Annotated in this window: 107 protein-coding genes and 1 pseudogene (1 of these 108 running past the window's edge); 62 read left to right on the plus strand and 46 right to left on the minus strand. The window is 70.3% G+C overall.

What is annotated here, in order from left to right; all coding sequences use genetic code 11:
* From AC6CH0_RS05540 to AC6CH0_RS05560, 5 genes are all read left to right on the plus strand, one after another.
* A protein-coding gene (locus tag AC6CH0_RS05540) for a Gfo/Idh/MocA family protein (RefSeq protein ID WP_498098780.1) crosses the window boundary here: on the plus strand, positions 1-228 show its final stretch. It extends 975 nt beyond the left edge of the window; only the last 228 of its 1,203 coding nucleotides appear in the window; the start codon falls outside the window, past its left edge; it ends in the stop codon at positions 226-228.
* 91 nt (positions 229-319) lie between these two features.
* On the plus strand, positions 320-1,363 hold the full coding sequence (gene tdh / locus AC6CH0_RS05545; RefSeq protein WP_498098782.1) for an L-threonine 3-dehydrogenase: 1,044 nt from the start codon (positions 320-322) through the stop codon (positions 1,361-1,363).
* Positions 1,363-2,553 carry a glycine C-acetyltransferase gene (locus tag AC6CH0_RS05550; RefSeq protein WP_498098783.1) on the plus strand — a complete coding sequence of 397 codons (1,191 nt, stop codon included), beginning with the start codon at positions 1,363-1,365 and terminating at the stop codon, positions 2,551-2,553. The genes tdh and AC6CH0_RS05550 overlap by 1 nt, the downstream gene beginning before the upstream one ends.
* Positions 2,554-2,729: 176 nt before the next feature.
* Complete coding sequence (locus AC6CH0_RS05555) at positions 2,730-3,797, plus strand: LacI family DNA-binding transcriptional regulator (RefSeq protein WP_498098785.1); 1,068 nt, start codon at positions 2,730-2,732, stop codon at positions 3,795-3,797.
* A 163-nt stretch (positions 3,798-3,960) separates the two neighbouring features.
* On the plus strand, positions 3,961-5,187 hold the full coding sequence (locus AC6CH0_RS05560; RefSeq protein WP_498098787.1) for an amidohydrolase: 1,227 nt from the start codon (positions 3,961-3,963) through the stop codon (positions 5,185-5,187).
* A gap of 10 nt (positions 5,188-5,197) precedes the next feature.
* Here AC6CH0_RS05560 and AC6CH0_RS05565 read toward each other — a convergent pair whose 3' ends face one another.
* Entirely contained in the window at positions 5,198-6,547 is a 1,350-nt protein-coding gene (locus tag AC6CH0_RS05565) for an MATE family efflux transporter (RefSeq protein WP_498098788.1), read from the minus strand.
* Between the two features lie 126 nt (positions 6,548-6,673).
* Between AC6CH0_RS05565 and AC6CH0_RS05570 the strand changes: the two genes are divergently transcribed.
* The 6 genes from AC6CH0_RS05570 (at position 6,674) to AC6CH0_RS05595 (ending at position 13,479) form a co-directional block, all read left to right on the plus strand.
* Positions 6,674-8,014: a TrkH family potassium uptake protein gene (locus AC6CH0_RS05570; RefSeq protein ID WP_498101046.1), complete on the plus strand. Its 1,341-nt coding sequence runs from the start codon at positions 6,674-6,676 to the stop codon at positions 8,012-8,014.
* Positions 8,007-8,705, plus strand: a complete 699-nt coding sequence (locus tag AC6CH0_RS05575) for a potassium channel family protein (RefSeq protein WP_498098789.1) — start codon at positions 8,007-8,009, stop codon at positions 8,703-8,705. The genes AC6CH0_RS05570 and AC6CH0_RS05575 overlap by 8 nt, the downstream gene beginning before the upstream one ends.
* 42 nt (positions 8,706-8,747) lie before the next feature.
* The gene (locus AC6CH0_RS05580) at positions 8,748-10,796 is read left to right on the plus strand and encodes a M13 family metallopeptidase (protein ID WP_498098791.1); all 2,049 of its coding nucleotides are present in this window, start codon (positions 8,748-8,750) and stop codon (positions 10,794-10,796) included.
* A 95-nt stretch (positions 10,797-10,891) separates the two neighbouring features.
* On the plus strand, positions 10,892-11,800 hold the full coding sequence (locus AC6CH0_RS05585; RefSeq protein ID WP_498098792.1) for a serine hydrolase: 909 nt from the start codon (positions 10,892-10,894) through the stop codon (positions 11,798-11,800).
* Between the two features lie 124 nt (positions 11,801-11,924).
* Positions 11,925-12,821, plus strand: a complete 897-nt coding sequence (locus AC6CH0_RS05590) for a hypothetical protein (RefSeq protein WP_498098794.1) — start codon at positions 11,925-11,927, stop codon at positions 12,819-12,821.
* 100 nt (positions 12,822-12,921) lie between these two features.
* Positions 12,922-13,479: a GNAT family N-acetyltransferase gene (locus AC6CH0_RS05595; RefSeq protein ID WP_498098795.1), complete on the plus strand. Its 558-nt coding sequence runs from the start codon at positions 12,922-12,924 to the stop codon at positions 13,477-13,479.
* On the opposite strand, the gene AC6CH0_RS05600 is transcribed toward AC6CH0_RS05595, so the two are convergent.
* Genes AC6CH0_RS05600 through AC6CH0_RS05615 form a run of 4 tightly spaced genes read right to left on the minus strand, consistent with a single transcriptional unit; the run spans position 13,444 to position 19,414 of the window.
* Positions 13,444-14,997, minus strand: a complete 1,554-nt coding sequence (locus tag AC6CH0_RS05600) for an alpha/beta hydrolase (RefSeq protein WP_498098796.1) — start codon at positions 14,995-14,997, stop codon at positions 13,444-13,446. The genes AC6CH0_RS05595 and AC6CH0_RS05600 overlap by 36 nt on opposite strands.
* Positions 14,998-15,053: 56 nt before the next feature.
* Complete coding sequence (locus AC6CH0_RS05605) at positions 15,054-15,461, minus strand: NUDIX domain-containing protein (RefSeq protein WP_498098798.1); 408 nt, start codon at positions 15,459-15,461, stop codon at positions 15,054-15,056.
* Between the two features lie 38 nt (positions 15,462-15,499).
* A complete protein-coding gene (locus AC6CH0_RS05610) occupies positions 15,500-18,052 on the minus strand; it encodes a rhomboid family intramembrane serine protease (protein WP_498098799.1) in 2,553 nt (850 codons plus the stop codon).
* A 27-nt stretch (positions 18,053-18,079) separates the two neighbouring features.
* On the minus strand, positions 18,080-19,414 hold the full coding sequence (locus AC6CH0_RS05615; protein WP_498098800.1) for an alpha/beta hydrolase: 1,335 nt from the start codon (positions 19,412-19,414) through the stop codon (positions 18,080-18,082).
* Between the two features lie 126 nt (positions 19,415-19,540).
* Between AC6CH0_RS05615 and AC6CH0_RS05620 the strand changes: the two genes are divergently transcribed.
* Positions 19,541-20,926 (plus strand): glycine--tRNA ligase, encoded by a 1,386-nt coding sequence (locus tag AC6CH0_RS05620; protein ID WP_498098802.1) that lies wholly within the window; start codon positions 19,541-19,543, stop codon positions 20,924-20,926.
* Positions 20,927-21,251: 325 nt separating this feature from the next.
* Here the strand turns inward: AC6CH0_RS05620 and AC6CH0_RS05625 are convergent, their stop codons facing one another.
* From AC6CH0_RS05625 to AC6CH0_RS05635, 3 genes are read right to left on the minus strand one after another with little or no spacing between them, the layout of a single operon-like run.
* Positions 21,252-22,025 carry a GNAT family N-acetyltransferase gene (locus AC6CH0_RS05625; protein ID WP_498098803.1) on the minus strand — a complete coding sequence of 258 codons (774 nt, stop codon included), beginning with the start codon at positions 22,023-22,025 and terminating at the stop codon, positions 21,252-21,254.
* 34 nt (positions 22,026-22,059) lie between these two features.
* Complete coding sequence (locus tag AC6CH0_RS05630; RefSeq protein ID WP_498098804.1) at positions 22,060-23,448, minus strand: glutamyl-tRNA reductase; 1,389 nt, start codon at positions 23,446-23,448, stop codon at positions 22,060-22,062.
* Positions 23,449-23,503: 55 nt separating this feature from the next.
* Positions 23,504-24,226, minus strand: coding sequence for a hypothetical protein (locus AC6CH0_RS05635; protein ID WP_498098805.1), 723 nt, complete (start codon positions 24,224-24,226; stop codon positions 23,504-23,506).
* A gap of 286 nt (positions 24,227-24,512) precedes the next feature.
* Between AC6CH0_RS05635 and hemE the strand changes: the two genes are divergently transcribed.
* The 7 genes from hemE (at position 24,513) to AC6CH0_RS05670 (ending at position 30,461) form a co-directional block, all read left to right on the plus strand.
* A complete protein-coding gene (hemE, locus tag AC6CH0_RS05640; protein ID WP_498098807.1) occupies positions 24,513-25,691 on the plus strand; it encodes a uroporphyrinogen decarboxylase in 1,179 nt (392 codons plus the stop codon).
* The gene (locus AC6CH0_RS05645; protein WP_498098808.1) at positions 25,688-27,244 is read left to right on the plus strand and encodes a protoporphyrinogen/coproporphyrinogen oxidase; all 1,557 of its coding nucleotides are present in this window, start codon (positions 25,688-25,690) and stop codon (positions 27,242-27,244) included. Before hemE ends, AC6CH0_RS05645 begins: the two co-directional genes overlap by 4 nt.
* A 100-nt stretch (positions 27,245-27,344) precedes the next feature.
* A complete protein-coding gene (locus tag AC6CH0_RS05650; protein ID WP_498101048.1) occupies positions 27,345-27,860 on the plus strand; it encodes a hypothetical protein in 516 nt (171 codons plus the stop codon).
* A gap of 19 nt (positions 27,861-27,879) precedes the next feature.
* Entirely contained in the window at positions 27,880-28,287 is a 408-nt protein-coding gene (locus tag AC6CH0_RS05655; protein WP_498098809.1) for a phage holin family protein, read from the plus strand.
* Positions 28,271-28,576: a DUF3618 domain-containing protein gene (locus AC6CH0_RS05660; RefSeq protein ID WP_498098810.1), complete on the plus strand. Its 306-nt coding sequence runs from the start codon at positions 28,271-28,273 to the stop codon at positions 28,574-28,576. Before AC6CH0_RS05655 ends, AC6CH0_RS05660 begins: the two co-directional genes overlap by 17 nt.
* A 40-nt stretch (positions 28,577-28,616) precedes the next feature.
* Positions 28,617-29,306 (plus strand): GntR family transcriptional regulator, encoded by a 690-nt coding sequence (locus AC6CH0_RS05665; RefSeq protein ID WP_498101050.1) that lies wholly within the window; start codon positions 28,617-28,619, stop codon positions 29,304-29,306.
* 39 nt (positions 29,307-29,345) lie between these two features.
* Complete coding sequence (locus tag AC6CH0_RS05670) at positions 29,346-30,461, plus strand: class I SAM-dependent methyltransferase (RefSeq protein ID WP_498098812.1); 1,116 nt, start codon at positions 29,346-29,348, stop codon at positions 30,459-30,461.
* Between the two features lie 47 nt (positions 30,462-30,508).
* Here AC6CH0_RS05670 and AC6CH0_RS05675 read toward each other — a convergent pair whose 3' ends face one another.
* The 7 genes from AC6CH0_RS05675 to idi are packed head-to-tail and all read right to left on the minus strand — an operon-like array spanning position 30,509 to position 36,139.
* The gene (locus AC6CH0_RS05675) at positions 30,509-31,393 is read right to left on the minus strand and encodes a prenyltransferase (RefSeq protein ID WP_498098813.1); all 885 of its coding nucleotides are present in this window, start codon (positions 31,391-31,393) and stop codon (positions 30,509-30,511) included.
* Entirely contained in the window at positions 31,390-31,740 is a 351-nt protein-coding gene (locus tag AC6CH0_RS05680) for a lycopene cyclase domain-containing protein (RefSeq protein ID WP_498098814.1), read from the minus strand. Before AC6CH0_RS05680 ends, AC6CH0_RS05675 begins: the two co-directional genes overlap by 4 nt.
* On the minus strand, positions 31,737-32,066 hold the full coding sequence (locus tag AC6CH0_RS05685) for a lycopene cyclase domain-containing protein (protein ID WP_498098815.1): 330 nt from the start codon (positions 32,064-32,066) through the stop codon (positions 31,737-31,739). Before AC6CH0_RS05685 ends, AC6CH0_RS05680 begins: the two co-directional genes overlap by 4 nt.
* Positions 32,063-33,628, minus strand: coding sequence for a phytoene desaturase family protein (gene crtI / locus AC6CH0_RS05690; RefSeq protein WP_498098817.1), 1,566 nt, complete (start codon positions 33,626-33,628; stop codon positions 32,063-32,065). The genes AC6CH0_RS05685 and crtI overlap by 4 nt, the downstream gene beginning before the upstream one ends.
* Positions 33,625-34,524, minus strand: coding sequence for a phytoene/squalene synthase family protein (locus AC6CH0_RS05695; protein ID WP_498098819.1), 900 nt, complete (start codon positions 34,522-34,524; stop codon positions 33,625-33,627). The genes crtI and AC6CH0_RS05695 overlap by 4 nt, the downstream gene beginning before the upstream one ends.
* Positions 34,521-35,585 carry a polyprenyl synthetase family protein gene (locus tag AC6CH0_RS05700; protein WP_498098820.1) on the minus strand — a complete coding sequence of 355 codons (1,065 nt, stop codon included), beginning with the start codon at positions 35,583-35,585 and terminating at the stop codon, positions 34,521-34,523. Before AC6CH0_RS05700 ends, AC6CH0_RS05695 begins: the two co-directional genes overlap by 4 nt.
* Positions 35,582-36,139 carry an isopentenyl-diphosphate Delta-isomerase gene (gene idi / locus AC6CH0_RS05705; RefSeq protein WP_498098822.1) on the minus strand — a complete coding sequence of 186 codons (558 nt, stop codon included), beginning with the start codon at positions 36,137-36,139 and terminating at the stop codon, positions 35,582-35,584. The genes AC6CH0_RS05700 and idi overlap by 4 nt, the downstream gene beginning before the upstream one ends.
* A 76-nt stretch (positions 36,140-36,215) precedes the next feature.
* Here idi and AC6CH0_RS05710 point away from each other — a divergent pair, with 76 nt between their 5' ends.
* Positions 36,216-36,788 (plus strand): MarR family winged helix-turn-helix transcriptional regulator, encoded by a 573-nt coding sequence (locus AC6CH0_RS05710; RefSeq protein ID WP_498098824.1) that lies wholly within the window; start codon positions 36,216-36,218, stop codon positions 36,786-36,788.
* Here the strand turns inward: AC6CH0_RS05710 and AC6CH0_RS05715 are convergent.
* A complete protein-coding gene (locus AC6CH0_RS05715; protein WP_498098825.1) occupies positions 36,779-37,237 on the minus strand; it encodes a pyrimidine dimer DNA glycosylase/endonuclease V in 459 nt (152 codons plus the stop codon). The two genes, AC6CH0_RS05710 and AC6CH0_RS05715, sit on opposite strands and share 10 nt — an antisense overlap.
* Positions 37,238-37,343: 106 nt before the next feature.
* On the opposite strand from AC6CH0_RS05715, the gene hemQ reads away from it, so the two are divergent.
* The 7 genes from hemQ to AC6CH0_RS05750 all read left to right on the plus strand — a co-directional run bounded on the left by hemQ (position 37,344) and on the right by AC6CH0_RS05750 (position 44,176).
* The gene (gene hemQ / locus AC6CH0_RS05720; protein ID WP_498098826.1) at positions 37,344-38,081 is read left to right on the plus strand and encodes a hydrogen peroxide-dependent heme synthase; all 738 of its coding nucleotides are present in this window, start codon (positions 37,344-37,346) and stop codon (positions 38,079-38,081) included.
* The gene (locus tag AC6CH0_RS05725; RefSeq protein WP_498098827.1) at positions 38,081-39,301 is read left to right on the plus strand and encodes a ferrochelatase; all 1,221 of its coding nucleotides are present in this window, start codon (positions 38,081-38,083) and stop codon (positions 39,299-39,301) included. Before hemQ ends, AC6CH0_RS05725 begins: the two co-directional genes overlap by 1 nt.
* Entirely contained in the window at positions 39,298-40,260 is a 963-nt protein-coding gene (gene hemC / locus AC6CH0_RS05730; protein WP_498098828.1) for a hydroxymethylbilane synthase, read from the plus strand. The genes AC6CH0_RS05725 and hemC overlap by 4 nt, the downstream gene beginning before the upstream one ends.
* A gap of 14 nt (positions 40,261-40,274) precedes the next feature.
* Positions 40,275-41,069: a uroporphyrinogen-III synthase gene (locus AC6CH0_RS05735; protein WP_498101052.1), complete on the plus strand. Its 795-nt coding sequence runs from the start codon at positions 40,275-40,277 to the stop codon at positions 41,067-41,069.
* A 182-nt stretch (positions 41,070-41,251) separates the two neighbouring features.
* Positions 41,252-42,250, plus strand: a complete 999-nt coding sequence (gene hemB, locus AC6CH0_RS05740; RefSeq protein WP_498098829.1) for a porphobilinogen synthase — start codon at positions 41,252-41,254, stop codon at positions 42,248-42,250.
* A complete protein-coding gene (gene hemL / locus AC6CH0_RS05745) occupies positions 42,247-43,569 on the plus strand; it encodes a glutamate-1-semialdehyde 2,1-aminomutase (RefSeq protein WP_498098830.1) in 1,323 nt (440 codons plus the stop codon). The genes hemB and hemL overlap by 4 nt, the downstream gene beginning before the upstream one ends.
* 223 nt (positions 43,570-43,792) lie before the next feature.
* Positions 43,793-44,176 (plus strand): hypothetical protein, encoded by a 384-nt coding sequence (locus tag AC6CH0_RS05750; RefSeq protein WP_498098831.1) that lies wholly within the window; start codon positions 43,793-43,795, stop codon positions 44,174-44,176.
* A 7-nt stretch (positions 44,177-44,183) separates the two neighbouring features.
* Here AC6CH0_RS05750 and AC6CH0_RS05755 read toward each other — a convergent pair whose 3' ends face one another.
* Together AC6CH0_RS05755 and AC6CH0_RS05760 are read right to left on the minus strand one after the other, a co-directional pair.
* On the minus strand, positions 44,184-44,564 hold the full coding sequence (locus tag AC6CH0_RS05755; RefSeq protein WP_498098832.1) for a DUF1304 domain-containing protein: 381 nt from the start codon (positions 44,562-44,564) through the stop codon (positions 44,184-44,186).
* 41 nt (positions 44,565-44,605) lie between these two features.
* On the minus strand, positions 44,606-45,256 hold the full coding sequence (locus tag AC6CH0_RS05760; protein ID WP_498098833.1) for an FMN-dependent NADH-azoreductase: 651 nt from the start codon (positions 45,254-45,256) through the stop codon (positions 44,606-44,608).
* Between the two features lie 182 nt (positions 45,257-45,438).
* Here AC6CH0_RS05760 and AC6CH0_RS05765 point away from each other — a divergent pair, with 182 nt between their 5' ends.
* Positions 45,439-45,828, plus strand: coding sequence for a winged helix-turn-helix transcriptional regulator (locus AC6CH0_RS05765; RefSeq protein ID WP_498098835.1), 390 nt, complete (start codon positions 45,439-45,441; stop codon positions 45,826-45,828).
* A 17-nt stretch (positions 45,829-45,845) separates the two neighbouring features.
* Here AC6CH0_RS05765 and AC6CH0_RS05770 read toward each other — a convergent pair whose 3' ends face one another.
* From AC6CH0_RS05770 to AC6CH0_RS05790, 5 genes are all read right to left on the minus strand, one after another.
* Complete coding sequence (locus tag AC6CH0_RS05770; RefSeq protein ID WP_498098836.1) at positions 45,846-46,976, minus strand: winged helix DNA-binding domain-containing protein; 1,131 nt, start codon at positions 46,974-46,976, stop codon at positions 45,846-45,848.
* A gap of 3 nt (positions 46,977-46,979) precedes the next feature.
* Positions 46,980-47,810: an ABC transporter permease gene (locus AC6CH0_RS05775; RefSeq protein ID WP_498098837.1), complete on the minus strand. Its 831-nt coding sequence runs from the start codon at positions 47,808-47,810 to the stop codon at positions 46,980-46,982.
* Positions 47,807-48,709: an ATP-binding cassette domain-containing protein gene (locus tag AC6CH0_RS05780; RefSeq protein WP_498098839.1), complete on the minus strand. Its 903-nt coding sequence runs from the start codon at positions 48,707-48,709 to the stop codon at positions 47,807-47,809. The genes AC6CH0_RS05775 and AC6CH0_RS05780 overlap by 4 nt, the downstream gene beginning before the upstream one ends.
* A gap of 139 nt (positions 48,710-48,848) precedes the next feature.
* Complete coding sequence (locus AC6CH0_RS05785; protein ID WP_498098841.1) at positions 48,849-49,622, minus strand: isocitrate lyase/PEP mutase family protein; 774 nt, start codon at positions 49,620-49,622, stop codon at positions 48,849-48,851.
* 62 nt (positions 49,623-49,684) lie between these two features.
* Positions 49,685-50,893 carry a cysteine desulfurase-like protein gene (locus AC6CH0_RS05790; RefSeq protein ID WP_498098842.1) on the minus strand — a complete coding sequence of 403 codons (1,209 nt, stop codon included), beginning with the start codon at positions 50,891-50,893 and terminating at the stop codon, positions 49,685-49,687.
* Positions 50,894-50,962: 69 nt separating this feature from the next.
* Between AC6CH0_RS05790 and AC6CH0_RS05795 the strand changes: the two genes are divergently transcribed.
* On the plus strand, positions 50,963-51,913 hold the full coding sequence (locus AC6CH0_RS05795) for an LssY C-terminal domain-containing protein (protein ID WP_498098843.1): 951 nt from the start codon (positions 50,963-50,965) through the stop codon (positions 51,911-51,913).
* A complete protein-coding gene (locus AC6CH0_RS05800) occupies positions 51,910-52,431 on the plus strand; it encodes a hypothetical protein (RefSeq protein WP_498098845.1) in 522 nt (173 codons plus the stop codon). The genes AC6CH0_RS05795 and AC6CH0_RS05800 overlap by 4 nt, the downstream gene beginning before the upstream one ends.
* 180 nt (positions 52,432-52,611) lie before the next feature.
* On the opposite strand, the pseudogene trhO reads toward AC6CH0_RS05800, so the two are convergent.
* Positions 52,612-53,499: pseudogene (trhO, locus tag AC6CH0_RS05805) on the minus strand (oxygen-dependent tRNA uridine(34) hydroxylase TrhO); the annotation flags it as partial.
* Positions 53,500-53,546: 47 nt separating this feature from the next.
* On the opposite strand from trhO, the gene AC6CH0_RS05810 reads away from it, so the two are divergent.
* The 3 genes from AC6CH0_RS05810 (at position 53,547) to prpB (ending at position 57,239) form a co-directional block, all read left to right on the plus strand.
* Positions 53,547-54,641 carry an enoyl-CoA hydratase/isomerase family protein gene (locus AC6CH0_RS05810; protein ID WP_498098846.1) on the plus strand — a complete coding sequence of 365 codons (1,095 nt, stop codon included), beginning with the start codon at positions 53,547-53,549 and terminating at the stop codon, positions 54,639-54,641.
* Between the two features lie 104 nt (positions 54,642-54,745).
* Positions 54,746-56,284: an MmgE/PrpD family protein gene (locus AC6CH0_RS05815; RefSeq protein WP_498098848.1), complete on the plus strand. Its 1,539-nt coding sequence runs from the start codon at positions 54,746-54,748 to the stop codon at positions 56,282-56,284.
* Positions 56,285-56,339: 55 nt separating this feature from the next.
* Positions 56,340-57,239, plus strand: coding sequence for a methylisocitrate lyase (prpB, locus tag AC6CH0_RS05820; RefSeq protein WP_498098849.1), 900 nt, complete (start codon positions 56,340-56,342; stop codon positions 57,237-57,239).
* 110 nt (positions 57,240-57,349) lie between these two features.
* Here prpB and AC6CH0_RS05825 read toward each other — a convergent pair whose 3' ends face one another.
* Positions 57,350-58,426, minus strand: a complete 1,077-nt coding sequence (locus AC6CH0_RS05825; RefSeq protein ID WP_498098850.1) for a putative endonuclease domain-containing protein — start codon at positions 58,424-58,426, stop codon at positions 57,350-57,352.
* 106 nt (positions 58,427-58,532) lie between these two features.
* On the opposite strand from AC6CH0_RS05825, the gene AC6CH0_RS05830 reads away from it, so the two are divergent.
* The 3 genes from AC6CH0_RS05830 (at position 58,533) to AC6CH0_RS05840 (ending at position 61,095) form a co-directional block, all read left to right on the plus strand.
* Complete coding sequence (locus AC6CH0_RS05830) at positions 58,533-59,669, plus strand: bifunctional 2-methylcitrate synthase/citrate synthase (RefSeq protein WP_498098852.1); 1,137 nt, start codon at positions 58,533-58,535, stop codon at positions 59,667-59,669.
* Between the two features lie 5 nt (positions 59,670-59,674).
* Complete coding sequence (locus AC6CH0_RS05835; RefSeq protein ID WP_498098854.1) at positions 59,675-60,313, plus strand: dihydrofolate reductase family protein; 639 nt, start codon at positions 59,675-59,677, stop codon at positions 60,311-60,313.
* Between the two features lie 218 nt (positions 60,314-60,531).
* The gene (locus AC6CH0_RS05840) at positions 60,532-61,095 is read left to right on the plus strand and encodes an acyl-CoA thioesterase (protein ID WP_498098856.1); all 564 of its coding nucleotides are present in this window, start codon (positions 60,532-60,534) and stop codon (positions 61,093-61,095) included.
* A gap of 154 nt (positions 61,096-61,249) precedes the next feature.
* Here AC6CH0_RS05840 and AC6CH0_RS05845 read toward each other — a convergent pair whose 3' ends face one another.
* Together AC6CH0_RS05845 and AC6CH0_RS05850 are read right to left on the minus strand one after the other, a co-directional pair.
* Positions 61,250-62,347, minus strand: coding sequence for an AI-2E family transporter (locus AC6CH0_RS05845; protein WP_498098858.1), 1,098 nt, complete (start codon positions 62,345-62,347; stop codon positions 61,250-61,252).
* Positions 62,348-62,440: 93 nt separating this feature from the next.
* Positions 62,441-62,947: an SRPBCC domain-containing protein gene (locus AC6CH0_RS05850; RefSeq protein ID WP_498098860.1), complete on the minus strand. Its 507-nt coding sequence runs from the start codon at positions 62,945-62,947 to the stop codon at positions 62,441-62,443.
* Positions 62,948-63,034: 87 nt separating this feature from the next.
* Between AC6CH0_RS05850 and AC6CH0_RS05855 the strand changes: the two genes are divergently transcribed.
* Positions 63,035-63,394, plus strand: coding sequence for a hypothetical protein (locus AC6CH0_RS05855; RefSeq protein ID WP_498098862.1), 360 nt, complete (start codon positions 63,035-63,037; stop codon positions 63,392-63,394).
* 111 nt (positions 63,395-63,505) lie between these two features.
* Here AC6CH0_RS05855 and AC6CH0_RS05860 read toward each other — a convergent pair whose 3' ends face one another.
* The 3 genes from AC6CH0_RS05860 to AC6CH0_RS05870 form a co-directional block, all read right to left on the minus strand.
* Positions 63,506-65,113, minus strand: a complete 1,608-nt coding sequence (locus tag AC6CH0_RS05860) for a phytoene desaturase family protein (protein ID WP_498098863.1) — start codon at positions 65,111-65,113, stop codon at positions 63,506-63,508.
* 147 nt (positions 65,114-65,260) lie between these two features.
* Positions 65,261-66,043 (minus strand): ABC transporter permease, encoded by a 783-nt coding sequence (locus AC6CH0_RS05865; RefSeq protein ID WP_498098865.1) that lies wholly within the window; start codon positions 66,041-66,043, stop codon positions 65,261-65,263.
* Between the two features lie 123 nt (positions 66,044-66,166).
* Entirely contained in the window at positions 66,167-67,144 is a 978-nt protein-coding gene (locus AC6CH0_RS05870; RefSeq protein WP_498098867.1) for an ATP-binding cassette domain-containing protein, read from the minus strand.
* A gap of 60 nt (positions 67,145-67,204) precedes the next feature.
* Between AC6CH0_RS05870 and AC6CH0_RS05875 the strand changes: the two genes are divergently transcribed.
* From AC6CH0_RS05875 to AC6CH0_RS05885, 3 genes are read left to right on the plus strand one after another with little or no spacing between them, the layout of a single operon-like run.
* Positions 67,205-68,197 carry a helix-turn-helix transcriptional regulator gene (locus AC6CH0_RS05875; RefSeq protein WP_498098869.1) on the plus strand — a complete coding sequence of 331 codons (993 nt, stop codon included), beginning with the start codon at positions 67,205-67,207 and terminating at the stop codon, positions 68,195-68,197.
* 58 nt (positions 68,198-68,255) lie between these two features.
* Positions 68,256-68,477, plus strand: a complete 222-nt coding sequence (locus tag AC6CH0_RS05880) for a DUF8778 family protein (RefSeq protein WP_498098871.1) — start codon at positions 68,256-68,258, stop codon at positions 68,475-68,477.
* Entirely contained in the window at positions 68,474-68,836 is a 363-nt protein-coding gene (locus tag AC6CH0_RS05885) for a type II toxin-antitoxin system PemK/MazF family toxin (protein WP_498098873.1), read from the plus strand. The genes AC6CH0_RS05880 and AC6CH0_RS05885 overlap by 4 nt, the downstream gene beginning before the upstream one ends.
* Positions 68,837-68,854: 18 nt before the next feature.
* Here the strand turns inward: AC6CH0_RS05885 and AC6CH0_RS05890 are convergent, their stop codons facing one another.
* Positions 68,855-69,616, minus strand: a complete 762-nt coding sequence (locus AC6CH0_RS05890; protein ID WP_498098874.1) for an META domain-containing protein — start codon at positions 69,614-69,616, stop codon at positions 68,855-68,857.
* A 26-nt stretch (positions 69,617-69,642) separates the two neighbouring features.
* Positions 69,643-70,599: a LysR family transcriptional regulator gene (locus tag AC6CH0_RS05895; protein ID WP_498098875.1), complete on the minus strand. Its 957-nt coding sequence runs from the start codon at positions 70,597-70,599 to the stop codon at positions 69,643-69,645.
* Between the two features lie 155 nt (positions 70,600-70,754).
* Here AC6CH0_RS05895 and AC6CH0_RS05900 point away from each other — a divergent pair, with 155 nt between their 5' ends.
* Positions 70,755-74,378, plus strand: a complete 3,624-nt coding sequence (locus AC6CH0_RS05900) for a proline dehydrogenase family protein (RefSeq protein WP_498098876.1) — start codon at positions 70,755-70,757, stop codon at positions 74,376-74,378.
* A 150-nt stretch (positions 74,379-74,528) separates the two neighbouring features.
* Entirely contained in the window at positions 74,529-75,872 is a 1,344-nt protein-coding gene (locus AC6CH0_RS05905; RefSeq protein WP_498098877.1) for a hypothetical protein, read from the plus strand.
* Between the two features lie 73 nt (positions 75,873-75,945).
* On the opposite strand, the gene AC6CH0_RS05910 is transcribed toward AC6CH0_RS05905, so the two are convergent.
* Entirely contained in the window at positions 75,946-76,443 is a 498-nt protein-coding gene (locus AC6CH0_RS05910; protein WP_498098878.1) for an ATP-dependent zinc protease family protein, read from the minus strand.
* A 25-nt stretch (positions 76,444-76,468) separates the two neighbouring features.
* Between AC6CH0_RS05910 and AC6CH0_RS05915 the strand changes: the two genes are divergently transcribed.
* On the plus strand, positions 76,469-77,659 hold the full coding sequence (locus tag AC6CH0_RS05915; RefSeq protein ID WP_498098879.1) for a RimK family alpha-L-glutamate ligase: 1,191 nt from the start codon (positions 76,469-76,471) through the stop codon (positions 77,657-77,659).
* Positions 77,660-77,835: 176 nt separating this feature from the next.
* Here AC6CH0_RS05915 and AC6CH0_RS05920 read toward each other — a convergent pair whose 3' ends face one another.
* The 3 genes from AC6CH0_RS05920 to AC6CH0_RS05930 all read right to left on the minus strand — a co-directional run bounded on the left by AC6CH0_RS05920 (position 77,836) and on the right by AC6CH0_RS05930 (position 79,660).
* Entirely contained in the window at positions 77,836-78,198 is a 363-nt protein-coding gene (locus AC6CH0_RS05920; RefSeq protein ID WP_498098880.1) for a GntR family transcriptional regulator, read from the minus strand.
* A complete protein-coding gene (locus tag AC6CH0_RS05925) occupies positions 78,198-79,157 on the minus strand; it encodes a hypothetical protein (RefSeq protein ID WP_498098881.1) in 960 nt (319 codons plus the stop codon). Before AC6CH0_RS05925 ends, AC6CH0_RS05920 begins: the two co-directional genes overlap by 1 nt.
* A gap of 65 nt (positions 79,158-79,222) precedes the next feature.
* Positions 79,223-79,660 carry an Lrp/AsnC family transcriptional regulator gene (locus AC6CH0_RS05930; RefSeq protein WP_022890985.1) on the minus strand — a complete coding sequence of 146 codons (438 nt, stop codon included), beginning with the start codon at positions 79,658-79,660 and terminating at the stop codon, positions 79,223-79,225.
* 188 nt (positions 79,661-79,848) lie between these two features.
* Here AC6CH0_RS05930 and AC6CH0_RS05935 point away from each other — a divergent pair, with 188 nt between their 5' ends.
* Positions 79,849-80,490, plus strand: coding sequence for a hypothetical protein (locus AC6CH0_RS05935; protein ID WP_498098882.1), 642 nt, complete (start codon positions 79,849-79,851; stop codon positions 80,488-80,490).
* Positions 80,487-81,053: a DUF4352 domain-containing protein gene (locus AC6CH0_RS05940; RefSeq protein ID WP_498098883.1), complete on the plus strand. Its 567-nt coding sequence runs from the start codon at positions 80,487-80,489 to the stop codon at positions 81,051-81,053. Before AC6CH0_RS05935 ends, AC6CH0_RS05940 begins: the two co-directional genes overlap by 4 nt.
* A gap of 415 nt (positions 81,054-81,468) precedes the next feature.
* On the opposite strand, the gene AC6CH0_RS05945 is transcribed toward AC6CH0_RS05940, so the two are convergent.
* Positions 81,469-82,725: a hypothetical protein gene (locus AC6CH0_RS05945; protein ID WP_498098884.1), complete on the minus strand. Its 1,257-nt coding sequence runs from the start codon at positions 82,723-82,725 to the stop codon at positions 81,469-81,471.
* A 74-nt stretch (positions 82,726-82,799) separates the two neighbouring features.
* On the opposite strand from AC6CH0_RS05945, the gene AC6CH0_RS05950 reads away from it, so the two are divergent.
* The 3 genes from AC6CH0_RS05950 (at position 82,800) to rocD (ending at position 85,993) form a co-directional block, all read left to right on the plus strand.
* The gene (locus tag AC6CH0_RS05950) at positions 82,800-83,615 is read left to right on the plus strand and encodes an LLM class F420-dependent oxidoreductase (protein WP_498098885.1); all 816 of its coding nucleotides are present in this window, start codon (positions 82,800-82,802) and stop codon (positions 83,613-83,615) included.
* A 285-nt stretch (positions 83,616-83,900) separates the two neighbouring features.
* A complete protein-coding gene (gene ddaH / locus AC6CH0_RS05955; RefSeq protein WP_498098886.1) occupies positions 83,901-84,761 on the plus strand; it encodes a dimethylargininase in 861 nt (286 codons plus the stop codon).
* Positions 84,758-85,993: an ornithine--oxo-acid transaminase gene (gene rocD / locus AC6CH0_RS05960; RefSeq protein WP_498098887.1), complete on the plus strand. Its 1,236-nt coding sequence runs from the start codon at positions 84,758-84,760 to the stop codon at positions 85,991-85,993. Before ddaH ends, rocD begins: the two co-directional genes overlap by 4 nt.
* A 23-nt stretch (positions 85,994-86,016) precedes the next feature.
* Here the strand turns inward: rocD and AC6CH0_RS05965 are convergent, their stop codons facing one another.
* On the minus strand, positions 86,017-86,769 hold the full coding sequence (locus AC6CH0_RS05965; RefSeq protein ID WP_498098888.1) for a DUF4097 family beta strand repeat-containing protein: 753 nt from the start codon (positions 86,767-86,769) through the stop codon (positions 86,017-86,019).
* Between the two features lie 219 nt (positions 86,770-86,988).
* The gene (locus AC6CH0_RS05970; protein ID WP_498098889.1) at positions 86,989-87,822 is read right to left on the minus strand and encodes an alpha/beta fold hydrolase; all 834 of its coding nucleotides are present in this window, start codon (positions 87,820-87,822) and stop codon (positions 86,989-86,991) included.
* A 134-nt stretch (positions 87,823-87,956) separates the two neighbouring features.
* Here AC6CH0_RS05970 and AC6CH0_RS05975 point away from each other — a divergent pair, with 134 nt between their 5' ends.
* On the plus strand, positions 87,957-88,493 hold the full coding sequence (locus AC6CH0_RS05975; protein ID WP_498098890.1) for a CGNR zinc finger domain-containing protein: 537 nt from the start codon (positions 87,957-87,959) through the stop codon (positions 88,491-88,493).
* On the opposite strand, the gene AC6CH0_RS05980 is transcribed toward AC6CH0_RS05975, so the two are convergent.
* Positions 88,469-89,125: a TetR/AcrR family transcriptional regulator gene (locus AC6CH0_RS05980; protein WP_498098891.1), complete on the minus strand. Its 657-nt coding sequence runs from the start codon at positions 89,123-89,125 to the stop codon at positions 88,469-88,471. The genes AC6CH0_RS05975 and AC6CH0_RS05980 overlap by 25 nt on opposite strands.
* A gap of 131 nt (positions 89,126-89,256) precedes the next feature.
* Between AC6CH0_RS05980 and AC6CH0_RS05985 the strand changes: the two genes are divergently transcribed.
* The 7 genes from AC6CH0_RS05985 (at position 89,257) to AC6CH0_RS06015 (ending at position 97,534) form a co-directional block, all read left to right on the plus strand.
* Positions 89,257-90,522: a sugar ABC transporter substrate-binding protein gene (locus tag AC6CH0_RS05985; protein ID WP_498098892.1), complete on the plus strand. Its 1,266-nt coding sequence runs from the start codon at positions 89,257-89,259 to the stop codon at positions 90,520-90,522.
* 3 nt (positions 90,523-90,525) lie between these two features.
* Entirely contained in the window at positions 90,526-91,449 is a 924-nt protein-coding gene (locus tag AC6CH0_RS05990) for a carbohydrate ABC transporter permease (RefSeq protein WP_498098893.1), read from the plus strand.
* A complete protein-coding gene (locus AC6CH0_RS05995; RefSeq protein ID WP_498098894.1) occupies positions 91,449-92,351 on the plus strand; it encodes a carbohydrate ABC transporter permease in 903 nt (300 codons plus the stop codon). The genes AC6CH0_RS05990 and AC6CH0_RS05995 overlap by 1 nt, the downstream gene beginning before the upstream one ends.
* 55 nt (positions 92,352-92,406) lie before the next feature.
* On the plus strand, positions 92,407-93,573 hold the full coding sequence (locus tag AC6CH0_RS06000) for a glycoside hydrolase family 1 protein (protein WP_498098895.1): 1,167 nt from the start codon (positions 92,407-92,409) through the stop codon (positions 93,571-93,573).
* A gap of 211 nt (positions 93,574-93,784) precedes the next feature.
* Positions 93,785-95,308 (plus strand): peptide MFS transporter, encoded by a 1,524-nt coding sequence (locus AC6CH0_RS06005; protein WP_498098896.1) that lies wholly within the window; start codon positions 93,785-93,787, stop codon positions 95,306-95,308.
* A 123-nt stretch (positions 95,309-95,431) separates the two neighbouring features.
* Entirely contained in the window at positions 95,432-96,202 is a 771-nt protein-coding gene (locus tag AC6CH0_RS06010; protein ID WP_498098897.1) for a polyprenol monophosphomannose synthase, read from the plus strand.
* Between the two features lie 108 nt (positions 96,203-96,310).
* Positions 96,311-97,534, plus strand: coding sequence for an MFS transporter (locus AC6CH0_RS06015; RefSeq protein WP_498098898.1), 1,224 nt, complete (start codon positions 96,311-96,313; stop codon positions 97,532-97,534).
* Here AC6CH0_RS06015 and AC6CH0_RS06020 read toward each other — a convergent pair.
* From AC6CH0_RS06020 to AC6CH0_RS06040, 5 genes are all read right to left on the minus strand, one after another.
* Entirely contained in the window at positions 97,503-98,399 is an 897-nt protein-coding gene (locus AC6CH0_RS06020; protein WP_498098899.1) for an AraC family transcriptional regulator, read from the minus strand. The genes AC6CH0_RS06015 and AC6CH0_RS06020 overlap by 32 nt on opposite strands.
* Before the next feature lie 84 nt (positions 98,400-98,483).
* The gene (locus AC6CH0_RS06025) at positions 98,484-99,980 is read right to left on the minus strand and encodes a carboxylesterase/lipase family protein (RefSeq protein ID WP_498098900.1); all 1,497 of its coding nucleotides are present in this window, start codon (positions 99,978-99,980) and stop codon (positions 98,484-98,486) included.
* A 10-nt stretch (positions 99,981-99,990) separates the two neighbouring features.
* On the minus strand, positions 99,991-101,307 hold the full coding sequence (locus AC6CH0_RS06030) for an MFS transporter (RefSeq protein WP_498098901.1): 1,317 nt from the start codon (positions 101,305-101,307) through the stop codon (positions 99,991-99,993).
* Between the two features lie 128 nt (positions 101,308-101,435).
* Positions 101,436-102,641: an ROK family protein gene (locus tag AC6CH0_RS06035; RefSeq protein WP_498098902.1), complete on the minus strand. Its 1,206-nt coding sequence runs from the start codon at positions 102,639-102,641 to the stop codon at positions 101,436-101,438.
* A 2-nt stretch (positions 102,642-102,643) separates the two neighbouring features.
* On the minus strand, positions 102,644-103,228 hold the full coding sequence (locus AC6CH0_RS06040; protein WP_498098903.1) for a TetR/AcrR family transcriptional regulator: 585 nt from the start codon (positions 103,226-103,228) through the stop codon (positions 102,644-102,646).
* Between the two features lie 100 nt (positions 103,229-103,328).
* Between AC6CH0_RS06040 and AC6CH0_RS06045 the strand changes: the two genes are divergently transcribed.
* The 3 genes from AC6CH0_RS06045 to AC6CH0_RS06055 are packed head-to-tail and all read left to right on the plus strand — an operon-like array spanning position 103,329 to position 107,685.
* Entirely contained in the window at positions 103,329-104,603 is a 1,275-nt protein-coding gene (locus AC6CH0_RS06045; protein ID WP_498098904.1) for an MFS transporter, read from the plus strand.
* Entirely contained in the window at positions 104,603-105,394 is a 792-nt protein-coding gene (locus AC6CH0_RS06050) for a phosphatase PAP2 family protein (RefSeq protein WP_498098905.1), read from the plus strand. Before AC6CH0_RS06045 ends, AC6CH0_RS06050 begins: the two co-directional genes overlap by 1 nt.
* On the plus strand, positions 105,391-107,685 hold the full coding sequence (locus AC6CH0_RS06055) for a glycoside hydrolase family 3 C-terminal domain-containing protein (protein ID WP_498098906.1): 2,295 nt from the start codon (positions 105,391-105,393) through the stop codon (positions 107,683-107,685). Before AC6CH0_RS06050 ends, AC6CH0_RS06055 begins: the two co-directional genes overlap by 4 nt.
* Positions 107,686-107,756: 71 nt before the next feature.
* On the opposite strand, the gene AC6CH0_RS06060 is transcribed toward AC6CH0_RS06055, so the two are convergent.
* Positions 107,757-108,329, minus strand: coding sequence for a TetR/AcrR family transcriptional regulator (locus AC6CH0_RS06060; protein ID WP_498098907.1), 573 nt, complete (start codon positions 108,327-108,329; stop codon positions 107,757-107,759).
* Positions 108,330-108,402: 73 nt separating this feature from the next.
* Between AC6CH0_RS06060 and AC6CH0_RS06065 the strand changes: the two genes are divergently transcribed.
* The 3 genes from AC6CH0_RS06065 (at position 108,403) to AC6CH0_RS06075 (ending at position 111,285) form a co-directional block, all read left to right on the plus strand.
* The gene (locus AC6CH0_RS06065) at positions 108,403-108,990 is read left to right on the plus strand and encodes a dihydrofolate reductase family protein (RefSeq protein WP_498098908.1); all 588 of its coding nucleotides are present in this window, start codon (positions 108,403-108,405) and stop codon (positions 108,988-108,990) included.
* A gap of 85 nt (positions 108,991-109,075) precedes the next feature.
* The gene (locus AC6CH0_RS06070; protein ID WP_498098909.1) at positions 109,076-109,561 is read left to right on the plus strand and encodes a hypothetical protein; all 486 of its coding nucleotides are present in this window, start codon (positions 109,076-109,078) and stop codon (positions 109,559-109,561) included.
* 92 nt (positions 109,562-109,653) lie between these two features.
* Positions 109,654-111,285, plus strand: coding sequence for a helix-turn-helix transcriptional regulator (locus AC6CH0_RS06075; protein ID WP_498098910.1), 1,632 nt, complete (start codon positions 109,654-109,656; stop codon positions 111,283-111,285).
* The last annotated feature ends 35 nt before the right edge of the window (positions 111,286-111,320 follow it).

Consider the following 111,320-nt stretch of genomic DNA (forward strand, 5'->3'; position numbering starts at 1 on the left):
GATGCGCTGCTCGTCGCCGAGTTCCTGCGCTTCGTGCGCGAGGGGGGCGCGACCGAGACGTCGCCCGTCGCCGCTCGCGAGGCGGTGGCCGTCGGCATTCGCGCGACGGAGTCGTTGCGCGGCGGCGGCGGCGCGCTCACCGTGCCGCAGCTCGACCCGGCGCTCGTCGCCTATTTCGAGGGTGGGCAGGTGGCGGATGCCGCTGCATCCGTGGCTACCATGAACTGACTGGGGCTCGAGGCATCCGGACACGACCCGGCAGCCTCGACCCAGAGCCGAACACCCCCGGCTCGCGACCCCGAGAACAATGAGGTTATCGATGAAGGCCCTCTACAAACCTGCCCCCGGCGCCGGCCTGGAGTACGTCGACCGACCCGAACCGGTCATCGGCCCGGGCGACGTGAAGATCCGGGTACTGCGCACCGGCATCTGCGGCACCGACCTGCATATCGAGAAGTGGGACGAGTGGGCCGCGTCGACGATCGCCGCGCCGCTCATCCCCGGTCACGAGTTCTACGGGGAGGTCGTCGAGGTCGGGCCGCTCGTGCACGACGTCGCCGTCGGCGACCGCGTCTCGGGCGAGGGCCACATCGTGTGCGGCATGTGTCGCAACTGCCGCGCAGGGCGCCGCCAGATGTGCATCCGCACGAAGGGCGTTGGGCTCCACCGCGACGGCGCGTTCGCCGAGTTCATCGTGATGCCGGGCGAGAACGTCTGGGTGCACCACGACGACATCGAGCCCGAGGTCGGCGCGATCTTCGACCCATTCGGCAACGCCGTGCACACCGCCCTCGCCTTCTCGGTCGTCGGCGAAGACGTGCTCGTCACCGGGTGCGGGCCGATCGGGCTGATGTCGATCGCCGTGGCGCGCCACGTCGGCGCTCGCTACATCGTGGCGACGGATGTCTCGCCCGCACGCCTCGAGCTCGCGATGACGATGGGCGCCGACGCCGTCGTCGACGTCTCGAAGGAGCGGGTCCGCTCCGCGCAGGAGCGGCTCGGCATGCGCGAGGGCTTCGACGTCGGCTTCGAGATGTCGGGCTCGGCGAAAGCCCTGCCCGAGATGATCGAGAACATGAACCACGGCGGGCGCATGGCGCTGCTCGGCCTGCCCGCCGAGCCCTTCGCGATCGACTGGGGCAAGGTCGTCACCCACATGCTCACGATGAAGGGCATCTACGGGCGCGAGATGTTCGAGACGTGGAACTCGATGAGCGCGATGCTGCAGACGAGCCCCGAGCTGCGCGGGCGCGTGGCCTCGATCATCTCCGATCGCTACCCGGCGCGCGAGTGGCGCACGGCGTTCGACGCGGCCGCATCGGGCGGCGTCGGCAAGGTCATCCTCGACTGGACGGAGCTCTGATGTACGGAACCATTCGCGAACAGCTGCGCGGCGAACTCGACGAGATCGAGGCCGCCGGACTCACCAAGCGCGAGCGCGGCATCCACGGCCCGCAGTCCTCCGAGATCGAGGTCGCCGGGCGCGAGGTGCTGAACTTCTGCGCCAACAACTACCTCGGGCTCGCGAACGACCCGCGCATCGTCGAGGCGGCGCACCGGGGGCTCGACGAGTGGGGCTACGGCCTCGCGAGCGTGCGATTCATCTGCGGCACCCAAGAGTTGCACCTCGAGCTCGAGAAGCGGGTGTCCGCGTTCCTGGGGTACGACGACACGATTCTCTTCTCGTCGTGCTTCGACGCGAACGGCGGCGTGTTCGAGGTGCTCTTCGGCGCCGACGACGCGATCATCTCCGACGAGCTCAACCACGCCTCGATCATCGACGGCATCCGTCTCTCGAAGGCGAGCCGGTACCGCTACAAGAATCGCGACATGGCCGACCTCGAGGCGCAGCTCGTCGCCTCAGCGGGGGCACGTCGCCGGGTGATCGTGACCGACGGCGTGTTCTCCATGGACGGCTACATCGCGCCGCTGCAGGAGATCTGCGACCTCGCCGAGCGGTACGACGCGCTCGTCTTCGTCGACGACTCGCACGCCGTCGGGTTCGTCGGCGCGAACGGGCGGGGCACGCCCGAATACTGCGGCGTCGAGGGCAGGGTCGACATCACGACCGGCACCTTCGGCAAGGCGCTCGGCGGGGCATCCGGCGGCTACGTCGCGGCCCGTCAGGAGATCGTCGACCTGCTGCGCCAGCGGGCGCGTCCGTACCTCTTCTCCAACACGCTCGCGCCGGCGATCGTGGCCGGCACGATCGAGGCGCTCTCGCTCGTCGAGGGCTCGGGTTCGCTGCGTGAGCGCCTGGTGGCGAACGCGGCGCTGTTCCGGTCGCTGATGACGGATGCCGGTTTCGAGCTGCTGCCCGGCGAGCACCCCATCGTGCCCGTGATGTTCGGCGACGCCGGGCTCACCGCGCGCATGGCCGATGCGCTGCAGCGGCACGGGGTGTACGTCACGGCGTTCAGCTTCCCGGTCGTGCCGCGGGGCGCCGCGCGCATCCGGGTGCAGCTGTCGGCCGCGCACTCCGGCGAGGAGATCAGTCGGTGCGTCGCCGCGTTCGAGGCCGCTCGCGACGAGGTGGCCGCGCCGGTCGAGTAAGCGCGCCCACCCCGCCGGTCGAGTAGGCGCGCCCACCCCGCCGGTCGAGTAGGCGCGCCAGCGCCGTATCGAGACTCTGCCGGCCGGCGTCGGAGTGACGGGTCTCGATACGCTCCTTCGTCGCTCCTCGACCGGCGGGAACCCGAATCGAATCGATTCGCCTTAGAATCGGGCCCATGGAGCCCGACGCCGTTTCCCGTCCGACGCTCGCCGATGTCGCAGTGCGCGCCGGCGTCTCGCCGTCGACGGCGTCGCTCGCATTCAGCGGCTCGGGCCCCGTCTCCGATGCCACGAAGGCACGCGTGCTCGCCGCGGCATCCGACCTCGGCTACGCGGGTCCCGATCCTCGCGCCCGATCGTTGCGGCGCGGCCGGTCGGGCATCGTCGGCGTCGTGCTCGAGGAGCGCGTGCGCGCCGCGTTCCTCGACCCGGTGAAGATCCAGATGCTCGACGGCATCTCCGAGGGCATCGCCCCGCTCGGCGCGGGCCTGCTGCTGCTCACCGACACGGGTGAAGCGGGCGGCAACGCCGTCGGCATCGAGAGCGCCCCCGTCGACGCCGTCGTGCTGATCGGCTGCAGCCCGCGGCTCGGAGTGTCGATCGAGGCGCTGCGGCGCCGCGGCATCCCGGCCGTCGCGATCGAAGGGGAGACCGGCGAGGACATTCCGGAGATCTCGATCGACAATCAGGCGGCGACCAGGCGGGGCGCCGACTACCTTCGCGAACTCGGGCACACGGATGTCGCGGTCGTCACCCTGCCCTTCGACTCCGAACGCACGCGGGGACCGATCACCGAAGAGCTGCTCCGGGCCAGCACCGCCGCCACGGCGAGCCAGCGTCTCGCGGGCGCCCGCGAGATCTTCCCGAACGCCACCGGTCGCACCGCCGGCGCCAGTTCGATCGAGGAGGGGCTCGAGGCGGCACGGGCCCTGCTCGCCGACCCCGCTCATCGCCCGACCGCGATCATCGCCCAGAGCGACCTGCTCGCCGCGGGCGTCATCCAGGCCGCCGAGGAGCTCGGCATCCGGGTGCCCGCCGAGCTCAGCGTTCTCGGGTTCGACGGCATCCGCGTCGACGGGCTGCAGCACGATCTCACGACGCTCGTGCAGCCCTCGGTCGCGAAGGGGCGGGCGGCCGGTGAGGCCGTGGTGCAGATGCTCGCCGGCGAGCCGCCGAAGTCGCGCTGCTTCACGAGCACCCTGCACGTCGGCGACACGACGGCGGCGCCGCGTCCCATGGCCTGACGGTTCTCAGTGCAGCCGTGACACAGTGCAGCAATTCAGGAGCGCGCCGGCGTGCCTGCCGATGAGGGCGCTGTCCCACCGCCGCGACACACCTCCGCTCCTGAATCGCTGCAACGGCACGCCTCGATCGTCGATCCGGCCGGCACGACCATAGGCTGACGACATGAGCATCGACCTCGCCGCCGTCTACCGCGACCTGCACGAACACCCCGAGCTCTCGTTCCAGGAGCACCGCACCGCCGGCATCGTGGCCGATGCGCTCACCGCGCTCGGCCTGACCGTGACCACCGGCATCGGCCGTACCGGCGTGGTCGGAGTGCTCGAGAACGGCGCAGGACCGACCGTGCTGCTGCGCGCCGACATGGACGGCCTGCCGGTGCTCGAAGCCACCGGGCTCCCGTATGCGAGCACGGCGCGCGGCATCGACGCCGACGGCAACGACGTGCCGGTCATGCACGCCTGCGGACACGACGTGCACGTCACCTGCCTGCTCGGCGCGACCGAGCGGCTCGTCGCCGACCGCGCGAGCTGGTCGGGCACGCTGGTCTCGCTCTTCCAGCCCGCCGAGGAATGGGGCGGCGGCGCCGAGGAGATGGTCGCCGACGGCCTGTACGACCGGGTGCCGAAACCCGACATCGTGCTCGGCCAGCACGTCGCCCCGTTCCCGGCCGGCTTCGCGGCGGTGCGCAGCGGTGTGGCGATGGCCGGCGCAGATTCCCTCACAGTGCGCCTGCACGGCACCGGCGGGCACGGATCGCGGCCGGAGACCACGGTCGACCCCGTCTACCTCGCCGCCTCGACGACGGTGCGGTTGCAGGGCATCGTGGCGCGCGAGCTGGCCGCAACGGATGCCGCGGTGGTGACCGTCGGCCAGATCCACGCGGGGACGAAGAGCAACATCATCCCGGCGGAGGCGACCCTCGGACTCAGTGTGCGCAGCTTCGACGAGACCGTGCGCGCGAAGGTGCTCGCGTCGATCGAGCGCATCGCCAGGGCCGAGGCCGCCGCCTCGGGAGCGCCGCGCGAGCCCGAGTTCGTCTACGACGAGCGGTTCCCGATCACCGTCAATGATCCCGCGGCGACCGAGCGCACCACGGTCGCACTCCGACGCGCGCTCGGCGAGCAGCACGTCATCGACCCGGGCGTGGTGTCGGGCAGCGAAGACGTCGGTGTGCTCGCCACGGCGGCGGGCGCGCCGCTCGTCTACTGGTTCCTCGGCGGCGCCGACCCGTCGCTGTTCGGCAACGCGCTCGCGACCGGCCGCATGCCCGACGACATCCCGTCGAACCACTCGCCGCACTTCGCGCCGCTCATCGAGCCGACGCTCGAGGTCGGCGTCGCCGCCCTCGTCGCCGCCGCGCGCGAGTGGCTCGACACCTCCGCAGCCTGACCCGCCGCGCTCAGCGCCCCGCGCCGACGATCATCCAGGCGGGGCCCCGCGCCCTGAGCCCGAGCGTGACCGCGCGGGCGCCGAGATAGCCGAGGGCGAACGCCGCCATGAGCCAGGCGGGTCCGGCGGCGCCCGCCGGGGCGACGGCGACGACCCAGAGCGCGAGCGGCACGAACACGGCGAGGTTCACGAGGCCGGTCCAGGCGAGGTAACGGGCGTCACCGGCGCCGATGAGCACGCCGTCGAGCACGAACACGATGCCGCCGAGCGGTGCCGAGAGAGCCAGCACGACGAGCGCCGGGGGCAGCAGCGCTGCGACATCCGCTGAGCTCGTGAAGACGGCCGGCAGTACCCACGCCGTCGCGAGCACGAGGACGCCGACGGCTGCGCCGCTGCCGACACCCCACTGCAGGCACCTGCGCAGTACCGAGCGAACGGCGTCGAGGTCGCCGGCGCCGAGGTCGCGGCCGATGAGCGCCTGTGCGGCGATGGCGAGTGCGTCGAGGGCGAAGCCGATCGTGAAGTAGATGGTCATCGCGACCTGGAACGCAGCGAGCTCATTCGAGCCGAGCGAGGTCGCCGCCCAGGTGGCGAGCAGCAGCGCGAGCCGCAGGCTCAGTGTGCGCAGGAACAGCCATCCGCCCGAGGCGGCTCCGCGCAGCACGCCGGCGTGATGCGGCCACGGGCCGGCACCCACTCGTGCGGCGTGCCGGGCGACGACGACGAGGTAGACCGCGACCATGCCCCACTGGGCGACCACGGTGCCGACCGCCGAGCCGGCGATGCCCCACCCCGCGACGTAGATGAACACGTAGTTGAGCGCGATGTTCACGGCGAAGCCGATGCCGGCGACCCAGAGCGGCGTGCGCGTGTCCTGCAGCCCGCGCAGGAGGCCCGTCGCGGCGAACACGACGAGCATCGCGGGCAGCCCCGCCATCGAGATCGTCAGGTAGACGGATGCCTCGGCGGTCACGTCGGCGCTCGCGCCGAAGGCGCCCACCAGCACGGGGGCGGCCCACCAGCCGGCGACCGCGAGCACGGCGCCGAGCCCGAGGGCAAGCCACAGTCCGTCGATGCCGGATGCCACGGCGCCGCGTTCATCGCCGAGCCCGACCCGGCGGGCGACCGCGGGCGTCGTCGCGTAGGCGAGGAAGACCATGAGCCCGATGATCGTCTGCAGCACCGCGCTCGCGAGGCCGAGGCCGGCGAGCGGCGTGGCCCCGAGATGACCGATCATCGCCGTGTCGGCGAGCAGGAACAGCGGTTCGGCGATGAGTGCGCCGAGCGCCGGCACCGCGAGACGCAGGATGTCGCGGTCGACGGATCGCGGCGCGGATGGGGCGGTGTCGTTGGTGCTCATGGCCGCATCGAGCATATGCCGCGCCGCCGACGCGCCGGACGCGGCGAAGTGCCGGGGCATCCGTGGTTCGAGCGGTCTAGAGTACGGGGAGTGACGACTCGGGTGCCCATCGCGAAGGGTCGACGGATGTCGCGGCGTGCCGCGTTCCGCCTCCACCCCGCGCAGGCCGTGGTGGTGGGCTTCGCGCTCGCGGTGCTCGTCGGCACGCTGCTGCTCATGCTGCCGATCTCGAAAGCCGGAGGGGGCGGCGCGTCGTTCATCGACGCCCTCTTCACGGCGACCTCGGCGGTGTGCGTCACGGGTCTCACGGTGGTCGACACGGTGACCCACTGGTCGCCGTTCGGGCAGGTCGTCATCATGATCCTGATCCAGCTGGGCGGCCTCGGCATCATGATCTTCGCCTCGCTCATCGGCCTCGTGCTCGCGCGCAAGCTCTCGGTGCGTTCGCGGCTCAACACCGCGGCGGAGGCGAAGGCGGTCGGCTTCGCCGACGTCCGTGGCCTCGTTCGCGGCATCGTCCTCATCTCCGTCACCATCGAAGCCGCCGTGTTCCTGCTGCTCGGCGCGCGATTCCTCTTCGGGTACGGCTACGCACCGGGCGAGGCGGCCTGGCATGCCGGCTTCCTCGCGGTCTCGTCGTTCAACAACGCCGGCTTCGCGCTGTTCTCCGACAGCCTCATGGGCTTCGTCTCCGACCCGTTCATCTGCCTGCCGATCTGCGCCGCGATCATCCTCGGCGGCCTGGGCTTCCCGGTGATCATGCAATTGCGCAAGGAGTTCACCAAGCCGCTGCACTGGTCGATGAACACGAAGCTCGTGCTCTGGGCGACCGTCGTACTGCTCGTCGGCGGCACGGTGTACCTCACCGTGATCGAGTGGGACAACCCCGACACGCTCGGTGCGCTCGACCCTGCCGCCCGAGTGCTCGCGGGCTTCTTCCACTCGGTGCAGACCCGCACGGCCGGCTTCAACTCGATCGACATCGGTGCGATGCACGATGCCAGCTGGCTCGGCATGGACGTGCTCATGTTCATCGGCGGCGGACCCGCAGGCACCGCGGGCGGCATCAAGGTGACCACCTTCGCCGTGCTGTTCTTCATCATGCTCACCGAGCTGCGGGGCGAGGGGTCGGTGAACATCTTCGGCAAGCGCCTCTCGCGCGCGGTGCACCGGCAGGCGATCACGGTCGTGCTGATCGCCGTCGCCGCCGTGGTGGGTTCCACGGCGGTGCTGCTGCTGCTCACCGGGCTCGACCTCGACCGTGTGCTGTTCGAGGTGGTCTCGGCGTTCGGCACGGTCGGGCTCTCGACCGGCATCACCGCAGACCTGCCCGATGCCGCCAAGCTCGTGCTCGTGCTGCTGATGTTCGCCGGCCGGCTCGGCCCGCTCACCCTCGGCACCGCCATCGCCCTGCGCGAGCGGCGGATCCTCTACGAGTTCCCCAAGGAAAGGCCCGCCATTGGCTAGATTCCCGTTTCTCGGCGGCGATACCTCGCGTCGCATCGCGGAGGCCGACTCGGTCGCCGTGATCGGTCTCGGCCGCTTCGGCAGCTCGCTCGCCCTCGAGCTCATGACGGCCGGCACCGAGGTGCTCGGCATCGATCTCGACGAAGACCTCGTGCAGGCCATGAACGGCCAGCTCACGCAGGTGGTGCGCGCCGACTCGACGAAGGAGGAGGCGCTGCGCCAGCTCGCGATCGACGAGTTCGACCGCGTCGTCGTGGCCATCGGCGACGACATCTCGGCGTCGATCCTCACGTGTTCGGTGCTGCTCAGCATGGGCATCCCGGTGATCTGGGCGAAGGTCGTCGATGACCGGCACGGCCTCATCCTCGACCAGCTCGGGGTGCACCACGTGATCTATCCAGAGAAGGACATGGGTCGCCGGGTCGCGCACCTCGTGCGTGGAGCAGCGCTCGACTACATCGAGGTCGACCCGGGGTACGCCCTCGTGAAGGCCGCCGCCCCGGCCGAACTGCTCGGCAAGCGGCTCGGCGACACCGGGTTGCGCAGCGCCTACGGGGTCACGATCGCCGCCTTCAAGCGCGACGCGGAGCAGTGGCGCAACGCCGACGCCGACACGATGCTGCAGTCGGGCGACACCATTCTGGTCGTCGGGCCGACGGCGAGTGCTGAGAGTTTCGCGCAGCTTCGCTGAGACGGGGTGCGGCGCCGAGGGGCCGACACTTAGGCTGGAGCAATGACCGATGTCGCGCTGCCCTCCGGAATCAAGCAGGACGAACTCGACGCGGGCATCCGGCCGCAAGACGACCTCTTCCGGCATGTCAACGGCAGGTGGATCGAACGCACCGACATCCCGGCCGACAAGGCCAGGTACGGCTCGTTCCTCGTGCTGCACGAAGAGGCCGAGCAGGCCGTGCGCGAGATCATCGAAGAATCGCAAGACGCCGAGCCGGGCACCGAGGCGCGCAAGGTCGGCGACCTCTACGCGAGCTTCCTCAACGAGGAGCGCGCGAACCTGCTGGGCGCGACGCCCATCGCGGGCCAGCTCGTCGAGGTCGAGCTGATCAGTACGGTCGAGGCGTTCCTGACGACCCTCGGGCAGCTCGAGCGGCAGGGCGTGCCGGGGTTCCTGCAGCTCTACGTCGACAACGACCCCGGCGACCCCGAGCGCTACCTCGTCTTCGTCGAGCAGGGCGGCATCGGCCTGCCCGACGAGAGCTACTTCCGCGAAGAGCGGTTCGAGTCGGTGCGCGAGGCGTACCGTTCGCACCTCGAGCGGATGCTTCGGCTCGCACAGCTCGTCGACCCCGATGTGCGCGCAGCTCGGGTGTACGAGCTCGAGGCCGAGATCGCCGCGGCCCACTGGAACAACGTCGAGACCCGCGACAGCGAGAAGACGTACAACCTGTTCTCCTGGGACGACGCGGTCGCCGAGGCATCCGTCGACCTGAACATCTGGCGCGACGCGATGGGCGTGCCGGCGGGGGCGTTCGACGAGATCGTGCTGCGGGAGCCCTCGTTCGTGCAGGGGCTCGGTGCGCTGCTCACCGAAGACCGGCTGCCTGCGTGGAAGGACTGGCTCGCGTGGCAGGTCGTGCGCGGCAGCGCTGCGTATCTCTCCAACGACTTCGTCGAGGCGAACTTCGACTTCTACGGCCGCACGCTCACGGGCACCCCGCAGATGCGCGAGCGCTGGAAGCGCGGCGTCTCGCTCGTCGAGGGGGCCATGGGCGAAGCGGTCGGCCGCATCTACGTCGAGCGGCACTTCCCGCCCGCAGCGAAGGTGGCGATGGACGACCTGGTCGCGAACCTCGTCGAGGCCTATCGCCAGTCGATCACCGGGCTCGAGTGGATGGGCGAAGAGACGCGAGCGAAGGCCATCGACAAGCTCGAGAAGTTCACGCCGAAGATCGGCTTCCCCGTGAAGTGGCGCGACTACTCGGCGCTCGAGATCGCCGACGACCTGGTCGGCAACGTGCGGGCGACCGCGGAGTTCGAGTTCAACCGCGAACTCGGCAAGATCGGCAAGCCCCTCGACCGCGACGAGTGGTTCATGACGCCGCAGACGATCAACGCGTACTACAACCCGGGGTTCAACGAGATCGTGTTCCCCGCGGCCATCCTCCAGTACCCGTTCTTCGACGCCGAGCGCGATGCGGCCGCGAACTACGGTGCGATCGGCGCCGTGATCGGGCACGAGATCGGCCACGGCTTCGACGACCAGGGCTCGAAGTACGACGGCGACGGGCGACTCACCGACTGGTGGACCGAGGCCGACCGCGCCGCGTTCGAGGAGCGCACAGCGGCCCTCATCGCACAGTACGACGCGCTCGTGCCGGCGCAGCTCTCGGAGTCGGAGGCTTCCGACACCACGCCGGAGACACCGGCGGATGCCGCGACCGACGACGACACCGACGTCGCGACCGACGCCGGCGCCCCGCGAGTCAACGGTGCGCTCACGATCGGCGAGAACATCGGCGACCTCGGCGGTCTCGCCATCGCGTGGAAGGCCTACGTGCTCTCACTCGACGGCGACATCGACGGTGCTCCGGTCATCGACGGGCTGACCGCAGCGCAGCGTTTCTTCCTCTCGTGGGCGCAGGCCTGGCAGATGAAGGGCCGCGATGAAGAGGTCATCCGCCTGCTCGCGATCGATCCGCACTCGCCGAACGAGTTCCGGTGCAACCAGATCGTCAGAAACATCGACGAGTTCTACGCTAGCTTCGAAGTGACTCCCGATGACGCGCTCTGGCTCGACCCAGCCGAGCGGGTGACGATCTGGTAGTCGCAGATCCGCATCCGCAAGAACAACGAATCTCGAGCGCGCCGCTGAACGCGGTGGGGGAGCGCCGACCGCCAGAGGAAGGCAGTGGAATCACCGTGGTGACGTCGTCGCAGGGTTCGGAGCGGCGCGCACGGCATTCCGAGATCCGGCGCGGGAAGCATCGCACCGAAGAGCCCAACGAGAACTTCGCACGAGGCTTCAACTCGCTCGGCGACCTCGCGCTCGCGGGAGTGCAGGTCTCGGCGCGGGCGACCGATCTCGCGACCGGCAAGGTGCTCTTCTCAGTCGACGACCACGTCGTGATGCCGACGGCGTCGATCGGCAAGGTGCTGCTGCTCGTCGAGGTCGCGTCTCGTCTCTCGGGCGACGGCAGCGAGGCGTTCACCGTGCTCGACCGGGCGCCCCGCGACGCGGTCGGCGACTCGGGCATCTGGCAGCACATGCAGTCGCCGTCGCTGCCACTCGCCGACCTCGCGGCACTCATCGGGGCGACGAGCGACAACCTCGCCACGAACGTGCTCATCCGTCACGTCGGCCTCGAGGCCGTGCGCGCCCGCACCGAAACGCTCGGCCTCACTCGCACGGCGCTGCTCGACCTCGTGCGCGACCACCGCGGGCCCGATGACGCCCCGCAGCTGTCGATCGGCTCCGCGAAAGAGCTCACGTGGCTCTTCGCCTCGCTCGCGCGCGGCGAGATCGTCTCGCCCGAGGTCTCGCAGCGCGTCGTCGGCTGGCTCTCGCTGAACGCCGACCTGTCGATGGTCGCGAGCGCGTTCGGCCTCGATCCGCTCGCGCACCGCACCCCCGACCACAACGTGCTGCTCATGAACAAGACCGGCACCGACGGCGGCGTGCGCAGCGAGGTCGGCGTGCTCCGCGGCCCGCGCGCGAGCGTCTCGTACGCGGTGTCGATGTACTACGCCGACACCATGATCTCCTCCCGTCTGGCGGTGCTCGACGGCATGCGTCAGGTGGGTCTCGACCTGCTGGAGTACGTGCACTAGCCCATCCCGGCTGCGGCACGGCCATGGGGAGTTCTCCCCATTCGGAGGATGGTGTCCGTTTGCTAGAGTGCCTGCGGAGAGGCTCCTCTCTCAGACAACCTTCCTTCGAAAGGCGCCATCAAGCATGCGTCCCATCTCCTTGCGAGTCCGAGCGGCCGCTATCGCCGCAGTCGTCGCGCTTCCGCTCGCCGGCCTGCTCGCCGCTGCTCCGGCCCAGGCGGCCGACGCGCCGGTGATCGCGATCGACACGACCTCCTTCCCGGCAGGCGAGTGGGGCGCGGGCTTCCACATCACCGGCACCGGCTTCGTCGGCACCGGAGACGTGACGGTCTCGGTCGGTGTCGGCACTGGCCCTTCTTCGGGCGAGACCCTCTACGACGTCATCGTGACGCCCGATGCCGAGGGTGCAATCGATGCACAGGTCGTGCCGACCCGCGATGCTCCGGTCACGAGCGAGTCCGACTACCCCCGGGTCTCCGTGGGCGCCATGCAGCGGCTCGATGACACCGAATGGCTCGTGTCGAACTTCGTCGCGTTGACGATCACCGAGTCGGACGTGCCCGAGCCCACCGTGAGCTTCGGACAGGTGGTTTCGCCCGAGCAGCTCGCCGCCGGTCTCACCGCGAACTTCGCGGGCTTCGGTGCCGATGAGCCGGTCTACTACGGGTTCCAGCTGCTCCGCGACGGCGAGCCGGTCGGCGAGTTCGACGGTCTCGAAGAGACCGTCGCCGACGCAGCCGGCGCGGGCACCGTCACCGCCACGATCCCGGGCGCCCAGGTCGGCGACGTCCTCGTCTTCTTCTTCAGCGGCGACCTGTCGGGCCGCTCCGTCGAGGGTGAAGCCCCCGTCGTCGCCGCTCCGGTGGTTCCGGCCGGCGAGAACTCGGCCCCGGCCGCGGCCGGCCCCAAGCTGGCTGAGACGGGTGTCGACCTCGGCATCGGTGTCGCGGCGCTCGCACTCCTGGTGCTCGGCGCCGGCGCGATGCTCGTGACGCGTCGCGTTCGCGCGACTCAGCACTGACCCGCACCCAGCGGCGAGTGAACGGGGGCGGTGCCACGCGGTACCGCCCCCGTTCCGCATTCCCGACGGGCACGGCGGTCGTGCCGTGTACGCTCTCGACGTGCACATCCGACCGATGCAATCCCATGACCGTGCAACCATCGACCACCTGCTTGCCGTGGCGTTCGCGACACCGACGTCGTCGCCCGCCGAGCCGCCGATCGAGGTCGGGCTGAACACGGCGCTGCTCGACTCCGAGGCGGTGCTGCCGCACCTCACGCTCGTCGCCGAGCTCGGCGGCGAGGTCGTGGGCTACTGCATCAGCACTCGGGGCACCGTCGCGCCGGTTGCGACGACCGCGACCGACTCGGCCGGCTCGACGACTCCGGTGCTCGGGCTCGGACCGATCGCGGTCGCCCCTGAGCGCCAGCGCGACGGGGTCGGTTCGGCGCTCGTGCACGAGACGATCCGCATCGCCGAAGCGCACGGCGAAGGGCTGGTCGTGCTGCTCGGCGACCCCGGGTACTACGGCAGGTTCGGGTTCGTCGCCGGTTCCGAGGTCGGCGTCGCCCCGCCCGAGCCCGCCTGGGGCGAGTACTTCCAAGTGCTGCGGCTGTCGCGAGCGAGCGACGAGCACCGCGGCTCATTCCGGTACGCGGCTCCGTTCGAGGCGTTCTGACTCGTCGGTGGATTGAGCGAGCAAGTCGACGCCGGAGACCACCGCGGCGATCGTCTCTGGCGCCGCGAGGATGCGGAAATGCCCGGCGACCGGCACCTGCACATTCGTGGCTCCGTCGAGGGCGCTGCCTTCGGGCACGTGGGGATCGAAGGTGCCGAACACCGACACGATGCGCGAGTTGACGGATGCCGCGTCGCCGAGTTCGACGATCGTCGCCCCGTCGGGCAGGAACTCCCGCAGCCTCCGGTCGAGCATGTAGCGCGCGAGTCGTGATCCGCCGAACGGCGTGGCGACGGCGACGACACCGAGCAGCCCGAGACGCTCGTCGGTGCCGCCGGCTGCGGCGGCGATCAGCATCCGCTTGCCGACCAGCCCGCCCTTCGAATGGCCGACGAGGATGCGGCCGGCCGTGGGGGTCGGCAGGCGGAGCAACGCCCGCGTGACACGTTCGGCCGTTTCGGGGATCGCGAGCAGGTTCGCACCGAGTCCGTGCACGACGCGCACACGATGACCCCGGGCGTTGAGCGCGTCGCCGACGGGTGCCATGAACGACCAGTGCTCGTAGACGCCCGGCAGCAGCACGATCGTCGGCATGGCGGCGTCGCCCTCGCCCCAACGTCGCGGCGGTCTCGGCACCGTGAGCACTCGCGTGTGCCGCTTCGCCGCGTCGAGGTAGTCGAGCGCCCACCAGCCGGCGGCCGCGAGCGGCGAGAGCGGGCGAGGCGCTGCCGCGAGTGGCGCCTCGATCGGGGGCGCCGTCGCCACCTCGCGGCCGACGGGCTCGCCGCGTGCATGTCGGGAGATGAGGTCGAAGACCTCTGAGACCCCGGTGAGCATCGTGTCGTGGCCTCGTCCGGGAACCTCGGCGTAGCGCCCATTCGGAATGAGCGCCGTCATCTCTTCGGCCCAGTACCGCGGCACGATGCGGTCGTGTTCGCCGCGGATGACGAGCGTGTCGGCGGCGATCAGCGGAAGGACGCGCTCGAGGCGGTGCTCGATCATCGGCCGGAGGTTCGCAGTGAACCACTTCGGCCCCGCCTCCGAGTACTGGGCGAGCCCGATCGCCATCACCTTCGGGTTGATGACGGCGATGTCCTGCAGGAAGCGCAACGCCTGCTGCAGGATGGTGCGCTCGCGGGGATTCACGGTCGACCCGATCAGCACGAGTCGGCCGACGAGCTCCGGATGATGCGCGGCGGTCTCCGATACGACCTGCGCACCGGTCGAGTGGCCGACGAGCACGGGGCGGTCGAGTCCCTCGGCGGCGATGAGCTCGGCGAGGAGCTCCCCGGACGCCTCCATGCTGAGCGGCTCCCGCGGTTGCGGGGCGTCGCCGAAACCTGGCATGTCGAGGGCGTACACGGTGCCCGTCGCCTCGAGCCGGACGGCGAGGTCGCCCCAATACTCGTGAGCCATGCCGAGGCCGTGCACGAGCACGTAGTCCGGGCCGTCGGCGATGCCCGACTCGCGGACGACGATGACGTGCTCCCCACTGCGGAACTCGCGAGTCGTCGGCATGTCCGAAGTCTACGAGGCAGACCTGAGGCAGCGGTCAGCCGACGAATGCGTCGCGGTCAGTCGATGAGTCCGGCGGCGGCGAGCCGCTCGAGCACCTCGACCCCGGCGGGCGGGCACCGGTCGACCTCGGCGCTCGTCACCCAGTGCAGGCTGCCCACCTCGGCAGAGGCGAGCGGCGCGGCATCCGTCTCGGCGTGGAAGACGCGCATGCGAACCAGCCGGCCGTCTGGCTCGCCATGAGCCTGCACGATCACCTCGAAGAGCTCGACGAGATCGGCCGGGTCGAGCACGAGCGCGACCTCTTCGAGCGCCTCGCGGGCGGCGGCCTCGGCGGCCGTCTCGCCGGCGTCGATCTTGCCCCCGGGCATGTAGTACACGTCGCGGTCGCGCGCGGTGACCATGAGCACGCGCCGGTCACGCATCAGGGCGATCGCCGCGACACGGATGTCGGTGAGTTGAGGCATCCGTTCCAGCCTAGGCGTCGCGCGGCGGACCACGGATGCTACGTCGTGAGCGTCTTCACGAGGGCGACGGCCTCTTTCGGCGACACCTCGGGCAGGTACGCCCGGCCGATCGCGACGCCGATCGTCGGCAGCGCGAGCGGGTCGGGGTAGGCCATCGAGATCGTCTCGTACTCGGGGTTGAACTTCGCCTTGAAGCGGAACAGCGACGAGAAGCCGTAGGCGGGTTCGAGCGTCGTGGCGAGCCAGTCGAGGAGTCGCGTCATCACCGTCGGGTCCGGCGGCGTGTCACCGTCGGCGAGCGGCTTCGACGCGAGCGGAGCACCCGAGAGGCTCAGCACCTCGGCACCGGTCTCCTTCATGTGCAGCGCCGCAGAGGCGATGAGGAACTCCATGATGCCGTTCATGCTCCCGTCGGCCCGGCGCATGAAGTCGATCGTCCAGCCGACCACCGCGCCGTCGCGGTAGACGGGCAGCCAGCTCGTGACGGCCTGCAGCCGATCGTCGGGACCGACGGCGAGCATCAGACGCACCTCGGGGTCTTTCAACTCCTCCATGCCGCCGAGCGTGAATCCCATCTCGGGCAGCTCCTTCTCGGCGACCCATTCCTCGGAGATCGCATTGATCTCGGCGACGGTCGCCAGCGGCAGCTCGTCCCAGCTCGCCCAGACCGTGGTCATCCCCTCCTTGATGCCGCGGTTCAGCGCCTGGCGCACCTTCTGCCACGGCTTGCCCGTGAGCTCGAGCCCGGTGGTGCGCACGAGCGTCTCCTCGCCGACCGACATGTGCTGCCACTCGAGCTCGTCGAAGACGGGCAGGTACTGCGGGTGCACGCTGTAGAAGACGGGCATCCAGCTGTTCGCGTCGCAGAAGGCGGCGAACTCGCGGATGACGCGGCCGGCGTCGCTCGGCGGGCAGATCGGGTCGGACATCGTGATGGCGACGCCGTTGATCACCCGATAGGCGACCGCCGACCCCCCGTCGTCGCCGAACCAGATCACGTTGCCGGGCCAGGTCGCCATGAAGCCGAGAGTGCCGCCGCCGTTGCGGTGCAGCAGTTCGCGGAGACGCTCGTCGTCCGCCGTCTTCGCCGCGGTCTCTGCGCGCGATCGTGACATCAGCCGCACGGCGGCGACGATGAACACCGCCCAGAACAGCGGCCCGACCACCTGGTAGAGCACGCTCGTCAGGTCGTGGCCGGGCAACACGATGGGGTCGACCACGGCGAGGAAGTGCGGTGGCACGAATCGCTTGAGCGTGTCGAGCAGCAGGTCCCAGCCGGTCGCGGCGGGCCAGTACTCGCCGAGGGTCGACAGGCCGACGGCGAAGTACGCTCCGGCGAGCACGACGAACGTCACCGAGACGACGACGGCGAAGCGCCCGAGCCTGCGTCGAGGAGCTCGCAGCTGGAAGTGCCGCCTGGTCACGATGAGCATGACGATGATGCCGATCGGCAATGCGAGCACCGCGAGCGCCCAGAGCACCAGCTCGCCGAGGTCGAACACCGTCCAGGTGCCGTCGTCGACGTCGGCGGTCGAGACCGTGACGTCGAATGCGGTGCGGGCGAAGAGCAGAATGGCGAGGTTGACGGCGATCGCGAGCCACCAGGCGAAGCGTCGGCCACTCCGGAGGCCCCAGGCCGCGAGCAGCAGGAGCATCACCGGCACGAACGAGAGCAGGAACATGCCGAAGCCCTGGGCGCTGAGCAGCGCGAGTTGCGAGATGCACGCGTCGGTCACCGCGGTGACGGCACTGCCGCACTGCGTCATGACCGCGGCGAGCTCGAGGGGTTCGTCACGGTAGAGGTAGGAGCCGAACGCGAACGGCGTGAGCTCGGAGCGGTTGATGAGCGCGACGATCGGCCCGACCGCGGTCACGGCGATGACCGCGGCGATGAGGGTGCGGGTCTCGCGATGCGAACTGCGCCGCGCCGACAGCGTCGACGGATCTCGGGCGAGCAGGGCGCCGAGGAGATACCCGGCGATCGCCGCGATGATCCGGTAGGCGTTCGACGAGTCGCCGTCGTAGAGCACGAAGACCAGGATGAATGCGAGGGTGACGATGCGGATGCGGCGGCGCCAGAGTGTTCCCATGAACGCCGTCGAGGCGATCAGCGCACCGACGATGCCGGTGAGCGGGTCGAGCGTCAGGTCGGCGGCGGTGCCCGTCGCCCACCATTCGCCGGCGAGTGAGCCGAGCCACTGCACCAGCGTGCCGAGTGCAACGCCGACCACGCCGGTGACGACGAACGCGACGATCGTGCGCCAGGTGCCCATGCGGCGCTCAGCGACGCCGAGCAGCAGCACTGAGGCGAGCACTCCGAACACGAGCTGGAAGGGGTCGAATGCGATGACGAGCGCGGTGCCGACCGTCCACCATCGACCCTCCTCGATCGTGGTGAGCACGCCGGCGGCCCACGTCGACGCCGTCGCCTCCGAGGCGGTGCCGATCGCGGTGCCCGCGGCGATCGACGTGCCGAGGAGCACGATGGCCACGGCGATGCTGAACGGTACGCGTCGGATGAACGCGCCGATCGTCTCCCCGGTCGTACGCAGGCGCCCGGTCGGCTCGGTGTCGGCGCTGGATTCACTCATGTCTGCTCCCGGTGGGGTGGTTCAGCGTCACGGTGCGGAGAGCCCGAGTCTCGGGTACAGCACCTCGAAGCCCTCGTCGAGGCCGCCGTTCAACGCCGCTGCATCGTGGTCCGCCCCGGCGACGACGAAGAACGTCGTCTGCATGCCGGCCGCGGCCGCGGCATCCGCGAGGCGTTCCGCGCCCGGAGCGAACGCCGTGTCGTCCTCACCGACCGTGAACACGGCCGTCGTGTCGGGGTAGGGCGTCTTCGAGAGCATGATGTTCGCGGGCTTCACGGCGTCGTAGGCGGCCTGGACGCCGTGGAAGACGCTCGACAGCACCTCGGAGGGCCGCTCGGCTCCCGCGAACTCGACGGGCGAGATCGCGAGGATGTTGCCGAACATCTCGGGGTACTTCGAGCCGAAGTACGCCGCGCACCCGCCACCGTTCGAGTAACCGGCGATGGTGGTGTACTGCCGGCCCTGCAGCACGTCGAGGTGCTGTTTCGCCCACGGCATGACGTCGTGCGTGACATACGTCTCGACCGCACCGAGCTCGGTGTCGAGGCACAGCGGGTCCTCAGCGGGATCGCCCAGTTGGTCGATGACGAGCGCGATCGGCGCGAGCCCGTCGTGCTCCGACGCGAATTCGTCGAGCACCGCGCCGATGAAGCTCGCATCGGGGTCGCCCGGCTGACCCATCATCATGACGACGAGCGGCAACCGCGGAGCATCCTTCACCAATGCCGCCGGTGGCAGGTAGAGCTGAGCCGGCCGCGCCGCGAAGCCCGAGACGGTGTTCGGCACGCCGCCCTCGACGGTTCCGATCTCGCCCCCGGCGGGCAGGTCGGCCGGTGGCGTCCAGGTCAGGTACAGCGGCTCGGCGGGGTCCGCGGCATCGGCGGGGTCGGGCGTCGGCACCGCGATGGGGTCGGCCGTCGAGATGTGGAGCATCGACCCGAGGGTCGGGTTCAGGCCGTACGCGGCGTTCACCCCGAGGGCGGCGGCGCCGGCGAAGAGGGGAATCGCGAGCAGCGCGATGACCTTGCGCCACCATCGCGAGTGCCAGAGGTTCCAGATCGCGATGAGGCTCGCGGCGAACGCCGCCGGAACCCAGAGCCAGGCGGCCTCGTTCACCGGCCCGCCGAACGCATCGAGCAGGTTCACCGCGATCCAGAGCGTCGCGATGCCGATCAGCCCGCCGAGGACGAGCAGCACGATCACCGTCAGCACCCATGACCAGCCGGAGCCTCGCCCGAGCAGGTAGAGGAGTGCCAGCGCGGCGATCGCGGCGATCGCGATGACGAAGGGCCCGTCGATCACGTTCAGTTCGAGCACGAAATCCCACACCGTCGCCCCCTTGGCCCTGGTCGTGTTGGGCACAGCGTAGCCGCAGGCCGCCGCACCCGGGGGATGGCTCGCGCTCGTTCGCGCCCGCGCCCGCCCGTAGGATGGTGACACCGTGTCGTTTTCCGGCATTCGCCCGATCCCAGGACCATTGGAGCCACCGTGGCCGCACCCAGCCGTCTCGAATCCGTCATCGCCCTCGCCCAGCACCGGGGCTTCGTCTTCCAGGCCGGCGAGATCTACGGCGGATCCCGTTCCGCCTGGGACTACGGGCCCCTCGGCGTCGAGCTGAAAGAGAACATCAAGCGTCAGTGGTGGCGCTACATGGTCACCGGCCGCGAAGACGTCGTCGGCCTCGACTCGAGCGTCATCCTGCCGAAGCAGGTGTGGGTCGCCTCCGGTCACGTCGGCGTCTTCACCGACCCGCTCGTCGAGTGCCTGCACTGCCACAAGCGCTTCCGCGAAGACCACCTGCTCGAGGCTTTCGAAGAGAAGAAGGGCCGCGTTCCCGAGAACGGCATGGGCGACATCGCCTGCCCGAACTGCGGTACCCGTGGCCAGTGGACCCCGCCCCGCGACTTCAACATGATGCTGCAGACCTACCTGGGTCCGGTTCAGGATGAGTCGGGGCTGCACTACCTCCGCCCCGAGACGGCGCAGGGCATCTTCACCAACTTCGCCAACGTGCTGCAGGCGGCGCGCATGAAGCCGCCGTTCGGCATCGGCCAGATCGGCAAGTCGTTCCGCAACGAGATCACGCCCGGAAACTTCATCTTCCGCACGCGCGAGTTCGAGCAGATGGAACTCGAGTTCTTCGTCGAGCCCGGCACCGACGACCAATGGTTCGAGTACTGGCTCGACTACCGCTGGAACTGGTACGTCGACCTCGGCGTCGACCCCGAGAACCTGCGCCGCTTCGAGCACCCCTCCGAGAAGCTCTCGCACTACTCGAAGCGCACCGTCGATATCGAGTATCGCTTCGGCTTCACCGGCGGCGAGTGGGGCGAGCTCGAGGGTGTCGCCAACCGCACCGACTTCGACCTCACCACGCACTCGGAGCACTCGGGCAAAGAGCTGTCGTACTTCGACCAGTCGAAGAACGAGCGCTGGATCCCCTACGTGATCGAGCCCGCGGCCGGTCTCACCCGCTCGCTCATGGCCTTCCTCGTCGACGCCTACGACGTCGAAGAGGTGCCGAACGCGAAGGGCGGCGTCGACACCCGCACCGTGCTGCGGCTCGACCCGCGTCTTGCGCCCGTGAAGGCGGCGGTGCTGCCGCTCAGCCGCAACGAGCGCCTCTCGCCGCTCGCCCGCGAGGTCGCCGCGTCGCTCCGCAAGCACTGGAACGTCGACTTCGACGACGCCGGCGCCATCGGTCGTCGCTACCGTCGTCAAGACGAGATCGGTACGCCGTTCTGCATCACGGTCGACTTCGACTCGCTCGACGACAACGCCGTGACGGTGCGCGAGCGCGACAGCATGGAGCAGGTGCGGGTGCCGCTCGCCGAGCTCGAGGGCTACCTGGCCGCGCGACTCATCGGGGCATAGGCCTCGGCGCTGCGACTGCCGCGGCGACATTCGAACATGTGTTCACAGCCTGTGGATAACCCTGTGGAGAAACATGTCGGCGTCGATGTCCGCCGAACGGTCGCTCGACGCGTCGGCGCCGGCCGCCGGGCCGTGAGGCACGGCTCGCGCAGGGGGTGACGCTGTGGCGCGGTTCACGCGCTCGACCAGCCATTTGTCCCTCGAACGGGGGCCGCGCCGACCGCGATGCGCCCCGTAGGTTCGATCGAGTGCGCGCCTGGCGATCCCAGCCGAAACGGCGCCCACCGCTGGTTGCACAACCGGTGGAGAGCGCCGGGCGTCCCCCTCAGGCTGTCGAGCCCGTCCCGGTGCTCTCGCCACCGGTGTCGGCCGGGCGACGAGCGGCCCACTCCCGCTGCAGCACGCCGTAGACCGCGGTGTCCTGCCACTCGCCGTCGTTGAACTGCTCTTCGAGAATCGTCGCCTCGCGACGCATGCCGAGGCGTTCGCAGAGGGCGGCGGACGCCGTGTTGCGAGCGTCGAGGAACGCCTGGATCCGATGGGGATCGAGGGTCTCGAACACGAAGTCTCGAATCGCGCGCGCGGCCTCGCTCGCGTAACCCCGGCTCTGGAAGTCGGGGTGCACTACCCAGCCGAGCTCGAGCTGCGCGTGGGCGACGTTCGAGACCCGCACCATCATGTCGCCGATCACTCGATCGTGCTCGCCGCCGTCGACCGACGGTGTGCCCGGAAGTGTCATCGCGAACACGAAGAAGTCGCCGTCGGCGGCGAGCACCCGAGCGGCCGAACGGGTGGCAGTGTGCGCGTACGCGTCGGACCGGTCGCGCTCGGGCCACGGCAGGTATGTGAGCACCTCGGGGAGTCGCTGGTACTCGTACACGTCGGCGGCGTCGGATGCCTCGAGCGGGCGAAGCACCAGGCGCGCTGTGCGCAGCGGCGACTCGGTGAGCGCGGTCGCGTCGAATGGGAGTCGCAGCGCCGGGGGGCCGTCGGGGCCGCCAGCACCGGGCTGCGCGCTCGTCGGCTCGACATCGATGGTGGGTTCGGGTTCGGGTTCGGGTTCGGCTTCGGCCGGGGCCGGCTCAGTGATCTCGTGCATCGCCTCGAAGCGTATCGCGAGCGACCGATGTCACTCAGGAGGCGGCGATCGCCCCCGAGTCGCCGATTCCCTCGTCGCGGACACCAGGCACCTCGTGCGGCATGGCAGCGGCGGCCTCTGCGGTCACGCCGAAGATCGCCGCGATGCCGTCGATCCAGGCCTGCTGCTCGCCGGCGCGGGCGAGCTCGCGCGAGCGCACCATCGGCGTGTGCAGCAGTACGCCGGCCATGTGCCGCAGCGCGGCTTCGGTGCGTCCGTCGTCGTCGCCGCGGCCGCGGGCGCGCTCGATCTCGCCGTCGAGGATGTCGAAGACGTGGCGCCGGAGGGCCACGACGGCTGGAGCGACGTCGTGCACCTCGCGGGTCTCTCCGAATGCGCGGGCCGCCCCGCCGACGATCGCTCGCGCGGCATCCGTCGCCCCGAACTCTTCGAGCGGGGCGTGGATTCGGATGGTCTCGAGGTCGAGCAGCTCGACACCCGGCACCTCGACGACGTCGGGTGCAACGTTGCGCGGCAGCCCGAGGTCGATCACGAGCTGACGCTCGGCGGCGACGTCGACGGCATGGGTGACGAGCGCGAGCGGGGCCGCGGCGGTGGCGGCGTCGGGTGTCTCGAGCACGGCTCGCCCGGCTTCGAGCAACGCCCGATCGACGACGTGGTGCTCGGCGGTCGTGCAGGTCACGATGACGTCGGCACTCGCGGCGACCGCGGCGACCTCGGTGCGGCCGACGGCCTCGATGCCATGCCCGGCGGCGAACTTCTCGGCGCGGCCCGACGGGGAGAACACTCGCACGTCGGTGGCGCCGCGATCACGCAGGGCAGCGAGCGAGGCGCCCGCGAAGCGGCCCGTGCCGACGAGCAGCACTCGCGTGGCGGCCCAGTCGGTGACGCGGCTCTCGGCGAGGTCGAGTGCGAGGCGCACGAGCGAGCGGCCTTCGCCGCCGATGCCCGTCTCGTTCTTCACGCGGCGCGAGATCTGCGAGGCGCGCTGGAAGAGCCGCTCGAGCTCGGGTGTCGTGGTGCCCTCGCCGCGTGCGCGTTCGAGGGAGCGGCGCACCTGCCCGGCGATCTCACCCTCGCCGACGACGACCGACTCGAGACCCGATGCCACGGCGAACAGGTGCCCGGCGACGGCGTTGCCGTGCACGAAGCCGAACGTGGTGCGAAGTTCGTCGGCCTCGAGTCCGGCGATCGCGCCCACCGCGTGGATCGCCTCATGCACGGCGGGTACGGGTGACTCTCCGTCGACGGCGTCGAGGTCGAGGTACGCCTCGAATCGATTGCAGGTCGCCACGACGACTGCGCCGCGCACGGCGGGGTGGCCGTTGCGAATGCGGGGTCCGGCGGCATCCGCGGTCGCCGAAAGCCGCTCGAGCATGTCGAACCCGGCGTTCTTGTGACTCGCGGAGAGGCAGATGAGCACGAAGGGATTCTACTCGCCGTCGAATCGGTGTTCGCCCAGTGCGACGTCGGGGGTCTCAGCGCCCGGCGAGCACCGGCGTCGAGCGCACGATCTGGATTGGCGCCGTGAGCGTCGGAACTTCGAGTCCTTCGGACGCGAGCGCCTCGCGATGCTTCGCCTTCCAGCTGCGCACCACGGCGAAGAACGGAGCGTCGCTCAACGAGTACCGGCCCGGTCGCTCGTCGGCGAACACGATCGGCAACTCGACGCTGACGCCGCCGCGTCGCACCCGGAGCACGAGCACGGAGAGCGGGGAATCGCCCGCGATCATCGAGTCGCAGCGGATGCCGCGCACCTCTCGCCAGGCGAAATGCACGGCTCGCCGGGGGCGCCGGCCGCCCTTCCAGAATGCGACGCCGAGTTCGTCGACCACGATCGAGTAGCGCGCGGAGATGCCGAGCGCGCGCGGGTCATCGATCGTCAGCTCGGCGAGGCTCGCCACGAGCTCGCGGCTGCGGATGCCGCAACTCACCTCTCCCCGCACGCTGGCCTCGAGTGCGCGCCGTCGGGCACGGGACCGGGAGAGCTCGCCGAGCCGGACGAACATCCAGACGACGGCGGCGAGCACCGCGAGGCCCGAGACGACGACGGCGAAGCGCTCGACCGCCGGAACGTCGGGCAGGCGCAGCATCACGCGCTCGAGCGCGGCCGAGCCGGCGATGAGCCCGCCCACCACGATCGCGGCGACGGCGGCGATGGCGAAGGTGATGCCGACGCGATGCGGCGTGGCCGCGTTCATCGCGCGCCTCGTGCAGACCGGGCGGCATGCCGAGCCGGTGCGGCCGGCTCGAAGGGGACGAACAGTGTGCAACACATCATTGGGGGCATGGGTTCTCCGTGGGTGCGGAGGCGCACGTCGGGGGATACGTGCGTCGTCGTGCTCGGGGGCGCACAACGTCTCGACCTTAGCGCTGATGCACGCAGGAATGTAAGGCTTCCTGCCGACGGAACTGAGAACTCGTCGACGAATGAACGCGATCACACGTCGCCGGACTCACCCAGACCGATACGCGACAATGTAGGGCGTGAACCTCTCCGCGCAGCATCCCCTCTCCGCCGGTCTGACTTCCGACTCGCGCCTCGTGCGTGCATATAGAGGAGAGCGTTCCGACGTCACTCCCGTCTGGTTCATGCGTCAGGCGGGGCGCTCGCTGCCCGAGTACCGCGACCTCCGCGTCGGCACGCGCATGCTCGACGCCTGCCTCGATCCGGCGATGGCAGCCGAGATCACGCTGCAGCCCGTGCGTCGCCACCACGTCGACGCCGGCATCTTCTTCAGCGACATCGTGGTGCCGTTGAAGCTCGTGGGCGTCGACGTCGAGATCCAGCCGGGCCGCGGTCCGGTCTTCACGCGGGGCTACGCGGATGCCGCCGGCGTCGCCGAGCTCACGGCGATCGACCCTGCGCGGCTCGACGAGGCATCCGCGCCCATCACCGAGGCGGTCGGGCGAGTGGTCGCCGAGCTGAACGCCACGGTGCCGGCCGGTGGAGTCCCGGCAGGCTCGACCAGTGCCGGAAGCACACCCCTCATCGGCTTCGCCGGCGCGCCGTTCACGCTCGCGGCGTACCTCGCCGAAGGCGGCCCGTCGAAAGACCACCTCGCCGCCCGCACGCTCATGCACGCCGACCCGGGAGCGTGGCGCGCACTCATGGACTGGACCGCCGAGCTCACCGGGCGCTTCCTGCGCACGCAGGTGCTCGCCGGGGCGTCCGCCGCCCAGCTCTTCGACTCGTGGGCCGGTGCGCTCTCGCTCGCCGACTACGAGACGCACGTCGCGTCCGCCTCGGCGAAGGCGCTCTCGTTCGTGCACGACCTCGCCTACGAGCGGCCGGATGCCTCGGGCGACGGTGGCACGACCGGCACGACGACTCGCAGCGTGCCCGTCGTGCACTTCGGCGTCGGCACCGGCGAGCTCCTCGGTGCCATGCACGACATCGGCGTCGACACCGTCGGAGTCGACTACCGCATCCCACTCGACGTCGCCGCGCGGCGAGTCGGCCAGGGCGTGCCGCTGCAGGGCAACCTCGATCCCGCCCTGCTCGCGGCACCGTGGCCCGTGCTCGAGGCGGCCGTGCGCGACGTGCTCGAACGAGGCCGGGCCGCGCCCGCCCACGTCTTCAACCTCGGCCACGGCGTACCGCCGGAGACCGACCCGACGGTGCTGACCCGCGTCGTCGAACTCGTGCACGAGGCATCGGCATGACCGAGCCCGCACCCGAACCGGTCATCGAGCGATCGACCGCCGACGTCGTCGTGGTCGGGGGAGGTGTCGCCGGCCTCGTCGCGGCTCTCGAGTGCGCGAAGGTCGGTCTTCGCGTCACCGTGCTCGAGCGGAGTGGGGAACTCGGCGGATGCGTCGGGCGCATCGAACTCGACGGACTGGTGCTCGACAGCGGCGCCGAGTCGTTCGCGACCCGTGGTGGCGCCGTCGCCGAACTGCTCGGCTCGCTCGGGCTCGACGCCGAGATCGAGAGCCCGAACCCCGCCGGCGCCTGGCTCGTGATGCCCGGCAAGCAGGGACGCCCCGACGCGGCCCCGCTGCCGAAGACCGGAGTGCTCGGCATTCCCGCGAACCCGCTGGGCGACGACGTGCGCCGCATCATCGGCTGGGGCGGCGCGATCCGAGCCTACGGCGATCGGTTGATGCCGATCCTCCGCATCGGCCGCGCCCACAGCCTCGGCCAGCTCGTGCGCTCGCGCATGGGTCAGGCCGTGCTCGACCGGCTCGTGACGCCGATCTCGGCGGGCGTCTACTCGACCGACCCGAACGAGCTCGACCTCGACGTCGTGGCGCCCGGCCTCAACGAGGCGATGACCCGCACCGGCTCGCTCTCGGGCGGCGTCGGGCAACTCGTCGAGGCGCGCAAGGCCGGTGGAGCCGTGCGCGGCCTCCGCGGCGGCATGCACCGTCTCGTCGAGGCTCTCGAGCGCGAGCTCGACCGATTCGGCGTCACCGTCGTGCGCGGGGCGGAGGTCACCGGGCTCGAGCGCGTCGGTGACGCGGCCGACGAGGCGACGGTCGGCCGCGCATCGACCGAGGACCGCGCCGACGAGGCATCCGGATGGCTCGTCATCGCCACCACCGAGACCGGCGAGCTGTTCGTCACCGCACCCGACGTCGTGCTCGCCGCATCGGGGCACGTCGCCCTCGGCCTCGTCGAGGCGGCCCTCGACGGCTGGGCGCCCGGGGCGAAGAGTGCGCCCGACATGACGAGCACGACCTGGCCGCCCGCGGCATCCGTCGAGATCGTCACCCTCGTGCTCGACGCCCCGGAGCTCGACCATGCACCACGCGGTACCGGCGTCCTCGTCGCAGCCGACACCCCCGGCGTCTCCGCGAAGGCGCTCACCCACTCGACGGCGAAGTGGAACTGGCTGGCCGATGCCGCCGGAGGGCGGCACGTCGTGCGCCTCTCCTATGGGCGAGCAGGGGTGCCGAACCCGCTCGACGATCGCTCCGACGAGGAGGCCGCGGCGCTCGCGCTCGCCGACGCGTCCGTACTCCTCGGCGTTCCACTCGACGAGCGGATGCTCCGCGCGTCCGGCCGCACCGCGCGGCGCGATGCGCTCTCGCAGGCAGCACTCGGCCAGCGCGACCGGGTGCGCGTGCTCGAGGATGCGCTCGTCGCCGAGACCGGCATCGAGGCCACCGGGTCATGGGTCGCGGGCACTGGCCTGGCCTCCGTGGTGCCGCACGCGCTCGAGGTCGCGCGGCGCATCCGGCACCGTCGAGTGCAGCCCGACGGCATCGCATAGCCGGAACGGAATATTTCAGCGCAACCCCCTTGCGCCGGTTCGTGCGGGGTCTACGCTGGAACAGTCGCTGTGGTGAACCACAGAGGAAATTGGGGTGCACATGAAAGGCAAGATCCTCTTCGTCGTGGGGCTCGGAGTCGGCTACGTGCTCGGTACGCGAGCCGGCCGTGAGCGCTACGAGCAGATTCGAAAGGCGGCCGAGGGCGTGTGGAACACGCCGGCCGTGCAACAGGGCGTCGACACCGTCAAGGGCTTCGCCGCCGACAAGGTCGGCGATCTCTCCGACACCGTGCTCGACGGGGTGAAGTCGTTGATCGGCAACGCCACCCGCGGCTCGGGTGCGACCAAGCGCGACGTCGGCAGTACCGCGAAGTCGGCGAAGCAGAACGTCGCCAAGACCGCGAAGGCGGCGAAGTCCGCCGTCGACGACGCGGCCTCCGCACTCGACGATGCGATCGATGAGGCGGCGTCGTTCGCCTCCTCCGCGGCATCCGGCACGAAATCCGCCGCGAAGCCTGCTGCGAAGCGCACCGGGTCCACCGCGTCGCGCACGACCGCGTCGACGGCCAAGCGCAGCACGCCGGCCAAGGCCAAGCCCGCCGCATCCGACTCATGACCGTGGAGGTGACCGCGCGATGACCGCACCCTCGAACGACGACCGATCGCTCTTCACGCTGATCGGCGAGCTGCCCGACACGATCACCTCGCTCGTGCGCGCCGAGATCGACCAGATCAAGGCCGAGGTCTCCTACAAGGTCAAGCACTTCGGCATCGGCTCCGGCCTCGTCGCCGGGGCTGCGGTCGTCGGCGTCTTCCTGCTCTTCACCCTGATCGTCACCGGCATCTTCGCGCTCGCGCTCGTGATGCCGGCCTGGGCGGCCGCGCTCACCGTGTCGGGTGCGCTGCTGCTGATCATCGTCGTGCTGCTCTGGATCGCCTACGTCAACTTCAAGCGGGGCTCCGAACCGCTCGAGTCGATCGACAGCCTGAAAGCCGACCTCGACGCCCTGAAGGGAACGGGTGACTATGACCGCCGTTACTGACGCCCGCCACCCGTCGAAGCGCGACACCGCGACGCGCGAACGCAACCTCACCCGCCTGCAGGCGAAGGCCGCGTCGCAGCGAGCGCGCTCCGAGTTCGCCCAGACGCTCAACGCGCTCGAAGACAAGCTCAACGTGCCGAAGCAGGTCGGCATCAGAACCGAGCGGGCGAAGGCGAAGCTCCGCCGATTCGCCGACGAACAGCCGGTCGCCGCCATCGCGGCCGCCGTCGGCGTCGTCGCAGCGGTCGGGGTCACCGTGTGGCTCGTCGTGCGCGCGAACCTCGACTGATCGCCGCCCAGGGTCACAGCGAGCGGATGCCCCGGTGCCGATGTCACGACGCGCGGCGAGTACCGCGGCCGCATCAGCGACCGCGGTCGATCGGGTCGCGGGCCTCGTGCGCGCGGACATCCTGAGCGGAGCGCTCCCGCCCGACACGCCGCTTCGGGAAGAAGCCTCCTCAGAGCAGTACGCCGTGTCGCGCCACACGGTCCGCGCGGCATTCCAGCGACTGGTCGCCGAACGCCTCGCCGTCGCGGAGGCCTACCGCGGTGTGCGCGTCGCGAGCTTCGATCGCGATCACGTCATCGCGCTGCAGCAACTGCGCGCCGCGCTCGAGGTCGAGGCGGTGCGCATCGCTGGTGCGAGATACGACGGGGAGTGGCCGGAGCACGTGCTCGAGCCGGCGCACGCCGCTCTCGACCGGCTCGCCGAACTCGCCCGGGGCGAGTCCGTTGCCGCCGCCGGTGGCGACGCCGCCGTGGACTGGCTCGAGGTCGAGCGCATCCACGCCGACTTCCATCGGGCCATCGTGGCGGCATCCGAGAGCCCCCGTATCATCGAGGCCCACGCGGGGCTCGGCAGCGAGCTGCTGCTGTTCCTCCTGCACGTGCGCCCGCACTACACGCTCGACAGCCTCATCGCCGAGCATCGCGCCCTGCTCGACGAACTCCCCTCGCGCGGGCCCGACGCCGTGCGCGAGCACCTCGAGCACTCGACTCGCCTGCTCGTGGGTGAGTAGCAGTCCGGCCTCGCGCCGGTTGATCGGAAGGAATCGACGATGACGTCGGAACGGGACTCCCAGGCCGCAGCTGTCGATCGCGACGCAGACGCGGTGACGGCATTCGCCGACCGCATCTTCGCCTCGGCTCTCGGTGGCATCGAACAGCTCAGCATCTATCTCGGCGATCGTCTCGGCTGGTATCGCGCCCTCGCAGCCGGCGAGGCGCTCGACGCGCCGACACTCGCCGCACGGACCGGCACCCACGAGCGCTACGCGCTCGAATGGCTCGAGCAGCAGGCGGTGATCGGCATCCTGACCGTCGATGATGCGGATGCCGCGGCATCCGCCCGCAGGTTCACCCTGCCGCCCGCGCACGTGGAGGTGCTCGTCGACTCCGACTCGCTCAGCTATCTCGCACCGCTCGGACGGTTCTTGGCCGCGACGGCAGGTCAACTCCCCGCACTGCTCGACGCGTACCGAACGGGCAGCGGGGTCTCGTGGGAGCAGCTCGGCGACGATGCCCGCGAGGCGCAGGGCGACATCAACCGCCCGTGGTTCCTTCGGCAGCTCGCGCCTGCGCTCGCCGGCGTTCCCTCGATGCACTCGGTGCTCTCCCGCCCAGGCGCCCGGATCGCGGATGTCGGGAGCGGGCACGGCTGGTCGGCGATCGGGATCGCGCAGGGGTATCCGGACGCTCGTGTCGAGGGGTTCGACATCGACGGTCCCTCCATCGCGGCGGCGCGGGATCACGCGCGGGCGGCGGGAGTCGCCGATCGGGTTCGGTTCCATCACGTCGCCGGTGAGGCGCTTCCCGAGGACGCCGTGTTCGACGCCGTGTTCGTCTTCGAGGCGCTGCACGACATGCCACGACCGGTCGAGGTGCTCGCGGCGATCCGACGCGCCGCACGCCCCGACGGCGTGGTCGTGATCATGGACGAGGCCGTCGCAGCCGAGTTCGCGCCCGACGGCGACGAGACGGAGCGGATCATGTACGGGTACAGCCTCCTCATGTGCCTGCCCGACAGTCTCTCCGCGCCCGGATCGGTCGGCACCGGCACGGTGATGCGGCAGTCGACCCTCGAGCGGTATGCCAGGGAGGCGGGCTTCGCGGGTATCGAAGAGCTGCCGATCGAGGGCTTCGCGTCGTTCCGGTTCACGCGGCTCCTGCGCTGAACCACCTCGAGCAGTCGATGCGCCCGCTCGTCGCGGGTCGATCGGGTTCAGCCCGTGATGGCCGCGTACCAGATGAGCAGCATCGTCACCAGGAAGCCGACGACGTAGTTGATGCCGAGGAATCGCTTCCACCCCTCGTTGGCCCGCCCCGATTCGGCGTCGGTGATGCTGCGGAACGGCGCAGCCACCGCGAGGTACGGCACCACGAGCAGGGCGGCGAGCGGTCCGGGCCACGACGTGACGAGCATGAGCAGCCCGGCGAGCACCCACGCGCCCATCGCGAACCACACCGTGCGCCGGGCACCGAGCACCGTGGCGATCGAGCCGATGCCGCCCGCGCGGTCGGGCACGACGTCTTGCACCGCCCCGAACGCGTGGCTCGCGACGCCCCAGGCGAGGAAGCCGAGCAGCAGCGCCAGGAGCTGCGGCGTGAATGCCGCCCCGGCGAGCACCAGGCCGTAGACCGCCGGACTCACGAAGTGCACGCTCGAGGTGAGCGAGTCGAGGAACGGCACCTCCTTGAACCGAAGCCCCGGCACCGAGTACGCCGCGACCGCGAAGAGGCTGACGGCGAGCACCGCCCACGACACCGGGCCGCCGAACACCACGAGGGCGACGACGAACGGCGCGCAGGCGACGATGGCGGCGACGATCGTGAGCCGGTGGCGGCCGGGCACGAGCAGCGCGCCCTCGACGCCGCCCTTGCGCGGGTTCGCGACATCCGACGCGTAGTCGAACACGTCGTTCACGCCGTACATCGCGAGGTTGTACGGCACGAGGAAGAAGATCGTGCCGACCACGAACGCCGGGTCGACCTCGCGGGTGGTCAGCAGGTAGGCGGCCGCGAAGGGGAACGCGGTGTTCACCCAGCTGAGCGGACGGGATGCGGTGAGCAGGTCGGCGACGGAACTGCGGCGAGCCACGACGCTCATCGCTCGCGCTCCGCATCGGCAGCGACCCATGTCGCGCGGCGCCCGCCGGCGCGATCGACCCCGCCGAGCAGGTTCCACAGTCCGCTGAGCAGCAGCACGCCGGCGACCGGGTACGCGAGGTCCTCGATCGGCGCGAGGCCGAGTCGCAGGCCCGAGATGTGCTCGTCGGCGTAGCCGAACAGTCCCGCGGCGATCATGATCGAGTCGAAGGCGACGGTCAGCACGACGAGCACGAGGGTCGTGAGCAGCACGGCCCGCCCGTGTCCGCGCGGTGCGCGCCGCCAGCCGAATGCCGCGACGACGAGCGCGACGGCGAGGAATCCGATCGAGAGCAGCAGATAGGTCATCGGCGGGCCTCCTTCGCCGCGATGAGGCGTACGGCGCCGGTGTAGAGCACCAGCGTGAGGTAGCAGAGGAAGGCGAGGAACACGAGCTCTTCGAGGGGCAGCTCGGGGGCGAGCAGGATGCCGGTGCTCACCGCGTTCTCGCCGCGGTGGAAGATGCCGAGGCCGATGCCGGCGAGGTCCCAGGCGAGGAAGAACGCGACGCCGATGGCGAGCACGACGGCGGCACGCCGAGACGTCGACGACGCGAAGACGAGCCGGAACCGCATGTCGAGCAGCACCATGCAGCCGATGCCGCCGAGCAGCACGGCGAGGTACACGACGCTCATGCCGGCACGCTCCGGACGACCGGTTCCGCGAGCGGCCCCGCGCCGCGTTCTCCGCGCAGCGATTTCGCCACCAGCTCGGCGCTGATGAGGCACATCGGCAGGCCGATGCCGGGAATCGTCGTGGCCCCCGCGAAGTAGAGCCCGCGCACCCGTTGCGACGCCGTGCGACCGCGAAGGAATGCGCTCTGGCGCAGCACGTGCCCGGGTCCCAGCGCCGAGCCGCGCCACGAGTTGAACTCCGCCGCGAAGTCGCCGGGGCCCACGGTGCGGCGAACCACGATGCGCTCGGCCAAGTCGGGGATGTTCGCCCACGTCGAGATCTGCGCGATGGCGGCATCGGCGATGCGCTCGACCGCGGCGTCGCCCGTGCCGTCGATGCCGCCTCGGCCGATGACGGGATCGGCCGGCACCGGCACGAGCACGAAGACGTTCTCGTCGCCGGCCGGCGCCAGCGTCGAGTCGGTCGCGCTCGGCTTGCACACGTACAGCGAGGCCGGGTCGGGCACCGACGGGGCGCGCCCGAAGATGCGCTCGAAGTTCTCGTTCCAGTCGGCGGTGAACAGCAGGTTATGGTGCTGCAGCTGCGGCAGCTCGCCGCGGATTCCGAGCATCACGAGCACTGCGCCGGGGCCGGGCTCCGCCTTCCGCCACGCGGCATCCGATCGGCTCCGTGCCGTCGCGGGCAGCAGCTCCGTCTCGGTGTGGTGCAGATCGGCGGCCGACACGACCACCTCGGCCGCATCGAGGTGCTCCGCGCCCGCGGCATCCAGCCGGCGGATGCCGCTTGCCGCGCCGTCTTCGACCTCGATGCGGGTGACTCGGGCACTCGTGACGATGCGCACGCCGGCGCGCTCCGCGAGTCGCGCCACGCTGTCGATGACCTCGCGGAACCCGCCGAGCGGATAGAAGACGCCGTCGTCGAGATCGAAGTGACTCATCAGGTGGTACATGCTCGGGGCGGCCGAGGGCGAGGTGCCGAGGAAGACCGCCGGGTAGCCGAGCACCTGCCGCAGGCGCTCGTCGCGGAAGCGGCCGGCGACGAAGCGATCGAGCGGCTGCAGCAGCAGACGGCCGAGACGCCCGAGTCGCCGCAGCACCGGTGGCACGAGCAGCGTGCTCGGAGCGGAGAAGTCGTTGTAGAGGAAGTGGTCGAGCGCGAGGCGCGTGGTCTCGTCGGCCGAGTCGAGGTACCGCTCGAGCTCCCGTCCGGCACCGGGTTCGATCGCCTCGAACGCGGCGGCGGCGCGAGCCCGATCCGCCACGAGGTCGAGTGGCTCGTCGTGGCGTTCGAAGAACACCCGGTAGCCGGGCTCGAGGCGCACGAGGTCGAGCTCAGCGGCGGCGCTCGAGCCCATGAGTCGGTAGAAGTGCTCGAACACCTCGGGCATGAGGTACCACGAGGGGCCCGTGTCGAACCGGAAGCCGTCGGCGTCCCATCGGCCTGCACGGCCGCCCACGGTGTCATTCGCCTCGTAGACGGTGACGTCGTGCCCGTCCCGGGCGAGGAGTGCGGCGGTCGCGAGGCCGGCGATGCCCGCACCCACGATGGCGACGCGGCTCACGAGGCATCCGCTCGGCGCATGCTGCGGCGCGACCGCGATGCCGTCGCGCGCACGAGCAGCAGCAGCTTCTGCGACGTCGGCACGCTCACCCGGGTCGTCAACAGCTCGGCGGCAGGGGTGCGGCGCAGCCGTTCGGAGAGGGCGGAGAACAACGCGTGCGCCGCGGCGACGGCCCTGCGGCATCCGCTCGGCAGCTCGGGCACGACCGCCCCCGCGATGGCGAGATCGCGGTCGATGTCGTCGAGCAGCCGGTGCTTCTCGGCCTCGGTGAGGTGCGCGGGGTCGATACCCGGAAAGTAGCGCCGCCCGAGCGTCGCGTAATCGTCGGCCAGGTCTCGCAGGAAGTTGACCTTCTGGAACGCGGCGCCCAGGTGCCGGGCACCGCGTCGCCAGCGCTCATCGCGCGCGGCATCGGCGGGGAGCCCGTCGCCGAAGGCGCAGAGGCACATCAACCCGACGACCTCGGCCGAGCCGTAGACGTAGGCGCGCAACTCGTCATCGTCGAAGTCGACCGGTTCGAGGTCGCGCCGCATCGACGCGAAGAACGGGCGGGTCAGCTCGGCCCCGAATCCCGTCGCGCGTGCCGTCTGCGCGAACGCGTGCACCACGAGGTTCGAGCTGTACCCGCGGTCGATCGCCTGCTCGGTCTCGGCTTCGAGGGCGTCGAGCATCTCGCGTCGCTCGGCCGGTACCAGCCCCGCCTCCTCGGCCGGCCCGTCGACGATCTCGTCGGCGATGCGCACGAGCGCGTAGATATCGGCGACGTGTGCGCGCACGGGGCCGGAGCACAATCGGCTCGCCAGCCCGAAGGAGGTCGAGTAGTGCGAGATCACCTGCGCCGAACCCAGGCGCGCGGTGCGGTCGTAGAGGGCGAGTCCGCTCACGGGCGCGGTCATCGCGCACGCTCCACGCACTCGCGTGCCGATGCCGTGAGGCCGTCACGGAGTGCGGCCGGCAGTCGGGCTGCGGTGATCGCATCGACGGCACCGCCGCAGCGAGCGGCGATGAGCTGCTCGACTCGAGCCAGGGCGCCGCTCGCCTCGATCGTCGCCCGGAGGCGTTCGGCGGCTGCTTCGTCGAGGTCCGGCCGGCCGAAGTCACCCGAGACGTCCACCCAGGCGGCGTGCTGGCGGGCATAGGCGACGAGCAGTGTCTCCTTGCCCTCGCGCAGGTCGCCGAGGACCGACTTGCCCGTGACCGCTGCGGTGCCGTAGACGCCGAGCACGTCGTCGCGCAGCTGGAAGGCGATGCCGAGCTGGCGGCCGATCTCGCCGAGGCGGGTGACCGCATCGGCTGGTGCGCCGGCGAGCACGGCACCCGCCTGCAAGGGGGCGCTGAACGAGTACGACGCGGTCTTGTTCTCGATCATGGTGAGGATGTCGCGCTCGTCGGGAGCTGTGCCCGCCTGGCGCACGTCGGCGTGCTCGCCGGCCGCGGCGAGGAAGACGCACTCGTCGATGATCTCGAGCAGCCGGCTGCGAACGTCGCGAGGCGCGTCGAGTTCTGCCACGAGTCGGTGCGCGCTGCTGATCAGCAGGTCGCCGGCGAGAATCGCGGATGCTTCGCCGTAGTCGTGCGCTCGAGCGGTCGACAGCCCGCGTCCGATGCCGTCGAGCGCGAAGCGGCCGGCGACGTTCGGCGCACCGCGCCGCACGAGATCGTGATCGATCACGTCGTCGTGCATGAGGAAGGCGGTGTGCAGGAGCTCGAACGCCGCGGCGAGCCGCACGATTTCCGTCGACTCGGTACCGGCGAATGCGGTGTGCGCCGCGAGTGCGAGCTCGGGCCGGATGCGCTTGCCGCCGGCGGTGGCGTCGCGCGCCGACTCCCAGAGCCGGGCGTAGTCGTCGCCGAGCGAGGCCGCCCGCGCCACGCGCTCGACGAAGAACGCCTCGAGGAACTCGTCGACGGTCGCGCCGCGCCTGGCGACAGCACGGTCGAGGGTCAGGGCGATCATGAGGCGATCGACTCGGATCGGGATCCGCCGAGGAACGGCAGCAGCTGCGCCTGCAGCACCAGCCACGGGCTGAACGCCCACGGCGCATGCTCGATCGCCGGGGCGAGTTGGTGCGGATGCACCCACGCGAAGTCGACGACCTCACTCGGATGCGGCACCGGGGTGGTCGTCGAGCGCGCCGTGTAGACGGGGCACAGTTCGTTCTCGACGACGCCCGAGGCATCCGTCGCCCGGTAGTGGAAGAAGGGGAGCACGGGCTCGATGCGGTCGAGCTCGAGCCCCAGTTCGAACTCGCCGCGACGGCGGATCGCGTGCACGAGGGTCTCGGCGGGGGCCGGGTGGCCGCAGAACGAGTTGGTCCAGACGCCGGGCCATGCCTGCTTCGAGAGCGCTCGCCGGGTCACGAGCAGTTCATCGCGCTCATTGAAGACGTGGCACGAGAAGGCGAGGTGCCGCGCCGTGTCCGCGCCGTGCACGCTCGACTTCGGCGCGCGCCCGATGGGCCGATCGTCGGCGTCGAGGAGCACGACCTCTTCGATGTCGGTGAGGGTCATGCGAGCTCCAGTCATTCACTGCTTGGGCTAGTAGTTAGCTTAGCGAGAAATATACATCACTGGCTAGAATCAATCCATGGCAACTGATCGGCATGCTCGGAGCGACATCGCCGCCGGCATGCACGACCCGCGCATCTCCGACCGCGACGAAGAACTCGTCAGCCGCTCGGGACTCGACGATGCGAGCGTCGAACAGATCGTTCGAGTCATGCAGAGCCTGCGCGGCTGGCACGACGCCGAACGTCGTATGAGCGAGGCATCCCGCCGCTACATGAAGCTCAACGCCACCGACATGCGCGCGCTCCGATTCCTCATCGCCGCACGCAATCAGGGCGAGATCGTGACCCCGGGCGCCCTCACCGAGTACCTCGGCATCTCGAGTGCATCCACGACCAAGCTGCTCGACCGCCTCGAGCACGGAGACCACGTCACGCGCGCACCCCACCCCACCGACCGGCGGGCCCTCGCCATCGCCGTCACCGAGACGACGCGCATCGTGGCTCGCGAGTCGGTCGGGCGACAGCACGCGCGTCGCTTCGCCGCCGCCGCCGCGCTCGCGCCCGACGAGCGCGAGGTCGTCATCCGGTTCCTCGACGCGCTGAGCGCGACCGAGCTCGATCAGGATCGGGACGGCTCAGGTCAGGGCTGAGCCGCATCGTCGATCGCCACCGCGCGTTCCCATGAGGCCACCGGGCCGTCGACCACGTGGAACAACGGGTGCGGATCGGGAACAGCGACCGAGGCCCATCGCTGCGCGACCTCGGGCGACCGCTTCGTCAACTTCGCCTGCAGGTGCGTCCACTCGAGCGCCAGCTGCCCGCGCGTCACCTCGATGCGAACCGGGGTCGCGCTGCGCTGGTGCACCTTGCTTCCGTCGAACCGGTAGTCGCGGGCGGCGGCTTCCTCGGCGACGACGGCGAGGTAGTCGCCGATCGCGCCGATCGCATCGGGCATCTCGCGGAACCGCTCGAGCTGCGGATGCCGGGTGTAGCCGCGAGTCGCGCCCTCGAGCACCGCCTGGGCGAGCAGCGTCTCCCGCCAGCACGCGGTGAGCCCCTGCCGGTCGAGGTAGCGCGGGTGCAGCGACCAGATCCTCATCCGTCGAGCGTACGTCGAGCGCGATGCCCCGGTCATCTCTCGTCGACTCGCACCCGACCGCATGACTTCTTTTGGCCGTTCACGCGGAAAGGGGGAGACTGGAGGCATGTCTTCCCCCGCTGCCGAAGCGGCAGCCGACGCGCTCCGTCCCGATTCCGAAGCCGGCGAGTCTCCCGAGGGGTTCACGGTGTTCGCCGTGCTCCGCCGGGACCCGGCGAGGCCCGACGACTACGACGGTCACGATGTGCGCCGAATCGTCGACGAGCTCGACGGCGTCATCTCGCTCGTCGAGAACGAGGACATCACCCTGCGCGGCATCTACGACGTCTCGGGCCTCCGCGCCGACGCCGACGTCATGCTGTGGCTGCACGGCCCGAACGCCGAGGGACTGCAGTGGGCGCTCCGGGAGCTGCGCCGCGCCCGCATCCTGAAGTACCTGCTGCCGACCTGGAACGCCATGGGCGTGCACCGCGACGCCGAGTTCAACAAGCGGCACGTCCCGGGCTTCCTGCGCGGCATCGAGCCGAAGTCCTGGCTCACGGTCTACCCCTTCGTGCGCAGCTACGAGTGGTACCTGCTGCCCGAAGACGAGCGCAGCCGCATGCTCGCCGATCACGGGCGCAAGGGCGCCGCGTTCCGCGGTGCGATCGCCAACACCGTCAGCGCGTTCGCCCTCGGCGACTACGAGTGGCTGCTGCCCATCGAGTCCGACGACCTCACCGAGCTCGTCGACCTGATGCGCGACCTTCGCAACACCGACGCCCGCCGCCACGTGCGTGAAGAGGTGCCGTTCTACACGGGCCGTCGCATCACCACGGCCGAGCTCGTGGAGGTGCTGCAGTAATGGCCGCGGTCAATCTCGGCCGCAAACCGGCCCCCGCGGCATCCGCCCCCTGTGCAGCCGGCGCGATCGTGCCCGGAGCGACTCCCGCGGCGCAGCCCGGCCCGGAGCACGTCACCGAGCCCGTCGCCTACGACGCGATCCTGCTCGCCGGCTTCGGCGGGCCCGAGGGACAAGACGACGTCATCCCGTTCCTCCGGAACGTGACGAGCGGTCGCGGCATCCCCGACGAGCGCCTCGAAGAGGTCGCCCACCACTACCGCCACTTCGGCGGCACGAGTCCGATCAACGAGCAGAACCGTCAGTTGAAGGCGGCACTCGAGGCCGAGCTCGCGAGCCGCGGCATCGACCTGCCGGTCTACTGGGGCAACCGAAACTGGGACCCGTACCTCAACGACGCGCTCGCAGAGGCGAAGGCCGCCGGCCACACCAAGCTCATCGCCATCGCCACGAGCGCCTACAGCTCGTACTCGAGCTGCCGCCAGTACCGTGAAGACTTCGCCGACGCGCTCGCCGACACCGGGCTCGGCGACGAGATCCAGATCGACAAGGTGCGGCAGTTCTTCGATCACCCCGGTTTCGTCGCCCCGTTCGTCGAGGGCGTGCGCGACGGGCTCGCGGGCCTCGAGGCGTCCGGCGAACTGAACCGCAGCACCGAGATCGAGGTGCTCTTCGCGACGCACTCGATCCCGTCGACCGATGCCGCGAAGTCGGGGCCCGCCGAACGCGGCTTCGGCGAGGGCGGCGCCTACGCCGCGCAGCACCGTGCGGTCGCCGAGGTCGTCATGGCCAAGGCCGGGGCAGCGGATGTCCCGTGGCAGCTCGTGTACCAATCGCGCAGCGGCCCCCCGTCGATGCCGTGGCTCGAGCCCGACATCAACGACGCCATCGAAGAGCTGCCCGCCGCCGGTCGCAAGGCCGTCGTCATCGTGCCGCTCGGATTCGTGAGCGACCATATGGAGGTGCTCTGGGACCTCGACAACGAGGCGCTCGAGACCGCCGAGCAGCACGGCCTCGCCGCCGTGCGCGTGCCGACGCCCGGCACCCACGCCGCGTACGTCGCCGGCCTCGTCGATCTCGTGCTCGAGCGGGTCGACGGCACGCCCGTCGCCGAGCGTCCGGCAGAGACCGAGCTCGGTCCCTGGTACGACGTCTGTCGCCCCGGCTGCTGCGAGAACGTGCGCCTCGGCTTCCGGCCGGCCCTCGCGGGGATCGCACCGTGAGCGGCGTGAGCGGCGTGATCCGCGTCGGCACCCGGGGCAGTGCGCTCGCCATGGCCCAGACCCGGCAGATCTCCGAGCGCCTCGGCTCCGCCGCGAAGGCCGAGATCGAACTCGTTCCGATCACCACGCAGGGCGACATCTCGCGTGCCTCGCTCGCCACGATCGGCGGCACGGGCGTGTTCGCAGCCGCGCTCCGCGAAGCACTGCTGGCCGACGAATGCGACGTGGTCGTGCACTCGCTGAAAGACCTGCCAACCGCCGAGCACGAGGGCCTGCGCCTCGGCGCCGTGCCGAAACGGGCCGACGCCCGCGATGCGCTCTGCGCGCGCGACGGACTCACGCTGGCCACGCTTCCCGCGGGGGCCCGCGTCGGCACCGGTTCGCCCCGCCGCATCGCGCAGCTCGGCGCCGCCCGGCCCGATGTCGTCGCGGTCGACCTGCGCGGCAATGTCGACACACGACTCGGCAAGGTGGAGTCCGGCGAGCTCGACGCCGTGCTCCTGGCCGCGGCCGGCCTCGGTCGCCTCGGCCGGTCGGATGCCGTGACCGACCTGCTGCCCCTCGCTGACTGGCCGACCGCGCCGGGCCAGGGTGCGCTCGCCATCGAGGTGCGCCGAGCGACGGGTGACCGCTCGCTCGAGCGGGCACTCGAGGCGATCGACCACCCCTTGACCCGTGCGACGGTGCTGGCCGAGCGCCTCGTGCTGGCCGGTCTCGAGGCCGGCTGCTCGGCGCCGATCGGCGCCACGGCGTTCATGGAAGACGAACTTCTGTTCCTGACGGCGACCGTGTACAGTGCCGACGGGGCGCGGCAGCTCGCGAGTTCGCACGCAGCCACCCCCGACAGCCGCAACGCCGCCGACCTGGCGGACGCGGCACGCGATGTCGCCGAACGCGTCGTCGCGGAACTCCTCGGCAACGGCGCCGCCGAACTTGCACCACCTGAGGAGTCGCAGTGAGCGAATTCGAACCGATGACGGGTGCCATCAACCTGCCCGGCTCGGCCGGCAAGCCACTCGCCGGCTGGCGCGTGCTCGTGCCGCGCGGAGGTCCGTGGGGCGACGGCGTCGCCGCCGCGCTGCGCGCGCGGGGCGCATCGCCCGTGATCGCGCCGATGATCAACTTCGCGCCGACCGACGATCAGCCGGCGCTCGAGGCTGCGCTCGCGAAGCTGGCCGCCGGCGGGTTCGACTGGGTCACCCTCACGAGCGCGACGACGGTCGACGTGCTCTCGACCTACGATGCGGTCATTCCTGAGACGACGAAGGTCGCAGCGGTCGGCGAGACCACCGCTGCCGCGCTCGGCGCAGCGGGCTACCACGTCGACATCGTGCCGTCGGAAGACAACTCCGCCCGCGGCCTCCTCGAAGAGTGGGAGGCGGCCACCGAGGGCGCCTCCGGCCTTCGCGTGCTGGCGTTGCGTTCGGCCATCGCGAAGCAGGTGCTCTCGATCGGCCTGGCCCGCGCCGGACATCACGTCGAGGCCGTGGTCGCGTACCGCACCGTCGGCGTGCCGGTCTCGAAGAAGGTCGCCGACGACGTGCGCGCCGGCCGTGTCAACGCCGTGCTCGTGACCTCGGGCAGTGTCGCCGAGCAGGTGCAGCAGCAGCTCGGCCCGATCCCCGAGTCGATCCTCGTCGCCGCCATCGGCCCGCAGACGAAGAAGGACGCCGCCCAGGTGGGCCTTCGCGTCGACGTCGTCGCACGTGACCGTACCGCCGAGTCCCTCATCGACGCGGTCGTCGACGCCGCGACGGCCAACGCCTGATCCGACCTTTCGTCTCGCGCGTTTCAGGCAATAGGCCGCAGATCAGGCAAGATCCCGCGGATTCGTCCTGACCGGCGGCCTATTGCCTGAGCAGCGTGCGGGGATTGCCCGATCGGCGCCGGCACCGGCATCGGCACCGGCCGCCCGGTTCTCGCACAGCGCCCGCGACGTAGGCTGGTCGGGTGAGTTCCACGCCCGTTCCCCGTGTCCGCCCGCGCCGTCTGCGCGAGACCCCGGCGCTGCGCCGGCTCGTCTCCGAGACCCGGCTGCACCCCGCCGACCTCGTGCTGCCGATCTTCGTGCGCGAGGGCGTCTCCGCCCCCGTGCCGATTGGCTCGATGCCGGGCGTCGTGCAGCACTCGCTCGACAGCCTGCCGCAGGCGGTGTCGGATGCCGCGGCCGCGGGCATCGGCGGCGTGATGCTCTTCGGCGTGCCCGAGGTGCGCGACGCCCGCGGATCGGGTGCAACCGACCCCGACGGCATCCTGAACGTCGCCACGAGGGTTGCCGCCGAGGCATCCGCCGGGCGAATCGTGGTGCAGACCGACCTCTGCCTCGACGAGTTCACCGATCACGGCCACTGCGGCGTGCTCGACGAGCACGGCCGCGTCGACAACGACGCGAGCCTCGAGCGGTACACCGCCATGGCGCTCGAGCAGGCCCGCGCCGGTTCAGAGGTGCTCGGGCTCTCGGGCATGATGGACGGCCAGGTCGCCGCCGTGCGCGAGGCCCTCGACGACGGCGGGCACCAGCACACCGCGATCCTCGCCTACTCGGCGAAGTACGCGAGTGCGTTCTACGGTCCCTTCCGCGAGGCCGTCGAGTCGACGCTCGAGGGCGATCGACGTTCGTACCAGCTCGACCCGGGCAATCGACGCGAGGGCCTGCGCGAGGCGATGATCGACATCGACGAGGGCGCCGACATCGTCATGGTGAAGCCGGCCGGCAGCTACCTCGACGTGCTCGCCGACGTCGCCGCGGCATCCGAGGTGCCCGTCTGGGCCTATCAGGTCTCGGGCGAGTACGCGATGATCGAGGCCGCCGCCGCGCACGGCTGGATCGATCGCAAGCGTGCCGTCGTCGAATCGGTGCGGGGCATCCGCCGCGCCGGCGCCGACGCCGTGCTCACCTACTGGGCCGTCGAGCTCGCGCACTGGATCACGAACGGAGACACGGAGTGAGCAACCCGACGAACGACGAGCTCTTCGCCCGCGCGCAGGCGGCCATTCCGGGCGGCGTGAACTCGCCGGTCCGGGCGTTCCGCTCGGTCGGAGGCACGCCGCGATTCCTCGTCTCGGCGAAGGGACCCTACGTCACCGACGCCGAAGGTCGCGAATACGTGGACCTCGTGGCCGGCTGGGGCCCGGCCATCCTCGGCCACGCGGATCCGCGGGTCGTCGAGGCCGTGACGGATGCCGCGGCGCGCGGCCTCTCGTTCGGTGCGTCGACGCCCGCCGAGACCGAGCTCGCCGAGCTCGTCGAACAGCGCGTCGGGCCGGTCGAGAAGCTCCGCCTCGTCTCGACGGGCACGGAGGCGACGATGAGCGCCATCCGGTTGGCTCGTGGATTCACCGGACGCGACCTGCTCGTGAAGTTCGCCGGCCACTACCACGGCCACTCCGACGGGCTGCTCGCCGAGGCCGGGTCGGGCCTCGCGACGTTCGCGCTGCCGGGGTCGGCAGGCGTTCCCGCCGGTATCGCCGCCCTCACCCTCGTGGTGCCCTACAACGACCTCGATGCGCTGCGCGCGGTGTTCGCCGAACACGGCGACCGCATCGCCGCCGTCATCACCGAAGCCGCCGCGGCGAACATGGGCGTCGTGCCGCCGATGCCGGGCTTCAACCGCGCCGTCGTCGAGCTCGCGCACGCCCACGGTGCGCTCGTCATCTCCGACGAGGTGCTCACCGGCTTCCGCGTTTCGGCCGCCGGCTGGTGGGGCCTCGAAGCCGGCGACGAGAGCGCCTGCACGCCCGACCTCATGACGTTCGGCAAGGTCATCGGGGGCGGCATGCCGGTCGCCGCGCTCGGCGGTCGCGCCGACATCATGGACGAGCTGGCCCCGCTCGGCCCGGTCTACCAGGCGGGCACGCTCTCGGGAAACCCCGTCGCCGTCGCCGCGGGCGTCGCGACGCTTCGGGCAGCGGATGCCTCGGTGTACGCGAAGCTCGACGCCACGGCGGAGACGATCAGCGACGCGGTCTCCGCCGCGCTCGACGCGGAGGGTGTCGCACATCGGGTGCAGCGGGCCGGTAACCTCTTCAGCTTCGTGTTCGGTGCTGAGGCCGCGGCGGGAGAAGTGCGCGACTACGCGACCGTGCAACGACAGGAGTCGTGGCGGTACGCCCCGTTCTTCCACGCGATGCTCGACGCCGGGGTCTCGCTGCCGCCGAGCGTGTTCGAGGCCTGGTTCGTCACCGCGGCGCACGACGACGCCGCGATCGTGCGGGTCATCGACGCGCTGCCCGCCGCTGCGCGCGCCGCGGCCTCCGCTCGTCCGTGAGGTCGCCGGTCGGGTCGGGAGCGCCTCGCGTTTCGCCGGTCGGGTAGGGAGCGCAGCGAGCGTTTCGAGGCCTGAGGGTCTCGATACGCTCCCTCCTTCGTCGGGAGCTACTCGACCGGCGGGCCACTCCGTCGTCGGGAGCCCCTCTCCCGACGACGAAACCGTTATTCGTTTGTGGGGAGTCGACACGCCTCGAAACGCGTGACTCGGGCAGGATGGAAGCATGGCGAAGCTCCGCGTGCACACCGACCGGATCGAGGTTCACCTCACCACGGCCGAGAAGTCGCTCGCGCTCCGTGCCGACGACCTCGTGGTGCAGCGCGACGACATCCGCTCGGCGACGATCACCGACGACCCGTGGATCTGGATCCGAGGCATCCGTCGCCGGGGCACCGAGATCCCACTCGTCGTGGCCGTCGGCGTCTGGAAGTACCACGGCGGCACCGACTTCGTGATCGTCAAGGGCAAGCGCCCCGCGGTCGTGCTCGAGCTCGCCGCAGGCGAGTTCACCCGCATCATCCTGAGCACGAACCACGCCGGTGAACTCATCGATCGGCTGAAGATCACGGCCGCGCCCGACGCGCCCGACGCGCCCGACGCCGACTGACCGAGGCTCAGGCGAAGGCGAACAGCACGAAGCCGATGAGCGGCAGCGTGCCCTGCACGAGCGCAGGCTTCAGGTACCCGCGACCGGTCGTGGTCAGCACAGCGGCAGCCAGGAACATGCAAGCGGCCGTGAAGAGCACGAGCGTCTTGCCCGCCGGCATCGCGCCGGCCCAGTAGAGCACGAGGCCGAGCGCCGCGCCGATGCCGAGGAAGAGGTTGTAGAAGCCCTGGTTGTAGGCCATCGGCTTCGTCACGTCTGCCGCGGCCTGGTCGGCGACGCCGAAGCGCTTCCACGTCGAGGGTTTCGTCCACCAGACGCTCTCCATCAGGAAGATGTAGCCGTGCAGCAGCGCGGCGAGGGCGATGAAGACGCTTCCGATGACGGCCATGCCGTGATCGTAGCGGGTCATCGCCCCCGCGATCGCTCAGCTCACGCCGCGAAGCGCTCGGCCGCCGCGAACCGCCCCGCCACTTCGAGCGTGGCCGCGAGCGCCGCTCGCCGAGAACCCTCCACGTCGGCGTTCACGACGGTCGGCGCGAAGTGCACCTCCTCGACGTCGGTGACGCCGATGAAGGCGAGCCAGTCGCGGAAGAACGTGGTCGTGAAGTCGGAGCCGAACGCCGGCGGCAGCCATTCGGCGTACACCCCGCTCGTGTAGACCACGAAGGCCCGCTTGCCCTGCAGCAGGCCGCGGTACCCGGTCTCGGGGTCGAACGCGAACGCCCAGCCCGGCTGCGTGATCACGTCGACGAGCTGCTTCAGCGCATACGGCACCCCGGCGTTCCAGAACGGCACGTTGAAGACGAGGGTGTCGGCGGCGTCGAACCGGTCGAACACGGCTCGCGCGTCGCGCCAGGCATCCTGTTGTTCAGCGGTCTGCTCCTGCCCGCCGAAGACGGCCATCTTCGCTCCGGCCGCCACGGTGCCGAACTCGGGAAGCGAGCCGTCGAAGACGTCGAGCCGTTCGACAGTCAGCTCACGGTCGGCGGCTCGGAGCTCGTCGACGAAGCGCGTCGCCAGCTCGAGGGAGCGGCTGGCGTCGCCCCTGGCGGAGGCGTTGACGTGCAGCAGGTTGGTCATCTGGATTCCTTCGGTCGAGCGGGATGGTGTCGACTGCGCTGCGCTCACCGGGAATGGATCACGCCCCGCAGCGGTTTCGATCGTCACATCGCCGTGCGCGTCCCACCAGCAGGCACTTCACAGTGCCGTGGGATGCCGGAGGTGCCCCGACCATTCATCCGCCGACGGAATCCGGAGACCCCGTGACGCTCACCGCCGACCAGCAGCGCGCCGCCGCGAAAGACGCCTACGCGTCATACCTCGCCACCTGCCCGTCGCGCCAAGTGCTCGACATCCTCGGTGCGAAGTGGGTGACGCTCGTGCTGCTGCCGCTGTCCGAGGGGCCGCAGCGGCACTCGCAACTCCGCGCCCGCATCGCCGGCGCGAGCCAGAAGATGCTGACGGAGACGCTCCGGCTGCTCGAACGCGACGGCCTCGTGACGCGCGAGGTGAAACAGGTCTTCCCGGCCCATGTCGAGTACTCGCTCACCACCCTCGGCGAGAGCCTGATGCCGATCGTGTGGCATATGAAGGACTGGGCCGAGGCGAACATGGCCGAGGTCGAGGCGAACCGGCGCGCTGCCGGAGCCTGACGGCTCGCACGGCGTACTCAGCCGGAGAGGCTCGTGCCGTCGGGGTGCTCGCGTACGAGCTCGACCGGCAGGCCGAAGAATCGCCCGACCGCGGCGACGGACGCTGCGAGCGCCGCTTCCTCGCCAGGCGAGAACGTCCGCCATGGCACGATGCGAACGACGACGCGCTTCGGGTGGACCACGGGTGCCCAGCGGCCGGCCATGATCCCGTCGATCATCAGCGCGTGCAGCGAGGTCTCGGCGTGCACCGACTCGACGCCGTCTGGCAGCAGGAAGGCGCGGGGCGCGGCGTAGCCCATGATGTACTCGTCGTACGCCTGCAGCAGGTCGACGGCGTTCGCGTCGGGTGCCGCCGGGCTCGGCTCGGGCGAGGCGGATCCGTCGAGCCAGTGCTTCGTTCCGTCGACCTCCGCCGTCGTGATCGCGCCGTCGCTTCGATCCGTCGCCGCGGCGAACGCCAGGCGGGCGTCGCCGAGCGTGAAGCCCGACCACACGGCGAAATCACGTTCCGTCACCGGGCCGCGTGAGGCGATGAACCGGCCTGCGAGTTCTGCGAGTGCGTCGTCACGGGCCTTCGGCGCCGACGTCGGCACGCGCTCGTCGAAGGCCGCATACGTGCGCTGCTTGCCGGAGTTGGCACCGCTGATCGCGACCCGCTCGAGTTCGGCGAGCATCATGAGGTACGTGAATGCGAGCCCGGCCGAGGGCATCCCCTCGGCGTCGAGTGCGGCGACGAGGTCGGCTCGGGTGCGGTGCCCGCCCGCGAGCGAGGCGGCGACGACGTCGAGACCGCGCGCTGCAGCCTCACCCGTCAGCCCGGTCTTGCGGTAGTACGTGCCGTTCTGCTGGTGCACGCGCTCGGCCGAGAGCTCCATGATCCACCGGGCGTCGGCCGGGTGCAGGAAGTGCCACGTCGGTCGCAGCACGTGCGTGCGGAGGATCTCACCGGCGTCGAGCGAGGCTGTGACGGATGCGGCATCCGGCCGGCGCTCGGGAACCACTCGCGCGGCGAGGCCCCATTGCGCGGGCACGAACTCCTGCGCCTGCACGGCGACGAACCGGCGCACGACCTCGGGCGCCGACGCGTCGACCGGCTCGCGCAGGCCCTGCACCCGAAGCCGACGACGACGAAGCTCGGAACGATGCACTCCCTACGTCACGTCCCTCCGCCAGGTGGTCGCCCCGCCGATGACGGTGGCGACCACGGCGATGCCGGCGAGCACCAGCCCGCCCTGCCACCACTCCAGCGAGTTGCTCGAACCGAGCGAGGCGATGTTGTAGAAGGATGCGCCGACGAGCGCGTCGCTCGCGGCGCCCGGCAGGAATCGCCCGATCGACGCCGTGATGTCACTGAGCGAGGCGACGAGTCGGAGGATCGGTTCGACGAACTGCGTGAAGGCGATCACGATGACGATCGCGGCGACCTGGTTGGTGACGAGCACGCCGAGCCCCACGCCGATCGCGCCCCAGAGTGCCATGGCGAGCACGCCGCGGCCGACGAGGGCCCACGTGTCGCTCGAGTCGAGCCCCGTATCGAGCCCGAACGCGGCGAGCGCCGCAGAGCCCGCGCCGACCGAGACCGCGAAGGCGATGACGCCGAGGCCCGCGCCGATCACGAGCTGCGAGATGAACTTCGCCGAGAGCACGACGTTGCGGTGCGGTTCGGCGAGGAACGTCGGCGTGAGCGTCTGGTGCCGGAACTCGCCGGTGACGGCGAGCGCTCCGAGCAGCACCGGGAACACGTAGCCGATCGACGATGCGAAGCTGTAGACCAGCGGGGCGAGATCCATGCCGGCGGGCAGCGGTGTCGTGCCGCCCGAGGACGCCGCGGCATCCGGATTCTCGGTGGCCCACCCCAAGAACGCGCCGAACCCGCCCGACATGGAGGCGACGTAGGCGGCGAGGAGGATAGCGAGGAGCCACCAGATCCGGGTCGTGAAGACCTTCTGGAACTCGGCGCCGATGGCGCGTACGAGATTCACGACGCCTCGCCTTCGCCGCCGACGAGGGAGAGGAAGGACTCTTCGAGACCCGATTTCAATCGATGCAGGGCCGCGAGTTCGACCCCGCCGACGAACGCGGCATGGCCGACGCGTGCAGGATCGGGCTCATCGACGATGAAGCCGCTGCGCCCCTCGGTGAACTCGAGGCCGGCGGCCGAGAGCGCTGCGGCGAGCGCCGCACGGTCGGGTGAGTCGGCGATCGTGCGGGGCGCGGAGTCGAGTTCGAGGCTCGCGAGGGTGCCGCTCTTCATGAGCCGGCCCTTCGCGATGATCACGACCTCGTCGACGCTCTGCTGCACTTCGCTGAGCAGGTGCGAGGAGACGAGCACCGTGCGACCCTCGTGGGCGAGGGTCTGCAGGAACCCGCGGATCCACTTGATGCCCTCGGGGTCGAGCCCGTTGATCGGCTCGTCGAGCACGAACACACCGGGGTCGCCGAGCAGGGTGTAGGCGAGGGCGAGGCGCTGGCGCATGCCGAGCGAGTAGCCGCCGACCCTCCGGTCGGCGTACGCGGCCATGCCGACCTGCTCGAGCACTGCCGACACTCGCGTCGTCGGCAGGCCGGCGGCGGTCGCGTACACCTTCAGGTGGTTGCGTGCCGTTCGGCCCGGATGGAAGCTCGCATCGAGGGCCGCACCGACCGTCTCGAGGGGCCGGGGCAGCGCCGAGTACGGCGTGCCGCCGAACGTCGCCGTGCCGGCGCTCGCGCGCTCGAGCCCGAGCAGCACCCGCAGGGTCGTCGTCTTGCCCGCACCGTTCGGGCCGAGGAATCCGGTGACTTTGCCGGGTTGCACGGTGAAGCTCAGGTCGTCGACCGCGGTCACCGGGCCGAAGTGCTTGCTGAGCCCAGTGATCTCGATGGGAATACCGCTCGCCATGCGTGCTCCTCACGTGGGGGCGAGCTCGATCGCTCAGGTCGCGCCCCCGCCCGACCGGGCGGCTGGGCCGCCTCACCGATCACCCTAGCGAGCAAGCCGGTTGCGGGGCATCCGCCTCGTGGGGGATTCGCAGAACGCGTCAGTTCAATGCGCGGATGCCGTGCGGCGGCACGCCGCCGGAGTAGAGCACCGTCGCGGCATCCTGCAGGGCGCCGAGCGCGATGCGCTGCGTGTACGGGCCGTACGAGATGCGCGCCACGCCGAGCTCTTCGAGACGGGCGGGTGCGGGCACGTCGGGCAGGCCGATGACGCTCACGCGATGGCGGCCGATGCCGGCCGTGAGCTCTTCGACGACGTCGTCGCCGAAGTTGCCCGGCACGAACACGCACGTCGCGCCGGCGTCGAGGTAGGCGAGTCCGCGTTCGATGGCGTCGGCGACCCAGACGTCGCGCGGCCGTTCCTTGCCGCGGAGCCACGCGTCGGTGCGGGCATTCAGCACGAAGGGCACGCCCTCGGCTGCAGCGGCGGCGACCGCAGCGGCGACCGCCGCGACCGAGTCGGCGAGCGGCGCGAGCTCGTCTTCGAGATTGGCGCCGACGATGCCCTCCCCGATGGCGCGGCGCACGGTCTCGCCAGGGTTGCCGTACCCGGCTTCGAGGTCGGCGCTCACCGGCACGTCGACGGCCCGCGCGATGCGCCCGCACATGTCGAGCATGAGGTCGACGGGGATCTGCTCGCCGTCGGCGTAGCCGAAGCTCGCCGCGATCGAGTGGCTCGCCGTCGCGATGGCTCGCGTCTGCGGCAGGGCGGCGACCGCCTTCGCGCTCACGACGTCCCACACGTTCACCACCTGGAGCAGTTCGGGTGCGGTGTGCAGGCGGCGGAGTTCGGCAGCGGAGTCGGCGAGAGTCATCGTGCCAGCGTACGGCTGCCCGCCGACCACGCTGCGCGCCGGCGCGCGTTCGCCGACGGCTCTCAGCCGATCGCGTCGACGAGCCCCTCCAGCAGGCGGTCGACGTCGTCGTCGTCGGTGTACGGCGCGAGTCCGACCCGGAGACCGCCGGCATCGCCCAGGCCGAGCCGTCGCGACGCCTCGACGGCGTAGAAGTTGCCGCTCGGCGCGAGCACGTGACGCTCGGCGAGCCGCGCAGTGATCTCGGATGCCTCGTGGCCGGTGAAGGTCATCAGCAAGGTCGGCGTCCGTCGCCCGGCGCGCGACCACACCGTGATCTCCGGCAGTTGCGCGAGACGCTCCTCGATGCGGCAGCGAAGCGTCGCCTCGTGCTCGTGCAGTGCCGCGTACGACTCGGCGAGCTTCGCACGGCGCGAGCTCGCGGCATCCGTCGTCCCGGCGAGGCCGGCCAGTGCGTCGACCGCGGCGGTGGCGCCGGCGAGCAGCTCGTAGGGGAGCGTGCCGAACTCGAACCGTTCGGGAACGGCGTTCGTCGACGGTAGGAGCTTGTCGGGCGCGATCGACTCGAGCAGCGCTGGTGCGGCCGCGAGCACGCCCAAGTGCGGGCCGAGGAACTTGTACGGCGAGCACGTGAAGAAATCGGCACCGAGTGCGGCGACATCGGGCAGCTCATGTGCGGTGAAGTGCACGCCGTCGACGTAGACGAGCGCTCCGACCGCATGCGCGGCCGCGGCGATCGCGGAGACGTCGGGCATCGTGCCGATGAGGTTCGACGCGGCCGTGACGGCCACGAGTCGCGTGCGTTCACCGAGCAGCGCGATGACCGCCTCGACGGGCAGCTCGCCCGTCGCCGGGTCGAAGTCCGCCCAGCGCACGGTCGCGCCGGAGCGTTCGGCCGCCTGCACCCACGGTCGCACGTTCGAGTCGTGGTCGAGCCGGGTCACGACGACCTCGTCGCGGGGTCCCCACTCCCTCGAGAGATGCCGCGAGAAGTCGTAGGCGAGCTGCGTGGCGCTGCGACCGTGCACGATGCCGCGCGGATGCCCGTTGACGAGGTCGGCCATCGCGAGCCGGAACCCGTGCACCGCCGCCTCCGCCCGCTCTTCCGAGACTCCGGTCGTGCCGCGGTTCGACAGGGGCCCGGTGAGCACGGATGCCACGGCGTCGCCGACCGACCTCGGTGTCTGCGTGCCTCCTGGCCCGTCGAACTGGGCCCAACCGCTCTCGAGCGACGGAAACTCGGAACGAATGCGCGCGATGTCGTAGGCCATGGCGAGAGCCTAGAACCTTCGCCGGCCGCGCGATGATGCCGGTCGCCTGCCCCTCGCTAGCATTGGGGCATGTCGGAGGTGGGGGCCGGGGCATCCGGCGCGACGACCGAACCGGTGCGAGGGCGCCGGTTCTCGGTGAACGCCGCCCTCGACGGCTTCTTCTTCGTGTTCGCGGGCGTCGCCTCCGTCTGGCTCGCGTGGCTCGTGCTGACCGAGTCGTTCTCGTTCGGCTGGTTCGGCATCCTGTTCTTCCTGCTGTTCTGGCTCGTGCTCGCCTACCTCGTGCTGCCCCGGCTGCACCGCATCCTCACGACGATCTACGTGCCCGACTACTTCATCGGCCGTGCGCGCACGAGCGACGGACTGCTCGGCGACCCGGTGAACCTGGCGTTCGACGGCGATGCGGCGTCGCTGCACGCCGCGATGCGCTCGGCGGGCTGGACCCGGGCCGACGACGTGACGTTGGCGTCGAGCTGGCGCATCGTGACGTCGACGATCACGCGCCGCAGCTACGACGAGGCGCCAGTGAGCCCGCTCTTCCTGTTCGGACGGCAGCAGGACTTCGCCTACCAGCAGGAAGTCGAGGGCAATCCGGCGCGGCGCCATCACGTGCGGTTCTGGCGCACTCCCGACGACTGGCTGCTGCCCGGCGGGCGCCGCGTGGAGTGGCTCGCCGCGGGCACCTTCGACCGGGCGGTGGGCTTCTCACTGTTCACCCTGCAGGTCACGCACAAGATCGACGCCGACATCGACATCGAGCGAGACCACATCGTCGCCACCGTCATCGGGGCGAACCCGGCGGCGCGCGTCGAGGTGCTCGCCGACTTCTCGACGGGCTACCACTCGCGCAACGGCGGTGGTGACACGATCCGCACCGACGGGGACCTGCCGGTCGTCGACGTCGGCGCGGTGCCGATCGCGGCGATCGAGGCAGCGGATGCCGGGGAGCTCACGGATGTCGCGGTGCCGGCGCCTGCCGCGGTGCCGGCGCCCTCGGGGCGGACGGAGGCGGGGCTGTGAGCGTCGACAAGCGCCCGGCCTTCGAGTCGCCGGCCCGTCTCGTGCAGGCGCGACCGGTCGAGCCGACGATGGCGAGGCCCGCGGCGACCGTCTTCGGAGCGGCCCTCGTGGTCTGCCGGGTGCTCGCCGGGGTGGTCTGGCTCATCTCGCTCGCGGTGCAGTGGCGGCGGGTGCTCACCGAAGACCTCGGCATCCCGCTCGAGACCGACGCCGAGGCGGATGCCGGCTCGAACGCCGTGCTCGTGGTCGTGCTCATCATCGGCGGCCTCGTACTCGCCGTCGAGCTCGTGCTCGCGCTCCTGATCTCCCGCGGCAGCAACTGGGCCCGCATCACCGTGATGGTCTTCGCGACGCTGAGCATCACCTGGTCGGCGATCGACTACTTCGGCGCCGACACCGAGATCACGCTCCGCACGACGCTCATCACGCTCGCACTCGACATCCTCGTGCTCCTCGCCCTGTCGAGCCGCAACGCGCGGGCATACGCCAGGCGACCCCGAGTCCGTTCACGGAGCTGACCGGGGGTCTCGATACGCTCGCTGCGCTCGCTCCTCGACCGGCGGGACTGGCGCTCGCTCCTCGACCGGCGGGACTGGCGCTCGCTCCTCGACCGGCGGGACTGGCGCTCGCTCCTCGACCGGCGGGACTGGCGCTCGCTCCTCGACCGGCGGGACTGGCGCCCGCTCCTCGACCGGCATGGCCGCGTGCGCCGGGCAGGCGCTCGCGCCGCACGACTCGCACAGCACGAACTCGGCATCGCACGCGACATCCGTGCAATTGACGGTGCGGTTCGTGGGACCGCTGCACTGCGCGCACGAGCCGATGACCGCGGCATGGTCGCTGAAGTCGACCGACCCGCGCTGGTCGAAGACGTAGAGCGAACCCTGCCACAGGCCGTCATCGCCGTAGCGCTCGCCGTAGCGCACGATGCCGCCGTCGAGTTGGTAGACCTCGCCGAAGCCGCGACTCGTCATGAGGCTCGAGAGCACTTCGCACCGGATGCCGCCGGTGCAGTAGGTGACGACCGGTCGCCCCTTGAGCTCGTCGAACTCGCCCGAGTCGAGCAGCTCGACGAAGTCGCGCGTGGTCTCGACATCGGGCACGACGGCGCCGGCGAACCGCCCGATCGCGGCTTCGAGGGAGTTGCGCCCGTCGAAGAAGACGACGTCGTCGCCACGCTCGGCGACGAGGTCGTGCAGCGCGTCGGGGCTCAGTTTCGTGCCGCCGCCGCGCACGCCGTCGGCGTCGACGCGAACTTCGCCGGGTGCGCCGAACGACACGATCTCGTCGCGCACCTTGACGCTGAGCTTCGGAAAGTCGAGGCTCGCGCCGTGCTCGTCGAGGCCGGTGCCGGTGCTCCACTTGAAGTCGATGTGCTTGAACGCCGGGTAGTCGCGGGTCTTGCGCACGTAGCGCTTCAGTGCGCCGAGTTCGCCGCCGACTGTGCCGTTCAGGCCGTGCTCGGAGATCAGGATGCGGCCGCGCAGACCGAGGGACTCCGCAAGGTCGCGCTGCCAGAGCCGCACCGCTTCGGGGTCGCCGAGCGGCGTGAAGACGTAGTAGAGGAGGATCTTGGCGACGGCCACCCCGAGATTGTACGGGTGCCCGCCTGGCAGCCGATACGGTGGCACTCGTGAGCGACCACATCTCCGCGACCGTCGCCGACGGCGTCGGCCACGTCACGCTCGACCGCCCGCAGGCGCTCAATGCGCTGAGCTACGAGATGATCCGTGCGCTCACGGTGGTGTTCGAAGCCTGGCGCGACGACTCCGAGGTCGGGGTCGTCGTGCTCGACGGCGCGGGCGAGCGCGGCTTCTGCGCCGGCGGAGACATCCGCGAGCTGTCGCACTACGTGTCGAACGGCGATCACGCCGAGGCGCGCCGCTTCTTCCGCGCCGAGTACCGGCTCGACGCGATGATCGCCCGCTACCCGAAGCCCGTCGTCGCGATCTTGGACGGCATCACGATGGGCGGCGGCATCGGCCTCGCCGGGCACGCCTCGATCCGCGTCGTCACCGAGCGTTCGCGCGTCGCGATGCCCGAGACGCGCATCGGCTTCACTCCCGACGTGGGCGGTTCGTGGCTGCTCGGGAAGGCACCCGGTGAGCTCGGCGTGCACCTCGCACTGAATTCGCGCACGATGGATGCCGCGGACGCCCTGCACGCCGGCTTCGCGGACTCGTTCGTGCCCTCAGAACGCCTACCGCATGTGCTGCAGGCGCTCGCCGAGCGGGCCGACCCGGGCAGCCCGGCAGAGATCCTCATGCTCTTCGATGAGACGCCGGGCCCGTCGGCGCTCGCGCTCGCGCGGGACTGGGTCGATGCGTGCTACTCGGCGCCGACGGTCGGCGAGATCATCGACCGGCTCCGCGCCTTCGCTGAGGGGCGAGCGGCGGTACCGGCCGACCCGACGGCCGCGGCATACGCGGCAGCGGCCGCCGACGAACTCGAGACGCTCTCGCCGACCGCGCTCACGGTGACGCTCGAGTCGGTGCGTCGCGCACGCACGCTGCCGAGCCTCGAAGACGCGCTCGAGCAGGAGTTCCGTCTCGTGTCGTGGTTCATCGAGCAGCACGACCTGCGCGAGGGCATTCGCGCCCAGGTCATCGACAAGGACCGGAACCCGCGGTGGAACCCGTCATCGCTCGACGATGTCGAGCCGGGGCTCGCGGCGCGTGTGATCGAGACGCCGGTCGACGAGCCCGTGTGGCCCACGCCGGTCGAGTAGCGACCGACGTGGAGGCCGCGCATCGAGACCCCGCGGACGGCGGGGTCTCGATACGCTCGCTGCGCTCGCTACTCGACCGGCGGGTTCCGGGATAGCGTTGAGGGGTGAAGACCCACCACCTGCGCACACACCGGAGTGACGAGAACCTGGCTCGCGAGGGCCAGCTCGCCTGGCAGTTGGCCGGGGTCGCGATCGATCCCGTCGAACTCGACGACGACGTCACCGACATGGTCGTCAACCGCGTCATCGACAACGCGGCGGTCGCTGCCGCCTCCATCGCGCGGGGGCCGGTCGTCTCGGCGCGCAGCCAGGCACTCGCCCACCCCGTCTCGATCGGCGGCGACGGCGCCACCGTCTTCGGAGCCGACGCCGCGCGCCGCACGAGCCCCGAGTGGGCGGCGTGGGCCAACGGGGTCGCCGTGCGCGAGCTCGACTTCCACGACACCTTCCTCGCTGCGGAGTACTCCCACCCCGGCGACAACATCCCGCCGATCGTCGCGGTCGCCCAGCACCTCGCGGCGAACCGCGGACTCACCGGGCGTGACGTCGTGCGGGCGCTCGCCACCGGCTACGAGATCCAGATCGACCTCGTCAAGGCGATCTCGCTGCACCAGCACAAGATCGACCACGTCGCCCACCTCGGCCCCTCGGCGGCCGCGGGCATCGGCACGCTCCTCGGCCTCGATCAGGAGACGATCTTCCAGGCCATCGGCCAGGCACTGCACACGACGACGGCGACCCGCCAGTCCCGCAAGGGCGAGATCTCCACCTGGAAGGCGCACGCCCCCGCGTTCGCCGGCAAGATGGCCGTCGAGGCGGTCGACCGCGCGATGCGCGGCCAGACGAGTCCCGTGCCGATCTACGAGGGCGAAGACGGGCTCATCGCGTGGCTCCTCGACGGGCCGGATGCCTCGTACGAGGTGCCGCTGCCCGAGGTGGGAGAGGCGAAGCGCGCCATCCTCGACTCGTACACGAAGGAGCACTCGGCGGAATACCAGGCGCAGGCGTGGATCGACCTCGCCCGCAAGCTCCACGAGGAGTACCCGCTGATCCTCGACGACCCCGAGCGCATCGAGTCGATCACGCTGCACACCTCGCACCACACGCACTTCGTGATCGGCTCTGGGGCGAACGACCCGCAGAAGTACGACCCCGATGCCTCGCGCGAGACGCTCGACCACTCGATCCCGTACATCTTCGCCGTCGCACTGCAAGACGGGTCGTGGCACCACGCCGACTCGTACTCGCCCGAGCGAGCGCACCGCGCCGACACCGTCGCGCTCTGGAAGAAGGTCACGACGGTCGAAGACGAGGAGTGGACCCGCCGCTATCACTCGAACGACATCGCCGAGAAGGCGTTCGGCGGCCGCGTCGTGATCAAGCTCAGCGACGGCGGCGAGATCGTCGACGAGATCGCCGTCGCCGACGCGCATCCGCTCGGCGCACGCCCGTTCGCCCGTGAGCAGTACGTGCAGAAGTTCCGCACGCTCGCCGAGTGGGCACTCACGCCCGACGAGATCGAGCGGTTCCTCGACGTCGCGCAGCGGTTGCCCGAGCTGGGCCCCGACGAGCTCGGCGGCCTCACCTTCACCGTCGCCCCGGGCGCGCTCGTCGGCATCGACGTTCCCGAGGGGCTCTTCTGATGCTGCCCGTCGGTCGAGTTGCGAAGCGTATCGAGACCAACCGAGAGGTCATCTGATGCTGTACGCCCAGACCCCGCCGGCCGAGAAGCGCCGGCTCTTCCGCGAGCGACTCGCGAGCGGCGAGCTGCTGCGCTTTCCGGGCGCGTTCAACCCGCTGTCGGCGCGGCTCATCGAGCAGAAGGGCTTCGAAGGCGTCTACATCTCGGGAGCCGTGCTCTCCGCTGACCTGGGACTGCCCGACATCGGCCTGACGACGCTCACCGAGGTCGCGGGCCGCGGCAAGCAGATCGCCCGCATGACCGAGCTGCCGGCGATCATCGACGCCGACACCGGCTTCGGCGAGCCGATGAACGTCGCCCGCACCGTGCAGGAGATGGAAGACGCCGGCCTCGCCGGCCTGCACATCGAAGACCAGGTGAACCCGAAGCGCTGCGGCCACCTCGACGGCAAGCAGGTCGTCGACGAGTCCACGGCGCTGCAGCGCATCCGCGCCGCCGTCGACGCTCGTCGCGACCCGAACTTCCTCATCATGGCGCGCACCGACATCCGTGCCGTCGACGGGTTGCCCGCCGCGGTCGACCGCGCGAAGAAGCTCGTCGACGCGGGTGCCGACGCGATCTTCCCCGAGGCGATGGCGTCGCTCGAGGAGTTCGCCGCGATCCGCGCTGCGGTCGACGTGCCACTGCTCGCCAACATGACCGAGTTCGGCAAGAGCGAGCTCTTCACCGTGCAGCAGCTCGCCGACGTGGGCATGAACATCGTCATCTGGCCGGTGTCGCTGCTGCGCCTCGCGATGGGCGCGGCCGGCCGCGGCCTCGACGAGCTGACGGATGTCGGTGCGCTCACCGGCAAGCTCGACGAGATGCAGCACCGCGCCGACCTCTACGAGCTCATCGACTACGAGGGCTACAACCACTTCGACACGAGCATCTTCAACTTCCGCGTGGCCCGCTGACGCGGCATCCGCCCGCTCGCGCCGCTCCGCCCCCTCGCGCCGCTCCGCCCGCTCGCGCTTGCGGTCAGTTGTTGCGGGTGTGAATGTCAGCCGACCCGCAGCAACTGCCGTCAACGTCGGCCGCGCACGGGAAACCATGGCGAGATGACGACCTGTCCGGCCCAACCTCGGCGACGGAGGTTCGCCGTGATGCGGTCGATGAGGGCGCGGGGCAGGTCGAGATCCAGCTGCGTGACCTCGGTGACGTGATGGCCGAGCGCCTCGAGCTCGGACTCGCGGGTGCGGTCTCGCCGCCATTGCGCCAGAACCGTGCGATGGTGATCGCCCTGGTACTCGAGCACTTCTCGGTACTCCGTGAACATCAGGTCGACCCGAGCCACGAACCGGCCGCTTGCGTCGAAGATCGGTACGTTCACGCTCGGTCGCGGCAGGCCCGCGAGCACGACGAGAGCGCGGAGCTCTGACTCCTTCGGGGATTCGGATGCCGCGTCGAGCAGGTCGAACGCCGCCCGAAGTCGACCGCGGAGTCGGTGATCGGGATGCCGATCGATGGCGCTGGTGAGCACAGCAGGCGCGAGCCTTCGCAACGCCGCATCTCCCGCTGCCACGAGTTCGGGAACGGTGAGCGTCGCGGCGAGATCACACCAGGTGCGGGCCACCGTGGTGACGCGGAGGTCGCCTCGCCGCTCGACATCGCCCTCGCCGATGCGCAGACTACGGCAGCGCAGGCCCGCGCGACGGAGCGCACGGCTCGGCCCCGGGACTCCGATCTCGAGCAGAGCGGATGTCGCGAAGCGCAGGACCATCGGTACGGGGAGGCGGTGCAACTCGGCCGCGGTGACGCCGCAGACGAACGCGTGCTCGGGGAGCGCGCGGAGCACGGCTCGGCACCTGCTGGGGAGATCGGCACCACGGGGCATCCGCGCGGCGCGCGTCGGGCGTTCGAGGTCGAGCGCGCGAAGTCGTCCCGCAGGCACCCCGGCAGCTCGCGCCTCCGTCACCGTGAAGGCGGCACCGGCGAGCTCGGGTGGGAGGGGGCGCCGCGCAGTCACGAGTCGATCGTTGCCGATGCCCGCGGATCCCTGGCCCCAGTGCCCGTCGCTGTCGAGAATCGCGCCCGGCGCGTCCGTGTGCAGGCCGAGTGGTGACGGCAGTTGTTGCGGGTGCGCGCAGCGGTCGACCCGCAACAACTGTCCTCGCCCAGCACACCGCCGTGACGTCGGAACGGGCGGGTGCCTCTAGGCTGGGGGAGCGGTCGCGCCGCAGCGCCCGCACCGATCCGCAAGGAGCACGATGAGCGAGCAGCAGGGGGAAGCCCCGGTCATCTACAAGGGCTTGGCCGGTGTGCCGGTCGACTACACGGCGGTCTCGAAGGTGAACCCCGAGTCGAACTCGCTGCTCTACCGCGGCTACCCGGTGCAGGAGCTCGCGGCCTCGGCCACCTTCGAAGAGGTCGCCTATCTGCTCTGGTACGGCGAGCTGCCCGACGAGGTGCAACTGGCCTCGTTCGAGGAGCGCGAGCGATCGCTCCGCGGACTCGACCACGAGGTGAAGCGCATCATCGACGAGCTGCCGCTCACGGCGCACCCGATGGACGTCGTGCGAACCGCTGTCTCCGTCATCGGCGCGAGCGACCCCGCCACGGCCGACGACAGCGTCGAGGCGAACCTCGACAAGTCGATCCGCCTGCTCGCCAAGCTGCCCTCCATCGTCAGCTACGACCAGCGCCGGCGGCGCGAGCTCGAATTCGTCGAACCGCGCGCCGACCTCGGCTTCTCGGCGAACTTCCTCTGGCAGACCTTCGGCGAGGCGCCCGAGCTCGAGGTCGTCACCGCCTTCGACGTGTCGATGATCCTCTACGCCGAGCACTCGTTCAACGCCTCCACCTTCACCGCGCGGGTCATCACGTCGACGCTCGCCGACCTCTACTCCGCGGTCGTCGGTGCCATCGGCGCACTCAAGGGGCCGCTGCACGGCGGCGCCAATGAGGCGGTCATGCACGCCTTCGACGAGATCGGGTCGGCGGATGCCGCGGCCGGATGGCTCGATGCCGCGCTCGCCGAGAAGCGTAAGATCATGGGCTTCGGCCACCGTGTCTACAAGAACGGCGACTCGCGCGTTCCCACCATGCGCGATGCGCTCGAGCGCATGGTCGAGCACTACGAGCGGCCCGATCTCCTCGAGCTCTACATCGCCCTCGAGGCGGCGATGGCCGAGCGAAAGGGCATCAAGCCCAACCTCGACTACCCGGCCGGGCCGGTGTATCACCTGATGGGCTTCGACACGCTCACGTTCACCCCGCTCTTCGTCGCGAGCCGCATCACCGGCTGGACGGCGCACATCATGGAGCAGGCGGCCTCGAACGCACTCATCCGCCCGCTGTCGGTGTACAACGGCGTCGACGAGCGGCACGTGCCCGCGAAGATATGACGGCCGTGTCCCACGTCTTCCTCGAAATGACGATGACGCTCGACGGCTTCACGTCTGCGCCGGGGGTGAGTCTCGAGCATCCGCTCGGCCTCACCGGTGAGCGCGTGCACGACTGGATGCGCAACTCGATCTTCGACGGCGCTGTGCCGACCGACGATCGCAACGGCGGCGGAGATGCCGCCCTCGAGGAGATCGACCGCGAAGCCGCGTCGAGCATGTTCGAGACGACGGGAGCATTCGTGCTCGGCCGCCGCACGTTCGACGTGGGCGAGGGGCCATGGGGCGACGAGCCCGTGTTCGAAGGCCGCCCCTGCTTCGTCGTCACGAGCCGCGCGCGAGAGCCGTTCGAGCGCGGCGGGTCGCGCTACGAGTTCGTCACCGGGGGAGTGACCGAAGCCGTCGCACGTGCGAGCGAGGCCGCGAGCGCGGCATCCGTGTGCATCATGGGCGGTGCGGATGTCGCGAGGCAGGCGCTCGCCGCAGGACTCGTCGACGAGGCCCGACTGCACCTCGTGCCCGTGCTGCTCGGCGGGGGCAGCCGGCTCTTCCCCGACTCGGCCCCGCACCGCGTCGAGCTCGAGCCCATCAGCGTCGTGCAGGGTGCCCGCGCGACGCACCTGCGGTACCGGCTGGTGCGGCCGTAGGTCTCGATACGCTCGCTTCGCTCGCTACTCGACCGGCGGGGGTTTCGCTGGTTGCTCGACCGGCGGGGGTCTCGCTGGTTGCTCGACCGGCGGGGGTTTCGCTCGTTGCTCGACCGGCGGAGGCGAACGCACACGAACGACGGCGCAGGGACGCCCGGTTTGTGGGCACTCGCCAACGTTCGATGATCCACCACGATTTCGTCATACAGTCGTGGATCATGCACATGTTCTTCCGCACCCTGCTCCACGTGCTGTTCCTCTCGCGGCGCAAGCCCGACCTCGACCACTACGAGGTCGCGCGCACGAACTTCATCACCCTGCCGACCGACCTCGACATCAACCGTCACATGAACAACGGCGTGTACTTCTCGATCATGGACGTCGCGCGCTTCGACATGCTCGTGCGCAACGGGGTCTGGGCGATCATGCGTGAGAAGGGGTGGTACCCGGTGGTGGCGAGCGAGACGATCACATTCCGCAAATCGCTCTCGCTCTGGCAGCGGTTCACGATCGAGTCCCGCATTCTCGGTTTCGATGAGAAGGCCGTCTACGTCGAGCAGCGCTTCGTACGTCCGGGGCCGGGAGGTGAGCCCGAAGTCTTCGCGCAGGGATTCATCCGCGGTCGCTTCCTGCGCAAGGCGGGCGGCGTCGTGCCAGTGCCCGAGCTCGTCGAGGCGTTCGGCGCGACACCAGGCGATGGGCTCCCTGAGTGGATCGAACGGTGGGGCACGGATGTCGCCCTGCCGCCGACGCGCGCCGCCGCTCCGTCGGTCTGGCACTGACCGGCAGTCGGTCGAGTAGGCCCGCCAGGGCCGTATCGAGAGCCGTTGCGAGGTCTCGATACGCTCCTTCGTCGCTACTCGACCGGCGGGCAGGGGGCTCCTTCGTCGCTACTCGACCGGCGGGGCTTCGTCGCTCCTCGACCGGCGGGCGGGGCTACGACCTGGCCTTCTGCGGGATCACGACCTCGCGGATGATGAGCAGGATGCCCGCCGAGATGGGGATCGCGACGAGCGCTCCGAGCAGGCCGAGCAGGGTGCCGCCCGCGAGCGCCGAGATGAGCACGATGGTGCCGGGCACCTGCACGGCCTTGCCCATGACCTTCGGCGTCAGCACGTAGGCCTCGACCTGCATGTAGACGAGCATCACGATGAGCACGATGAGCGCCGCGAGAGGTGTCGTGAAGAGCGCGATGATCGTCATCAGCGTCGTCGTGAGCACGGTACCGATGAGCGGAATCAGCGTCACGAAGAGCGCGACGACACCGATGATGAGGGCGTACGGCACTCCGACCAGAGTGAGCAGGATCACCGAGAACACCGCGTTGAGGAACGCCAGCACCACCATGCCGCTCAGGTAGCGGCCCACCGACTCCATGATGCGCTCGGAGTAGCCGACGACCCGGGTGCGGTGCGAAGCCGAGATCAGCTGGTAGCAGGCTCGCTTGGTGGTGTCGAGCGTGGCGATGAAGTAGATGGAGAGCACGACGACGAAGACGCCGGTCGACACCGCGTTCAGCACCGAGGCGCCGAACTTCAGCGCGCCGCCGCCGATGCTGGCCCAGAGGTTGGGGTCTGCCAGCAGGCCTCCGACCCAGGCAACGACCGTCGACGCGAGGCCGTTCGTCGCGGCGTCGACCTGCTCGAACCAGCCGTCGTCCTGCAGTTGCGAGACCTGTGCAGGGATGTTCTGCACGAGCGAGGCCGCCTGCTGTACGACGGGCGGCAGCACGATCCAGAAGACGCCGATGACCACGAGGACGAAGAGCACGATCACGATCACGATCGCAATCGGTCTCGAGAGCCCCTTGCGCTGGAACCAGCGGATCAGCGGATCGAGGCCCAGCGCCACGAATGCGGCGATGAACACGGAGAGCAGCACGCTCTGCAGGTTCACCACCATGAGGGCGAGCACCAGCGCGAGGAGCACGCCCAGGGTGACGACGAAGCCCCACCGGAACGGGTGATTCGCGAAGAGTCCAGTGCGCGCCTCGGAGTCTGCGGAGCGTCGCCGCAGTCGGTCAGCCGTGTTCACGGGCACAGTCTAGGGTTCGGGATGTCGCGGGCTCGCGACATCCGTCGCCCGTCGCGCGCTGCGCTCGGCGTGCCGGGAACGTCTCCTCTGCGCTCAGTTCACCGCGCGCGGAACGGCGAGATCGCGGTAGTGCGTTGCGAATGACGGGAAGTAGGTCGCCCAGTCGGGCTGCGGCGCACCTGCACGGGCCGCGGCGAACCGGTCGAGGTAGTAGTCCCATCCGGGACCCATGTCGGCGGCTTCGGCGGGGTCGTGCAGTCGTTGGCCGAGCGTGAGCGTCGTCATGCCGCCGCCCTCGACGAGATGGCAGAAGACGCGGATGCCGGTGGGGCCGGGGCCCGAGTCGGCGGTGAACCGTCGTGGCGGCGCGCACTCGAGGATCGAGACGTTCTGCCATTCGCCCTCGCCCTCGGCCTCCATGCGAAAACGCACGCCCCCTGTGGCGGGGCTGCCCGTGTAGGTGCCGATCCAGGCGCGCATGGCGTTCGGATTCGTGAGGCTGAACCAGACGTCTTCAATCGGGGCATAGAAGAGGCGGTCGAATTGCAGGTACAGGCCGTCGTCTTTCAGCGCGTAGTGTCCGGTCGGTTTCGCGGTCATCTTCGGCCCCCGTTCGCTCGTTCCCTCAGGCTAATCCCGCCGGTGTCGATCTACCAGAGCGCCGCGGCACGACACTAGAGTGAGCGCATGAGTTCCAAGGGTGCGGGGCGCGAACAGGCAATGGACATCACCGAGGGCAAGTCGGGGCTGTGGGGTGCGCTCGCCGGGCTCATCGTCGCGGCGCTCATCGCGGTACCGCTCTCAGCGGCTTTCGCGTTCGCGACGCACCCGGGCACCGAGCAGCTGTTCGGCGGGCGTCTCGGCGAGGCGTCGCCGGCCGGGTACTCCGCCTTCTGGTGGATCGTGACGATCTTCCTGCTCGCCCTGCCGTTCCTGGTGGGCTACGGCGTGGCGAAGCTCTCGGTGAAGTCGCTGACGATCGTCGGCGCGGTCGTGGTGCTGTTCGTCATTGCGATTCTCGTGCTGGGACAGCTCTTCGTCTTCTAGTCCGCAGCGCCGTCGTACTCCTCGCGCGACGCCATGATCTCCTCGTGGCATCGGCGTCCTCGGGGTGCTCGGGCCAATGCTCGCGGGTGCCGACGCCGAGCGTCGGCGAGCTCAGGCGACGGATGCCTCGAGCACCGCCATCGCCGCGTTGTGGCCGCCGATGCCGCTCACCGCGCCGCCGCGCACCGCGCCTGATCCGCAGATGAGAATGCCGGGGTGGGCCGTTGCGACGCCCCAGCGCTCCGCGGGCGTCGTGAGCGCGGTGCCCGGCTCCGCCCACGGCCACGACAGCGGTCCGTGGAAGATGTTGCCGCCGGGCATGGCGAGCGCCTCCTCGATGTCGCGCGTCGTCTTCGTCTCGATGCACGGGTGGCCGGCGGCATCCGTCGCGATGATGCTCTCGATCGGCTCGGCGAGCACCGAGTTCAGCGAGTGCAGCACCGCCGCCTGCAACGCCTCGCGCAGCTCGTCGTTGCTGAACCGTTCGAGCAGGCGGTGCGGCACGTGCAGGCCGAAGACGGTCAGGGTGTGAGCACCGGATGCCGCGAGCTCGGGCGAGAGGATCGACGGGTCGCTCAGGGTATGACAGTAGATCTCGCAGGGCAGCGGCGACGGGATGCGGCCGCGGGCGGCGTCGCTGTATGCCGTCGCGAGCTGCGACTCGAGCTCGTTGATGTGGAAGGTGCCCGCGAACGCCGCCTCGGGTGCCACCTCGGTATCGCGGAGCTTCGGCAGCCGCTCGAGCAGCAGGTTCACCTTCACCTGGGCGCCCTCGGGGGCGCTGAGCTGGCGGAGGCGTTCACGCACGACGGTCGGCACCGGGTGAGAGGCGTCGGCGGTGATGAGCCGGTCGAGCACCGCAGGGGCGACGTTCGCGAGCACGACGCCGGCCTGCGACATCCGCTCGCTCGAGTCGCCGCCCTGCTGCCAGCGCACCTCGCCCGACAGGTCGACCGAGGTCACCTCGGCGCCCGTGACGAGTTCGGCGCCGGCCTCGCGCGCCGCTCTCGCGAGCTCGCCGGTGACGGCGCCCATGCCGCCGACGGGAACATCCCAATCGCCGGTGCCGCCGCCGATGACGTGGTACAGGAAGCAACGGTTCGCATCGAGCGCGGGATCGTCGAGCTCGGTGAAGGTGCCGATCAGCCCGTCGGTCGCGACGACGCCGCGCACGAGGTCGCTCGTGAAGCGCGCGTCGATCGCGGTGCCGAGCGGCTGCTCGACGAGATCGCGCCAGACGCGGTCGTCGCCGACCAGCATGCGGGCCTCTTCGCGCGTCGGGAGGGGTTCGGTCAACGTCGGGAAGAGCCGCTCGGCGAGGCGTGCGGTGTCGGCCGAGAGATCGTTCCAGGCGGCGAAGTCGGCGTCGGCGCCGACCCGCGAGAAGGCGGCGAGAGCGGCGTCGGTGTCGGCCTCGCGGTCGACGAGCAATCCGCGCGCGGGATCGGACGGGTCGGGGGTGTACGAGGAGAAGCGCCGCCGCACGAGCTGAATGTCGAGGCCGAGGTCGTCGATGATGCGCTGCGGCAGCAGGCTGACGAGGTACGAGTAGCGCGAGAGCCGGGCGTCGACCTCGTCGAACGCCTGGGCCGAGACGGCGGCACCACCGAGGTGGTCGCTGCGTTCGAGCAGCAGCACCCGTTTGCCCGCGCGCGCGAGGTAGGCGGCCGCGGTGAGGCCGTTGTGGCCACCGCCGATGATCACGACGTCGTGGGGCATCCCATGAGCGTAGGCGACGACAGGACCGAGTGCAGACGTCGTTCGGATCCTGCGATGAATGAGCCTGCCCAACTACCGTGCGAAAGGGCGAATACACGCGGTGCAGGATGGCTCCCACCGCGTGTATTCGCCCGCTCGGTCGCCCGCTCAGCGAGCGCGCCGCATCGCCCGCACGCCGACCACGACGCCGATCGCGCAGGTCGCGGCCGCGGCGATGATGCCGCCGATGACCTCGGGGGCGCCGAAGTCGCCCGCGAGCAGTGCGCGCTCGGCGCCGACGAGATAGCTCAGCGGGTTGATCGCGGCGGCGACGTGCATCCAGGCGGGGCCGTCGTCGAGCGGCAGCAGCATGCCCGAGAGGATCATGAGCGGGAACAGCAGCGTCTGGTGCACCATCCAGAACATCCAGTCGCGATTGCGGCACGCGAGGGCGAGCGAGTAGCTGAGCGCCCCGAACCCGATGCCGAAGACGGCGAGCACGGCGAGGCCGGCGATGAGCCCCGGCACGTCGAGGGTGAACCCGAACGGCACGGCGACGAGCACGACGATCGTGCCCTGGATGACGAGCGGCACGACCTCTTTCAATGCGCGGCCGACGAGGAGCGCACTTCGCGAGAGCGGGGCGACGAGCGTGCGCTCATGCGAGCCCGTCTGCATCTCGAAGAGCAGGTTCGCGCCCGTCGAGGCCGTGCCGAACAGCGCGACCATGACGAGGATGCCGGGCACGAACCACTGCAGCGTGCCAGCGACGTCGCCGCCGGCGGCGCCGACGAGCAAGGGGCCGAACAGGCCGAGGAAGACGAGCGGTTGCACGAGCGAGAACATCACGCTGAACGGGTCTCGCACGAGCGGGCGCGACTCGCGAATGAAGACCGAGACGGTGTCGCGGACGAAGCCGGTCGGGCGGGCGGTGGTGTCGATGGTGGTCATGGGAGTTGCTCCTTCATGTTCGTCGGTCGAGTAGCGCGAAGCGCGTATCGAGACCTGGGGTGTGCTGTCGGTTCTGCTGGAGTCGCGCTCCTGCGTCGCGCGCTCCTCGACCGGCGGGAGGGATCAGGCGAGGGCGGGCTCGGATGCCTCGGCGTGCGCCGCCTCCTCGCGGAGGCTGCGGCCGGTCAGTGCGAGGAACACGTCGTCGAGGGTCGGCTGCCGGTGCGTCGCGGCGACGACCTCGAGCCCGGCATCGGCGAGCGAGCGGATGTAGCGGGGCAACGCGCGATCGCCGCCGGGGGCGGTGACCGTGACGATGGACCCCGAGGCGTCGCCGTCGATTCGGGCCGCGGCGGCCGCGGCATCCGTCGCCGTCTCGAAGGTGAGCGTGACGCGGTCGCCGGCGAGCGAGTCCTTGAGCGCCCAGGCCGTGTCGTCGGCGATGAGCCGGCCGTGATCCATCACCATGACGCGTTCGGCGAGCTGGTCGGCCTCTTCGAGATAGTGCGTGGTCAGGAAGATCGTCGTGCCCGTCTGGCGCCGGAGCTCGACGATGTGCTCCCACAGGTTCGCCCGGCTGTGCGGGTCGAGACCCGTTGACGGCTCGTCGAGGAAGAGCAGCTCGGGGCGGTGGATGAGCCCGAGCGCGATGTCGAGGCGGCGCTTCTGGCCGCCCGAGAGCGACTGCACCTGCCGGCCGGCCACCTGGCCGAGCTCGAGCGACTCGATGAGCTCGTCGGCGCGGGCTCGCGTCTCGCGACGGCCCATGCCGGAGAAGGCGCCCTGGGCGTGCAGCTCGTCACGCACGCGCTGGGTGTGACCACCCGAGGTGCCCTGGCCGACGTAGCCGATGCGGCGGCGCACGCCGGCAGGATCACGACGGATGTCGCAGCCGGCGACGGTCGCCTCGCCGCTCGTCGGCGGCAGCAGTGTGGTGAGCATGCGAAGCGTCGTCGACTTGCCGGCGCCGTTCGGGCCGAGGAAGGCGACGAGCTCGCCGGCGTCGACCGAGAAGTCGACGGAACGGACGGCCTCGACGAATTTCCCCTTGGCGGGGAACGTCTTCGTGAGGCCCTGAGCGGTGATCATCTGGTTCGTCATATCGACAGTTTCTCGAGGCATCCGGACAGTTCCTGTCCTGATGAATGAGAAACTTGGACCATGGCCGCAACCACCTCGAGAACCCTCGAACTCCTCTCCCTGCTGCAGAGTCACCGGCACTGGTCGGCGCGCGAACTCGTCGACCGGCTCGGCGTCTCCGACCGCACGCTGCGCCGCGACGTCGACCGACTGCGCGAGCTCGGCTACGGCATCGACTCCGCGCGCGGCAGCGCCGGCGGGTACCGGCTCGAGGCCGGCACCGGGTTGCCGCCGCTGCTGCTCACCGACGACGAGGGCGTCGCGATCGCCGTCGGCCTCCGCTCGCAGGCCACCGCGGGGCTGCGCGGTGCCGAGCACACCACCATCAGCGCGCTCGCGAAGATCGAGCAGGTGCTGCCGCCGGCCCTTCGGCGCCGCATCGAAGCGTTGCAGTCGCACGCCGCGATCGGCGCGGGCGGGCCCGGTGCGACGCGTTCCGGCCGGCCGACCCCCGAGGTCGACGCCGAACTCCTCGGCCTGCTCGCCCTCGGTTGTCGCGACTCCGAGCGGCTGCGATTCACCTACACGGATGCCGCGGGCGAGTCGTCGTCGCGAGTGGTCGAGCCATACCGGCTCGTGCCGGTGGCGCGCCGCTGGTACCTGCTCGCCTGGGACCGGCAGCGCGACGACTGGCGTACCTTCAGAGTCGACCGCATCAGCGACGTCTTCGCGACCCGGGTGCTGTTCGAGCCGCGGCAGATGACTGACGAGCTCGCACGAGACCGGGTCGAGACTGCGCTCCGCTGGCGCAATCGCAGCGTGACGGCTCGGGCGATCGTCGAGTTGCCCCGAGCCGCCCTCGCCGAGCACCTCGGGTGGTACGGACGCGAGGTCGTCGCGGTCGACGCCGCGCACTGCGCCTGGCCGCTCGAGGCCGACACCGCCGAGGGTTTGGCGATGGCACTGATCTGGATTCCGCAGGGAGTGAGGTACCACCTCGAGGCATCACCAGAGGTGCTCGAGCTCGTCGCCGCACTCGGCGAACGCATCACCGCGGCATCCGCTCGGCTGTGAGCCGTTCATGCCCGACCGCTGTATTGTTCGTGCGGTCATACTCCGGTAGCATCGAGGTATGACCAAGCTGAGCGTCAGCCTCTCGCCGGCCGATGTCGCGTTCATCGACTCGATCGCCGTGCGTTACGAGGGCAATCGGTCGGCCGCGATCCACGACCTCGTGCGGCTGAGACGCGAGCTCGACGCCGCTGATGACTACGCGGCGGCGTTCAACGAGTGGGAAGCCTCGGGTGAGGCAGCAGTCTGGGAGTCGACTGCAGCCGACGGAGCGCCCGGATGAGGCGCGGTGACGTCTTGGTCGTCTCGCTCGACCCGGCGCTGCCCGCCGAAGCATCCAAGGCCCGGCCATGCGTGCTCGTGAGCAACGACGGCGCGAACTCGATCGCCACTCGGCTCCGTCGCGGCGTGGTCACGATCGTTCCGTTGACGACGAACGTCACGCGAGTGTTCGGCGGTTTCGAAACCGGCGTGTTCGAGGCCGTCGAGCTCGAGCACATGGGCCTCAGTACGCCGTCGAAGGCGCAGGCTGCCCAGATCCGCTCGATCTCGGTCGAGCGGGTGCGGGGCGTCATCGGCAGATGCCCCGTGGGCGTGCTCGACGCGATCGATGACGCGATCCGTTTCCACCTCTCGGTGTAGTGCGTGTTGCCGGCCCTGCTACTCGGTGCGCGGCAGTGAGCCGATCTGGGCGCCCGACTCGTCGAAGAAGATCATCGTCTCGGTGTCGATCGTCGCGGAGGCGGCCCCGTTGACCCACTGATCGATCTGGTCGCAGGCCATGAGGCTCTGGATGCCGCCGGAGAGTTCGACGGCGTCGCCCTCGACCGCCCAGGTCTTGCCTCCGAACCCATTGCATCCGTCGCTTCCGCCGGCGGTGCCGTCGGCGGAGAAGACGATGTAGGGCTCGCCGGCGTTGGTCGCGACACCCCAAGTGCCGATGACAGCTTCGGGGTCGATCGTCTCGGCGGCCGGCGTGACCGTGGCCTCGGGCGTCGGCGCCTCGTCGCTCGACCGTTCGAGCGAGCCGATCTCGGCGCCTGACTCGTCGAAGACGGTGAGGGTGTCGCCCGAGATCGTGCCGGTCGCGAGGCGAGAGAGCCATGTGTCGATGTCTTGGCACATCATGCGGGTGGAGGCTACGTCGACGAACGCGATCGGGCTGCCGTCGGCGTGATCGCCTGCGTGCTCGTCCGCGTTCCACGCGCCGACCAGACGGTTGCACCCGTCGGTCCCGGTCAGCTTGCCGTCGTCGGCCAGCACGAGCGAGGGCTCGGAGGTCGCCGACGCGTCGCCCCATGTGCCGACGGGATCGACCGGCTCCGCGGCATCCGTACCGGCGTTGCCCGCGCAGGCGGCCAGGGTCGCCGCAGCGACCGCGAGCACTGCCGAGACGGCCCACCGTTGCATCGTTCGCGACATGGGCACAGCGTAGGCGAGCCCGACGGCTACTGCCCGGAAGGCGTCGCCGTGGCGCGGGCCGCTCGAGCGAGCGCATCACGGCAGGCGACGACCGCGGGCCGGGCCGCTGCGGCGTGCCGGGTCGAGGTGAAGACCTCGCGCTCGGGTTGCCCCGCCAGATCGATCAGCGCGACGCTCGGTGCTTCGCCGGCCCACACGAGATCGGGCAGCAGGCCCACCGCGTTGCCCGAGCGGATCAGGCGGATGTGCGCCATCAGGTCGGCCGTCTCGAACCGCACGTCGGGCTCGAACCCCGCCTCGCGGCAGAGCTGCTCGGCCCAGTCGCGCGACGCCGTGCCCTCGGGCTCGAGCACCCAGGGCATGCCGGATGCCGCGGCGAGCAGCGAGGTCTCGATGCGCTCGCCGGTGCTCGCTCCTCGACCGGCGGTGGTGCCGCGACGCGATGACGGGTGCGGCGGCAACGCCAGTCGGATCGTGTCGGCGACGAGATGGACCCGGTCGAGTTCTTCGCGATGCGCCCGGGTGTGCCCCGGGTACTGCTCGGCGATCACGAGGTCGAAGTCGCGTGCCGACACCTCGAAGAGCCCCGCGTCGGGCTCGCGTTCGGTGACCTCGACCCGCAATGCCGGGTGCTCGGCGCGCAACAGGGTGAGTGCCTGCGGCACCACGGCGTGTGCCGCCGATTGGAACACGGCGATGCGCACCGTGCCGCCGACCGCCGTGAGCGAGCGGGCGACCTCCGACTCGGCCTCCTCGAGCCGGTCGAGCACGGCGCGGGCGTGGCCCACGAGCACTTCGGCCTGTGGGGTCAGCTGCACGCGCCGGCCCACTTGCACGAGCAGGGGCACGCCCGCCTCGCGCTCGAGCTGGCTGAGCTGCTGCGACACCGACGACGGGCTGTAGGAAAGGGCCTCGGCGACCGCCGAGAGGGTGCCCCGGTCGCTGAGTTCGACCAGCAGGCGCAGGCGTCGCACGTCGAGCATGGGGCACCTCCGAGGCATCCAGCGATCATTCGGGTCTTCTGAACAGTATCGTTCAGATTCATTCGCTTTACCGAACGGATGTCGCGGCGCATACTGATCCCGACAGGCGAGCGAACCCCGGCGCGCCAGAAGCAAAGGACACTACCCTCGTGACCATGTCGAACGCCGCCACGGACGCCCGGCCGAACACCGATCACGTCGTCGCCCTCGTGCGCCGCTGGCTCGCTGAGAGTGCCGAGCACCCCGCCGACCCCGCCGCCGAGCGGCTCGCCGGTGTGCTCAAAGATCCTCGCGGTCTCGACTTCACCGTCGGCTTCGTCGACGGGGTCATGCGGCCCGAAGATCTCGGCGTCGCCGGCCGCAACCTCGAGCAGGTCGCGAAGCTCACGCCGAAGTTCCTGCCCTGGTACCTGCGTGCCGCGATCCGGGTCGGCGGCGTCGTCGCCCCGGTGTTCCCGTGGATCGTGATTCCGATCGCGCGCCGGGTGCTGCGCGCGATGGTCGGACACCTCGTGCTCGACGCGACGCCCGACAAGCTCGGCCCGGCCATCGCGCGCCTGCGCGAATCGGGCAACCGCCTGAACCTGAACCTCCTCGGCGAGGCCGTGCTCGGTGAAGAGGAGGCCGACCGGCGTCTCGCCGGCACGTTCGAGTTCCTCGCGCGCGACGACGTCGACTACGTGTCGATCAAGGTGTCGAGCGTCGTCAGCCAGCTCTCGATGTGGTCGTTCGACGAGGCCGTCGCCAAGGTCGTCGCGAAGCTCACGCCGCTCTACGAGCTCGCCGCGAAGAGCCCGACCCCGAAGTTCATCAACCTCGACATGGAGGAGTACCGCGACCTCGACCTGACGATCGCGGTCTTCACCACACTCCTCGACCAGCCCCGACTGCGCGACCTCGAAGCGGGCATCGTGCTGCAGACCTACCTGCCCGACGCGCTCGGCGCGATGCAGGAGCTCACCGCCTGGGCGAAGAACCGCCGCGCGGCCGGCGGAGCTCCCATCAAGGTGCGCGTCGTCAAGGGTGCCAACCTCGCCATGGAGCACGTCGACGCAGCCGTGCACGGCTGGCCGGTCGCGACGTACGCCACCAAGCAGGACTCCGACACGAACTACAAGCGCGTACTCGACTGGTCGATGACCCCCGAGCGAACCGATGCCGTGAAGCTCGGTGTCGCGGGGCACAACCTCTTCGACGTCGCCCACGCCTGGCTCACCGCTCGCGAGCGCGGCGTCGACTCGCGCGTGGAGTTCGAGATGCTGCTCGGCATGGCGACCGGTCAGGCCGAGGCCGTGCGCCGTGACGTCGGCAACCTGCTGCTCTACACGCCCGTCGTGAACCCGAGCGAGTTCGACGTTGCGATCGCGTATCTCATCCGCCGGCTCGAAGAGAACGCGAGCCAGGAGAACTTCATGTCGGCCGTGTTCGAGCTCGCCGCGAGCGAGCCGCTGTTCCAGCGCGAACAGGCCCGCTACCTCGCGTCGCTCGCGGCACTCGAGCCCGAGGTCGGGGTCGCGCCCGCTCCGAACCGCACCCAGAACCGGCGCACCGAGTGGACCGACGAGTCCCTCGCCGCTGCGATGACCGTTCCCGATGCCCCGGCGCCCGGCACGGAGCACGAGCACGACCCGTCGCTCACGAGCGTCGTGCTCGGCATCACGCGCGGGTCGGAGGGCACGGATGCATCGGAGCTCACGGATGCCGCGACATCCGCCGTCCGCCCGTCATCGGGCCCCGGCGCCACGCCCGGCTTCCGCAACGAGCCCGACACCGACCCCGCCCTCGCCGCGAACCGCGAGTGGGGTCGGCGCATCCTCGAGCGGGTGCCGACCTCGCAGCTCGGCCTCGACACCATCGCCGCGGCGCGCATCGACGACGCCGCAAGTCTCGAGCGGGCCATCCAGACCGTCGCAGCCCGCGGCCGCGCCTGGGGCGAGCTGCCCGGTGCCGAGCGTGCAGCGGTGCTGCACCGTGCCGGGTACGCGCTGGCAGCGAACCGCGACCGCCTCATCGAGGTCATGGCCGCAGAGACCGGCAAGACCATCGCCGAGGCCGATCCCGAGATCAGCGAGGCGATCGACTTCGCGCACTACTACGCCGAGCGGGCGCGCGAGCTCGACCACGTGCAGGGTGCGACGTTCGTGCCGTCGCTCCTGACGGTCGTGACGCCGCCGTGGAACTTCCCCGTCGCGATCCCCGCGGGCGGCGTGCTGTCCGCGCTCGCCGCAGGCTCGGGCGTCATCATCAAGCCCGCGAAGCTCGCCCAGCGCTCCGGCGCGGTCATGGTCGAGGCGCTCTGGGAGGCCGGCATCCCGCGCGAGCTGCTCGCCCTCGTCGACATCGGCGAGCGTGAGCTCGGCAAGGAGCTCATCTCCCACCCGGCCGTCGACCGCGTCATCCTCACCGGCGCCTACGAGACGGCGCAGCTGTTCCGCTCGTTCCGCTCCGACCTGCCGCTGCTCGCCGAGACGAGCGGCAAGAACGCGATCATCGTGACGCCGTCGGCCGACCTCGACCTCGCGGCATCCGACGTGGTGAAGAGCGCCTTCGGCCACGCCGGCCAGAAGTGCTCGGCAGCGTCGCTCGTGATCCTCGTTGGGTCGGTCGCGAAGTCGGAGCGATTCCGTCGCCAGCTCGTCGACGCCACGCGTTCGCTGCGGGTCGGATGGCCCGAGCAGGCGACGAGCCAGATGGGCCCGATCGTCGAGCCCGCGAACGGCAAGCTGCTGCACGCGCTGACCCAGCTCGGCATCGGCGAGGAGTGGCTCGTCGAACCGCAGCAGCTCGACGACACCGGGCGGCTCTGGTCGCCGGGCATCCGCACGGGCGTCGCCGCGGGATCGTACTTCCACCTCACCGAGTTCTTCGGCCCCGTGCTGGGTGTCATGCACGCCAAAGACCTCGACGAGGCGATCCGCATGCAGAACGCCGTGGACTACGGCCTCACCGCCGGCCTGCACTCGCTCGACCCCGAGGAGCTCGCGACCTGGTTCGACCGCGTCGAGGCGGGCAACCTGTACGTCAACCGCGGCATCACCGGCGCGATCGTGCAGCGGCAGCCGTTCGGCGGCTGGAAGCGCTCGGCCGTCGGCGCCGGCGCGAAGGCCGGCGGGCCGAACTACCTGTTCGGCCTGGGCGAGTGGCTGCCCCAGCACGGCACTTCGTCGACCACCCTGCACCTTCGTGGGCTCGAGAAGCGCGTCGCCGAGCTCATCGAGGCGTCGCAGTCGGCCCTCGACTACGAGTCGTTCGACGTGCTGCGTCGCTCGGCCCTCTCCGACGAGCTCGCGTGGGCTGAGGAGTACGGCGTCGTGAAGGATGTCTCGGGCGTCGGCGTCGAGCGCAACGTCTTCCGCTACCGTTCGCTGCCGGTGACGGTGCGCATCGGCGACCAGGCGACGCTCGCCGAGGGGCTGCGGGTCATCGCGGCCGGGGTGCTCGCGAAGTCGGCGATGTCGGTCTCGACCGCGGTCGAGCTGCCCAAGGGCGTGCGCACCCTGCTCGCCGCCCGCGACATCCGCATCGTGCGTGAAGACGACGCCGCATGGCTCGCCCGTGCCGCGAAGCGTGGCATCGCCACACCTCGTGTGCGACTTGTCGGCGGCGGGGCATCCGCTCTCGCCGAGGCGCTCGGCGGCACACCGGATGTCGCGGTGTGGTCGCACCCGGTGACGCCCTCGGGTCGCGTGGAGCTGCTGCCGTTCCTGCACGAGCAGGCGATCTCGATCACGAACCACCGCTTCGGCAACCCGACGACGATCTCCGACGGAGTGATCTGAGGCACCCTCGGCGTTGAGTGGGCGGAAACACGCGGTGCGCGCCCAGCGCCACCGCGTGTTTTCGCCCCACTCATGACCGGCAGGCGGTGCTCGCCCCATGAAGCGCTCCCCCATCGCGAGCGACCGTGGGGTGCGGCATCCTTGTCCGTTATGGACACCATGACGATCATCCCGAACTCGCCGGCGAGGCGCTCGCCGGGCACGCTCGCAGTGATGAGCGTGCTGCTCGGTCTCGTGACCCACTTCGGCGCGCTCTGGCTGCTGCCCGAAGAGACGCCCGGGCGTTTCCTGATCGCCGTCGCACTCACCGCCCTCGCCTGGTGCGCCCTGATCGTGTTCGTCATGCGGCTGATCTACGCGCCGCTCGCGTTCGATGTGTCGACTCGGCGGGTGCGGATGGGTCGTCGTGTCGTGTCGCTCGAGTCGGTCACCCGAGTGCGCCGCAGCATCTCGATGAACGGAACCGCGGCGTACCTCACCTACCGCTTCTTCTCGACCGAGGGCGCATCGGTGCGGGTGCTCGCGGCCGGCCGGCCGTTCCGCGGCCTCGATGAGCTCGCGCTCCGGGAGTTGCGCCGTCTCGTCGAGGCTGCACCGATCGCCGGACCCGACGACGACCTTGCCGGTCGGCGCGACGTGATCGCCGCCAATCTGCAGGCGAGCACGAGCGCTCGTGCCGTGGAGGTCTCGACAGCGACGCTCCTGGCTGAGATCGACGGGACCCTCGGGGTCCCGCCTGCGGCGCCGTCCGCGGGCGAAAGCGAGAGCGCCGCGGCCCGATCGAACGGCATCGACGTCGCGGAAGCCGCGCCAGCAGCACCGGGCGCTCGCACGATCACGGCGGTGGAAGCCGAAGCACTCGTGAGCCGCTGGACAGCCGATGACGCGGACGCAGATGCCGTCGTCGCCGCGCTGCCGAAGGGTCGTCGCATCTGGCGACGCATCGGCTTCTGGATCCTGTGCGCCGCCATCGCCGGCTTCGTCGTCGTGATCGCGGGTGCGGTCGTCTGGGAGCAGATCGAGGGTGGTCGCCTGTCGAGCGACGACAACGACTCCGTGGTCGCACCGATGCTCGCGACGCTCCTCGTGGGCCTCATCGGAGCGGTGATCTGGACGCTCGCCGCCGACGCGCACAACACGCAGCTCCGGCGAGCCGGCCGCGAATGGATGGCAGCAGGGGATGCGGAGCGCCGCGAACGCGGCCTCGCAACGCCGTTCCAGGCGGCGATGGCCGACGGCTCGAATCGCACCCGCATCTGCGCCGCCTTCACCGGTCTCGTCATCTCGTTGATCGCAGTTCTCGGCGGGTTCGTGGCATTGAGCGAAGAACCCGAGTACTTCGTCATCGCGATCGTCGTCGGCGGCGGCATCGCTGCGCTGTCCGTCTGGGCCTGGATGGTCGCACACCGGCGCAAGGCCGCCGCTGCCCTGGAATTCGTCGAACTCGCGGCCCTTCGGATCGACCCGCCCGGGCTCCTGCCCGACTCAGCCTGAAGGATCTCCCGCGGCCGTGTCGAGACGTCGGAACGGGTCTCGCTGGCGCTCGCTCGGCGCTCGCTGGCGCTCGCTACTCGACCGGCGGCGGCAGGTCGCGGCCGCGATTGCGGCGACGGATGCCCCGGGGCGCGCGCCCGCCCACGAAGGAGCGCGCGGAGTCGACGACGAAGCCCTGACGCAGCGCCTCCCGGCCGATCAGCATGCGGAAGCCCATCTCGTCGCGGTTGGTGAGGGTCACCTCGGCGGTCATCGTGCGCTTGAGCAGCACGACGTCCATGAGCACGACGATGCGCTCTTCAGTGTGGCCCGACGAACTGCGCACGGAGCGGCGGTCGTGCACCGGGCACTCGACCACGACGGCGTCTTCGTCGGAGTTCTGCCACGGGTGCACACCGAACCGCACGATCGGCACCTCGCCGCGGCGATCTTCTTCGAGGTCGAACGCGTGCAGCGACGAGGTGCGTGCTCCGGTGTCGAGCTTCGCCTTGATCCACGGCACTCCTGCGCTCGGCAGGCTCACCCATTCGCGCCATCCCGCGATGGTGTTTGAATAGGTGGGCTCTCTCACTCGACCATCTTTGCAGGGGCTGACGATGAAACTTGCGATCCTCTCGCGCGCCCCACAGGCGTACTCCACTCAACGACTCCGAACGGCGGCCCAGCAGCGCGGTCACGAGGTCAAGGTGCTCGACACCCTGCGCTTCGCGATCGATCTCTCGGGCCCCGAGCCCGACCTGCAGTACCGCGGTCGCCGGCTCTCCGACTACGACGCGATCCTGCCGCGAATCGGCAACTCGGTCACCTACTTCGGCACGGCCGTCGTTCGTCAGTTCGAGCAGATGGACGTCTACACCCCGAACACGGCCAACGGCATCACGAACTCGCGCGACAAGCTGCGCGCCAACCAGATCCTCTCGCGCCACAACATCGGCATGCCGGCGACGGCGTTCGTGCGCAACCGCGCCGACGTGCGACCCGCGATCGAGCGCGTGGGTGGCGCGCCGGTCGTCATCAAGCTCCTCGAGGGAACGCAGGGCATCGGCGTCATCCTCGCTCCCGAGGTCAAGGTCGCCGAGGCGATCATCGAGACGTTGCACTCGACGAAGCAGAACGTGCTGATCCAGCGCTTCATCAAAGAGAGCCGGGGCCGCGACATCCGTGCCCTCGTCGTGGGCGACCGGGTCGTGGCCGCCATGCGCCGCAGCGCGAGCGGCGACGAGTTCCGCTCGAACGTGCACCGCGGGGGCACCGTCGAGGCAGTCGAGCTGACGCCCGAATACGAGCAGGCGGCGGTGCGCTCGGCGCAGATCATGGGCCTGCGAGTGGCCGGCGTCGACATGCTCGAGGGCGACGACGGACCACTCGTGATGGAGGTCAACTCCTCTCCCGGCCTCGAGGGCATCGAGTCGGCCACGAAGCTCGACGTCGCGGGCGCGATCATCGACCACATCGCGAATCAGGTCGGCTTTCCCGAGATCGACGTGCGCCAGCGGCTCACCGTGTCGACCGGCTACGGGGTCGCCGAGCTCGTCGTGCACGGCAACGCCGACCTCGTCGGCACGACACTCGGCGATTCCGGCCTCTGGGAGCGCGACATCACGGTGCTCACCCTGCACCGCGGCACCACCGTCATCCCGAACCCGCGCAAGGGCGTCGTGCTCGAGGGCGAAGACCGGCTGCTCTGCTTCGGCAAGCTCGAAGAGATGCGCTCGATGATTCCCGAGCGCCGACGCCGGCGGGCGAAGGTGCGAAAGCTGCCGAAGCAGCCGATTCCCGAGGCATGAGGGCGGCCGCTCGCGTGAACAGCGTGCGCTCGAGGCATCCGCCGCAGAAACTCAGGAGATCTCGGGTGGTGGGCGCTGCTGGTGGCCCTTGTGGCCTGATCTCCTGAATTTCAGGAGCACTCGGGCCGCGGTGCGTGGCGGTGCGGCAGCGGCAGCGGCGACGGGTGCGGGCGCGGTCAGGTGCCGGGGCGCAGGGCTGCGCGCACGATCGCGAGGGCCTGTTCGGCGTCGAGACCGAGCTGCGCGATGCGTTCGGCGTAGGCGGATGCCGCGAGCTGCGCCTGCTGCTCGGTCGGGTCGCCGCTGGCCGAGACGAACGAGCCGTTGCGGCCGCGCGTCTCGATGACCCCGTCGCGCTCGAGCTCGCGGTAGGCCCGAGCGACGGTATTGGCGGCGAGGCCGAGCTCGGTCGCGAGGGTTCGCACAGGCGGCAGCCGCACTCCGGCGACGAGTGTGCCGGCGCGTACTCCCTCGATGACGGCCCGCCGAAGCTGCTCGTACGGCGGAACGGATGATTCGGGGTCGAGTTCGAGCAGCATCATGCACCCTCGGGCGTCGGCGTCGGCGTCGGCGAACCGTACCCGGGTGGCTGCGCCTCCGCGAACTGCACCGGCCAGAGGCGCTTGAGGTAGTAGCGGGCGGGGCGGAGCGCGATCGAGACGACCGCCACTGCGACCAGAGCGGTCAGCATGGCGAACGTGAGGATGCCCCCGACGACCTGGCCGAACGCTGCCGCGGGCCCGACCGAGTCGGGCCAGGCGAAGATCGACGCGGCGACGACCAGACCGCCGGCCATCAGCGGTACCGAGACGAGGTCCCGCAGGGTTTGGGCCCGCAGCGCATCGTCCCAGCGCAGCAACTGCTCGCTCACCGAGGGCTGTGGCCGTGACACGAGGGCCGACGAGATCCACTCGGCTCCGACGAGGGCGGCGATCGCGGCGACGGCAGCGGCGCCGGTGAGTACTCGGGTTTCGCCGGGCGTCGGCAGCACCGCAACGACGACGGCCAGCAGCCCACCGACCGCCACGAGGACGCGGGCGCCGACACGTTCGATCGGCGCGACGTAGTCGGAGGCGGTGGGGCGGGGGAGTCGTGCCACGCGCGGACCGAGGCGACGAACCTCGGGCGGCGCGGGCAGGATCGAGATCGCCGTGCCGATGCCGCGCCCGGTGAGGACGAGACCGGCGAGCACGAGCCCGGCGACTGGCGAGAGGCCTGCGCCCCACTCGTCGTGCGTGGTCAGCACGCCGCTCACGGCGACGAGCGCTCCGACGCCCGCTCCGGCCACCGTGCCGACCGCGCCCCACCGTGCGCGGAACCGGAGCCGTTCGCCGACGGTGCGCTCGAGCTCGACGTCTCCGTCGAGTGGAAGCCCGACGGTTCGAGCGAATCGTCCGATCGCCGGCGGCTGCGACATCCACAACGGTGAGATCGCTGCCGCCACCGAGACGAGCGCGAGAACGCTGAGCATGAACCATTCGGGCGAGTGGAGAGACATGGTCGTTAATGTATTACTACAAACTGTACGCGTCAAGCGCCGCTCGCGCCCGGTCAGTGGGTCAGTCAGTCCCGGTTGCGGTTGACCAATCTCGAGAGCACGATCGCGCTGCGGGTGTGGTCGACGTTCGGCGCGACGCGCACGCGCTCGAGTGCGTCTTCGAGCGAGGCGATGTCGCGGGCGCGCATGTGCACGATGGCGTCGGCGCTGCCGGTCACGGTGCCCGCGTAGACGACCTCGGGGACGCCCTGCAGGATGCGCTGCAGCTCGTCGGGTGCCACGGTTCCCCGGCAGAACAGCTCGACGTACGCCTCGGTCGACATGCCGTCGACGGCGGGGTCGACCTGGATCGTGAACGAGCGGATGACGCCGTCGGCGACGAGGCGATCGACGCGTCGCTTGACGGCCGACGCCGAGAGGCCCACCGACGACCCGATGTCGCCGTACCCGGCACGGGAGTTCTGCCGCAGCAGGTCGAGGATGGCGCGGTCGAGGTTGTCCATCCTCGGATTGTATGTCGATCGATTGCGTCGGGGCAGCACATGACGCAGTTTTCCTGCGCCCCTTGACGCTCTCGACCGGATGTGCGTGATGCGAGCGGCACTCCGATCGCGACGCCGTGCCGCCGGCAGCAGGCGCACCGCGCGCTGCGACATCACCGCGAGGCATCCGCTCGTCTTAGGCTGTGCGCATGACACTCGAGGCCGGTGGGGCGAAGCCCGACGCGACGCCTGCTGCGCCGCCGAAGCGCCGCCGACTCCGTGCAGCCTTCGATCGGGTCCCGACGAGCTGGCTCTCGACCGCGCTGGTCCTGGTGCTGCTCGGTCTCTCAGCAGCATTCGGCGGTCTCGCGGATGCCCCGACGACGCCCATCGCCGCACTCGAAGCCGGTGAGCGCATCGACGGCGCGCAGCTCGACATCACGGTGCTCGAGGGAGTCGTCGTCGACGAGCTTCCCGGAGTGTCCCTCGAGCCCGAAGCCGGCAATCGCTTCGTCATGGTCGTCGCAGACGTCGAGAACGTGTCGACCGCACCGGCCGGCTCTGCGAATTTCGACGAGGTGGTTGGACTCGACGCCGTCTCCGACGAGGCTACGACCGTGCTCGACGTCGATGACGGTCGCGAGTGGCCGACGCTGCAGGTCGGCGTGCCGCGCACGCTCGCCTGGGTGTGGGAACTGCCGGCGGATGTCGCGGATGCGGCGGTGATCGGAGTCGAGGTGTTCGATCGCAGCTATCACGAGGGCACGACCTTCATCGTCGGCGGATCCTTCGATGGCCCGTTCCTCGTCGCATCGGGCGAACTGCCGCTGCGCGACGGAGGCAACGGATGAGCGCCGCGCGAACGCGGCTCGTGCACGCGTCACTCGCAGCTGCAGTGCTCGTCGTCGCGGGAGTCGTCATCAACACGGCGCCCGCGTCGCGCGACTGGCTCGAACCGCTGCCTGTCGCCGCCACGATCGGGCAGGAGGCCGTCGGGCGCAACCTCGCCGCCACGGTGCACGGTGTGCGTGTCGCCGACGCGATCGTCGATGAATCCGAGGAGGCCGTGAAGACTGGCGGAGTCTGGATCGTCGTCGACCTCAGTGCCAGAGCGATCATCGACGAGCGCAGGGTGGGGCTCCTCGGCATCGCGCTGCACACCGCCGGCATCGAATACAGCGCGAGCGACCGCCTCGACGGCGACCTTGCGGGCCGATCGCTCGCGATCCCCGTCGAGGCGAGCGGCTCGATCGCCTTCGAGCTGCCCGAAGTACCCGAGGGTCCGGTCGAGCTCCACCTCGCGCTCCGAGATGACTCGCGTGGCGACTCGGTGCTCGTCGTGCCGATCGAGCTCGGAGGAATCGAGCCCGAGGCATCCGTCGCGCTCGAATCGATCACCGAGGAGGCGCCGTGACCGAACACGGCTGGTGGCGGCGCAACCGCGGCGGGCTCATCGCGCTCGCCCTCGTACTGCCCGCCGCACTCGCCGCGACGAGCTGGACGGAGTGGAACGACATCTTCGGGTCACGCGCGTCGCTCGCCATCGAGCACCCGGCCGAGACGACGTTCGAATACGGCGGGGCGCACTGGCAGGTGCTCGACGCCGCCCGCGGCCGTCCGAACGACTCGAGCGAGCTGACCCCGTTGCCCGACGGGGTCGAGCTCGTGGTCGCGCAGCTCGAGGTCACGCCCGGGCCCGACTTCGAGGGCTGCCTGCTCGACCTCGTCGAGCCGGCGCGAGGGCGCACCTTCGACGGCGATGGACTGCTCGACGTCTGGGCGGCGAGCGAGGGCACCACGACCGGATGCGTCACCGACACGACCGAACCCTATGTCGTCGAGCTGCCGTTCATGGTGCCCGAGGATACCGGCGACGTTGCGCTCACGATCTCGGTGGCATCGGCGCTGCCGTCGTTCGTGCGGGTGCCGCTCGAGATCGAGGCCAAGCAGTAGTCGTAGGCGGCAGCGACGAGCACGAGCAGCACCGGCTGGAGCAGCGAGGTCATGAGGAGCGATACAGGAGTGTCGATGAACTGCCACACGTGCAGCTCGTGCGGCCCCGCGAAGTGGCCGATCGCGTAGGCGAGCCAACGTTCGGCGGCGAGCAGCACCGTATAGGCGAGCACATACAGGCTCATCGGAACGGCGCCCGCCCGCCAGATCAGCAGCAGGGCGTCGGAGATCGTCTTCCACCGGCCGAGCGAGGCCTTGCCGACATCGGTGAGACGCCGACGCGACCACTCGGGAAGCCGCGCGAACCGCGTGTTCACGCGCTCGAGCGCCCTGACCCGACCGTACGTGGCGGTGCCGAGTGCCTGGCCGAAGACCACGCCCGCGAGCGCGAGCCAGGCCAGTGGCAGCAGGATGAGCTCGCCGAGCTGGTTGAGCAGCCAGCCGGTCGCCTGCTGCACGGGCTCGAACCACGCGAAGCTCGCATCGATGTTCGCGATGAACTCGTTCCACCAGTGCACCGCGACGCGCGAGTTCATCCAACCGGTGATCAGGGCGATGCCATCCCTGATGAAGTACAGGGTGAGGAAGACCCACACGGCTTCGCAGTACATCGCGGCGACCGAGGTCCACGCGGGCAGCTTGGTGCCGAGGCGCTTGATCGCCGTGCGCGCCGCGAACGTCACGACGATCACGCCGATCGTGATGACATCGAACGGCAGCGTGTCGATCTCGCCCGTGTTCACGGAGTCGGCCAACCAGTTCACCTTCTCGAGCGCTCGCCGCGTGTAATCGAGCGCGTCGTCTTTCAGAAAGCCCCACGCCGCGTAGAAGAGGAAGAACGGCAGGATGCTCGCGAGCACGGCCTGCCCGAATCGAGGCCGTGCCTCACCCGCGAGCACGGAGTAGTTCGGCATCGCATCGCGCATCGTGAGGAACATCGCGATGAAGCTCACGAGCCGCGCGAGTGCCGCGAGCGGCAGCACGAGGAACGCCGCGAGCGTCGAAGTGACGCCGATCGCCGACGCGAGCTCGATGATCAGGTAGCGCGCGAGCCACCCCGCCAGGAACCACGCCAGGAGCGTCGGCCACGTTCGCACCAGGATACGGCCGGCGGTGCGCACGGTGTCGAGCATGCCCGCCACTCTAACGGCCGCGCGCGTCGTGCGGTTGCGGCATTCGCGGCGACCGCCCGACGTAGGCTTGACCGATGAACCTCGATACTCCCGTGCGTCTCGGTGTGCAGGTGCAGCCGCAGCACGCACGCTACTCCGCCATCCGCGACACCGTGTTGCGCCTCGAGGACCTCGGCGTCGATGTCGTCTTCAACTGGGATCACTTCTTCCCGCTCACCGGCGACCGTGAGGGGCTGCACTTCGAGGCGTGGACGATGCTCGGCGCGTGGGCCGAGCAGACCGAGCGCATCGAGTTCGGCTCCCTCGTCAGCTGCAACTCGTATCGCAACGCCGACCTGCAGGCCGACATGGCCCGCACGCTCGACCACATCAGCGCGAAGGGCGGCACCGGACGGTTCATCTTCGGCACCGGATCGGGCTGGTTCGAGCGTGACTACGACGAGTACGGCTACGAGTTCGGCACAGCCGGGTCGCGATTGAAGGCGCTCGCCGGAGCGCTGCCCCGCATCGAGGCGCGCTGGGCGAAGCTCAATCCGGCGCCGACCCGCGACATCCCGATCATGATCGGCGGAAAGGGTGAACAGAAGACTCTGCGCATCGTCGCCGAGCACGCCGACATCTGGCACTCGTTCGTCGCACCGGCCGACCTGCCGCACAAGCTCGACGTGCTCGCCCGCTGGGGCGACGAGGTGGGCCGGGATGTGTCGGAGATCGTCGTCTCGAACGAGCTCGACCGCAGCGGGGTCGACGTCGATCACGCCGAGGCGCTCTTCGCGGCAGGCGTTCGACTGTTCACGATCGGCATCAACGGCCCCGGCTACGACCTCGGCCCAGTGAAGCGCTGGCTCGCATGGCGCGACGCCAAGAACGACGGCGCGGTGGCCGCCTGACGCGACGGCGGGCACCGTCGCACCCGTCCGTGACGCGTGAGTCGCGGCATCCGTCAGTTCGACCTCGCATGAAAGTCGTGTGAGGGCGTCGAACGAGCACGAAAGTTGCGCTCGACGCCACCAACCGCGCTGCGATTCCGTTCACACTTGAGGTGGCGTCTCGACGGCGGCGAAACCCGAACGTCGTCGTCGGGCTCGTGAGCGTGACCTGGTCCGCCGGTGGTGCGCACAATGGATGCCGCGACCCTCGGGCCGCGGCATCCGCTGAACTCTCGAAGGAGTGAGATGTCGACCCTGATCGAGACCGGCGAGCAGAACCGTGCGCGACCGGAACGCCGCGCCACCGGGCGCAGTGTGCTGATGTGCCGGCCCGAGCACTTCACCGTGGTCTATCGCATCAATCCGTGGATGGACCCGGCCGCGCCGACGAACACGGCCCTCGCGCTCGCGCAATGGCAGGTGCTGCACGACACGTACGTGCGTCTCGGTTACGAGATCGAGCTGATCGATCCGATCGCCGGGCTGCCCGACATGGTCTACGCGGCGAACGGCGGCTTCGTCATCGACGGCATCGCCTACGGCGCGAGGTTCACGCACCCCGAGCGCCAGCCCGAGGGGCCGGCGTACATGCGATGGTTCGCCGCGGCCGGCTTCGACGTGCGCGAACCGGTGGAGATCAACGAGGGCGAGGGCGACTTCCTGCTCGTCGGCGATTCGATCCTCGCCGGCACGGGCTTCCGCAGCGATTCGCGCTCGCACGAGGAGCTCGCCGGGATCTTCGGCCGTGAAGTGGTGACGCTCCGCCTCGTCGACCCGAGCTTCTACCACCTCGACACCGCGATCGCCGTGCTCGACGCCACGCCCGGTCAGGAGCACATCGCCTACCTGCCGAGCGCGTTCGACGAGGCATCCGTCGCCGTTCTGCGGGAGCGCTACCCCGATGCGATCATCGCCACCGAGGCGGATGCCGCGGTGCTCGGCCTCAACTCGTTCAGCGACGGACTCAACGTGGTGATCGCGTCGCGCGCCGCCGACTTCGAGCGGCAGTTGCGCGAGCACGGATACCACCCGATCGGCGTCGACCTCTCCGAGCTGTTGCTCGGCGGCGGCGGCGTCAAATGCTGCACCCTGGAGCTGCGCCGATGAACACGAATACGTCCACGACCCTGAGCGAAGAGGCCATCGCGCTCGAGACCGAGCACGCCGCGCACAACTACCATCCGCTGCCGGTCGTCGTCGCGTCGGGAGACGGCGCCTGGGTGACGGATGTCGAGGGGCGCCGCTACCTCGATTGCCTCGCCGCCTACTCCGCCGTGAACTTCGGGCACGGCAACCCGCGGCTCATCGAGGCGGCGCGCGAGCAGCTCGGGCGCATCACGCTCACGAGTCGTGCATTCCACAACGATCGGCTCGGGGCCTTCGTCACCGAGCTCGCAGCGCTCTGCGGCACAGACATGGTGCTGCCGATGAACACCGGCGCCGAGGCCGTGGAGTCGGGCATCAAGGTCGCGCGTGCCTGGGGGTACCGGGTCAAGGGCGTGGCGCCGGATGCCGCGAACATCGTCGTCATGGCGGGCAACTTCCACGGCCGCACGACGACCATCATCTCGTTCAGCGACGACCCCGACGCGCGCGCCGACTTCGGGCCCTACACGCCCGGCTTCCGCACCGTGCCGTACGGCGATGTCGCTGCCCTCGAGGCGGCGATCGACGAGAACACGGTGGCCGTGCTCGTCGAACCGATCCAGGGCGAGGCCGGCGTCGTGGTGCCGCCGCCCACCTACCTGCCCGCACTGCGGGCGCTCTGCACGGAGCGCAAGGTGCTGATGATCGCCGATGAGATCCAGTCGGGCCTCGGCCGGGTCGGCGCGACATTCGCCTGCGACCTCGTCGGCGTGGTGCCCGATCTCTACCTGCTCGGCAAGGCACTCGGCGGCGGCATCGTTCCGGTCTCGGCCGTCGTCGGCGACCGCGAGGTGCTCGGGGTGCTGCGCCCGGGCGAGCACGGGTCGACGTTCGGGGGCAATCCGCTCGCGGCCGCCGTCGGGCTCGAGGTCGTGCGCATGCTCGCGACGGGCGAACCACAACAGCGTGCCCGCGAGCTCGGCGCGCACCTGCAGCAGCGACTGCTCGGGTTGATCGGACGAGGGGTCGTCGCCGTGCGCGGCGCCGGTCTCTGGGCGGGCATCGACATCGACCCCGCCCTCGCGAGCGGGCGATCCGTCTGCGAGGCGCTCATGCGCCGCGGCGTGCTCGCGAAGGACACGCACGGCTCGACGATTCGGCTCGCGCCGCCGATCGTGGTGGAGCAGGCCGATCTCGACTGGGCCGTCGATCAGCTCGAAGCAGTGCTCGGCGAGTTCACCGCGCGGGAGTAGCCCGTTCCGGCGGGGCGGCCGCCTCAGTCGCCCGTCACCGTGATCGCGCCGTTCGAGGTCGCCAGGTCGAGCACGAACTCACCGGCCGAGTCCTCGTCGATCTCGACGTCGACCGATCCGTTCGAGGTGTCGGTCGTCACTCGGTAGCTGACGCCGGTGGTCGGCACGACGAGGTCGATCGCCCCATTCGAGGTGCGTGCGTCGACGTCTTGCGCCGTCGCGAGCCGCAGGTCGATGGCGCCGTTCGAGGTGCTCGCCCGCACACCGGTGCCGGCGAGGTCGCGGCCTTCGATGCGTCCGTTGCTCGTCTCGGCGTCGATGCTGCCGGTCACGTCGTCGAGTTCGACCCGGCCGTTGTTCGTCGAGACGTCGACGGCGGCGACGCCGCTGAGCTCGATCGCCCCATTGGAGGTCGACCCGCGCACGTCGACGCCGACCGGCAGCTCGATCGTGTAGTCGACGGTGCAGTTGCGGCCGCACCCGCTGAGCACGAGCACCCCGTCGTCGACCTCATGGGTCGCGTCGGTCGGGCGTTCTCCACGGTACGAGACGGTGCGCGAGAGCTCGATGCCGGTGGCCCCCTCGACGCCGCGAACCGTGACGCTTCCGCCGGGTTCGTCGATCTCGATGGTCTGCACTTCGTCGGTCAGCGTTGCGTCGTCGCTGAAGCGTTCGGGCGGGGAGAGGAACGCGCAACCGCTCAGCACCGCGGCGGTCGCGACGGTGATCGCTCCGGCGAGCAACGGGCGTGCCGCCCGTGCTGACCGCCCCGCCACGGTCGCTCCGGTGGTTTCGGCCGTTCGAATGCCTGACGCGCGCAAATCGATCTCCCCTGTCGAACCAGACCGGCGCACCGCCGGCCTCTGCTTCGACCCTAGCCACCCGCCGGTCCGCGGCGCCGTGGGGAAAACCCCCGCATGACGGTGCGCACACGAGTGAGCGGATGCCGCAGCATCCGCTCAATCGTGTCTGGGCCGTGCTGGACGCCCTACCTCCTACTTCGCGAGGAACGCGAGCAGCGCCTCGTTGACCTCGGCGCCGTGGGTCCAGAGGAGCCCGTGCGGTGCGCCTTCGATCTCGACGTAGTCGGCGTCGGGCAGTCGCTTCGTGAACTCGCGCGCCGTGGCGTCGATCGGCAGGATGCGGTCGGCGGTGCCGTGCAGGATGAGTGCCGGCACGTCGATCTTCTCGATGTCGCCGCGGAAGTCGGTGAGCCACGACTGCACGACCGCCGAGGAGGCGAACCAGGAGGAGCCGGCCGCGACGTTCCAGCTGGCGCGCACGGCGGCCTCGCTGATGCGCGAGCCGAGGTTCTCGTCGAGGTTGTAGAAGTTCTGGTAGAAGTCGTCGAACCACGCGTAGCGGTCGGCCTTGGCGGTCTGCTCGATGCCCTCGAAGACCGAGGCGGGCACGCCGGTCGCGTTGTCGTCGGTCTGCAGCAGGAACGGTTCGAGCGAGGCGAGGAAGGCGGCCTTCGACACGCGCTCGCTGCCGTAGGTGCTCAGGTAGCGTGCGACCTCACCGGTGCCCATCGAGAAGCCGACGAGCACGGCGTCGCGCACGTCGAGCGTCTCGAGCACGGTGTTCAGGTCGGCGGCGAAGGTGTCGTAGTCGTACCCGGTGGTCGGCTGGCTGGAGTGGCCGAAGCCGCGCCGGTCGTAGGTGATGACCCGGTAGCCGGCCTCGAGCAGGGCTGCGGACTGCTTCTCCCAGGAGCGCCCGTCGAGCGGGTAGCCGTGGATCAGCACGACGGCCTGGCCGGTGCCGTGGTCTTCGTAGTGCAGCTCGATCGGGGTGCTGTTCTCGGTTCCGACGGTGATGTTCGACATTTCCTGCTCCTCGTGAGGCATTCACCTAACCGGTCTGGTTCGGTGTGTTGGTTACAACGCAACCATAGCGCGTTCATTCCAACCTGTCTATAGCGTTATGATGGTTATAACCTCCTGTTCAGAATCGAGTGACCATGTCTCCCTCTCTCCTGCTCGACCTCGTGAATTCGCGGCTCGTGATCGGTGACGAGGTGCTCGACGAGATCGGCGACGATGCCGCGGCATCCGCGTGGCTGCGCGCCCACGACGCCGACGGCTCGGAGGCCGAGGTCGCCGATGCCCGGGCCGTGCGGGCCGCACTCGTGCCCTTCCTTCGAGGTGAGACGGATGCCGCGGCACTCGAGCCGTGGGCCGGGGCGATGCGCAAACGGGCCCGCGTCGGCGAGAACGGGCTCGAGTGGATCGACGAGGTCGCCGCGGATCGTGCGATCGGCGCGCGGGTCATCGGCGAGTGGGCGGCGCTCCAAGGGGAGCAGGGGTCGCGCATCCGCCCGTGCGCTGCGCACGACTGCCAGCACTTCCTCATCGACGAGAGCCGTGCGAATGCGCGCAAGTGGCATTCCATGGAGACGTGCGGGAATCGCGCGAAGGCCCGACGGCACTACGCGAAGGCGAAGCTCGCCGGCACGGTCGGCGAGCCGGGGCTTCAGTCGCGGGGCTCGAGCAGGTAGCCGCGTACGAACTCGTCGAAGAGGGCGGTCATGTCGACCGACTCGTCGAGCAGCCACTGCTGCTGGAGGCCGTCCATCACTGCGGAGATGAGCCGCGCCGCATGGGCAGTGTCGATGTCGGCCCTGATGAGGCCGTCGCGCTGCGCGTCGGCGAGCACCTGCTGCGCCGATGCGGCGCTCTCGGCGTAGCGGCGGGCGAACTCGTCGTGTGCCGGGTGCTCGGTGTCGGTCGCCTCGGCCGAGATGACGGTGTAGAGCGAGGTGAGGCCGCGGGTGGTCTGGTTGTAGGCGACGACCTTGCGCACCTGCTCGAGCAGCGTGAACTCCGACACGTCGCCGGCCGCCCCCTGCACGCGGGCGTCGCGCTGGCGGAGCACCTCGGTGAAGAGCTCCTCCTTGCCCGAGAAGTGGTGCATGAGTCCGGCGGGCGTGAGGTTCACGCGTTTCGCGATCTCGCGCAGCGAGCCGCTGTGGAATCCACTGCGCCCGAAGACGACGAGTGCCGCATCGACGATCTCCTGGCGCTTGGCCTGCCCCTTCGCATAGCTGCCGCGCGCGCCGCGCACGGGGCGGGAGGCGGATGCCTCGCCGTCTGGCGTGCTGCCCCTGGCATCCGTCTCCCCGTGTCCCATGAGGAGAATCTATCGCACTCGACGCCGAAAACCTATCGGATGTAAGGTTTTTGGGTTATGGTGGTGCTCACCAAGCGACCAATGGAGGCCGAGCGATGAATCGATGGAGATCGAACCGAAGTTTGCGACGGGTGACGACGGCTGGCGCCGTGGTCGCAGCCGGCGCGATCCTGCTGACCGGCTGCGGGCGTGGCGACGGCGGCGGCGAAGGCGGACCCGAGAGCAAGGGCGCCATCAACGACGAGCCGGCGACGGGCACCGTCGAGGTCTGGGCGATGGGCAACGAGGGCGAAGTGCTCGGCGAGCTCGCGAAGCAGTTCGAAGAAGAGAACCCCGACGTCACGATCGACGTCACCGCGGTGCCGTGGGAGAGTGCGCACGACCGCATCGCGACGTCGATCGCCGGCGGCGAGACGCCTGACATCTCGATGCTCGGCACGACCTGGGTCGGCGAGTTCGCCGCGACCGGCGCGTTCGAACCGACGCCCGACGGGCTCGTCGACGAGGGCGACTTCTTCGAAGGCTCCTGGGACACCACGGTCGTCGACGAGGTGGCCTACGGCGTGCCGTGGTACGTCGACACCCGCGTGCTCTACTACCGCACCGACCTGGCCGAGGCGGCCGGCGTCGAAGCACCCGAGACGTGGGACGAGTACACGGCCTTCGCGAAGGCGCTGCAGGCGCAAGGCGCCACCTCCGGCGTGTCGCTCCCGCCGGGCGGGTTCGACTCCTGGCAGTACGTGACGCCGCTCGCCTGGCAGCAGGGCGGCGACATCCTCGCCGACGACGGCACGACGTTCACGCTCGACAGCCCCGAATGGAAAGAGGCGTTCGAGTTCTACGCGAGCTTCTTCGAAGCGGGCATCTCCGAGCCCGTGCGGCTCGAGGGCGGCGAGATCGAGCAGAAGTTCATCTCGGGCGAGGTCGGGTCCTTCTACAGCGGCCCGTTCCACGTGAGCCTCCTGCTCGAGCAGGGCGGCCCCGAGTTCGCCGACAAGTTCGCCGTCGCGATGGTGCCGGGCGCCGACAGCCGCACGAGCTTCACGGGCGGTGGCAACCTCGCCGTCTTCGACGACAGCGAGAACCGCGACGCCTCGTGGAAGTTCGTGCGCTGGCTGAGCCAGCCCGAGACCCAGGTCGCCTGGTACGAGATCTCGAGCGACCTGCCGAGCGTGCAGTCAGCATGGGACGACCCGGTGTTCTCGGATGACCCGTACCTCAGCGTCTTCGGCGAGCAGCTGACCGACTCCAAGGCCCCGCCGGCGATCCCGACCTGGGCGCAGGTCTCGGCCGTGATCGACCAGGAGCTCGAGAAGGTCACCCGCGGCGAGACGAGCGTCGACGACGCACTCGCCGCAGTGCAGCAGCAGGCCGAGTCGATCGGCACCGGCCAGTAGCCCATGGTCGCTCTCACCCCGTCGGCTCCGACGCGTGCCCGTGCGGCATCGCGCCGGAGCCGGCGCGCCACCTTCATCGCGTGGGGCTTCGCCGCCCCGTTCGTGATCCTCTTCCTCGTCTTCATGGCGGGCCCCATCGTGGCGTCGCTCCTGATGAGCTTCACCGACCTCACGACCCGCGACCTGCAGACGCCGTTCAACGTCAACGTCGTGGGCTTCGAGAACTACGTGAAGCTCTTCAACGACCCGCGCTTCCTGCGCTCGCTGCTGAACACCGGCATCTTCGTGATCGTCGGCGTCCCGGTGACGATGGCGCTCGCACTCGCCGTGGCGCTCGCCCTGAACACGGGCATCGCGAAGTTCCGCACGGTGTTCCGGGTCGGCTACTACGCGCCGGTGGTCACGTCCATCGTCGCGATCGCCATCGTGTGGCGCTTCATCCTGCAGCCCGACGGCCTGCTCAATGCCTTCCTCGGGTGGTTCGGCATCAACGGGCCCGACTGGTTGCAGTCGACGACGTGGGCGCTGCCGTCGCTCATCCTCATGGCGATCTGGCGCAACATCGGCACGCTCATGGTGATCTTCCTCGCGGGCCTGCAGGGCGTGCCCAAAGAGCACCACGAGGCGGCGATGGTCGACGGGGCCAATGCGTTCCAGCGGTTCGGCAACATCACGCTGCCCGCGATGCGGCCGACGCTGCTCTTCGCCGCGGTGATCACGGGCATCGGCTTCCTGCAGTTCTTCGAGGAGCCGTTCGTGATGACCCGCGGCGGCCCGCTCGACGCGACGCTCTCGACGGCGATGTACACCTACAACCAGTTCGGGTTCGGCAACTACTCGTTCGCGTCCGCCGCGAGCTACGTGCTGTTCCTCGCGATCGTGGCGCTGTCGCTGATCCAGTTCCGACTGCTCGGAAAGAAGGACTGATGTCGTCGACCACCGGCAACACCACGGTGACGGATGCAGCCCGCTCCGCGGCATCCGCTGCCCCGTTGAACCGCACCGGGCGTCGTCGCCCGCGCCCGAAGTGGTGGCTCTACGTCGTGCTGACCCTCGGGCTCGTCGCGATGGTCATGCCGTTCGTGTGGATGATCCTCGGTTCGTTCAAGACGACCGCCGAGATTCGCCAGTACCCGACGAACTTCTGGCCGATCGACCCCACCGTCGAGAACTACACGCAGTTGTTCGGGCGGCTCGACTTCACGACGTTCTTCACGAACAGCGTCATCGTCGCTGTCTTCGTGACGCTCGGCAACATCGTGTTCTCGTCGATGGTCGGCTACGCGCTCGCCAAGCTCGAGTTCCGCGGCAAGCGGCTGCTCTTCGTGCTCGTGCTCGCCACGCTCATGGTGCCGGGCGTGGTGACGTTCGTGCCACTCTTCGTGCTCACCGCGAACCTCGGGCTCGTGAACTCGTACCCCGGGCTCATCCTGCCGTTCCTGATCACGCCGCTCGGGGTGTTCCTGATGCGGCAGTTCATGCTGAGCCTGCCCGACGACATCATCGAGGCCGCGCGCATCGACGGCGCGAGCGAGTGGCGCATCTTCCTCGGGGTGATCATGCCGCTCTGCGGGCCCGCCGTCGCGACGCTGACGATCCTCACGTTCCTCGGCAGCTGGAACAACTTCCTCTGGCCGCTCGTCGTGGCCACGAGCGAAGACAAGTACACCCTGCCGGTGGCGCTCGCGCTCTACTCGGTCGGCCAGAACGCGGCCCAGTACGGGCTCATGATGGCGGGCGCCGTCGTCGTGGTGGTGCCCGTGCTGCTCATCTTCGTGGTGCTGCAGCGCTACTTCGTGCAGGGCATCGCCCTCACGGGAATCAAGTGACGGCCTCGGCCGCGATCAACGGCGGCCTCGGCCGCAACCAAGCAAGGAGACCTGGATGACCGACGTCCGCTTCCCCGACGGCTTCCTCTGGGGCGCCTCGACCGCCGCCCACCAGGTGGAGGGCAACAACGTCAATTCGGACTGGTGGCAGCGCGAGCACGGGCACCTGCCCGGCGCCTCCGTGGAGTCGCCGTCGGGCGACGCGGCCGACAGCTTCCACCGCTACCCCGTAGACATGGCGCTGCTCGCCGACGCGGGGCTCAACTCGTACCGGTTCAGCATCGAGTGGGCGCGCATCGAGCCCGAGGAGGGCTTCGTCTCGCGGGCGATGATCGACCACTACCGCCGCATGGTCGACACCGCGCGCGGCCTCGGCCTCGAGCCGATGGTCACGCTGCATCACTTCACCAATCCGGTCTGGTTCGCGCGCGACGGCGGCTGGCTGACGGATGCCTCGGTCGACCGCTTCGCTCGCTTCGTCGAGGCGGCGCTGCCGATCATCGACGGCGTCGACCTCGTCTGCACCATCAACGAGCCCAACATGGTGTCGGTGCTCGCCGACCCCGCGGTCGGGTTCCCGTCGATCGGGTTGCCGCCGGGTGTGCCGCAGGTCACCGACCGGCTGATCGCCGCGCACAAGCGCGCCGTCGAGCTCGTGCGAGGCGCAGGCGGCCGGGCCGGCTGGTCGGTCGCGACGCAGGCCTACCAGCCCGAACCCGGCGCCGAACACGTCGCGGCCGACTACGGCCGGTCGCGCGAAGACGTGTTCCTCGACGCGGCATCCGGCGACGACTGGATCGGCGTGCAGGCCTACACGCGCACGAAGATCGGCCCCGACGGGCCCCTGCCGATTCCGGATGCCGCGGAGCGCACGCTCACCGGCTGGGAGTACTACCCGGCGGCGATCGGCGACGGCATCCGCAATTCTTGGGCCCGCAACGGCGTTCCCGTGTACGTGACCGAGAACGGCATCGCGACCGCCGACGACCCCCGTCGCATCGACTACACGCGCGGCGCATTGCAGGCGGTCGGAACGGCCATGGCCGACGGCGTCGACGTGCGCGGCTACCTGCACTGGAGCGCCCTCGACAACTACGAGTGGGGCAGCTTCCGGCCGACGTTCGGGCTCATCGGTTGGGACCCTCAGACCTTCGAACGCCGGCCGAAGCCGAGCCTCTCGTGGCTCGGCGAGGTCGCGCGGGCCGGCGTCGTCGAGGGCTGACGGGGGCGCAGGCGACCCACGGGGCGTCCGACGGGGTGCGAGAGAGCACCTGCAGGAGTCGGAGCGCGGTCGACGTTCCCGGCAGTCGCCATGGCTCTTCGGTGATGGTCATGGTCGTATCCTCGCAGGGCTTCGGTGGGTGATCCCCGGGGTGCTCGCCGCGCGAGCGAACTGATGCTGGGATGGCTCGCCGAGGAGTAAGGTGACCGGCATGGGCAGCGTCACCGAACCTGCTCCGGGGGAGCACGGGCCGCCCGAGCCGAGGGGAACCGGCGAAGGCGACTCGTCGCGCGATACCCGCGGCGACCGCGGCTTCTTCGGGCAGCCGCGATCACTCGTGCACATCTTCGGCGTCGAGATGTGGGAGCGCTTCAGCTTCTACGGCATGCAGGGGATCCTGCTGATCTACCTGTACTTCTCCGTCGCCGACGGCGGACTCGGCATGGACCAGGCGGAGGCGGCCGGCATCGTCGGCGCGTACGGCGGCGGGGTGTACCTCTCCACGATCCTCGGTGCCTGGATCGCCGACCGGCTGCTCGGCAGCGAGAAGGTGCTGTTCTACAGTGCCATCGTCATCATGGCGGGCCACATCGCCCTCGCACTCATCCCCGGGTTCTTCGGCGTGGGCGTCGGACTCGTGCTCGTCGCGTTCGGGTCGGGCGGGCTGAAGGCGAACGCCACGAGCGTCGTCGGCACGCTCTACTCCGAGAACGACCCGCGCCGCGACGCCGGGTTCTCGATCTTCTACCTCGGCATCAACCTCGGCGCCTTCTTCGGCCCGATCCTCACGGGTCTGCTGCAGCAGGAGGCCGGCTTCCACTGGGGCTTCGCACTCGCCGCCGTCGGCATGGCGTTCGGGCTCATCCAGTACTCGTTCGGGCGCAAGAGCCTGCCGCCCGAGGCATCCGTGGTGCCGAACCCGCTGCCCCGCGACCGCATCGGCCTCATGATCGGTGTCGCCGTGGCATCCGTCGTGGTCATCGTCGTGCTCGTGCTGACCGGCCTCATCACGGCGACGAACCTCGTGACCTGGGTCATCGGGGCGGTCATCGTCGCGGCGGTGTCGTACTTCGTCGTGATCCTCTCGAGCCGGCGCATCTCGGGCGTCGAGCGCAGCCGGGTGTTCGGGTTCATTCCGCTCTTCATCGCGAGCGTGGCCTTCTGGTCGCTCTACCAGCAGCAGTTCACGGTGATCACGATCTACGCCGACGAGCAGCTGAACCGCGACCTCTTCGGCTGGGAGATGCCGATCTCGTGGGTGCAGTCGATCAACCCGATCTTCATCATCATCCTGTCGGGCGTGTTCGCGGCGATCTGGACGAAGCTCGGCGACCGGCAGCCGTCGACGCCGATCAAGTTCGCGCTCGGCACCGCGATCATGGGCGTGGCGTTCCTGCTGTTCATCCCCTTCGCCGGCGGCGGTGCGAACTCGACGCCGCTGCTCGCGATCGTCGGCATCCTCTTCGTCTTCACGGTCGCCGAACTGCTGCTCTCACCGGTCGGCCTCTCGGTCACGACGAAGCTCGCACCGAAGGTGTTCCACACGCAGATGGTGGCGCTCTTCTTCCTCTCCGTCTCGCTCGGCACGGCGATCTCGGGCCAGCTCGCGACGTTCTACTCGGCCGACAACGAGGTCGCCTACTTCGGCGTGCTCGGGGGCATCGCGATCGTGCTCGGCGCAGGTCTCGCCCTCGGCAGCAGGGGCGTGCTGAAGCTCATGGCCGGGGTGCGCTGAGCTCACCGAGCTTCGGGAACGGTGGTCCCGCTACGATGCCGGAGAGCCCATGCCTCATCTCGAGCGCGTGAAGTCGCGGCTCGAGACGCCCGACGCCCCATCCCGAGAAGCACGGAGAGCGGATTGCACCGACCGCTGGTGGTCATCCCCACCTACAACGAGCGCGAGAACATCGCCGCGATCGTGGCCCGCGTACGTGCGGCCGTGCCCGCGGCATCCGTGCTCATCGTCGACGACTCCTCGCCCGACGGCACGGGGGTGCTCGCCGACGAGCTGGCGGCCACGGATGCCTCGGTGCGGGTGCTGCACCGCACGGAGAAGAACGGCCTGGGCGCCGCCTACCTCGACGCCTTCGCGTGGGCGCTCGCCGAGGGCTTCGACCCGATCGTGCAGCTGGACGCCGACGGTTCCCACCTGCCCGAGCAGCTGCCGCGCCTGCTCGCCGCACTCGACGGCCCCGTCGACCTCGTCATCGGATCGCGGTGGATCGACGGCGGCTCGATCGAGAACTGGCCCCGGCGCCGGCAGCTGCTCTCGCGAGGCGGCAGCGCCTACGCGAGGTGGGTGCTGCGACTGCCGACCAGGGATGCCACGGCGGGGTATCGGGCGTTCCGCGCCGGTGCGCTGCGGCGGATCCGCCTCGACGACGTGCACACTCGGGGCTACGGGTTCCAGGTCGACATGCTGTGGCACGCACGTGAAGCCGGGCTCACGATCGTCGAGGTTCCCGTGACCTTCGTCGAACGCGCGCACGGGCGGTCGAAGATGAGCGCCGGCATCGTCGTCGAGGCGATGCTGCGCGTCACCGCGTGGGGCATCCGCAGCCGATTCGGTCACGGGGTGCCGAAGCCGGCCGTGCCCGACGACTCCGCGACGAAGCCGTCGCGGAGCTGAGCGCCGCGGCCGAGCGCCATCCCGGCGGATCGGTCGGGTCGCGGCGACGAACGGTCGGGTGAGCTGCGGCTCGTCGCGTGAGGCTTGGCGTAGACCAGAAGGAGCTCCATGTCGTCGAACACGCTCACCTCCGCGGAGTCGTCCGCATCCTCGACTGCGAACGAGACCGCGCCGGCCCCGGTGCCCCGGGCCGCCTGGCTCGCGGTCGTCTCGCTCGGGCTCGGCATCTTCACGCTCGTCGCGAGCGAGTTCCTGCCGGCGAGCCTGCTCACGCCGATCGCCGCAGAACTCGGCATCTCCGAGGGCGCGGCCGGCCAGCTCGTCACGGCGACGAGCATCATCGGCATCATCGGCGGCCCGCTCGTCGTGTCGGGCCTGCCGCGGGTGAACCGGCGCTGGGTGATGGCGGGCCTCACGACGCTCGCGATCGTCTCGAACGTGCTCGTCGCGCTGTCGCCGGTGTTCGGCCTCATGCTCGTATCGCGGCTGTTGCTCGGCATCGCGATCTCGGGCTTCTGGGCGATGTCGCTCGCCGTCACGGCGCAGCTCGTGCCCGCCGACCGGCTGGGCCGCGCGATGACGGTCGTCAACGCCGGGGTCTCGCTCGCGACGATCGCCGCGGTGCCGGCCGGCGCGTTCCTCGGCGAACTGCTCGGCTGGCGCGCGGTGTTCCTGATCGCCGCGGGGGCCGGGGTGCTCACTCTCGCCGCGCAGCTCGCGACGCTCCCGTCGCTCCCGCCGACCGGTGCTCCGGGGTTCCGCACCCTCCTGCAGACCGCTCGCCGGCCGGTCGTCGCGCTCGGCATCCTCGCGATCACGCTCATCGCGGGCGGGCACTTCATGGGCTTCACGTACCTGCGGCCGGCCTTCGAGTCCGTCGACGGGCTCACGCCGGCGCTCCTGGCTCTGCTGCTCGTCGTCTACGGCATCGCGAACTTCGTCGGCAACCTCGCCGCCGGCCCGATCGCCGACAAGCGACTGCCGGTGCTCGTGATCGCGGCGCCCGTCGCGATCGGCGCGGCCACGGTGCTGTTCGCGCTGCTCGGCACGAACCTGGCGCTCGCGATCGTGACGGTCTTCGTCTGGGGCGTCGGCTTCGGTGCCGTGCCGACGATGGTGCAGACGTGGATCGCACGGGTCGCCCCCGATCGGCTCGAGAGCGCCGGCGGACTCGTCGTCGCCGCATTCCAGATCGCCATCACGATCGGGGCCGCCGTCGGCGGCCTGCTCGTCGACTCGGTGGGGGTGCAGGCGGCGCTCATCGGCGGCGGCATCGCCGCGGTGCTCGGAGCGGGCGTGCTCAGCTCGGCACGGACGCGCTCGCCGCGCTGACCCTGCGCCAGCGGCTCGGCGCGACGCCGGCGTGGCGGCGGAATGCCCGGCTGAACCCGGCGTCGCTCTCGTAGCCGAGCTGGTAGGCGATGTCGGTGACGGATGCTCCGGAGCGGAGCATCCGCTCGGCCCGCTCCATGCGCACGCGCGTGAGGTACCGTGCAGGGGTGTCGCCGACGGCATCCTTGAACTGCTCGGCGAACTGCGAGCGGGAGGCGCTCGCGAGCCGGGCGAGCGACTCCACTGTCCAGGGCGAGCCCGGATCCTCGTGGATCGCGTCGAGCGCGCGCCCCAGGTGGGGGTCGCGCACCGGTGCCAGCCAGGCGCGGGCGTCGCCGCAGCCGCGCTCCAGCCAGATGCGAACGGCGGCGGATGCCACCACGTCGGCGAGTCGTTCGATGACCGAACCGCTGCCCGCCCGATCGTTCGACGACTCGCGGTACATCATGTCGAGCAGCGAGGCGAAGATCGGCTCGTGCACGCGGAAGCCGCAGGTGAAGAGCACGGGCGGCATCACGGCAGGGCTGATCGCCGCTCCGCCGTCGAGGGCGAGGGAGCCGCTCAGCAGCAGGGTCGCCGCGGTGGCGCGCAGTCGTGCCGCTCCGCCGTCGGGAAGCAGCACGAAGTCGCCGGCCTGCATCGCCAGGGGCTCGTCGCCGTCGCGTCGGAGCTCGAGCGCGCCCGTGGCGACGTAGTGGAATCGGATGCCCGGCCGGCCGGCGTCGGCATGCGTCTCGGCCGCTGCGAGCTCGCGGTGCCCGAACTCCAGCACGCGCCAGTGCAGGCGTTCGAGCACCGCGCTGATCATCGCGGCGTCGGTCTCGGGGGCGAGTGCGGCGTCGATCGCCGCGCCCCGGTCGATCACGGTGGTGGTCGAAGCGTCCTGTGGCCTCATGAGAGGTGCAAGCACGATGCCCCGTCGATCATTCCCGCGCGCGCGGGCCCGTGCTCAGAGCAGGGGTCGCACGCTCGCGTATCCATCGCGCGCCACGCTCGACGGGAGGTCGAAGACGCGCGTCTCGCCCGCGGCATCCGTGAATCTCGGCCACGACGGCGCACCGTCGCGCACGAACGCCACGGCATCGCGGTGCACGTCGTCGGCGAGCGACTGCGACGGGTGATCGCCAGCGAGCGCCGAGATGTGCTCGGCACCGAGGCAGTCGAAGAAGAACGGTACGTCGAGGCAGTGCACAGCGCTCCCGAAGTTCGGCGAACGCCACGAGAAGCGGTAGAGCCAGGTCGGCGCAGCGCCGCGCGCCTCGGCGATGCGCACAGCGAGCGTTCGGAACATCCGGTCGGTGATGTACCGGCCGACGACGGCCGCCGTGCCGCGCTTGCGGACGTCGCGATTCGCGGCGAGGTAGGCCGCACGAACGCGGCCGGTGAGCCCGACCTTGCCGAGCATGACTGAGGCGGGAACCCAGCGCAGCTTGCCCTTCGCCTCGTCGAGGATCATCGAGAACTCGTCGTCGACCGTTCCGAGTACGAGGCCCTTGTCAGCCCCGATGCCCGCGGCGATCGCGTCGACGGTGGCGTGCGGAATGAGCTCGCCGTCGATCACCGGCCCGAGGGTGAGGCCGTCGTCGATGAAGCCGCGCAGCAGGTCCATCGGCGTGCCGCCGGGCTGCGGGCCGTTGAGCTGCTGCTGCAGTTCGAACACGCGCTCCTCGCTCAACGACGAGAGCCCCGCGCGCGTCGGCTCGACGCCGCCGAGGGCCGCAAGCTTGCGGCCGAAGGCCTCGGCGTGCTCGAGCGTGACGTCGGCGGCCGCCCCCGAGATGCTGTAGACGCCCGTGAAGAGCGACTGTGCGCGCGGCATGCCGAGCAGCGTGAGCACCGCGCCGCCGCCGGCCGACTGGCCCGCGATCGTGACCCGTGCCGGGTCGCCGCCGAATGCCGCGATGTTCTCGCGCACCCACTCGAGGGCGAGCAGCCAGTCGAGCACGCCGCGGTTCAGCGGGGCATCCGCGATCCAGCCGAAGCCGTCGAAGCCGAGTCGGTAGGAGATGGACACGGTGACGACGCCGTCGCGGTTGAATGCGGCGCCGTCGTACCAGGGGCTGGCGGGGGAGCCGGCGAAGTAGCCGCCCCCGTGGATGTAGACGAGCACCGGCAGCGAGGCGTCCGTCGCCGGTGCCGGCGTGAAGACGTTGACGTTGAGCGTCGAGTCGCCCGGGATCGCCGGTTCGGGGATGAGCGTCGGGCCGGCGTCGTCGCGGTGCGCGGTCGCGCCGTACTCGAGTGCGTCGCGCACGCCCGCCCACGGTGCATGGGGCACTGGCGCGGCGAATCGGCACTCGCCGACGGGTGCCTCGGCGAAGGGAATGCCGAGGAAGGCGGCGGATGCACCGGCACCGCCGGGTTCGCCGCGCCAGGCGCCGCGTACTCGGCCGGCGCGGGTGTCGACCTCGACGAAGGCGGTGGCGGCGGTGGTGGTGTCGGTCACGCGGATGCTCCTAACGAACGCTCTTGATGGGGATGAGAACAAGCGCCGCGGCGATGACTGCGACGATACCGAAGACGAACAGCACGGGGTATCCGCCGAACGAGGCGATGATGACGCCCGCGATGGCCGGGCTCAGCGCCTGCGGAATGTTGGTGGCGACGTTCAGGATGCCGAGGTCCTTGCCCGCGGCCGCGCCGCCACCCGGCAGCACCTCGGTCATGAGTGCCGCGTCGACCGACATGTACAGGCCGAACCCGATGCCGTTGATGATGCTCATGACGATCATCCCGGTCATGTTCGGCATGAGCAGCGGCGCGGCCAGGCCGGCGACCATGATGACGGATGCCGCGTAGATGAAGACCTTGCGACGGCCGATCCGGTCGCTCCACCAGCCCGAGAGGCCGATCGCGATGAGCGTCGGCACGAACGCGACGAGCGTGAGGGTGACGACCGCGCCTTGCGCCTCGACGAGCGGCATGCCGATGTAGTCGGTGAGGATGTAGAGCTGGAAGGCGGTGACCACGAAGTAGCCGAGCACGAGCAGGAAGCGCGCCGCGAACGCCCACGCGAAGTCGGGGTGCTTGCGGGGGCTGATCCAGAAGCCGGCGAAGAACTGCTTCCAGCTCCACGCGGGCACCACGGCGTCCTTCGACGACCAGTCGCGATTGACGAGCACGAAGAGCAGGGTCACCACGATGACCGCGATGCCGAACGCCGAGTAGCCGACGCCGAGGTTCGCGGCCAGTGCGCCCGCGAGCATGATGCCGACGGTCATGCCGAGCTGCGAGCCGATGCCGAACATGGCACTCGCGGTACCGCGCTTCTCGCGCGGGAACCGGTCGGGAGTGAGCGCGCTGAGCGGCCCCTGCAGCGCGTTGAACGAGACCTGGATGATGACCCAGAACACCGCGATCCAGACGAGCGAGGTGAGCGAGCCGAGGCCGAGCAGGAACACGCCGCCGATCAGGGCACCGCCGACCATCCACGGGGTGCGCCGGCCGAAGCGCGAACGCGTGCGGTCGCTGAACGCGCCGACGATGGGCTGGGCGAAGAGCGTGAAGACGAACGACACCGTGGAGACGATCGCCAGGTTCGCGACCTTGTTCTGCTCGTCGAGGAGCGCGATCTGGGTCGGCAGCAGAATCGCGATCAGGCCGCCGTAGGTCGCGAAGAGCGTGAGCGCGGTGACGAGGATGCCGGGCAGCAACGCCCGGGTGGGCGGCGGGCTCTGCGGCGCCTCGCCCGGGACCGGCGCGGCGGTGGAGATCGCGCCGGTGGGGGCGACGAGCGTGGTCGGGTCGTTGGAGGCGGGGGGCTGGATGGACACGGGGCTCCTCTTCGTTGAGAACGGCCGATGGTGCAGGAGGAGCGCCCAAAACCGAATGACGCTCGGCAATGAGTATGCGACGAATCGTCGGGAAATTCAACCGTTGAACTAAATGGGTCGCCGTTGCCTCAGGCGCCGAGGCGGGCCGGGTCGGCGAGTAGCCGGTCGCGTGAGGCCCAGACGGCGCCGAGCAGTGCCGCGTCGTCGCCGAGTCGCCCGGCCGAGACGATCGGCACGGCGGATGCCCCGGCGGAGGGTTCGGCGATCGTCGGCCGGTTCGCGCGGAACGCGCGCTCGATCGAAGCCGTGTGCGCGGCCCAGTACCCGCCGATCACGATCGTCGCCGGATCGGTCGCGAGGCACATGACCTGGAGTGCCCGAGCGATCCAGGGGAGCGCCGCACTCCAGGCGTGGGATGCGGCCGCCTCCTCGGCGGTGATCCGCGCCGAGAGTTCGGCGAGCGCGCCGGCGAGGCCGCGTTCGGCCACCAGGTGATCGAGGCCGGCGCGTTCGAGCAGTGCGTCGGGTCCGGCGACGGTCACGAGGCATCCGTGCTGACCGCACTCGCAGGGCTCGCCGTTCGGAACGAGGGGAAGGTGCCCGAGCGCTCCGCCCACGCCGTGCGCACCCCCGACGATCCGGTCGTCCGAGATGAGTGCGCCGCCGATGCCCGAGTTGCTCTTGAGATAGACCAGGTCGTGGACGTCGGTCAGCAGCGCGCGTTCGGCGCCGGCTGCGAGCCATCCGTCGGAAGCGAGGGTGGCACGCTCGGGCAGCGACGGGATGCGCCGCCGCACGCCCTCGAGCACGTCGACCGCTCCCCAGCCGAGGTCGGTGTCGGCGAGCACGACGGCCGGGTCGCCGCCGACCGGCGCGAACACCACGACGGTCAGGTCGGCGACGAGACGCCCCAGCTCGGATGCCGCCTCGAGCGCCTCGCCGGTGACGTCGGCGAGCACGTCGAGCACCGCGTCGGGGTCGCCCATCGGTCGGCCGTGCCGCGCAGAGACGCGGAACAGTTCGCCACCGGCGAGCGTCGTGAGCAGTGCCGTCGCCGCGTCGGCGTCGAGCTGCACGACGAGGATCGCGACCTCGGCGGCGATGAGCTCGAGCCGCGTGATCGGCCGGCCCTTGGCGCTCGCGATCGGGTCGGTCTCGCCGAGCACGCCCGCCTCGGTGAGCGCGCTCGCCAGCGCGGTGACGGCGCCTCGCGTGAGCCCCGTCGCCTCGGCGATCTCACTGCGCGCACTCGGCCCGCTGCGTGCGATGTGCTCGAGCACGACGGTCAGGTTGTGCCGGCGCACGTCACCCGAGACGAGGCTGGGCCGTGGCATCATCAGGCCCGTCGTGTCACGAGATCCCAGAAACGCCGGATGTGGTCGACCATGTCGAATGACGGGTCGAGCATCCACTGCGTCTGGAGGCCGTCGGTTGCCGCCACGAGCAGCGCCGCCGTGGTGTCGGCATCGATGTCGGCGCCGACGCGTCCGGCGGCCTGCTCCCGCCGGATGAGCTCGGCGAAGGCGCCGCGGATCGTTCCGTACCGCTCGATGAAGAACGCGTGCGCCGGGTGGTCGGGGTCGCCGGCCGCCTCGGTCGAGACCTGCGCGTAGAGCTGCACGAGGCCGGGCACGTCCATGTTGTGGCCGACGAGGGAGAGCAGGCCGTCGATCGACTGGTCGGTGTCGATGCCGTAGTTCGCCATGTCGACCTCGTCGCGCTTGCGGAGGATCTCCTGGAAGAGCTCCTCTTTCGACGAGAAGTAGTGCAGGAGTCCGGCTTGGCTGAGCCCGACGGCATCGGCGAGCTCGCGCACGCTCGTGCGGCGATAGCCGTTGCGTGCGATCACGTCGAGCGCCGCCGTGAGGATCTCCTCGCGCTTCGCGACGCCCTTCGCGTATGAACCCCTGCGTGCCGCCATACCTGCATGCTACGGAACTGTGGTTGCGAACGAAAACCGAGCGATGTATGGTTTTGCCACCCGCCTCACCGTCGAGGCCGCGAAAGGACCAGATATGACAATGGCGTCTGCCCCCGCGCCCACCGTCGAGCCCGACGGCACGGACGACCCCCGACCGCTCGTCACCGGCACGGTCAAGCGACTGCTCGGCTGGATCATCCCGGCGAACATGGCGATCTTCGTCCTCTGGGGTGCGATCCCGTCCGTGCTGCTCCCGCTGCAGGTCTCGGGCATCGACCCCGAGAACAAGGTCGCGAACCTCACGCTGATCGCTACGATCGCCGCCTTCGCGGCGATGCTCGCGCAGCCGATCGCCGGTATGGTCTCCGACCGCACCCGCTCGAAGTTCGGTCGTCGTGCCCCTTGGATGGTGGGCGGGGTGCTCATCGGCGGCCTTGCGCTCATCGGTATGGCACTTGCCGACAGCCTCGTGCAGATCGCGATCGCGTGGACCATCGTGCAGATCGCCTACAACTTCGCACAGGGCCCGCTGAGTGCGATCCTGCCGGACCGGGTGCCCCGCGCGGCTCGAGGCACGTTCGCTGCGCTCGCCGGCATGGGCGCGATGTTCGGCGCGATCGGCGGCCAGGTCGCCGGCGCTTCACTGCGCTCGAGTATCCCGGCGGCGTACATGCTGCTCGCCGGCATCGCGCTCATTGTCACAGTGCTCTTCGTCGTCTTCAACCCGGACCACTCCAGCAAGGAGCAGGTGAACTCGCGGTTCTCGCTCTCGGTGTTCCTCCACACGTTCTGGGTCAACCCGATCAAGCATCCCGATTTCTTCTGGGCGTTCACCGGTCGCCTGCTGCTCTACACCGGGTACTTCGCCGTCACCGGATTCCAGCTGTACATCCTCGCGGACTACATCCAGCTCGGCGAGGACGGTGCTGCGGCGGCGATCCCGGTGTTCGGCTTGCTGAGCCTCGCCGGCATGATCATCGCGATGGTCATCGGCGGCCCGCTCTCCGACAAGCTCGGACGGCGCAAGATCTTCGTCTTCCTGTCGTCGGTGCTCGTCGGACTCGGTTTCCTCGTGCCCCTTGTGTTGCCGACCTACACCGGCTGGCTCGTGTTCACCGTCATCGCGGGCTTCGGCTTCGGCATGTTCCAGGCCGTCGATCAGGCGCTCATGAGCGAGGTGCTGCCCTCGAAGGAGTCATTCGGCAAGGACCTCGGCGTCGTGAACATCGCCGCGACCCTGCCTCAGACCCTCGCTCCCGCCGTCGGCGGTGCGATCGTGCTCGCCTTCGGTGGCTACGCGGCGCTCTTCCCGGTCGCGATCGCGCTGTCGATCCTCGGAGCGTTCGCCGTCTGGCCGATCAAGGCGGTGAAGTGATGACGGATGGCGCTGCGGCATCCGCCCCGACACGCACTCGCCTGCCCGGGGCGGGTGGGCCCGACGCATCCGCTGCTCGCACCGAACGCCGCCCGCGTGCACTGCTCATCGCGGGAGTGACCGGCCTTGCGCTCTTCGTGCTGTTCGCATTCGCGGTCGTCGCCGATGTCGAGCACCCGCTGACCCAGCCCCTCGACGACGCGTGGCGGTCGATCTTCGGCAGCGGGCCTGAAGCGGGGCAGGCCAGCTGGGCGGTGCCGATGTTCTTCCAGTACCTCGGCGAACTGCCGGGTGCCGTGCTGACGATCCTCATCATTCCGGCGTGGCTGTTCATCGTGCGTCGCTGGCGCTCGGCTCTCTTCTTCCTGAGCGCCGAGTTCGGCGGCAGCCTCGTCGTCTCGCAGCTGACGAAGAACCTCGTCGACCGCCCGCGGCCCGCCGAAGACCTCGCGAACGACCTCTTCGGCCCGCTCTTCGCGGTCGACCACGGCTCGTTCCCGTCGGGCCATGCGGTCAGCGCCGGCATCCTGCTCGTCGCCGTCGCAGCCCTGCTGCCGGCGGCCACGCGCAACGTCTGGTGGATCGTCGGCGGACTCATCGCCGTCGGCATGGTCTGGCAGCGCACCCTCATCAACGCGCACTGGTTCTCCGACGCCGTGTTCGGCGTCATCGGTGGCGCGTCGGCGACCCTCGTGCTGTGGTGGGCGTTCGCGCCCCTGCTGCGCGCGGACCGCGGAAAACCCCTCTTCCGGCGGAGGATCCCATCACCGGCACACGAAGGAGCATCATGACCGACACCCTGAACCCGACGGATGCCGCGGCATCCGCTCTCGATCGCCCCGCCGGGGAGATCGTGGCCGACCTCACCCTCGAGGAGAAGGCCTCGCTCACGAGCGGCGCCGACTTCTGGACCACGAAGGCCGTCGACCGCGTCGGCGTGCCCTCGATCCTGCTCACCGACGGCCCGCACGGCGTGCGCAAGCAGCGCGAGGGCAGCGATCACCTCGGCATCGGCGACAGCGTGCCGGCCACATGCTTTCCGCCCGCCGTCGCACTCGGCTCCTCGTTCGACCCCGGACTGCTCGAGCGGGTCGGCAACGCCCTCGGTGAGGAGGCGCAGGCCGAGGGCGTCGGCGTGCTGCTCGGCCCGGGTGTCAACATCAAGCGCTCGCCGCTCTGCGGACGCAACTTCGAGTACCTCTCCGAAGATCCGCTCGTCTCGGGCGTGCTCGGCTCAGCGCTCGTGCGCGGCCTGCAGTCGCAGGGCGTCGGTGCATCGCTCAAGCACTTCGCCGCCAACAACCAGGAGTCCGACCGCATGCGGGTGTCGGCCGACATCGACCAGCGCCCGCTGCGCGAGATCTACCTGCGCGGTTTCCAGCGCGTCGTCGAAGGCGAGCAGCCGTGGACGGTCATGTGCTCGTACAACCGGCTGAACGGCGTCTACACCTCCGAGGACCCGTGGCTGCTGAACTCGGTGCTGCGCGACGAGTGGGGTTTCGACGGTGTCGTCGTCTCGGACTGGGGCGCGGTCAACGACCGCGTCACGGGTGTCGTCGCCGGCCTCGATCTCGAGATGCCGTCGAGCTCGGGCCGCACCGACGCCGAGCTCGTGGCGGCGGTGCGCGACGGCGCGCTCGACGAGTCGGTGCTCGACACGGCGGCGCGGCGCAACGTCGAACTCGTGCAGAGGGCCGTACATGGCGCTCGAGCCGATGCCTCGTACGACGTCGACGCCCACCACGCACTCGCCCGCGAGGTCGCCGGGGCATCGATCGTGCTGCTGAAGAACGACGACGCCGTGCTGCCGATCGCGCCCGGGGCATCCGTCGCAGTGATCGGCGAGCTCGCCCGCACGCCGCGGTACCAGGGCGCCGGGTCGTCGCTCATCAACCCGACGCGACTCGACACCGCGCTCGACGAGATCCGGGTGCTCGCCGGTGCCGGTGGCGTCGAGGTGCCCTTCGCTGCCGGCTACGACGGCGACGGCGCGGCATCCGATGAGCTGACCGCACAGGCGGTCGCCGCGGCATCCGCTGCCGACACCGTGCTGCTCTTCCTCGGAGTGCCCGCCGCGCAGGAGTCGGAGGGCTTCGACCGCGACGACATCGAGCTGCCGGCGGCGCAGCTCGCGCTCGCCGAGGCGGTCGTCGCCGCGAACCCCCGCGTCGTCGTCGTGCTCTCGAACGGCGGCGTCGTGCGCCTCTCGGGTCTCGCCGCGCACGTGCCTGCGATCGTCGAGGGCTGGCTGCTCGGCCAGGCCGGCGGCGGCGCGATCGCCGACGTGCTCTACGGCGTCGTGAACCCGTCGGGCCGCCTCGCGGAGACGATCCCGGTGCGGCTCGCCGACAGCCCCGCCTACCTCGACTTCCCGGGCGAGCACGGTCATGTGCGGTACGGCGAGGGGCTCTTCGTGGGCTACCGCTGGTACGACGCGCGCGAGCTCGCGGTGTCGTACCCGTTCGGCCACGGTCTCTCGTACACGAGCTTCGAGTACGCGGATGCCTCGGCGACGACCGATGCCGCCGGGCTCACGGTGCGTGTGACCGTGACGAACACGGGCGACCGCGACGGCGCCGAGGTCGTGCAGGTGTACACCTCGCTGCCGGGTTCGACCGTCACCCGCGCCCCCCGCGAGCTCACGGGCTTCGCGAAGGTCGCGCTCGCCGCGGGTGAATCGCGCGAGGTCGCGGTGCGCGTGCGTCGGGAGGACCTCGCGTACTGGGACATCCGCGTCGACGGCTGGCTCGTCGAGGGCGGGACGTACCGTGTCGAGGTCGGAGCGTCGAGCCGCGACATCCGTCAGGTTCTCCCCGTCGTCGTCGACGGCGATGCCGTGAACGTGCCGCTCACGATGGACTCCTCGATCGGCGAGATCCTCGCGCACCCGGTGGCCGGGCCCATCGTGCAGCAGGCGTTCGCCGGCGGCGACGGCGGCACGGCCGGTGCGCTGATGGCCGACCCGTCGATGTTCAAGATGATGGCGTCGTTCCCGATCGGGCGACTGGCGTCGTTCCCGGGCATGCCGGTCGGTCGCGAGCAGGTCGAGCAACTGCTCGCCGCCGCCAACGCGCAGGCGTAGCCGAGCCGGTACGAACAGCGGATGCCGCGAGCCGGAGCGGCTCGCGGCATCCGCGTTCTCGTGGCCTGCGGTCAGGCTGCCGGGAGCAGCCGCTCGACGAGCGCGTCGATGATCTCGTCGGTGCGCGTGCCGGGGTCGATCGGCGAAGTGAGACGGTCGAACAGCAGGCCGTCGATCGCGTAGTGGAAGAGGGCGATCTCGCGCCGACCGCCGGGCAGGCCCGCCGCTTCGTTGAACGCGACGTCGGCGTCGAACGCGGCTCGCTGCCACGAGGCGAGCACTTCGGCGAGTTCGGGCCGGCGGGCGCCCTCGAGCCGGAGCTCGAAGAGGGCGAGCGTCACCTCGGAGTTCTGGCTGAGACGGCGCACGATGTCGCGGAGGTAGTCGGCGAAGAGCGCGCGACTCGGCGGGGTGCCGGCGCGCTGATCGAGATCGGCCGGAGTCGGGGCGAGGCGCTCGCCGATGCGCGTGACGAGTCCGGCGATGAGGGCGTCGCGGCTGCGGAAGTAGTTGGAGGTGGTGCCGGCGGGGACGCCGGCCGCGGTGTCGACCGCGCGATGCGTGAGCCCGCGGGCGCCCTCGTGGGCGAGCACCCGCAGGCCGGCGTCGGCGATCGTCGCTCGTCGCTCGTCATTGCGTGCCATGGATTGAGAGTAGCGCAAACCACTACGCATGTTGTAGTCTCCAACCACTACATCAATCGTGGATAGGACGAACTTGCGAGAACTCGTGTACTACGCCGCCGTCAGCCTCGACGGCTGCATCGCCGGACCCGCCGGTCAATTCGACGCCTTCCTCGCCGAGGGCGACCATATGGACGCCATGTTCACGCGCTACCCCGACGCCGTGCCGACCGTCGCGGCCGAAGCGCTCGGCATCGCGCAAGCCGCGACGAGCTTCGACACCGTGCTCATGGGCTGGAACACCTACGCCGTCGGCCTGCCGTACGGCATGACGAGCCCGTACGCGCACCTGCGTCAGATCGTCTTCTCACGCAGCCATGCTGCAGACGGCGAGGGGGTCACGACGATCGCCGGCGACCCCGTCGGCGTCGTGCGAGAGCTGAAGGCCGAGCGGGGCGCCGAGATCTGGCTGTGCGGCGGAGGGTCGCTCGCCAGTGTCCTCATCGAGGAGATCGATCGGCTCGTGCTGAAGGTGAACCCGGTGCTGCTCGGCGACGGCATTCCGCTGTTCGCCCCCGGCAGCTACGGAACTCGCGGATTCGAGCTGGTCGAGGCCACCCCGTACGCCTCGGGCATCGTCGTCGTCGAACACGTGCGTCGGCAGTCGCAGCGCGCCGTGTAGCCGACTGCGCAGCTCCGGTCAACCGCTGTGCCCGCCGCCGCGGCGGTGACACACTGGCGAACGACCCCCCGGAACGGAGGACGACATGGCGAAGTCGAACGCAACCACGCCACGCACCGAGCGACGCGAGGCCCGAAAGGCCGTCGCCGAGGCGAAGCGCGCAGGCAAGCAAGCGCAGAAGCTGGCGAAGACCCTCTCCGTCGAGGCCCGCGCGAAGTTCGAGGCGAAGACGGCGGGTGCCCGCGACGGGGTCCGCGCCGCGAGCAACGAGGCGCGCGTCCGTCCGCGGCGCGCGAAGCGGATGGCGCGCAAGGCCGCGGCGCAGCTCGAACGCGCCTCGATCGTGGCCACCAGCTCGGGCGATGCCCGTCGGCGGGCGCTCGCCGAGACCGACGCGAAGAAGCGCGCCAAGACGATCAAACGGCGCAACGCCCAGGCGAAGCAGGCCAACAAGATGGCGAAGTTCGTCGCGCTCCACACGGTCATGGCGTCGGTCGGCACGCCGACCGACGAGAAGCTGGCGGAGAAGCAGGTGAAGCAGGCGCGACGCCGCGCACACGCGGCGAGCTGATTCGGCTTCGCGCTTCTTGCCCGGTCCGCGGCGCAGGCGTACCGTGACGTGTATCCGGCGGTTCGCCCCGCTCGTTCGTCGGTGGGAGGCAGATGAACTCCTCGGCAGCCCTCGTTCACGGTCGCACGGCCTTCGCCGAGCACCGCTGGCTCGACGCGTTCGAAGCGCTGGCGCAGGCCGACGGCGAAGGCGAGCTCGAAGCCGCTGACGTCGAGCGATTCTCGACGGCTGCCCTGCTGCTCGGCCGCGACACGGTCGGCATCGACCTCGCGACGCGCGCGCACGAGGCGTTCCTCGACGCCGACGACCCGGCCGGTGCAGCCCGCTCCGCCGCATGGATCGGCATCTACCTCACCGACAGGGGCGACCGTGCGCCCGGCGGAGGGTGGCTCGCGCGCGCCGCGCGAGTCGCCGAGGGCGGGCGCGGGGCCGAATCGGCAGCTGGCCTCGCACGGATTCCCGTCGGACTCGGGCAGCTGTTCGAGGGCGACATCGAGGGCGCGGCGCAGACCTTCGCCGAGGTGCACACGATCGGCGAGCGGTTCCGCGACCGCGATGTCATGGCCCTGGCCCACCTCGGCCTCGCGCAGGCGGAGATCATGCTCGGTCGTGCGGACGCGGGTCTCGGGCGCCTCGACGAGGTGATGGTCGCGGTCACCGCGGGGGAGATCTCACCCGTGGCATCCGGAATCGTGTACTGCGAGGTGATCGGCAGCTGCCACCTCGCGTTCGACGTGCGCCGCGCCCAGGAGTGGACGGTCGCCCTCGACCACTGGTGCGGCGAGCGACCGGACATGGTGATGTTCAGCGGCATGTGCCAGGCGCATCGGGCGGAGCTGTACTGCCTGCACGGCGCGTGGCAGGACGCGCTCGACGCGGCCAGGGTGGCCGTGGAGCTGGCGAACCACGGCGATTGGAACGCCGAGTTCTCGGGATGGTACCTGCAGGGCGAGGTGCACCGGCTGCGCGGTGAGCTCGCCCCGGCCGAAGCGGCGTACCAGCATGCCGCCGAGACGGGGTGGCCGCCGCAGCCCGGCCAGGCACTGCTCCGGCTCGCTCAGGGGAACGTGCGACTGGCGCGCTCGCAGATCGGCGCGGTCGCCGAGCAGGTCGACCTCGCGACACGCCACCGCCTGCTGCCCGCGGTGGTCGAGATCGAGCTCGCCGCAGGTGACGTCGCGGCTGCCCGGCGCGCCGCCGACGAGTTGCTCGGGGCGACCCCGACGGACGCGAAGCCGCTGCGGCGCGCGGTCGGTGCACGATCCGAGGGTGCGGTGCTGATCGCCGAGGGCGACGCCCGAGCCGCGCTCGGCCCGCTGCGCACGGCGTGGACGAGCTGGCAGGAGGTCGACGCACCCTACGAGGCGGCGCGATGTCGAGTGCTCACGGCGCGCGCATGGCGGGCGCTCGACGACGAGGCATCCGCGGCGATGGAGCTGGATGCCGCTCGAGTCGTGTTCCTCGAGCTCGGCGCGGCACCCGAGCTGCTGCAGGTCGATGCGATCGCGCGCAGGGGCGCTCCTGCCCCATTCGGTGCGCTCACCCCCCGCGAGATCGAGGTCGTGCGCCTCGTCGCGGAGGGCAAGACGAACCGCGGCATCGCCGGCCAGCTGTACCTCAGCGAGAAGACGGTCGACCGTCACCTCAGCAACGTCTTCGCGAAACTCGGCGTCTCGTCGCGTGCGGCGGCGACGGCGTACGCCTACGAGCACGCCCTGATCTGAGGCGCGGGCACGGCGGGTGTGATGGAGGATCGAAG

It is taken from the genome of Agromyces sp. GQ35 (genome assembly GCF_059758475.1).

Bases quoted from the DNA above. Each gene is read 5' to 3' on its own strand.
- AC6CH0_RS05840 (WP_498098856.1), top strand. From the start codon at position 60,532: ATGCACATGTTCTTCCGCACCCTGCTCCACGTGCTGTTCCTCTCGCGG.
- AC6CH0_RS05900 (WP_498098876.1), top strand. From the start codon at position 70,755: ATGTCGAACGCCGCCACGGACGCCCGGCCGAACACCGATCACGTCGTC.
- AC6CH0_RS06045 (WP_498098904.1), top strand. From the start codon at position 103,329: ATGGCGTCTGCCCCCGCGCCCACCGTCGAGCCCGACGGCACGGACGAC.
- AC6CH0_RS05650 (WP_498101048.1), top strand. From the start codon at position 27,345: ATGAAAGGCAAGATCCTCTTCGTCGTGGGGCTCGGAGTCGGCTACGTG.
- ddaH (WP_498098886.1), top strand. From the start codon at position 83,901: ATGTCGACCCTGATCGAGACCGGCGAGCAGAACCGTGCGCGACCGGAA.
- AC6CH0_RS05560 (WP_498098787.1), top strand. From the start codon at position 3,961: ATGAGCATCGACCTCGCCGCCGTCTACCGCGACCTGCACGAACACCCC.
- AC6CH0_RS05565 (WP_498098788.1), bottom strand. From the start codon at position 6,547: ATGAGCACCAACGACACCGCCCCATCCGCGCCGCGATCCGTCGACCGC.
- AC6CH0_RS06015 (WP_498098898.1), top strand. From the start codon at position 96,311: ATGTCGTCGAACACGCTCACCTCCGCGGAGTCGTCCGCATCCTCGACT.
- AC6CH0_RS05685 (WP_498098815.1), bottom strand. From the start codon at position 32,066: ATGAGCGTCGTGTACCTCGCCGTGCTGCTCGGCGGCATCGGCTGCATG.
- AC6CH0_RS05995 (WP_498098894.1), top strand. From the start codon at position 91,449: ATGTCGTCGACCACCGGCAACACCACGGTGACGGATGCAGCCCGCTCC.
- AC6CH0_RS05970 (WP_498098889.1), bottom strand. From the start codon at position 87,822: ATGTCGAACATCACCGTCGGAACCGAGAACAGCACCCCGATCGAGCTG.
- AC6CH0_RS05980 (WP_498098891.1), bottom strand. From the start codon at position 89,125: ATGGGACACGGGGAGACGGATGCCAGGGGCAGCACGCCAGACGGCGAG.
- AC6CH0_RS05950 (WP_498098885.1), top strand. From the start codon at position 82,800: ATGAACCTCGATACTCCCGTGCGTCTCGGTGTGCAGGTGCAGCCGCAG.
- AC6CH0_RS05735 (WP_498101052.1), top strand. From the start codon at position 40,275: ATGACGGGTGCCATCAACCTGCCCGGCTCGGCCGGCAAGCCACTCGCC.
- AC6CH0_RS05625 (WP_498098803.1), bottom strand. From the start codon at position 22,025: ATGCACGAGATCACTGAGCCGGCCCCGGCCGAAGCCGAACCCGAACCC.
- AC6CH0_RS05935 (WP_498098882.1), top strand. From the start codon at position 79,849: ATGACACTCGAGGCCGGTGGGGCGAAGCCCGACGCGACGCCTGCTGCG.
- AC6CH0_RS05710 (WP_498098824.1), top strand. From the start codon at position 36,216: ATGGCAACTGATCGGCATGCTCGGAGCGACATCGCCGCCGGCATGCAC.
- AC6CH0_RS05945 (WP_498098884.1), bottom strand. From the start codon at position 82,725: ATGCTCGACACCGTGCGCACCGCCGGCCGTATCCTGGTGCGAACGTGG.
- idi (WP_498098822.1), bottom strand. From the start codon at position 36,139: ATGACCCTCACCGACATCGAAGAGGTCGTGCTCCTCGACGCCGACGAT.
- AC6CH0_RS06000 (WP_498098895.1), top strand. From the start codon at position 92,407: ATGACCGACGTCCGCTTCCCCGACGGCTTCCTCTGGGGCGCCTCGACC.
- AC6CH0_RS05890 (WP_498098874.1), bottom strand. From the start codon at position 69,616: ATGTCGCGAACGATGCAACGGTGGGCCGTCTCGGCAGTGCTCGCGGTC.
- AC6CH0_RS05905 (WP_498098877.1), top strand. From the start codon at position 74,529: ATGGACACCATGACGATCATCCCGAACTCGCCGGCGAGGCGCTCGCCG.
- AC6CH0_RS06035 (WP_498098902.1), bottom strand. From the start codon at position 102,641: ATGCCACGGCCCAGCCTCGTCTCGGGTGACGTGCGCCGGCACAACCTG.
- AC6CH0_RS05855 (WP_498098862.1), top strand. From the start codon at position 63,035: ATGAGTTCCAAGGGTGCGGGGCGCGAACAGGCAATGGACATCACCGAG.
- AC6CH0_RS05680 (WP_498098814.1), bottom strand. From the start codon at position 31,740: ATGACCTATCTGCTGCTCTCGATCGGATTCCTCGCCGTCGCGCTCGTC.
- AC6CH0_RS05580 (WP_498098791.1), top strand. From the start codon at position 8,748: ATGACCGATGTCGCGCTGCCCTCCGGAATCAAGCAGGACGAACTCGAC.
- AC6CH0_RS05695 (WP_498098819.1), bottom strand. From the start codon at position 34,524: ATGACCGCGCCCGTGAGCGGACTCGCCCTCTACGACCGCACCGCGCGC.
- AC6CH0_RS05895 (WP_498098875.1), bottom strand. From the start codon at position 70,599: ATGCTCGACGTGCGACGCCTGCGCCTGCTGGTCGAACTCAGCGACCGG.
- AC6CH0_RS06055 (WP_498098906.1), top strand. From the start codon at position 105,391: ATGACCGACACCCTGAACCCGACGGATGCCGCGGCATCCGCTCTCGAT.
- AC6CH0_RS05635 (WP_498098805.1), bottom strand. From the start codon at position 24,226: ATGAACGCGGCCACGCCGCATCGCGTCGGCATCACCTTCGCCATCGCC.
- AC6CH0_RS05790 (WP_498098842.1), bottom strand. From the start codon at position 50,893: ATGGCCTACGACATCGCGCGCATTCGTTCCGAGTTTCCGTCGCTCGAG.
- AC6CH0_RS05700 (WP_498098820.1), bottom strand. From the start codon at position 35,585: ATGATCGCCCTGACCCTCGACCGTGCTGTCGCCAGGCGCGGCGCGACC.
- AC6CH0_RS05930 (WP_022890985.1), bottom strand. From the start codon at position 79,660: ATGGACAACCTCGACCGCGCCATCCTCGACCTGCTGCGGCAGAACTCC.
- hemQ (WP_498098826.1), top strand. From the start codon at position 37,344: ATGTCTTCCCCCGCTGCCGAAGCGGCAGCCGACGCGCTCCGTCCCGAT.
- AC6CH0_RS05925 (WP_498098881.1), bottom strand. From the start codon at position 79,157: ATGTCTCTCCACTCGCCCGAATGGTTCATGCTCAGCGTTCTCGCGCTC.
- AC6CH0_RS05795 (WP_498098843.1), top strand. From the start codon at position 50,963: ATGTCGGAGGTGGGGGCCGGGGCATCCGGCGCGACGACCGAACCGGTG.
- AC6CH0_RS05920 (WP_498098880.1), bottom strand. From the start codon at position 78,198: ATGCTGCTCGAACTCGACCCCGAATCATCCGTTCCGCCGTACGAGCAG.
- AC6CH0_RS05830 (WP_498098852.1), top strand. From the start codon at position 58,533: ATGAGCGAGCAGCAGGGGGAAGCCCCGGTCATCTACAAGGGCTTGGCC.
- AC6CH0_RS05750 (WP_498098831.1), top strand. From the start codon at position 43,793: ATGGCGAAGCTCCGCGTGCACACCGACCGGATCGAGGTTCACCTCACC.
- AC6CH0_RS05605 (WP_498098798.1), bottom strand. From the start codon at position 15,461: ATGCCTCAACTCACCGACATCCGTGTCGCGGCGATCGCCCTGATGCGT.
- AC6CH0_RS05555 (WP_498098785.1), top strand. From the start codon at position 2,730: ATGGAGCCCGACGCCGTTTCCCGTCCGACGCTCGCCGATGTCGCAGTG.
- AC6CH0_RS05755 (WP_498098832.1), bottom strand. From the start codon at position 44,564: ATGGCCGTCATCGGAAGCGTCTTCATCGCCCTCGCCGCGCTGCTGCAC.
- AC6CH0_RS05550 (WP_498098783.1), top strand. From the start codon at position 1,363: ATGTACGGAACCATTCGCGAACAGCTGCGCGGCGAACTCGACGAGATC.
- AC6CH0_RS05590 (WP_498098794.1), top strand. From the start codon at position 11,925: ATGCGTCCCATCTCCTTGCGAGTCCGAGCGGCCGCTATCGCCGCAGTC.
- AC6CH0_RS06060 (WP_498098907.1), bottom strand. From the start codon at position 108,329: ATGGCACGCAATGACGAGCGACGAGCGACGATCGCCGACGCCGGCCTG.
- AC6CH0_RS05860 (WP_498098863.1), bottom strand. From the start codon at position 65,113: ATGCCCCACGACGTCGTGATCATCGGCGGTGGCCACAACGGCCTCACC.
- AC6CH0_RS05670 (WP_498098812.1), top strand. From the start codon at position 29,346: ATGACGTCGGAACGGGACTCCCAGGCCGCAGCTGTCGATCGCGACGCA.
- AC6CH0_RS06040 (WP_498098903.1), bottom strand. From the start codon at position 103,228: ATGGCGGCACGCAGGGGTTCATACGCGAAGGGCGTCGCGAAGCGCGAG.
- AC6CH0_RS05645 (WP_498098808.1), top strand. From the start codon at position 25,688: ATGACCGAGCCCGCACCCGAACCGGTCATCGAGCGATCGACCGCCGAC.
- AC6CH0_RS05610 (WP_498098799.1), bottom strand. From the start codon at position 18,052: ATGAGTGAATCCAGCGCCGACACCGAGCCGACCGGGCGCCTGCGTACG.
- AC6CH0_RS05570 (WP_498101046.1), top strand. From the start codon at position 6,674: ATGTCGCGGCGTGCCGCGTTCCGCCTCCACCCCGCGCAGGCCGTGGTG.
- AC6CH0_RS06075 (WP_498098910.1), top strand. From the start codon at position 109,654: ATGAACTCCTCGGCAGCCCTCGTTCACGGTCGCACGGCCTTCGCCGAG.
- AC6CH0_RS05865 (WP_498098865.1), bottom strand. From the start codon at position 66,043: ATGACCACCATCGACACCACCGCCCGCCCGACCGGCTTCGTCCGCGAC.
- AC6CH0_RS05725 (WP_498098827.1), top strand. From the start codon at position 38,081: ATGGCCGCGGTCAATCTCGGCCGCAAACCGGCCCCCGCGGCATCCGCC.
- AC6CH0_RS05880 (WP_498098871.1), top strand. From the start codon at position 68,256: ATGACCAAGCTGAGCGTCAGCCTCTCGCCGGCCGATGTCGCGTTCATC.
- AC6CH0_RS05915 (WP_498098879.1), top strand. From the start codon at position 76,469: ATGAAACTTGCGATCCTCTCGCGCGCCCCACAGGCGTACTCCACTCAA.
- AC6CH0_RS06070 (WP_498098909.1), top strand. From the start codon at position 109,076: ATGGCGAAGTCGAACGCAACCACGCCACGCACCGAGCGACGCGAGGCC.
- AC6CH0_RS05850 (WP_498098860.1), bottom strand. From the start codon at position 62,947: ATGACCGCGAAACCGACCGGACACTACGCGCTGAAAGACGACGGCCTG.
- tdh (WP_498098782.1), top strand. From the start codon at position 320: ATGAAGGCCCTCTACAAACCTGCCCCCGGCGCCGGCCTGGAGTACGTC.
- AC6CH0_RS05715 (WP_498098825.1), bottom strand. From the start codon at position 37,237: ATGAGGATCTGGTCGCTGCACCCGCGCTACCTCGACCGGCAGGGGCTC.
- AC6CH0_RS05780 (WP_498098839.1), bottom strand. From the start codon at position 48,709: ATGGCGAGCGGTATTCCCATCGAGATCACTGGGCTCAGCAAGCACTTC.
- AC6CH0_RS05990 (WP_498098893.1), top strand. From the start codon at position 90,526: ATGGTCGCTCTCACCCCGTCGGCTCCGACGCGTGCCCGTGCGGCATCG.
- AC6CH0_RS05975 (WP_498098890.1), top strand. From the start codon at position 87,957: ATGTCTCCCTCTCTCCTGCTCGACCTCGTGAATTCGCGGCTCGTGATC.
- AC6CH0_RS05760 (WP_498098833.1), bottom strand. From the start codon at position 45,256: ATGACCAACCTGCTGCACGTCAACGCCTCCGCCAGGGGCGACGCCAGC.
- AC6CH0_RS05665 (WP_498101050.1), top strand. From the start codon at position 28,617: ATGTCACGACGCGCGGCGAGTACCGCGGCCGCATCAGCGACCGCGGTC.
- rocD (WP_498098887.1), top strand. From the start codon at position 84,758: ATGAACACGAATACGTCCACGACCCTGAGCGAAGAGGCCATCGCGCTC.
- AC6CH0_RS05675 (WP_498098813.1), bottom strand. From the start codon at position 31,393: ATGAGCGTCGTGGCTCGCCGCAGTTCCGTCGCCGACCTGCTCACCGCA.
- prpB (WP_498098849.1), top strand. From the start codon at position 56,340: ATGCTGTACGCCCAGACCCCGCCGGCCGAGAAGCGCCGGCTCTTCCGC.
- AC6CH0_RS06050 (WP_498098905.1), top strand. From the start codon at position 104,603: ATGACGGATGGCGCTGCGGCATCCGCCCCGACACGCACTCGCCTGCCC.
- AC6CH0_RS05660 (WP_498098810.1), top strand. From the start codon at position 28,271: ATGACCGCCGTTACTGACGCCCGCCACCCGTCGAAGCGCGACACCGCG.
- AC6CH0_RS06005 (WP_498098896.1), top strand. From the start codon at position 93,785: ATGGGCAGCGTCACCGAACCTGCTCCGGGGGAGCACGGGCCGCCCGAG.
- AC6CH0_RS05600 (WP_498098796.1), bottom strand. From the start codon at position 14,997: ATGCCGACGACTCGCGAGTTCCGCAGTGGGGAGCACGTCATCGTCGTC.
- AC6CH0_RS05940 (WP_498098883.1), top strand. From the start codon at position 80,487: ATGAGCGCCGCGCGAACGCGGCTCGTGCACGCGTCACTCGCAGCTGCA.
- AC6CH0_RS05655 (WP_498098809.1), top strand. From the start codon at position 27,880: ATGACCGCACCCTCGAACGACGACCGATCGCTCTTCACGCTGATCGGC.
- AC6CH0_RS05870 (WP_498098867.1), bottom strand. From the start codon at position 67,144: ATGACGAACCAGATGATCACCGCTCAGGGCCTCACGAAGACGTTCCCC.
- AC6CH0_RS05785 (WP_498098841.1), bottom strand. From the start codon at position 49,622: ATGACTCTCGCCGACTCCGCTGCCGAACTCCGCCGCCTGCACACCGCA.
- AC6CH0_RS05875 (WP_498098869.1), top strand. From the start codon at position 67,205: ATGGCCGCAACCACCTCGAGAACCCTCGAACTCCTCTCCCTGCTGCAG.
- AC6CH0_RS05885 (WP_498098873.1), top strand. From the start codon at position 68,474: ATGAGGCGCGGTGACGTCTTGGTCGTCTCGCTCGACCCGGCGCTGCCC.